100 protein-coding genes, 2 tRNA genes, 4 pseudogenes and 2 CRISPR repeat arrays (1 of these 108 running past the window's edge) are annotated in these 115,343 nt (G+C 53.2%); of the genes and pseudogenes, 36 read left to right on the top strand and 70 right to left on the bottom strand.

The features are described from left to right. From J4728_RS13240 to J4728_RS13225, 4 genes and pseudogenes are all read right to left on the bottom strand, one after another. Positions 1-112, bottom strand: partial view of a hypothetical protein gene (locus J4728_RS13240; RefSeq protein WP_000424947.1) — the 5' portion only. The gene continues 383 nt to the left of window position 1, outside the view; only the first 112 of its 495 coding nucleotides appear in the window; it begins with the start codon at positions 110-112; its stop codon lies off the left edge, out of view. Positions 113-138: 26 nt separating this feature from the next. Continuing rightward, positions 139-807: a hypothetical protein gene (locus tag J4728_RS13235; RefSeq protein WP_000445914.1), complete on the bottom strand. Its 669-nt coding sequence runs from the start codon at positions 805-807 to the stop codon at positions 139-141. Positions 808-963: 156 nt separating this feature from the next. Beyond that, positions 964-1,194, bottom strand: a pseudogene (locus J4728_RS13230) (hypothetical protein); the annotation flags it as partial. 199 nt (positions 1,195-1,393) lie between these two features. Further along, positions 1,394-1,792: pseudogene (locus tag J4728_RS13225) on the bottom strand (cytoplasmic protein); the annotation flags it as partial. Between the two features lie 158 nt (positions 1,793-1,950). On the opposite strand from J4728_RS13225, the gene mutS reads away from it, so the two are divergent. Further along, positions 1,951-4,518: a DNA mismatch repair protein MutS gene (gene mutS / locus J4728_RS13220; RefSeq protein WP_001005807.1), complete on the top strand. Its 2,568-nt coding sequence runs from the start codon at positions 1,951-1,953 to the stop codon at positions 4,516-4,518. Between the two features lie 55 nt (positions 4,519-4,573). Here the strand turns inward: mutS and J4728_RS13215 are convergent, their stop codons facing one another. Next, positions 4,574-4,954, bottom strand: coding sequence for a DUF4440 domain-containing protein (locus tag J4728_RS13215; protein ID WP_023259981.1), 381 nt, complete (start codon positions 4,952-4,954; stop codon positions 4,574-4,576). Continuing rightward, a complete protein-coding gene (locus J4728_RS13210; protein WP_208211874.1) occupies positions 4,951-6,159 on the bottom strand; it encodes an MFS transporter in 1,209 nt (402 codons plus the stop codon). Before J4728_RS13210 ends, J4728_RS13215 begins: the two co-directional genes overlap by 4 nt. Before the next feature lie 87 nt (positions 6,160-6,246). Here J4728_RS13210 and J4728_RS13205 point away from each other — a divergent pair, with 87 nt between their 5' ends. Next, positions 6,247-7,179 carry a LysR family transcriptional regulator gene (locus tag J4728_RS13205; RefSeq protein ID WP_208211872.1) on the top strand — a complete coding sequence of 311 codons (933 nt, stop codon included), beginning with the start codon at positions 6,247-6,249 and terminating at the stop codon, positions 7,177-7,179. Between the two features lie 41 nt (positions 7,180-7,220). On the opposite strand, the gene J4728_RS13200 is transcribed toward J4728_RS13205, so the two are convergent. Genes J4728_RS13200 through ltnD form a run of 6 tightly spaced genes read right to left on the bottom strand, consistent with a single transcriptional unit; the run spans position 7,221 to position 13,299 of the window. Then, complete coding sequence (locus J4728_RS13200) at positions 7,221-8,717, bottom strand: GntP family permease (protein ID WP_208211870.1); 1,497 nt, start codon at positions 8,715-8,717, stop codon at positions 7,221-7,223. After that, on the bottom strand, positions 8,714-9,664 hold the full coding sequence (denD, locus tag J4728_RS13195) for a D-erythronate dehydrogenase (RefSeq protein WP_001165731.1): 951 nt from the start codon (positions 9,662-9,664) through the stop codon (positions 8,714-8,716). Before denD ends, J4728_RS13200 begins: the two co-directional genes overlap by 4 nt. 39 nt (positions 9,665-9,703) lie before the next feature. Next, the gene (locus tag J4728_RS13190) at positions 9,704-10,480 is read right to left on the bottom strand and encodes an HPr family phosphocarrier protein (protein WP_001136888.1); all 777 of its coding nucleotides are present in this window, start codon (positions 10,478-10,480) and stop codon (positions 9,704-9,706) included. 4 nt (positions 10,481-10,484) lie between these two features. After that, complete coding sequence (locus J4728_RS13185) at positions 10,485-11,123, bottom strand: aldolase (RefSeq protein WP_000209068.1); 639 nt, start codon at positions 11,121-11,123, stop codon at positions 10,485-10,487. Next, on the bottom strand, positions 11,120-12,382 hold the full coding sequence (gene otnK / locus J4728_RS13180) for a 3-oxo-tetronate kinase (RefSeq protein WP_000912488.1): 1,263 nt from the start codon (positions 12,380-12,382) through the stop codon (positions 11,120-11,122). The genes J4728_RS13185 and otnK overlap by 4 nt, the downstream gene beginning before the upstream one ends. Then, on the bottom strand, positions 12,376-13,299 hold the full coding sequence (gene ltnD / locus J4728_RS13175) for an L-threonate dehydrogenase (protein ID WP_000206958.1): 924 nt from the start codon (positions 13,297-13,299) through the stop codon (positions 12,376-12,378). The genes otnK and ltnD overlap by 7 nt, the downstream gene beginning before the upstream one ends. Before the next feature lie 196 nt (positions 13,300-13,495). Between ltnD and ygbI the strand changes: the two genes are divergently transcribed. Then, positions 13,496-14,260 carry a DNA-binding transcriptional repressor YgbI gene (ygbI, locus tag J4728_RS13170; RefSeq protein WP_000613184.1) on the top strand — a complete coding sequence of 255 codons (765 nt, stop codon included), beginning with the start codon at positions 13,496-13,498 and terminating at the stop codon, positions 14,258-14,260. 18 nt (positions 14,261-14,278) lie between these two features. Here the strand turns inward: ygbI and J4728_RS13165 are convergent, their stop codons facing one another. After that, entirely contained in the window at positions 14,279-14,683 is a 405-nt protein-coding gene (locus J4728_RS13165; protein WP_000423338.1) for a MarR family winged helix-turn-helix transcriptional regulator, read from the bottom strand. 170 nt (positions 14,684-14,853) lie between these two features. Between J4728_RS13165 and J4728_RS13160 the strand changes: the two genes are divergently transcribed. The 3 genes from J4728_RS13160 to J4728_RS13150 are packed head-to-tail and all read left to right on the top strand — an operon-like array spanning position 14,854 to position 17,121. Then, positions 14,854-15,447, top strand: a complete 594-nt coding sequence (locus J4728_RS13160) for a non-oxidative hydroxyarylic acid decarboxylases subunit B (protein WP_001237180.1) — start codon at positions 14,854-14,856, stop codon at positions 15,445-15,447. Further along, the gene (locus tag J4728_RS13155) at positions 15,447-16,874 is read left to right on the top strand and encodes a non-oxidative hydroxyarylic acid decarboxylases subunit C (RefSeq protein WP_000863171.1); all 1,428 of its coding nucleotides are present in this window, start codon (positions 15,447-15,449) and stop codon (positions 16,872-16,874) included. The genes J4728_RS13160 and J4728_RS13155 overlap by 1 nt, the downstream gene beginning before the upstream one ends. 10 nt (positions 16,875-16,884) lie before the next feature. Next, positions 16,885-17,121: a non-oxidative hydroxyarylic acid decarboxylases subunit D gene (locus J4728_RS13150; RefSeq protein WP_000562964.1), complete on the top strand. Its 237-nt coding sequence runs from the start codon at positions 16,885-16,887 to the stop codon at positions 17,119-17,121. Between the two features lie 45 nt (positions 17,122-17,166). Here the strand turns inward: J4728_RS13150 and rpoS are convergent, their stop codons facing one another. After that, complete coding sequence (gene rpoS, locus J4728_RS13145) at positions 17,167-18,159, bottom strand: RNA polymerase sigma factor RpoS (RefSeq protein ID WP_000081498.1); 993 nt, start codon at positions 18,157-18,159, stop codon at positions 17,167-17,169. A gap of 62 nt (positions 18,160-18,221) precedes the next feature. After that, positions 18,222-19,304 carry a murein hydrolase activator NlpD gene (gene nlpD / locus J4728_RS13140; RefSeq protein ID WP_243771287.1) on the bottom strand — a complete coding sequence of 361 codons (1,083 nt, stop codon included), beginning with the start codon at positions 19,302-19,304 and terminating at the stop codon, positions 18,222-18,224. Here nlpD and J4728_RS23975 point away from each other — a divergent pair. Further along, complete coding sequence (locus J4728_RS23975; protein ID WP_223148970.1) at positions 19,234-19,392, top strand: peptidase; 159 nt, start codon at positions 19,234-19,236, stop codon at positions 19,390-19,392. The genes nlpD and J4728_RS23975 overlap by 71 nt on opposite strands. Before the next feature lie 138 nt (positions 19,393-19,530). Here J4728_RS23975 and J4728_RS13135 read toward each other — a convergent pair whose 3' ends face one another. From J4728_RS13135 to cysD, 10 genes are all read right to left on the bottom strand, one after another. Next, the gene (locus J4728_RS13135) at positions 19,531-20,157 is read right to left on the bottom strand and encodes a protein-L-isoaspartate(D-aspartate) O-methyltransferase (RefSeq protein ID WP_000253545.1); all 627 of its coding nucleotides are present in this window, start codon (positions 20,155-20,157) and stop codon (positions 19,531-19,533) included. After that, complete coding sequence (surE, locus tag J4728_RS13130; RefSeq protein ID WP_001221538.1) at positions 20,151-20,912, bottom strand: 5'/3'-nucleotidase SurE; 762 nt, start codon at positions 20,910-20,912, stop codon at positions 20,151-20,153. Before surE ends, J4728_RS13135 begins: the two co-directional genes overlap by 7 nt. Beyond that, complete coding sequence (gene truD, locus J4728_RS13125; RefSeq protein ID WP_000134246.1) at positions 20,893-21,942, bottom strand: tRNA pseudouridine(13) synthase TruD; 1,050 nt, start codon at positions 21,940-21,942, stop codon at positions 20,893-20,895. Before truD ends, surE begins: the two co-directional genes overlap by 20 nt. Continuing rightward, a complete protein-coding gene (gene ispF / locus J4728_RS13120) occupies positions 21,939-22,418 on the bottom strand; it encodes a 2-C-methyl-D-erythritol 2,4-cyclodiphosphate synthase (protein WP_001219244.1) in 480 nt (159 codons plus the stop codon). Before ispF ends, truD begins: the two co-directional genes overlap by 4 nt. After that, positions 22,418-23,128: a 2-C-methyl-D-erythritol 4-phosphate cytidylyltransferase gene (gene ispD, locus J4728_RS13115; RefSeq protein ID WP_000741652.1), complete on the bottom strand. Its 711-nt coding sequence runs from the start codon at positions 23,126-23,128 to the stop codon at positions 22,418-22,420. Before ispD ends, ispF begins: the two co-directional genes overlap by 1 nt. 18 nt (positions 23,129-23,146) lie before the next feature. Next, a complete protein-coding gene (gene ftsB / locus J4728_RS13110) occupies positions 23,147-23,458 on the bottom strand; it encodes a cell division protein FtsB (protein WP_000517480.1) in 312 nt (103 codons plus the stop codon). A 190-nt stretch (positions 23,459-23,648) separates the two neighbouring features. Continuing rightward, positions 23,649-23,972 carry a DUF3561 family protein gene (locus J4728_RS13105; RefSeq protein ID WP_001537530.1) on the bottom strand — a complete coding sequence of 108 codons (324 nt, stop codon included), beginning with the start codon at positions 23,970-23,972 and terminating at the stop codon, positions 23,649-23,651. Positions 23,973-24,022: 50 nt separating this feature from the next. Next, positions 24,023-24,628: an adenylyl-sulfate kinase gene (gene cysC, locus J4728_RS13100; RefSeq protein WP_001173663.1), complete on the bottom strand. Its 606-nt coding sequence runs from the start codon at positions 24,626-24,628 to the stop codon at positions 24,023-24,025. Continuing rightward, positions 24,615-26,054 carry a sulfate adenylyltransferase subunit CysN gene (gene cysN, locus J4728_RS13095; RefSeq protein ID WP_023204589.1) on the bottom strand — a complete coding sequence of 480 codons (1,440 nt, stop codon included), beginning with the start codon at positions 26,052-26,054 and terminating at the stop codon, positions 24,615-24,617. Before cysN ends, cysC begins: the two co-directional genes overlap by 14 nt. 9 nt (positions 26,055-26,063) lie before the next feature. Continuing rightward, positions 26,064-26,972 (bottom strand): sulfate adenylyltransferase subunit CysD, encoded by a 909-nt coding sequence (cysD, locus tag J4728_RS13090; RefSeq protein ID WP_000372384.1) that lies wholly within the window; start codon positions 26,970-26,972, stop codon positions 26,064-26,066. Positions 26,973-27,222: 250 nt separating this feature from the next. On the opposite strand from cysD, the gene J4728_RS13085 reads away from it, so the two are divergent. Continuing rightward, positions 27,223-28,269, top strand: coding sequence for an aminopeptidase (locus tag J4728_RS13085; protein WP_000490481.1), 1,047 nt, complete (start codon positions 27,223-27,225; stop codon positions 28,267-28,269). Between the two features lie 14 nt (positions 28,270-28,283). Beyond that, positions 28,284-28,678: a CRISPR direct-repeat array (repeat unit 29 nt; unit sequence CGGTTTATCCCCGCTGGCGCGGGGAACAC). A 96-nt stretch (positions 28,679-28,774) separates the two neighbouring features. On the opposite strand, the gene cas2e is transcribed toward J4728_RS13085, so the two are convergent. The 8 genes from cas2e to cas3 are packed head-to-tail and all read right to left on the bottom strand — an operon-like array spanning position 28,775 to position 37,234. Beyond that, a complete protein-coding gene (gene cas2e / locus J4728_RS13080; RefSeq protein WP_023201007.1) occupies positions 28,775-29,068 on the bottom strand; it encodes a type I-E CRISPR-associated endoribonuclease Cas2e in 294 nt (97 codons plus the stop codon). After that, positions 29,068-29,988 carry a type I-E CRISPR-associated endonuclease Cas1e gene (gene cas1e, locus J4728_RS13075; protein ID WP_000144835.1) on the bottom strand — a complete coding sequence of 307 codons (921 nt, stop codon included), beginning with the start codon at positions 29,986-29,988 and terminating at the stop codon, positions 29,068-29,070. The genes cas2e and cas1e overlap by 1 nt, the downstream gene beginning before the upstream one ends. Continuing rightward, a complete protein-coding gene (gene cas6e, locus J4728_RS13070) occupies positions 29,985-30,635 on the bottom strand; it encodes a type I-E CRISPR-associated protein Cas6/Cse3/CasE (RefSeq protein WP_000281478.1) in 651 nt (216 codons plus the stop codon). The genes cas1e and cas6e overlap by 4 nt, the downstream gene beginning before the upstream one ends. Beyond that, positions 30,617-31,363, bottom strand: coding sequence for a type I-E CRISPR-associated protein Cas5/CasD (gene cas5e / locus J4728_RS13065; RefSeq protein WP_000085112.1), 747 nt, complete (start codon positions 31,361-31,363; stop codon positions 30,617-30,619). Before cas5e ends, cas6e begins: the two co-directional genes overlap by 19 nt. Before the next feature lie 10 nt (positions 31,364-31,373). Next, positions 31,374-32,432, bottom strand: a complete 1,059-nt coding sequence (gene cas7e / locus J4728_RS13060) for a type I-E CRISPR-associated protein Cas7/Cse4/CasC (protein WP_208211866.1) — start codon at positions 32,430-32,432, stop codon at positions 31,374-31,376. A gap of 13 nt (positions 32,433-32,445) precedes the next feature. Further along, positions 32,446-33,006 carry a type I-E CRISPR-associated protein Cse2/CasB gene (casB, locus tag J4728_RS13055; protein WP_000117946.1) on the bottom strand — a complete coding sequence of 187 codons (561 nt, stop codon included), beginning with the start codon at positions 33,004-33,006 and terminating at the stop codon, positions 32,446-32,448. Beyond that, positions 33,003-34,559: a type I-E CRISPR-associated protein Cse1/CasA gene (gene casA, locus J4728_RS13050; RefSeq protein WP_023201012.1), complete on the bottom strand. Its 1,557-nt coding sequence runs from the start codon at positions 34,557-34,559 to the stop codon at positions 33,003-33,005. The genes casB and casA overlap by 4 nt, the downstream gene beginning before the upstream one ends. Before the next feature lie 11 nt (positions 34,560-34,570). Then, positions 34,571-37,234 carry a CRISPR-associated helicase Cas3' gene (cas3, locus tag J4728_RS13045; RefSeq protein WP_208211864.1) on the bottom strand — a complete coding sequence of 888 codons (2,664 nt, stop codon included), beginning with the start codon at positions 37,232-37,234 and terminating at the stop codon, positions 34,571-34,573. Between the two features lie 443 nt (positions 37,235-37,677). Between cas3 and sopD the strand changes: the two genes are divergently transcribed. Continuing rightward, positions 37,678-38,631, top strand: a complete 954-nt coding sequence (gene sopD, locus J4728_RS13040; RefSeq protein WP_208211862.1) for an SPI-1 type III secretion system effector SopD — start codon at positions 37,678-37,680, stop codon at positions 38,629-38,631. Between the two features lie 212 nt (positions 38,632-38,843). On the opposite strand, the gene cysH is transcribed toward sopD, so the two are convergent. The 3 genes from cysH to cysJ form a co-directional block, all read right to left on the bottom strand. Continuing rightward, positions 38,844-39,578, bottom strand: coding sequence for a phosphoadenosine phosphosulfate reductase (cysH, locus tag J4728_RS13035; RefSeq protein WP_208211860.1), 735 nt, complete (start codon positions 39,576-39,578; stop codon positions 38,844-38,846). Positions 39,579-39,679: 101 nt separating this feature from the next. Continuing rightward, positions 39,680-41,392: an assimilatory sulfite reductase (NADPH) hemoprotein subunit gene (gene cysI / locus J4728_RS13030; protein ID WP_208211858.1), complete on the bottom strand. Its 1,713-nt coding sequence runs from the start codon at positions 41,390-41,392 to the stop codon at positions 39,680-39,682. Beyond that, entirely contained in the window at positions 41,392-43,191 is a 1,800-nt protein-coding gene (cysJ, locus tag J4728_RS13025; protein WP_208211856.1) for an NADPH-dependent assimilatory sulfite reductase flavoprotein subunit, read from the bottom strand. Before cysJ ends, cysI begins: the two co-directional genes overlap by 1 nt. A 434-nt stretch (positions 43,192-43,625) precedes the next feature. Here cysJ and queD point away from each other — a divergent pair, with 434 nt between their 5' ends. Then, the gene (gene queD, locus J4728_RS13020) at positions 43,626-43,988 is read left to right on the top strand and encodes a 6-carboxytetrahydropterin synthase QueD (protein WP_000108313.1); all 363 of its coding nucleotides are present in this window, start codon (positions 43,626-43,628) and stop codon (positions 43,986-43,988) included. 87 nt (positions 43,989-44,075) lie between these two features. Here the strand turns inward: queD and J4728_RS13015 are convergent, their stop codons facing one another. From J4728_RS13015 to mazG, 5 genes are all read right to left on the bottom strand, one after another. After that, complete coding sequence (locus tag J4728_RS13015; RefSeq protein WP_208211854.1) at positions 44,076-44,873, bottom strand: MBL fold metallo-hydrolase; 798 nt, start codon at positions 44,871-44,873, stop codon at positions 44,076-44,078. A 158-nt stretch (positions 44,874-45,031) separates the two neighbouring features. After that, a CRISPR array of direct repeats spans positions 45,032-45,853; the repeat unit is 29 nt; unit sequence CGGTTTATCCCCGCTGGCGCGGGGAACAC. Positions 45,854-46,149: 296 nt separating this feature from the next. Continuing rightward, positions 46,150-46,821: a 7-carboxy-7-deazaguanine synthase QueE gene (gene queE, locus J4728_RS13010; RefSeq protein ID WP_001199963.1), complete on the bottom strand. Its 672-nt coding sequence runs from the start codon at positions 46,819-46,821 to the stop codon at positions 46,150-46,152. Positions 46,822-46,955: 134 nt separating this feature from the next. Next, the gene (gene eno, locus J4728_RS13005; RefSeq protein ID WP_000036734.1) at positions 46,956-48,254 is read right to left on the bottom strand and encodes a phosphopyruvate hydratase; all 1,299 of its coding nucleotides are present in this window, start codon (positions 48,252-48,254) and stop codon (positions 46,956-46,958) included. A gap of 82 nt (positions 48,255-48,336) precedes the next feature. Then, entirely contained in the window at positions 48,337-49,974 is a 1,638-nt protein-coding gene (gene pyrG, locus J4728_RS13000; RefSeq protein WP_000210863.1) for a glutamine hydrolyzing CTP synthase, read from the bottom strand. Between the two features lie 227 nt (positions 49,975-50,201). Next, on the bottom strand, positions 50,202-51,002 hold the full coding sequence (gene mazG / locus J4728_RS12995; RefSeq protein WP_151117381.1) for a nucleoside triphosphate pyrophosphohydrolase: 801 nt from the start codon (positions 51,000-51,002) through the stop codon (positions 50,202-50,204). Between the two features lie 606 nt (positions 51,003-51,608). Here mazG and J4728_RS12990 point away from each other — a divergent pair. From J4728_RS12990 to J4728_RS12955, 8 genes and pseudogenes are all read left to right on the top strand, one after another. Then, positions 51,609-52,196, top strand: a complete 588-nt coding sequence (locus J4728_RS12990; protein ID WP_001534282.1) for a fimbrial protein — start codon at positions 51,609-51,611, stop codon at positions 52,194-52,196. An 82-nt stretch (positions 52,197-52,278) separates the two neighbouring features. Next, positions 52,279-54,975, top strand: a complete 2,697-nt coding sequence (locus J4728_RS12985; protein WP_279577524.1) for a fimbrial biogenesis outer membrane usher protein — start codon at positions 52,279-52,281, stop codon at positions 54,973-54,975. A 12-nt stretch (positions 54,976-54,987) separates the two neighbouring features. Next, positions 54,988-55,761, top strand: coding sequence for a fimbria/pilus periplasmic chaperone (locus tag J4728_RS12980; RefSeq protein ID WP_001044459.1), 774 nt, complete (start codon positions 54,988-54,990; stop codon positions 55,759-55,761). Positions 55,762-55,780: 19 nt separating this feature from the next. After that, entirely contained in the window at positions 55,781-56,287 is a 507-nt protein-coding gene (locus J4728_RS12975; RefSeq protein ID WP_000178270.1) for a fimbrial protein, read from the top strand. 14 nt (positions 56,288-56,301) lie between these two features. Beyond that, positions 56,302-56,771: pseudogene (locus J4728_RS12970) on the top strand (fimbrial protein). Beyond that, positions 56,768-57,304 (top strand): fimbrial protein, encoded by a 537-nt coding sequence (locus J4728_RS12965; protein WP_001079642.1) that lies wholly within the window; start codon positions 56,768-56,770, stop codon positions 57,302-57,304. The pseudogene J4728_RS12970 and the gene J4728_RS12965 overlap by 4 nt, the downstream one beginning before the upstream one ends. Before the next feature lie 28 nt (positions 57,305-57,332). Next, positions 57,333-58,418: a hypothetical protein gene (locus J4728_RS12960; protein ID WP_031626935.1), complete on the top strand. Its 1,086-nt coding sequence runs from the start codon at positions 57,333-57,335 to the stop codon at positions 58,416-58,418. A gap of 11 nt (positions 58,419-58,429) precedes the next feature. Next, a complete protein-coding gene (locus J4728_RS12955; RefSeq protein WP_243771281.1) occupies positions 58,430-59,209 on the top strand; it encodes a hypothetical protein in 780 nt (259 codons plus the stop codon). Between the two features lie 389 nt (positions 59,210-59,598). Here J4728_RS12955 and J4728_RS12950 read toward each other — a convergent pair. From J4728_RS12950 to rlmD, 4 genes and pseudogenes are all read right to left on the bottom strand, one after another. Next, positions 59,599-59,718 (bottom strand): annotated as a pseudogene (locus J4728_RS12950) (type II toxin-antitoxin system RelE/ParE family toxin); the annotation flags it as partial. Then, positions 59,684-60,040, bottom strand: coding sequence for a type II toxin-antitoxin system ParD family antitoxin (locus J4728_RS12945; protein ID WP_000480218.1), 357 nt, complete (start codon positions 60,038-60,040; stop codon positions 59,684-59,686). The gene J4728_RS12945 and the pseudogene J4728_RS12950, both read right to left, overlap by 35 nt. An 83-nt stretch (positions 60,041-60,123) precedes the next feature. Further along, on the bottom strand, positions 60,124-62,358 hold the full coding sequence (gene relA, locus J4728_RS12940; protein WP_000226842.1) for a GTP diphosphokinase: 2,235 nt from the start codon (positions 62,356-62,358) through the stop codon (positions 60,124-60,126). 51 nt (positions 62,359-62,409) lie between these two features. Next, entirely contained in the window at positions 62,410-63,705 is a 1,296-nt protein-coding gene (rlmD, locus tag J4728_RS12935) for a 23S rRNA (uracil(1939)-C(5))-methyltransferase RlmD (protein WP_208211850.1), read from the bottom strand. Between the two features lie 57 nt (positions 63,706-63,762). Between rlmD and barA the strand changes: the two genes are divergently transcribed. After that, positions 63,763-66,519, top strand: coding sequence for a two-component sensor histidine kinase BarA (barA, locus tag J4728_RS12930; protein WP_000186400.1), 2,757 nt, complete (start codon positions 63,763-63,765; stop codon positions 66,517-66,519). A gap of 43 nt (positions 66,520-66,562) precedes the next feature. Here barA and J4728_RS12925 read toward each other — a convergent pair whose 3' ends face one another. The 4 genes from J4728_RS12925 to gudP all read right to left on the bottom strand — a co-directional run bounded on the left by J4728_RS12925 (position 66,563) and on the right by gudP (position 71,839). Then, on the bottom strand, positions 66,563-67,705 hold the full coding sequence (locus tag J4728_RS12925) for a glycerate kinase (protein WP_000706493.1): 1,143 nt from the start codon (positions 67,703-67,705) through the stop codon (positions 66,563-66,565). A gap of 77 nt (positions 67,706-67,782) precedes the next feature. Further along, positions 67,783-69,123: a glucarate dehydratase gene (gudD, locus tag J4728_RS12920; protein ID WP_000107113.1), complete on the bottom strand. Its 1,341-nt coding sequence runs from the start codon at positions 69,121-69,123 to the stop codon at positions 67,783-67,785. A gap of 20 nt (positions 69,124-69,143) precedes the next feature. After that, on the bottom strand, positions 69,144-70,484 hold the full coding sequence (locus tag J4728_RS12915) for an enolase C-terminal domain-like protein (RefSeq protein WP_208211848.1): 1,341 nt from the start codon (positions 70,482-70,484) through the stop codon (positions 69,144-69,146). Beyond that, the gene (gudP, locus tag J4728_RS12910; RefSeq protein WP_000097016.1) at positions 70,481-71,839 is read right to left on the bottom strand and encodes a galactarate/glucarate/glycerate transporter GudP; all 1,359 of its coding nucleotides are present in this window, start codon (positions 71,837-71,839) and stop codon (positions 70,481-70,483) included. Before gudP ends, J4728_RS12915 begins: the two co-directional genes overlap by 4 nt. A 79-nt stretch (positions 71,840-71,918) precedes the next feature. Between gudP and J4728_RS12905 the strand changes: the two genes are divergently transcribed. After that, positions 71,919-72,170 (top strand): hypothetical protein, encoded by a 252-nt coding sequence (locus J4728_RS12905; protein WP_001626563.1) that lies wholly within the window; start codon positions 71,919-71,921, stop codon positions 72,168-72,170. Positions 72,171-72,319: 149 nt separating this feature from the next. On the opposite strand, the gene J4728_RS12900 is transcribed toward J4728_RS12905, so the two are convergent. The 4 genes from J4728_RS12900 to syd form a co-directional block, all read right to left on the bottom strand. Continuing rightward, complete coding sequence (locus J4728_RS12900; protein WP_000807739.1) at positions 72,320-72,769, bottom strand: flavodoxin; 450 nt, start codon at positions 72,767-72,769, stop codon at positions 72,320-72,322. An 18-nt stretch (positions 72,770-72,787) separates the two neighbouring features. Beyond that, positions 72,788-73,570 carry a tRNA pseudouridine(65) synthase TruC gene (truC, locus tag J4728_RS12895; protein ID WP_023219391.1) on the bottom strand — a complete coding sequence of 261 codons (783 nt, stop codon included), beginning with the start codon at positions 73,568-73,570 and terminating at the stop codon, positions 72,788-72,790. Further along, a complete protein-coding gene (locus tag J4728_RS12890) occupies positions 73,570-73,899 on the bottom strand; it encodes a YqcC family protein (RefSeq protein ID WP_114051051.1) in 330 nt (109 codons plus the stop codon). Before J4728_RS12890 ends, truC begins: the two co-directional genes overlap by 1 nt. 611 nt (positions 73,900-74,510) lie before the next feature. Continuing rightward, a complete protein-coding gene (gene syd, locus J4728_RS12885; RefSeq protein ID WP_000343990.1) occupies positions 74,511-75,056 on the bottom strand; it encodes a SecY-interacting protein in 546 nt (181 codons plus the stop codon). A 68-nt stretch (positions 75,057-75,124) separates the two neighbouring features. On the opposite strand from syd, the gene queF reads away from it, so the two are divergent. The 5 genes from queF to xni all read left to right on the top strand — a co-directional run bounded on the left by queF (position 75,125) and on the right by xni (position 81,655). Continuing rightward, complete coding sequence (queF, locus tag J4728_RS12880) at positions 75,125-75,973, top strand: NADPH-dependent 7-cyano-7-deazaguanine reductase QueF (protein ID WP_208211846.1); 849 nt, start codon at positions 75,125-75,127, stop codon at positions 75,971-75,973. 112 nt (positions 75,974-76,085) lie between these two features. Then, positions 76,086-77,450, top strand: coding sequence for a nucleotide 5'-monophosphate nucleosidase PpnN (gene ppnN / locus J4728_RS12875; protein ID WP_000627973.1), 1,365 nt, complete (start codon positions 76,086-76,088; stop codon positions 77,448-77,450). Between the two features lie 564 nt (positions 77,451-78,014). Then, entirely contained in the window at positions 78,015-79,304 is a 1,290-nt protein-coding gene (gene sdaC / locus J4728_RS12870; RefSeq protein WP_000450462.1) for an HAAAP family serine/threonine permease SdaC, read from the top strand. 58 nt (positions 79,305-79,362) lie between these two features. Further along, complete coding sequence (gene sdaB, locus J4728_RS12865) at positions 79,363-80,730, top strand: L-serine ammonia-lyase II (protein ID WP_208211845.1); 1,368 nt, start codon at positions 79,363-79,365, stop codon at positions 80,728-80,730. 169 nt (positions 80,731-80,899) lie between these two features. Then, complete coding sequence (gene xni, locus J4728_RS12860) at positions 80,900-81,655, top strand: flap endonuclease Xni (RefSeq protein ID WP_001670245.1); 756 nt, start codon at positions 80,900-80,902, stop codon at positions 81,653-81,655. A 91-nt stretch (positions 81,656-81,746) separates the two neighbouring features. Here the strand turns inward: xni and fucO are convergent, their stop codons facing one another. Together fucO and fucA are read right to left on the bottom strand one after the other, a co-directional pair. Next, positions 81,747-82,895 carry a lactaldehyde reductase gene (gene fucO / locus J4728_RS12855; protein WP_208211843.1) on the bottom strand — a complete coding sequence of 383 codons (1,149 nt, stop codon included), beginning with the start codon at positions 82,893-82,895 and terminating at the stop codon, positions 81,747-81,749. 16 nt (positions 82,896-82,911) lie between these two features. Continuing rightward, positions 82,912-83,559, bottom strand: coding sequence for an L-fuculose-phosphate aldolase (gene fucA, locus J4728_RS12850; RefSeq protein WP_000440819.1), 648 nt, complete (start codon positions 83,557-83,559; stop codon positions 82,912-82,914). Between the two features lie 555 nt (positions 83,560-84,114). On the opposite strand from fucA, the gene fucP reads away from it, so the two are divergent. From fucP to fucR, 5 genes are all read left to right on the top strand, one after another. Beyond that, positions 84,115-85,437, top strand: coding sequence for an L-fucose:H+ symporter permease (gene fucP / locus J4728_RS12845; RefSeq protein ID WP_080219558.1), 1,323 nt, complete (start codon positions 84,115-84,117; stop codon positions 85,435-85,437). Between the two features lie 31 nt (positions 85,438-85,468). Beyond that, a complete protein-coding gene (gene fucI, locus J4728_RS12840) occupies positions 85,469-87,244 on the top strand; it encodes an L-fucose isomerase (RefSeq protein WP_000724126.1) in 1,776 nt (591 codons plus the stop codon). A 100-nt stretch (positions 87,245-87,344) separates the two neighbouring features. Next, entirely contained in the window at positions 87,345-88,763 is a 1,419-nt protein-coding gene (fucK, locus tag J4728_RS12835; RefSeq protein WP_001670246.1) for an L-fuculokinase, read from the top strand. Between the two features lies 1 nt (position 88,764). After that, positions 88,765-89,187: an L-fucose mutarotase gene (fucU, locus tag J4728_RS12830; protein WP_208211840.1), complete on the top strand. Its 423-nt coding sequence runs from the start codon at positions 88,765-88,767 to the stop codon at positions 89,185-89,187. Positions 89,188-89,244: 57 nt separating this feature from the next. Further along, positions 89,245-89,955, top strand: a complete 711-nt coding sequence (gene fucR / locus J4728_RS12825) for an L-fucose operon activator (protein ID WP_000642330.1) — start codon at positions 89,245-89,247, stop codon at positions 89,953-89,955. Between the two features lie 58 nt (positions 89,956-90,013). Here fucR and rlmM read toward each other — a convergent pair whose 3' ends face one another. The 4 genes from rlmM to J4728_RS12805 form a co-directional block, all read right to left on the bottom strand. After that, the gene (rlmM, locus tag J4728_RS12820; RefSeq protein ID WP_001045499.1) at positions 90,014-91,114 is read right to left on the bottom strand and encodes a 23S rRNA (cytidine(2498)-2'-O)-methyltransferase RlmM; all 1,101 of its coding nucleotides are present in this window, start codon (positions 91,112-91,114) and stop codon (positions 90,014-90,016) included. After that, positions 91,107-91,502 carry a DUF423 domain-containing protein gene (locus J4728_RS12815; RefSeq protein ID WP_000203913.1) on the bottom strand — a complete coding sequence of 132 codons (396 nt, stop codon included), beginning with the start codon at positions 91,500-91,502 and terminating at the stop codon, positions 91,107-91,109. The genes rlmM and J4728_RS12815 overlap by 8 nt, the downstream gene beginning before the upstream one ends. An 18-nt stretch (positions 91,503-91,520) precedes the next feature. Then, a complete protein-coding gene (gene gcvA, locus J4728_RS12810) occupies positions 91,521-92,438 on the bottom strand; it encodes a glycine cleavage system transcriptional regulator GcvA (protein ID WP_000044409.1) in 918 nt (305 codons plus the stop codon). 346 nt (positions 92,439-92,784) lie between these two features. After that, positions 92,785-93,012 (bottom strand): YgdI/YgdR family lipoprotein, encoded by a 228-nt coding sequence (locus tag J4728_RS12805; RefSeq protein ID WP_000750393.1) that lies wholly within the window; start codon positions 93,010-93,012, stop codon positions 92,785-92,787. Positions 93,013-93,204: 192 nt separating this feature from the next. On the opposite strand from J4728_RS12805, the gene csdA reads away from it, so the two are divergent. The 3 genes from csdA to rarD all read left to right on the top strand — a co-directional run bounded on the left by csdA (position 93,205) and on the right by rarD (position 96,040). After that, entirely contained in the window at positions 93,205-94,410 is a 1,206-nt protein-coding gene (gene csdA / locus J4728_RS12800) for a cysteine desulfurase CsdA (RefSeq protein WP_000991056.1), read from the top strand. Then, entirely contained in the window at positions 94,410-94,853 is a 444-nt protein-coding gene (gene csdE / locus J4728_RS12795) for a cysteine desulfurase sulfur acceptor subunit CsdE (protein WP_000184195.1), read from the top strand. Before csdA ends, csdE begins: the two co-directional genes overlap by 1 nt. A 299-nt stretch (positions 94,854-95,152) precedes the next feature. Beyond that, the gene (gene rarD / locus J4728_RS12790; RefSeq protein ID WP_001752699.1) at positions 95,153-96,040 is read left to right on the top strand and encodes an EamA family transporter RarD; all 888 of its coding nucleotides are present in this window, start codon (positions 95,153-95,155) and stop codon (positions 96,038-96,040) included. A 51-nt stretch (positions 96,041-96,091) separates the two neighbouring features. Here rarD and tcdA read toward each other — a convergent pair whose 3' ends face one another. Then, on the bottom strand, positions 96,092-96,898 hold the full coding sequence (tcdA, locus tag J4728_RS12785; protein ID WP_000117748.1) for a tRNA cyclic N6-threonylcarbamoyladenosine(37) synthase TcdA: 807 nt from the start codon (positions 96,896-96,898) through the stop codon (positions 96,092-96,094). Positions 96,899-97,007: 109 nt separating this feature from the next. After that, entirely contained in the window at positions 97,008-98,105 is a 1,098-nt protein-coding gene (mltA, locus tag J4728_RS12780) for a murein transglycosylase A (RefSeq protein ID WP_001626583.1), read from the bottom strand. Positions 98,106-98,312: 207 nt separating this feature from the next. Between mltA and J4728_RS12775 the strand changes: the two genes are divergently transcribed. Both J4728_RS12775 and J4728_RS12770 read left to right on the top strand, forming a co-directional pair. Next, positions 98,313-98,389: transfer RNA gene (locus J4728_RS12775), tRNA-Met, on the top strand. A gap of 29 nt (positions 98,390-98,418) precedes the next feature. Then, positions 98,419-98,495 (top strand) — tRNA-Met (locus J4728_RS12770). 109 nt (positions 98,496-98,604) lie between these two features. Here J4728_RS12770 and amiC read toward each other — a convergent pair. Next, complete coding sequence (amiC, locus tag J4728_RS12765; protein WP_208211838.1) at positions 98,605-99,858, bottom strand: N-acetylmuramoyl-L-alanine amidase AmiC; 1,254 nt, start codon at positions 99,856-99,858, stop codon at positions 98,605-98,607. Between the two features lie 232 nt (positions 99,859-100,090). Here amiC and argA point away from each other — a divergent pair, with 232 nt between their 5' ends. Further along, the gene (argA, locus tag J4728_RS12760; RefSeq protein ID WP_000588970.1) at positions 100,091-101,422 is read left to right on the top strand and encodes an amino-acid N-acetyltransferase; all 1,332 of its coding nucleotides are present in this window, start codon (positions 100,091-100,093) and stop codon (positions 101,420-101,422) included. Positions 101,423-101,523: 101 nt separating this feature from the next. Here argA and recD read toward each other — a convergent pair whose 3' ends face one another. The 8 genes from recD to J4728_RS12720 form a co-directional block, all read right to left on the bottom strand. Then, positions 101,524-103,359, bottom strand: a complete 1,836-nt coding sequence (recD, locus tag J4728_RS12755; RefSeq protein ID WP_208211836.1) for an exodeoxyribonuclease V subunit alpha — start codon at positions 103,357-103,359, stop codon at positions 101,524-101,526. Further along, the gene (recB, locus tag J4728_RS12750; protein WP_115409416.1) at positions 103,356-106,901 is read right to left on the bottom strand and encodes an exodeoxyribonuclease V subunit beta; all 3,546 of its coding nucleotides are present in this window, start codon (positions 106,899-106,901) and stop codon (positions 103,356-103,358) included. Before recB ends, recD begins: the two co-directional genes overlap by 4 nt. After that, complete coding sequence (gene ptrA / locus J4728_RS12745; protein ID WP_208211834.1) at positions 106,894-109,782, bottom strand: pitrilysin; 2,889 nt, start codon at positions 109,780-109,782, stop codon at positions 106,894-106,896. The genes recB and ptrA overlap by 8 nt, the downstream gene beginning before the upstream one ends. Positions 109,783-109,959: 177 nt before the next feature. Continuing rightward, positions 109,960-113,331, bottom strand: a complete 3,372-nt coding sequence (gene recC / locus J4728_RS12740) for an exodeoxyribonuclease V subunit gamma (RefSeq protein WP_000946832.1) — start codon at positions 113,329-113,331, stop codon at positions 109,960-109,962. Between the two features lie 15 nt (positions 113,332-113,346). After that, positions 113,347-113,667, bottom strand: coding sequence for a prepilin-type N-terminal cleavage/methylation domain-containing protein (locus J4728_RS12735; protein ID WP_000019290.1), 321 nt, complete (start codon positions 113,665-113,667; stop codon positions 113,347-113,349). Further along, positions 113,652-114,059: a DUF2509 family protein gene (locus J4728_RS12730; protein ID WP_080154409.1), complete on the bottom strand. Its 408-nt coding sequence runs from the start codon at positions 114,057-114,059 to the stop codon at positions 113,652-113,654. Before J4728_RS12730 ends, J4728_RS12735 begins: the two co-directional genes overlap by 16 nt. After that, positions 114,056-114,619, bottom strand: coding sequence for a prepilin peptidase-dependent protein (locus J4728_RS12725; protein WP_000029152.1), 564 nt, complete (start codon positions 114,617-114,619; stop codon positions 114,056-114,058). Before J4728_RS12725 ends, J4728_RS12730 begins: the two co-directional genes overlap by 4 nt. Then, on the bottom strand, positions 114,610-115,080 hold the full coding sequence (locus J4728_RS12720) for a prepilin peptidase-dependent protein (protein WP_000744668.1): 471 nt from the start codon (positions 115,078-115,080) through the stop codon (positions 114,610-114,612). Before J4728_RS12720 ends, J4728_RS12725 begins: the two co-directional genes overlap by 10 nt. Positions 115,081-115,343: the final 263 nt, after the last annotated feature.

Genomic DNA, 115,343 nt, shown 5'->3' with positions numbered 1-115,343 from the left:
CCATCATACAAATCCAGAACACAATACCAACCAACGTTTTAGATCTGGAATAATAGATATTGAACTCCACAGGCATGTTTTGCTGGCTGGTTTTTGATACGTACAGTTCCATTGATTCATCCTTGTATAAAAATGTCGTCAGGCGGGTAAACGCTGGGAAAGAAAGTTGAGCAGCAGCGGCTCATTGACGATAGTGGAGCGGTCGATTTTGCAGATCCGGCCCGTAGCGGTGCTAATCATCAGATAGCTCATTGAACTGCCAGCCCCCTCCTCGCGCTGGGTGCGAATACTGGCGATCTGCGCATACGGCACCGCCCGGTTTTTGTGTTCAAGCCGATCCGCCAGCGCGGTCACTTTGCCGAATTTAAGACGTCCATCGGCGGCGAGGCGCGCCCCCAGCGCAGAACCGTGTCGCCGGACAAGTTCAGCAGCCAGTCGGTCGTAAATTCCGTTGCCATCGTTCCAGAAATCAAGGTAGATGACGTACTTCTTGCCGCCACTGTGGCGCAAGATGAGTTTGTCGGATTGGTGGAGCAGACGCATTGATTCAAGCGCATCGTAATGGATAACACGATGCCCGGCCTGCAACGCGGTTTCGGTTAACGTCATCCTGCGCGGCGTAAACAGAAACAGAACTGTGACGCTGAATTTCCAGATGATAAACAACAGGCCCACCAGTAGCGATATACCGGAAAGCCGATAATTCACGGTGGCTGTTGCTATGCTGAGAATAAAAAAACCGATCCCGATAGCAAACCATTTCAGCTCCGAAAGCGAAAGATGCCGGGTGTATTGACGACTTTCCATGATGGTATGGTATCCCTGATTTTACTGTCGGCGTATTACGTCAGGTTGAGTAAGGAAGCTATATCCGTTATGTTTTAGGTTATATACACTTCATCCTTCAGGCTGCCGGAGCAACTATTGTACGCTCCCGGAGATTAATGAGAGACATCCTGCCTCTCACCGAAGACCAACCACGAGCCTATACACCATTCGGTGTAAATGCCTTTCTCTGAAGTGAACGTCCAGGCGGCTACCGAACCCGAGCGTGATAATAAAGCGACTCGTTGTCATGAGCCAGTCCCTTAGCGACATTGTCCATTTTCGGATGTCGGCCTGAATTGCCAGTCACACGACCTTTTTCACTGACTCGTCCGTCGGAAACACCGTACGCTTTTTAATAGCATGTTGATTATCTATGCCGGAAATGCGGGTCTGGTTTTTCTTCAGCAGACGATCGAACGGGCTGAGATCTTCAGGTATTTTGAGATTTTGGCCAGTGCATTAGCCAGAGCCTGCAACTGTTTTTCGTCCATAAAGCAACCAGCTTTTGATGTTGAATCGAACATATCAAAATCAGGCAATTACACAATTTTAATTACAGTCTCATTTTGAGTTCGGAAGCATCCGTTTCCCTCTTAATTTTGTTGAAATTTCTCTTTGTTGCGAGCATGGTCTGAACTAATTGCCTGGCAGCTTGCCTTGTTTCGTCAATATTTGGAAAATCGAACACATTTCCAACTTTTACTTTCAAGACAGAACTTGGCTTCCTACCCTCACTGACATTACGATCTGACGAGGCTACTCTTCGCTGGATTACGTAGGTTTTTTTCGTCAAACTGGCTTTTACCCCGAAACCAGCAGGAGCTTGTCTGTGGTCATCGAAAACAATGTAGAGTTTTTGAGCTGGGTTAGCTTCGAAAACGATTTTTCCAGAGCGACTGAGTGCAGGCTTAACATTGATACTTAACTTGTTGATAATGAAAGGCTGGCTGAGAGTTGTTTTCAAAGTATCACCCCTGTTGTAGTCCAGGAATGATGAGAATGTAACCTGTCACATTTTAGGCTACAGGTGAGCTACAAATTTATGGGTTTATGTGAGTTTATAAGGGTTTTACCCGGGGCCACATGAGCACTTGAAAGAATAAAAAAACGAGTAAAATCAATATGAATGAGTCATTTGATAAGGACTTCTCCAACCACACCCCGATGATGCAGCAGTATCTCAAGCTGAAAGCCCAGCATCCGGAGATCCTGCTCTTTTATCGTATGGGAGACTTTTACGAGCTGTTTTATGACGACGCAAAGCGTGCGTCGCAGTTGCTCGATATTTCGCTGACCAAACGCGGCGCATCGGCTGGCGAACCTATCCCTATGGCGGGTATCCCGCACCACGCCGTAGAAAACTACCTCGCGAAACTGGTCAATCAGGGCGAATCCGTCGCTATTTGCGAACAGATTGGCGATCCGGCCACCAGCAAAGGTCCCGTTGAACGTAAGGTCGTGCGTATCGTTACGCCTGGCACCATCAGCGATGAAGCCCTGTTACAGGAGCGTCAGGATAACCTGCTGGCGGCTATCTGGCAGGATGGTAAAGGCTACGGTTACGCCACGCTGGATATCAGCTCCGGGCGCTTTCGTCTGAGCGAACCCGCCGACCGTGAAACGATGGCCGCAGAGCTGCAGCGCACCAATCCCGCCGAACTGTTGTATGCCGAAGATTTTGCTGAAATGGCGTTAATAGAGGGACGCCGGGGTCTGCGCCGTCGCCCGTTGTGGGAGTTTGAGATTGATACCGCCCGCCAGCAGTTAAATCTGCAATTCGGTACGCGGGATCTGGTCGGTTTCGGCGTCGAAAATGCCTCGCGTGGATTATGTGCGGCAGGCTGCCTGTTACAGTACGTAAAAGATACCCAGCGCACCTCCCTGCCGCATATTCGTTCCATTACGATGGAACGCCAGCAGGACAGCATCATTATGGATGCCGCGACCCGCCGCAATCTGGAAATTACCCAGAACCTGGCCGGCGGTGTCGAAAATACCCTCGCCGCGGTGCTTGACTGTACCGTGACGCCAATGGGTAGCCGAATGCTTAAACGCTGGCTGCATATGCCGGTACGAAATACCGACATATTACGTGAACGCCAGCAGACCATCGGCGCCTTGCAGGACACCGTCAGCGAACTGCAACCGGTGCTGCGTCAGGTCGGCGATCTGGAGCGCATCCTTGCGCGTCTGGCGCTGCGCACCGCGCGTCCGCGCGATCTCGCCCGAATGCGTCACGCCTTCCAGCAGCTGCCGGAATTGCACGCTCAGCTTGAAACCGTTGACAGCGCGCCGGTACAGGCGTTGCGTAAAAAAATGGGCGATTTCGCCGAGCTGCGCGACCTCCTGGAACGCGCCATTATTGACGCGCCGCCGGTACTGGTCCGCGACGGCGGCGTTATTGCGCCCGGCTACCATGAAGAGCTGGACGAATGGCGCGCGCTGGCGGATGGCGCCACCGATTATCTCGATCGTCTGGAAATTCGCGAACGTGAGCGTACCGGGCTGGATACGCTGAAAGTCGGCTATAACGCGGTACATGGTTATTACATTCAGATTAGCCGTGGTCAAAGCCATCTGGCGCCCATCAATTATGTGCGTCGCCAGACGCTGAAAAATGCCGAACGCTACATTATTCCTGAGCTTAAAGAGTACGAAGATAAAGTTCTGACCTCGAAAGGCAAAGCGCTGGCGCTGGAAAAACAGCTATATGACGAATTGTTTGATCTGCTGTTGCCGCATCTGGCCGATTTACAGCAGAGCGCCAACGCGCTGGCGGAGCTGGATGTGCTGGTTAACCTGGCCGAACGCGCCTGGACGCTGAATTACACCTGCCCGACATTTACCGATAAACCCGGTATCCGTATTACCGAAGGTCGCCACCCGGTGGTTGAACAGGTACTGAATGAGCCGTTTATCGCTAACCCGCTCAACCTGTCGCCGCAGCGCCGGATGTTGATCATTACCGGCCCCAATATGGGCGGTAAAAGTACCTATATGCGGCAAACGGCATTGATCGCCCTGCTGGCCTATATCGGCAGTTACGTTCCGGCGCAAAACGTGGAAATCGGCCCCATCGACCGTATTTTTACCCGCGTCGGCGCAGCGGATGACCTGGCCTCCGGGCGTTCGACCTTTATGGTGGAGATGACCGAAACCGCGAACATTCTGCATAATGCCACGGAAAACAGTCTGGTATTGATGGATGAAATCGGGCGCGGTACCTCCACGTATGACGGGCTGTCGTTGGCCTGGGCCTGCGCGGAGAATCTCGCGAATAAGATTAAAGCGTTAACGCTGTTCGCTACCCACTACTTCGAGCTGACCCAATTACCGGAGAAAATGGAAGGCGTGGCGAACGTCCACCTGGATGCGCTGGAACACGGCGATACTATCGCGTTTATGCACAGCGTGCAGGACGGCGCGGCAAGTAAGAGCTATGGCCTGGCGGTCGCGGCGCTTGCGGGCGTCCCTAAAGAAGTCATCAAACGCGCGCGCCAGAAACTCCGCGAGCTGGAAAGCATCTCGCCCAATGCGGCGGCAACGCAGGTGGACGGCACGCAAATGTCGTTGCTTGCCGCCCCGGAGGAGACATCGCCTGCCGTTGAAGCGCTGGAGAATCTCGATCCGGACTCCCTGACGCCACGCCAGGCGCTGGAGTGGATCTATCGGCTGAAAAGTCTGGTGTAAACGTGTCTGGCCCGATAGCGCCGCGTTATCGGGCCCACGCGCCGGAACAAGCTTTTCAAGCTGTGACTGTCGTTTCGTGTAAATGACGCCAGACTATCCGTTCTCTTTCCCTTTTTAAAATGACCGTCGACCAGCGTACCGTCTCGGCCTGGCCCGGCAGTTGCTGTCGCTCGCGATAACGCAGCGCGGCGCCTTCCGGCCACTCCGCCACAAGGTCAATGTGCTCAACCACGATAACCAGACCCGGGCGACACGCGCGCTGCGCCTGGAAAAAAGCGCCCAGCGCCGGATAATCCAGACAAACACCGCCTGGCGTTATCATCGTAAAATCAGCAGCGAAACGCGCTATCAACGCCTCTAGATTACCCATCCCCTTGCTAAGCCAGTTCTCAATCGCCGCATGGGCGTGAGTAATTTCTTCTTTATATGGATTCATGGTCTTTCCTTTTTCAGGCACAGAAGTGCGTTTCTATTGTTCAGACAGACAGCGTAAATAAGGGGCAGCAGGGTGATACCGGCGGCGGCAATAAAGGTCCAGCGATAAGCAACCTCAAGCGACATAACGCGCTGGAGCGCATTTAACAGCAGCGTCAACAGCGTCGCGCCAAGGAAAAAGCTGATCTGACGATTAAGATTCCATAGCGCGCTGGCGTCAGGCATGTCCCGGCGAGCAATAGTCAGGAAAGCGCCACTCTGCGCGGTACTGCTGCACAAACTGCCGCCAGCGCCCATTAAGGCGAATATCATCATCAGTACACGGTGCGATGTCGCAGGCGTAACGTTAGTTAAAAGCAGTATCCCTGCGGCCTGAAGAAGACAGCCGACGATAATCAGCGGACGCGGCCCAAGCCGATTGAAGTAACGTCCGGTAAGCATAATGGCGACAAATGAAGCGATCGACCAGGGGATCATCAGCGACCCCGCCGCCGCAGGCGATAGCTGCGCGACGTTCTGTAGATAAAACATCCCGACCACGCTGATACCAATGAACATACCCGGTACGCACAGATAGACGATCATGGCAAAACGCAGCAGCCTGTCCGTCAACAGCGGCAGATGGAGCAATATTGCTGACGCCATTGTCGTCGACGCGGCGTTCAGCCAACGATAAGCGAGCAATAAAGTGAGAACGGCCACCGGCAGCGTGGCAAAGAATATCCAGCGCCAGCCGCACGTTTCCACCAGCAGCCCGCCAATCGCAGGCGAACATGCCGGCGCCAGTAGCGCCACCATCATGACAACCGATGACACGCCAGCGCGTTCATGCGGTTCAAACTGTTGCCAGGTTAACGCCTGACCAACCGGGATCAATAAGCCACCGCCCGCCCCCTGCACAATACGCCAGAAAACAAGGCTGTGTAAGGAATCGGCAAAACCTGCGGCAGCGGCGGCAACGCTAAACAGAATGAGCGAAAATATGATCAGCCGTCGTGCGCCGAGATAACGCGAAAGAAACGCGCTAAACGGAACGATCAGCGTTAATCCTGCGATATAACCGTTACTCACCCATGCCAGCGCCGATATGGACGTATGCAGATCCACGGACATCGCAGGAAAAGCCACGCTGGCAATAAACAGATTAATCAGATCAAGAAAGAAGCCGAGCAGGTAAACCACTGCCACTTTACTGCGATACGTCATTATGCATCCTCCGTCAGAGGCGCTAATGTAGCCGTCCGGAGAAAGCCAGATAAGTCCGCGCTTCAACGATATACTGTCAAAATAATTTTGACAGTAAAGGAGCTCGCCATGCTCAATTTGCAGCGTATGTCGCTGTTTATCGCCGTGGTAGATAGCGGCAGCTTCACGGCGGCGGCGGCCGCATCGGGCCAAACAAAAGCGGTAGTGAGTTTTAATATTCGGCAGCTTGAAAAAGAGCTTGGCGTAACGTTACTGCTACGTTCCACCCGACGACTGACGCTCACAGACGCCGGCGTCCTCTTTTACCAAAAAGGCGTGAATTTACTCAACGCAGCGAAAAATTTGCAGGATGAAGTGCGTGCCAGCCATAGTGGGCTGGGCGGCGAGTTACGTATTACCACTACGCCCGAGTTTGGCGAACAGGTGATCATTCCGTTACTGGCGCAGTTTAGTCAGCGCCATCCCGATCTCCGTATTCGGCATATGTCCTCATCACATCATGCCGATTTAATTGCCGAGCGCTTTGATGTGGCGATTCGGCTTGGCTCGCTGACGGACTCCCGCTATCGCGCCGCGCTGATATCCCGCTTTACCATTCTGCCGGTCGCCGCGCCGCAGTGGCTCGCCCGCCACCCTGTTTCATCACTGGAGTCGTTGGCCCAGGCGGAATGGATTATTCATGAGCGATTACCTACGCCGCTACGGTGGACAGTAACGAGTAATCATGGCCAACACTCACGCCTGGAGATAAGCAAAGCCGGCAAAATTTCTGTCGACAGCGCGCGCTCGCTGATGGCCTTCGCTCTCGCGGGAAGCGGCGTCGCATTACTGCCGCAATGGTTAGTCAACACCGCACTGGAGGATGGAACGTTAATTCACGTGTTACCCGACTATCATTTTCCCCGTCAGGGCATTTATGCCGTTTACCCGGACGCCCGCCATGTATCGACAAAAGTACGCGCATTTATTGATTTTTTACGTTCGCAATGGGATTGCGGGGAGCACGCCCCATCATCGTAGCCAGTCCGGGAGCATTGCGCTCCCGGACGGATAATACTGTCTTAATCCTTAACTACCAGCTTGTCTTTGATCCCCTGCGCCTGCCAACGCACCCACAGCATAATTGCCGCCAGAACAACAATCGGCAGTAACGGATCGAGCCAACTACCGCCGGAACCGAACAGCAGGTTAATCAGCGCCACGCCGGTGCCGCCAATCGCCCAGGCAATGGTCGTCGGTACAGACCAAACCACCATCTGCTGTTTGACATCAGAGACGCCCATCATGCGGTTAACCACCCAGAACAGGCTATCGTTGAAGTAGCCGAAGAACAGCGACCCCATCGTTGCGGCCTGAGCGGCAAGCAACATATTGATGCCGGGGATCTGCGCCAGGATCGGCGCGGAAATCGAGGCGGCAGTGATCATCGCCACCGTCCCCGATCCCTGAATCAGGCGTACCAGCGTCGCCACGATAAACGGGATCAGGATCGGCGAGATCGGCAGGTTGGCAACCTGCTCCGCCAGCTGTTGCCCCGCGCCGCTATCGCGCAGGATCGCGCCCAACGCGCCGCCAGCGCCCGTGACCAGTAAGATAATCCCGGCGCTTTGCAAGCCCTCTTCCAGACGCTCTGCGGTGGTATGTTTATCCATGCGCGGCACCAGCGTATACACCGCCAGCAGAACGCTGATGGCCAACGCGATCACTGGACTTCCCACAAAGTTGATTGCCTGTACCACCGGATGCGTCGCCAGGCCGGACCATCCTTCTACAGTGGCGAGGGTGGAACAGATAGCCTTCAGGAAGATCAGCACGATCGGCACCACAATAGGCAGCAGAGAGAGCGTCAGGCTCGGCAGATCATTTTGCTCTTTCTCTTTATTGTACTGCTCCAGCGCGGCATTGACTTCATCGGCGTTCAGCGTGCGCGGCACGAAATCAGGGTAGCGTTTATCCAGCCACTGCGCATAGAACACAATGCCGATCACACAGGGCACCGCCAGCGCCATCCCGGTCAATAACATTGCGCCGATGTCGACGTTAAAAATCCCGGCTACCCCCAGCGGACCGGGCGTCGGAGGTACCGTATGGTGAGTGACCACCAGCCCGCCCGCCAGCGCGACGCCCAGCGTCAGTAGCGAACGTTTACCGCTTTTCGCCAGCGCTTTCGCCACCGGATAAAGAATGACAAAAGCGGAATCGACGAAAATGGGGATGCTGACAATATAACCCGTGATTGCCAGCGCCCACTCTTCACGGCGTTTCCCCAGCCATTTGATAAAGCTCCAGGCGATACGCTCCGCCGCGCCGGAAACCTCCAGCAAGCGCCCCATCATTACGCCGAGACCAATCACCAGGCCAATACTGCCCAGCGTCGTACCGAATCCGCTGGTGATGACAGAGAGCGTTTTATCAATGCCCATTCCCCCCAACAGACCGGCGATGCAGGCCGCCGCCAGCATCGCGATCAGCGCATGAACACGGGTGCGTAACACCAGCCATACCAGCACGAAAACGGCAACGATCAGACCGATAATTGGGGTCGGTAAACTTGTCATGACCTCCCCTCCATATCATCTTGTCGAAAGCGTTCGATAATGTCATCGAAGCGTTTATCGGCGACAAAACCTAACGCCAGCGCACGCTGGTTATCGATACGTCCCGGCCAGGAGGCGACAATTTTCTCGACGCCTTCATCGCGCTGATGCGTAACCCGATCGCGCGCCGCCTGGCCGCCCGCCTGACGCAACGTTTCCAGCATCTCGCCCACGGTTACGCTGATCCCCGGTAAGTTGATGCTGCTCGCCTCGCCAGGCGCGGGTAACGTTGCGGCCAGCGACAGGTTATGGATCACCGTCGCCGGGCTGGAAATCCACAGCCGCAAACTTTCCGATACCGGGCAGACGGTCGTCTCGCCCTGCAACGGTTCACGAATAATCGCACTGACAAAAGAAGAGGCGGCGCGGTTTGGTTTACCCGGGCGAACACAGATCGTCGGCAAACGCAGCGCCAGCCCATCCACATAGCCTTTGCGGGTATAGTCGTTGACCAACAGTTCACAGGCGGCTTTCTGCGCGCCATAAGACGAGCGCGGCGTGAGCGCGGTGGTATCGGTGACGCATTCCGGCAGCGTACCGCCATAAACGGCAAGCGAGCTGGAGAAGACAAAACGAATTTTCTGCGGTTGTCGACGACACGCCTCAAGTAACTGGCGGGTAAGATCCAGGTTAACTTTCCATCCCAGATCGAAATCGTCTTCCGCATGACTGCTGACAATCGCAGCGAGATGATAAACAACAGAGGTATTAGCGGTAATCACATTCTCCAGCACGCCCGGCTGGGTTAAGTCAGCTTCCAGGCAGCGTAAACGAGGGGAATCTGATAACCGTGCAGGCATTTTTAAATCAACAAGAAGCAGTTCGTTAAACGCCAGCGATGAGTTTAATAAGGCGCTTGCGAGTTTCTGGCCTAAAAAGCCGCCCCCGCCGGTAATGATAATCTGCATCCGGATGTCCTCTTTATTGTTGTGTAGGGTAGTTCAGGGTTAGCGCCAGGCGTTAAACCAGCCAAGCCCGTCCTGAGTGGTATTCCGTGGTTGGTATTCGCAGCCTATCCAGCCGCGATAACCTACGTCATCGAACAGCCGGAACAGCCACGGGTAGTTGATCTCGCCATCATCCGGTTCATGTCTGTCCGGTAGCGAGGCGATTTGTACATGGGCATAGCGGCCCGCATACTCGCGAATCAGGTGACTCAAATTGCCATCCACTTTTTGCGCGTGGAAAGTGTCGAGCTGGATGAACACATTCGGGCGGTCAACCTCTTCTGCGATGCCCAGCGCCTGATATTGGCTGGAAAAGAGGTAGCCGGGTTTAACGCCGGGACTCAGCGCTTCGATCAAAATACGTTTATCGTGGGCGGCAAACCGGTCGGCGGCATAACGCAAATTATCGATAAACGTGGCGCGATAACGTGCGCCATCAGCGCCATCCGGCACTACGCCCGCCATGATGTGAACCTGCTCGCATTCCAGCGCCAGAGCGTATTCCAGAGCCAGATCGATATCGGCGCGCGCGTCGTGTTCGCGCCCCGGTAGCGCGGCACGTCCCCATTCGCCCGCCGCGGTATCGCCCGCCGAAGTATTAAACAGCGCCAGCGTCAGATTATGACGCGATAGCTGGGCTTTAATCTCGCTGGCGGCAAAGTCATAGGGGAACAGAAACTCAACGGCCTGAAAACCGGCTTCAGCAGCGGCGGCAAAACGCTCGATAAACGGCGCTTCGGTAAACATCATCGACAAATTGGCGGCAAAACGCGGCATCGGGTTATCTCCTTAACTGCGCAATTTCTTCGGTGGTTAAATAACGAATCGGGCGTTCGCCAAGGATAAAAATCAGCTTTGCCGTCTCTTCCAGCTCCTCGGTATTATTAGCGGCTTCCTGCAAATTCTCCCCGCACACGACCGGCCCATGATTAGCCAGTAAAAAGGCCTGATGCCGGGCCGCCAGCGCAGCCAAATCGCGGGCAATTCGGTCATCTCCCGGGCGATAGTAGGGAACCAGCGGAATGTCCCCCATCCGCATCACCACATAGGGGGTAAACGGGCGAATCACATTTTGCGGGTCCAGTCCTTCGAGGCAGGAAAGCGCCGTTGACCAGGTGCTGTGCAGATGCACCACGGCCTTGCAGCAAGGGTTATTGCGATACAACGCCAGATGAAAACGCACCTCTTTAGACGGTTTATCGCCGCTGAGCCATTCGCCCTGCGGGTCCACTTTGGATAGCCGCTGCGGGTCGAGATTACCCAGACACGAACCGGTGGGCGTCGCCAGAATATTGCCGTCCGGCAGTAACAGCGAGAGGTTGCCTGCCGAGCCGGTAGCATAGCCGCGCTGGAAAAACGAGGCGGCTATCCTGACCATCTCTTCTCGCAAAGCGTGCTCTTCTTTTGCCAGTGTCGTCATACCTGAAACTCCCTTTGAGCGCGGATGAAAAAGGATTCATCGCCAAAATTACCTGACTTTAGCGCCAGCGAGACTGGCGCATGGAGCGCGTTGACCCACGGCACGCCGGGTGAAATGCACGGTCCGATGTGAAAACCGGTAATACCGAGGCTTTGCGTCACCACGCCCGAGGTTTCGCCGCCCGCCACAATAAACCGGGTGATACCGCCTTCCGCTAAGCGAGCAGCCAGCAGGGAAAAGAGCGCCTCTACCGCATGGCTGGCTTCGGTAGCGCCATATTGCTGCTGGATGGCGGCCAGCGCCTGCGTGGAGGCGGTGGCGCTAATCATTGGCGCCAGTTCGCTGTCCTGACTGAGCACCCACTGCGCCAGCGCTTCAGCGTAGGCCTCGCGCGTCTCGGATGACAGGCAGCGCGCCACATCAACGTCGCGTGTGGGAGCATGTTGTCGATAGAAAGCCACCTGCTGATTCGTCATTTGCGAACAGGAACCGGAAAGCACCACCGCGCGGCCGCTCAGCGGATAGCCTGCGGAACGGGCCTGAGAAACGCCGTGCTTCGCCCACTGACGCGCCAGCCCCATTGCCAGCCCGGAACCGCCGGTCACCAGCGGAGCATCACGCAAAACCTCGCCCTGGATTTCCAGGTGCCGCTCATTGAGCGCGTCAAGTACTGCGTAGCGATATCCTTCCTGCTGTAAACGCGACAGCGCCGCACGGGTCGCGGCAACGCCTTCATCAAGCGTCTGAGCTGGAATAACGCCGCAGCGCCCTTGCGCCTGCGCTTCCATCAGACGCGGCAGGTAGCTGTCGGTCATCGGATTGATTGGGTGGTGGCGCATACCGGACTCCGCCAGCAAGTGGTTCATGACAAACAGATAGCCCTGATAAACCGTGCGTCCGTTAACCGGCAGCGCGGGAGAAATCACGGTAAATGAGGTATCCAGCGCCACCATCAGCGCATCGGTGACCGGGCCGATATTGCCTTCGGCGGTACTATCGAAAGTCGAGCAATATTTGAAATAGACTTGCTGGCAGCCCTGTTTTTTCAGCCATACCAGCGCCGCCAGCGATTGTTTTATCGCCTCTTGCGCCGGGCATGAGCGGGTTTTCAGGCTGATAACCACCGCGTCGCACCCTTCCGGTTGCGTCCCGGTTGGGACATCATTGATCTGCACTGTCGGCATCCCGTTTTCGACCAGAAAACTGGCGATGTCAGTCGCGCCGGTAAAATCGTCGGCAATGACGCCAATTTTTAACATGACGGCTCCTCAGGCGTGACGCCAGGCAGAGTAATCCCTGAGAAAATTTTGATCACAGCGCTGTCATCCTCTTTGCCATAACCGGCGTTACTGGCGCTGGTGAACATATTTAACGCCGTAGAGGCCAGCGGTAAGGGGAAGCGCAGCGCTTTCGCCGTGTCGGCAACCAGCCCCAAATCTTTGACAAAAATGTCGACGGCCGAACGCGGGGTATAGTCGCCGTCAACGACATGCTGCATACGGTTTTCGAACATCCAGGAGTTGCCGGCGGCATGGGTCACGACGTCATACATCACGTCCAGAGGAATACCAGCCCGCGCGGCCAGCGCCATCGCTTCGGCCGCCGCCGCAATATGCACGCCAGCCAGCAGCTGATGAATGATTTTGACGGTTGAGCCTGCGCCCGGCGTATCGCTGATGCGATAAACGTTGCTGGCAACGGCGTCCAGCACAGGCTTCAGGCGGGTAAACGCCGCCTCGCTCCCGGAGGCCATCACCGTCATTTCGCCCTGCGCCGCTTTTACCGCGCCGCCGGAAACCGGCGCATCCAGCATGTTAAGATTCAATGCCGTCAACGCCGCGGCGATCTCTTGCGCGTCGGCGCTTGAGATCGTAGACGAAACCATCACCGCGCTTCCGGGTTTCATCAGATGGGCGACGCCATCCTCACCGAATAACACCTGTCTGACCTGGGCGGCATTGACGACCAGAATGACTAACGCATCCACGACGCCGGCGAACTCCCTGGCGCTGGCGGCAGCCCCACAAGCCCCTTCAGCGAGCAGATTCGCGCACGCTTGCGGGTTAAGATCGGCCCCCCATGTGGAAAGCCCGGCGCGCAGGCATGAACGCGCAGCGCCCATTCCCATTGAGCCAAGCCCCACAATGCCGACATGAAAATCAGTTCCTGTTGTCATTATCACTCCATGTTAATTTACGTGATATTATGTTTTGTTATGTGAATATAGGCGTTTTTGTAAACAATTGCGGTGAGTTGTTTCACAAAAAATAACAAAATATGTTATTTTTTGTGAAGGCAATCCTCATAGAACTTCACACGCTGTGACGAGAAATCGCGTAAAATCGCGACAGGACTAAAGAAAGGAGCAGACGTTGATACCTACTGAGCGTCGACAAATCATTCTTGATATGGTGGCGGAGAAAGGCATCGTCAGTATCGCTGAACTGACCGAGCGCATGCATGTATCCCACATGACTATCCGCCGTGATTTACAAAAACTGGAGCAGCAAGGCGCGGTAATCCAGGTCTCTGGCGGCGTGCAATCATCGACTCGCGTGGCGCACGAACCCTCGCATCAGATCAAAACCGAACTGGCGACGCCGCAGAAAGCGGCGATTGGCAAACTGGCCGCCAGCCTGGTACAGCCAGAAAGCTGTATCTACCTTGATGCAGGTACTACCACGCTGGCGATTGCCAGGCAGCTGGTTACGATGAATAAACTTACGGTGGTGACGAATGATTTCGTTATCGCCGATTACCTGATGGACAATAGCAATTGCACAATTATTCACACTGGCGGGGCGGTATGCCGGGAAAACCGGTCGTGCGTCGGTGAAGCCGCGGCGACGCTTTTGCGCGGGCTGATGATTGACCAGGCCTTTATTTCCGCCTCTTCCTGGAGCGTGCGCGGTATTTCAACGCCGGCAGAAGATAAAGTCACGGTGAAACGGGCCGTCGCCAGCGCCAGCCGCCAAAAAATTCTGGTGTGCGACGCGACCAAATACGGCCAGGTCGCGACGTGGCTGGCGTTACCGCTGGCGGAATTCAACCAAATCGTCACCGATGACGGCCTGCCGGAAAGCGCAATTCGGGCGCTGGCTAAAGTGGATATCTCACTGCTGATGGCCAAAAAATAGCAAAGCGGCGCAAGCCGCTTACGTCATCATCTTGCGTACCAGTTGCGTAAACTGTTCGCGTTCTTCAGCGCTCAGTCGCCCCAAAAATTCATCGTCAACGCGATCCCCCAGTGGTATCGCGGCGGCGAGCAACGTTTGGCCCTGAACGGTGAGATAGACAAAACGCCGACGTTTATCCAGCGGATCGTTTTCTCGCTTTACCAGCCCACGATTTTCCATCCGGCTTAACATCTCCGCCAGCGTCGCTTTAGTGCTGACCGCCGCTTCGGTCAGATCGACCTGTTCAATACCCGGATGTTCAGCAATAACGCGCATCACCGCATATTGAGGTTTGGTGAGCTCCGGTAGTTCATGCTGCCAGCGTGCGGTATGTTGCTGAAAAAGTTGGCGTAACAGATGAAACGCGGTGTTTCGTAACTCCATGAGCGCTCCGGATAAATTAACTTTTTCTATCATAACGACTTATGCACGGTTTTTTAATGACGAATGCTTTAGCTAAACGTGCGCAGGCGTCGGGAGCGATCTTGTCGCAAAGGCCGTGTGGGCGTATTTTGATCAAAATGTTCGTATACGAACGATATTTGAGGTAAGAAATGAGATTGATTGTGGGGATGACCGGTGCGACCGGCGCGCCGCTTGGCGTCGAGCTACTCCAGGCATTGCGGGCGATACCTGATGTTGAAACGCATCTGGTAATGTCAAAGTGGGCAAAAACCACTATTGAACTGGAGACGCCCTACACGCCCGCTGAGGTAGCCGCCCTGGCAGATTATTGTCATAGCCCGGCCGATCAGGCGGCGACCATTTCCTCCGGCTCATTTCGTACCGACGGCATGATTATTATCCCCTGCAGTATGAAAACACTGGCGGGGGTTCGCGCCGGCTATGCCGAGGGGCTGGTAGGACGCGCTGCCGATGTCGTGTTGAAAGAGGGTCGCAAGCTGGTGCTTGTGCCGCGGGAAATGCCGCTCAGCACGATTCATCTGGAAAACATGCTTGCGCTTTCTCGTATGGGGGTGGCGATAGTGCCGCCCATGCCCGCGTTCTACAACCTGCCGCAAACCGTTGACGATATTATCCAGCATATCGTAGCGCGCGTTCTCGACCAGTTTGGTCTGGAGCATACGCGCGCGCGTCGCTGGCAAGGACTGCGACAGGCAGCAAATTTTTCACAGGAGAATGGATAATGGCATTTGATGATTTGCGCAGTTTTTTACATGCGCTGGATCAGCAGGGACAACTGCTGAAAATCAGCGAGGAAGTGAATGCGGAGCCGGATCTCGCAGCCGCTGCCAACGCAACGGGACGAATCGGCGATGGCGCGCCCGCGCTGTGGTTTGACAATATTCGTGGTTTTACCGACGCCCGCGTGGCGATGAATACCATCGGTTCCTGGCAGAACCATGCCATCTCACTGGGTTTGCCGCCTAACACGCCGGTTAAAAAACAGATCGATGAATTTATTCGCCGCTGGGACAATTTTCCGGTAGCGCCGGAACGGCGGGCGAATCCGGGCTGGGCGGAAAATACCGTCGACGGCGACGCAATCAACCTGTTTGATATCCTGCCGCTGTTTCGTCTGAACGACGGCGACGGCGGATTCTATCTGGATAAAGCCTGTGTGGTATCACGCGATCCGCTCGATCCCGATAACTTCGGCAAGCAGAATGTCGGCATCTACCGCATGGAAGTTAAAGGCAAGCGTAAGCTGGGTCTGCAACCAGTGCCGATGCATGATATCGCATTGCACCTGCACAAAGCTGAAGAGCGCGGGGAAGATCTGCCGATTGCGATCACGTTGGGTAACGATCCGATCATTACCCTGATGGGCGCAACGCCGCTGAAATACGATCAGTCAGAGTATGAAATGGCAGGCGCGCTGCGTGAAAGCCCCTATCCTATCGCCACCGCGCCGCTGACCGGTTTTGATGTGCCGTGGGGATCTGAAGTCATTCTTGAAGGGGTCATCGAAAGCCGTAAACGTGAAATTGAAGGACCGTTCGGCGAATTTACCGGCCACTATTCCGGCGGTCGCAACATGACCGTGGTGCGTATCGATAAGGTCTCTTACCGCAGCAAACCCATTTTTGAATCACTCTATTTGGGTATGCCGTGGACAGAAATCGACTACCTGATGGGGCCGGCGACCTGCGTGCCACTGTATCAACAGCTGAAAGCCGAATTTCCGGAAGTGCAGGCGGTAAACGCCATGTACACCCACGGCCTGCTGGTCATCATCTCAACCAAAAAACGCTACGGCGGCTTTGCCCGCGCGGTGGGCCTGCGAGCGATGACGACGCCGCACGGTCTGGGATATGTGAAGATGGTGATCATGGTCGATGAAGATGTCGATCCATTTAATCTGCCACAGGTGATGTGGGCGTTATCGTCGAAAGTGAATCCGGCAGGCGATCTGGTACAGCTACCGAATATGTCCGTCCTGGAACTGGATCCGGGCTCAAGCCCGGCGGGGATTACCGACAAGCTGATCATTGACGCCACCACGCCGGTTGCGCCAGATAACCGTGGTCACTATAGCCAGCCGGTTGTTGATTTACCGGAAACTAAAGCCTGGGCTGAAAAGCTGACCGCCATGCTGGCCAACCGTAAATAAGGAGTAACCGATGATTTGCCCACGCTGTGCCGATGCACATATTGAACTCATGGCGACTTCGCCGGTAAAAGGAGTCTGGACGGTATATCAGTGTCAGCATTGTCTGTATACCTGGCGCGATACCGAACCGTTACGCCGTACCAGCCGCGAACACTATCCACAAGCGTTTCGCATGACGCAAAAAGATATTGATGACGCGCCAATGGTGCCGAGTATCCCGCCGCTGCTGGCAGAAGACAAACGGTAAAAAAAAAGGCCAGTCGACAGACTGGCCTTTTTTTGACAAGGGTACTTACTCGCGGAACAGCGCTTCGATATTCAGCCCCTGCGTCTGCAGAATTTCGCGCAGACGGCGCAGGCCTTCAACCTGAATCTGACGAACACGTTCACGCGTAAGACCGATTTCACGGCCTACATCTTCCAGTGTCGCAGCTTCATATCCCAGCAGACCGAAACGGCGCGCCAGCACTTCACGCTGTTTGGCGTTCAGTTCGAACAACCATTTGACGATGCTCTGTTTCATATCGTCATCTTGCGTGGTGTCTTCCGGACCGTTCTCTTTTTCATCGGCCAGGATGTCCAGCAACGCTTTTTCGGAATCACCGCCCAGCGGGGTGTCTACCGAGGTAATGCGCTCGTTGAGACGAAGCATACGGCTGACGTCATCAACCGGTTTATCCAGTTGCTCTGCAATTTCTTCCGCACTCGGTTCGTGGTCCAGTTTATGCGACAACTCACGTGCGGTGCGCAGGTATACGTTCAGCTCTTTAACAATGTGAATCGGCAAGCGAATCGTACGGGTTTGGTTCATAATCGCCCGTTCGATTGTCTGGCGAATCCACCAGGTTGCGTATGTTGAGAAGCGGAACCCGCGTTCCGGGTCAAACTTCTCGACTGCACGGATAAGCCCCAGGTTGCCCTCTTCAATCAGGTCCAGCAACGCCAGTCCACGATTGCCATAACGGCGGGCAATTTTTACCACCAGACGCAGGTTACTCTCAATCATGCGACGGCGAGAAGCGACATCTCCACGCAGTGCGCGACGCGCAAAATAGACTTCTTCTTCGGCTGTTAACAGTGGTGAATACCCAATCTCACCAAGGTAAAGCTGAGTCGCGTCCAACACACGCTGTGTGGCCCCTTGCGATAACAGCTCTTCTTCAGCCAGGTCGTTATCACTGGGTTCCTCTTCACTCAAGGCTTTTTCGTCAAAAGCCTCTACTCCGTTCTCATCAAATTCCGCGTCTTCATTTAAATCATGAACTTTCAGCGTATTCTGACTCATAAGGTGGCTCCTACCCGTGATCCCTTGACGGAACTAGCAAGTCAAAGCCTGGTTCCGCCGCTTTATCGCTGCGGTAAATAACGCAGCGGGTTTACGGATTTCCCCTTGTAACGAATTTCAAAATGCAAGCGTGTAGAGCTGGTGCCGGTGCTACCCATAGTAGCGATTTTTTGCCCCGCCTTAACTTCCTGTTGTTCCCGGACCAGCATCGTATCATTATGGGCGTAGGCACTCAGGTAATCATCGTTATGTTTGATGATAATAAGATTACCGTAACCACGCAGTGCGTTACCGGCATATACGACGCGCCCATCAGCGGTTGCGACGATAGCCTGTCCCTTACTGCCTGCAATGTCGATCCCTTTATTGCCCCCTTCGGAAGCGCCAAAGTTTTCGATCACTTTGCCATCCGTCGGCCAGCGCCATGAGGAAATCGGCGCGCTGGTTGACGTACTGCTTGCATTTGGTTCGGTCGTGCTTACCGTTGGTGCCGTTACAGGCGCTGTGACAACCGTCCCAGCAGGCTTGTTGTTTGGCAACATTTTGTTAGCACTTTGTTCACCTGAGCCCTCAGAATACGTAATTGTTGGTTGAGACGCAACTGCAACGGTGGAATTTTGTGCAGACCTGGTCACAACTCCTTGCTGTGCTGCATCCGCCTGGGTGATCGCATTTCCGCCAGTAATTGGCGTACCGGATGCGTTACCAACTTGCAAAGTTTGCCCTACATTCAGGCTATACGGGGCAGAAATACTGTTTCTCTGGGCCAGATCGCGGAAATCGTTCCCGGTAATCCAGGCGATGTAAAAAAGCGTATCACCCTTTTTCACGGTGTAAGTACTGCCACCCGTATAGCTACCCTTCGGAATATTCCCATACTGGCGATTGTATACAATTCGCCCATTTTCCATTTGCACGGGTTGTTCCGCGACCGGTTGAGTTTGCATGGGCTGCGTTACAGGACGCTGAACGGGTTGAATTTGCGGCGCTTGTTGCGGCGTTTGTTGCGTCGTCGCGCCCATTTTTGGCGGCGGTGTGATCAACATCCCGGAATTGGTATTTGATGGCGAACCACTGTCCACAGACGTGACCGGCGCCGGAGGGTTTGACGAACTGGTACAACCTGCCAGCCATAGTGAAACCAGTGATAGTGCCGCAATGCGACTAACGGTGAATTTTGGGCTTCCCGCGCTCATTTATCCCCCAGGAAAAAATTTGGTTAACAACCAGTGACGTAAGAACCGTGCAACGCATTAAGTGAACACGGGAAAATGTGTTCACGATACGCTTAACCCACCGGGAATAACCAGGAAAACTCCAGGTATTCGTTTCGGCTTCATCAGGCGTAATAGTGGCTGTTTGCAGAGCAAACTAGGCCAGCTCTCCCTTGACTAACGGGACGAAGCGAACGGCCTCCACGGTATCGATAATAAATTCGCCGCCCCGGCGACGCACGCGTTTCAAAAACTGCTGCTCATCGCCCACGGGCAGAACAAGAATGCCGCCTTCATCCAACTGTGCCATGAGCGCGGTAGGAATTTCCGGTGGCGCGGCCGTCACAATGATAGCGTCAAACGGCGCACGCGCCTGCCAGCCTTGCCAGCCATCGCCATGACGGGTAGAAACATTATGTAAATCGAGCTGCTTCAGGCGGCGACGCGCCTGCCATTGCAGCCCCTTAATCCGCTCAACGGAGCAAACGTGATGTACCAGATGCGCCAGAATCGCCGTCTGATAGCCGGAACCGGTGCCAATTTCCAGCACCCTGGATTGCGGCGTCAGTTCGAGCAGTTCCGTCATTCGCGCCACCATATAGGGCTGCGAAATCGTCTGACCCTGGCCTATCGGCAAAGCGATATTTTCCCAGGCCTTATGTTCAAACGCTTCATCAATAAATTTCTCGCGCGGCACTGCGGCAAGCGCATTAAGCACCTGCTCATCTCTGATGCCCTGCGCGCGCAATTGTTCAAGAAGAGCCTGTACACGTCCACTTACCATTGCGTGCCAACTCCCACGCTGTCTAACCAGTCTGAAACCACATCATGCGCGCTGTGCGCGGTTAAATCCACATGCAACGGCGTGACGGAGACGTAGCCTTCATCCACCGCCGCGAAATCGGTATCCGGCCCGGCATCGTATTTATCGCCCGGCGGGCCAATCCAGTACAATGTATTACCGCGCGGATCTTCCTGCGGGATTACTTTATCCGCTGGATGGCGGCTACCACAGCGAGTCACGCGAATGCCTTTAACCTGCGCTAACGGTAGATCCGGGACATTCACGTTGAGAATACGCCCGGTACGCAACGGCTCCCGGCTTAACCCTCGCAAAAGCGCGCAAGTCACGGCTGCAGCCGTATCATAATGCTGATAGCCGTTAAGGGAGACTGCTAATGCCGGAAAGCCGAGATGACGACCTTCCATCGCCGCGGCGACAGTACCGGAATAGATCACATCATCGCCCAGATTCGGACCCGCGTTAATACCGGAAACGACAATATCCGGACGCGGACGCATTAAGGCATTAACGCCCAGATAGACGCAATCGGTCGGCGTCCCCATCTGTACGGCGATATCGCCATTATCAAAGGTAAAAGTACGAAGCGAAGATTCCAGCGTGAGGGAATTAGACGCGCCGCTGCGGTTACGATCCGGGGCTACGACCTGTACATCAGCAAACTCACGCAGCGCTTTCGCCAGCGTTTGTATACCGGGCGCGTGAACCCCGTCATCGTTACTCAGCAATATGCGCATAATCACCCATTGTGTTGATCAGTTCCCTTACTACGCTGGTGGCAAAACTGCCTGCGGGCAGCCAGAAACGTAACTCGACGGTAACGTCATCCCACCAGTTCCAGCTTAATTGTTGCGGATAAAGCAGCATCGCTCTGCGCGACGCCTCTACTTTTTCGCGCAGCAACAGCGATTGCAACACCGTTTCCTGGGCAATGGCATCTTGCTCAAACGCCAGCGCCGCACGCTGTGTTCCCCACTCTCCGCTGCCCGGCAACGACGCTGTAATCATCAGCTCTTTTTCGTCTACCCGGCGCTGCAATTCAGGCAGTTCTTCAGATGTCGCGACGAACCAGCTTCCACGCCCCGCTAATTGTAGCGCATCGCCGTCAACAACTTGATTAAAGTCTGGTTTCTTCAGCCGCTGGTGAACAATTTGATTAAACAACGCGCTACGTGCCGCCGACAACCAAAAACTGCGTTTATTGCGATCGCGCACCGGCGCGTTACTTTGCGCCCAGCGCAGCGCGCCCTGCAAGTTGCTGCCGCCAATGCCGAATCGCTGTGCGCCAAAATAGTTCGGCACGCCGCCATCGCGAATCGCCTGCAATCGCGTTTCGACATCGCGGCGATCGCTTATTTCACGCAACACCAGCGTAAAGGCATTGCCTTTCAGCGCGCCTAAACGCAGCTTACGCTTGTGACGCGCGTATTCCAGCACTTTACAACCTTCCAGCTGAAAGGCGCTGAAATCGGGCATCTCTTTCCCCGGCACGCGCGCGCACAGCCACTGCTCGGTAACGGCGTGTTTATCTTTTTGCCCGGCAAAGCTCACTTCGCGAGCGTGAATTTTCAGGAATTTCGCCAGCGCGTCAGCGACAAAACGGGTATTGCAACCGTTTTTCAAAATACGCAGCAGAATGTGCTCGCCTTCACCATCCGGCGTAAAGCCTAAATCTTCAACCACCACAAAATCTTCCGGATTCGCTTTCAGCAATCCGCTACCTTGTGGTTTTCCGTGCAGCCAGGTGAGATTGTCAAACTCTGTCATTTCGCCGCCTTCATCAGCAACGCGACCGCTTCGCAGGCAATGCCTTCTCCGCGTCCGGTAAATCCGAGCTTTTCCGTCGTCGTCGCCTTCACGTTAACGTCATCCATATGGCAGCCGAGATCTTCGGCGATAAAGACGCGCATTTGCGGAATATGCGGCAGCATTTTCGGCGCCTGCGCAATAATGGTGACATCCACGTTGCCGAGGGTGTACCCCTTCGCCTGAATACGACGCCAGGCTTCACGCAGCAGTTCGCGGCTATCCGCCCCCTTAAATGCCGGATCGGTATCCGGGAAGAGCTTGCCGATATCGCCAAGCGCCGCCGCGCCCAGCAGCGCATCGGTCAGCGCATGTAACGCCACATCGCCATCGGAGTGCGCCAATAGCCCTTTTTCATAAGGAATACGCACGCCGCCAATGATAATCGGCCCTTCTCCGCCAAACGCGTGTACGTCAAAACCGTGTCCAATTCGCATTATGCTTTCTCCTGGTGGATGGTTCGGGTCAGATAAAATTCCGCCAGCGCCAGATCTTCCGGACGGGTGACCTTGATGTTATCCGCGCGACCTTCTACCAGCGCCGGATGAAAACCACAATACTCCAGCGCTGACGCTTCGTCGGTGATGGTCGCGCCTTCATTCAGCGCACGCGTCAGACAATCGTGCAAGAGTTCGCGGGGGAAAAACTGCGGGGTGAGCGCGTGCCATAAATCGGCGCGCTCTACGGTATGGGCAATAGCGGTTTTCCCTGGTTCGCCGCGTTTCATGGTGTCACGCACCGGACTGGCGAGGATACCGCCGACCCGGCTGTTTTCGCTGATAGCCAGCAACCGCGCAAGGTCATCCTGATGCAAACAGGGTCTTGCCGCGTCGTGCACCAGCACCCACTGCGCCTTTGCAACGGCCTGCAACCCGGCCAAAACAGAATCAGCGCGTTCGTTGCCGCCATCCACAACGGTGATTTGCGGATGATTCGCCAGCGGAAGTTGGGCAAAGCGATGATCGCCAGGGCTGATAGCAATAACAACGCGTGTCACCCGAGGATGCGCCAGCAGCGCATGAACTGAGTGCTCCAGAATGGTTTTATTACCGATTGAGAGATACTGCTTAGGACATTCTGTTTGCATTCGGCGGCCAAATCCGGCCGCCGGCACCACGGCGCAAACGTCCAATAAAGTGGCTGCCATGTTAAATCCCTGGATGGTTTATCGATGAGTTTGCCCCGCCGTTGCCGCGCGTTTTGAGGCGTCAGGCACCAGACGATAGAAGGTTTCGCCCGGTTTGGTCATGCTAAGTTCGTTGCGCGCGCGCTCCTCTATCGCTTCCTGGCCGCCATTGAGATCGTCAATTTCGGCAAAAAGCTGATCGTTACGCGCTTTAAGTTTGGCGTTTGTCGCCTGCTGCGCGACCACATCATCGTTGACGCGGCTATAGTCATGTATGCCGTTCTTACCGAACCACAGCGAGTACTGTAGCCAGACCAGTAAAGCCAGCAACAGCAGCGTTAGTTTACCCATCCTGCCCCCTGAAAAACGGCATCATCATCCCATAACGTCCTCTGTGACTCCACATTCAGGACGGGATTGCCGCGACAACGCCGGCAAATGTACCACATTTGCCGGATGTTACGTATACCCGAGTAAGGAGAACATAATCTCATTGTTGGTTACGGTTTGAATTATGACCGGAGGCGCAGTGATAACCCGTCTACCCTAATAGCCATATAAATAACGCGCCGAACAGCGCGCCTACGGCCAGTAGAGTAAACATGATGCTAAAAAGTATTTTGCCCTTTACTAGCAGATGCAACGCAATGCCGATAATCACCGATACCGGCATTAACGCGAGGAAAAAGGGCCAGGTATAGAGGAAAAAAAACAGCGTGTTAGGGCCATAAAGCAGAAAAGGGATCCCCAACGCCAGCAGCCATGACACAAAGCCGACCACCGCCCCCGGAAATGCACTGGTGGCGTCATCGTCGACCATGAAGGCGTCTGACCTTGTGAAAGTAATGTTATGGCTATTACGCATATTAAATCCTGTAACCTTGACCATACCGGGCATACAAGCCCGGTGGTGTCTCAGGATCTGATAATATCGCGCCGTCTCAGCAGGTCTAATAATTGGGAAACCAAATTTGTTACTAATTGTTCACCATTAAGATGAACCTGGGGCGAGTCAGGCGCTTCGTAAATGGCGTCGATACCGGTAAAGTTACGCAACTCACCCGCGCGCGCTTTTTTATACAACCCTTTAGGATCGCGCTGTTCACAGATAGCCAGCGGCGTATTGACATAAATCTCGATAAAACGATCGTGGCCGACGCGCTCTTTTACCAGTTGCCGCTCGGCGCGGTGCGGAGAAATAAATGCCGTCAAAACAATCAGGCCGGCGTCCGCCATCAGACTGGCCACTTCGCCTACCCGCCGGATATTTTCCTGGCGATCGGCATCGCTAAAACCTAAATCACGGCACAAACCGTGGCGCACATTATCGCCATCCAACAGGTAGGTACTGACGCCACGCTGATGTAACGCCTCTTCCAGCGCGCCGGCCACCGTTGATTTTCCCGAACCGGAGAGTCCGGTAAACCACAGCACCACGCCACGGTGGCCGTGGAGCTGTTCACGGGCGGCGACAGTAACGGGATGAGAGTGCCAGACCACGTTCTCATCATGCAGCGCCATGTTTATCTCCCAGCAAATCTCGGGCGTCCCAGTGCGGAAAATGACGGCGTACCAGCGCATTCAGCTCCAGCTCAAACGCACTGTATTCCACGGGCGGCGTCGCTCCGCGTTCGTCCAGTTCCCGCACCATGCCAGCGCCCACGGTAACGTTAGAAAGTCGGTCGATAAAAATCAGCCCGCCCGTCACCGGATTTTGCTGATAAATATCCAGCGCGAGCGGCTCATCGAATGTCATCTCCACCAGACCAATACCGTTTAACGGCAGACTTTCGACGTCTCGTTGGGTCAGATTGTTGATATCAATCTGATAGCGAATAGCCTCGATACGCGCGCGGGTTTTCTTACCCGCAAGTTTAACGTCGTAGCTTTGGCCCGGCGCCAGCGGCTGTTCCGCCATCCATACCACGTCGATCGCAGCGTGCCGCGCAGGTGCCAGCGTCTCGTTTGCCGCCAGCAGCAGATCGCCGCGGCTAATATCAATGTCGTCGTTGAGTACCAGGGTAATGGCTTCGCCCACACAGGCTTCTTCTTTGTCGCCATCAAAAGTAACGATACGCGCCACGCTGGATTCCACGCCGGACGGCAGCACTTTAATGCGCTCTCCGACTTTGACGCTACCAGACGCCAGAGTGCCGGCATACCCCCGAAAATCAAGATTTGGGCGATTAACGTATTGTACTGGAAAGCGCATCGGTTGACGGTCTACCGCACGCTGTATGTCTACCGTTTCCAGGACTTCCAGCAGCGTCGGACCGCTGTACCAGCGCATATTCGCGCTCTGCGCGGCGACATTATCCCCTTCCAGCGCCGAAAGCGGGACAAAGCGAATATCCAGATCGCCCGGCAACTGTTCAGCAAAGGTCAGGTAATCTTCGCGAATACGAGCGAAGGTCTCCTCGCGGTAGCCAACGAGATCCATTTTGTTGATTGCCACTACCAGGTGTTTGATCCCCAACAGAGTGGAGATAAAGCTATGGCGACGCGTCTGATCCAGCACGCCTTTACGCGCGTCGATCAGTAGGATCGCCAGATCGCAGGTGGACGCTCCGGTCGCCATATTCCGGGTATATTGTTCATGGCCCGGCGTGTCGGCGATAATAAATTTTCGTTTTTCCGTGGAGAAATAGCGGTACGCGACGTCAATAGTAATGCCCTGCTCACGCTCGGCCTGCAGCCCATCTACCAGCAGCGCCAGATCGAGTTTTTCTCCCTGCGTGCCATGACGTTTACTGTCATTATGCAGAGAAGAGAGCTGATCTTCATAAATTTGCAGGGTATCGTGCAGCAAACGACCTATCAGCGTACTTTTACCGTCATCAACGCTGCCACAGGTTAAAAAACGCAGCAGGCTTTTGTGTTGTTGGGCAATCATCCAGGCTTCGACGCCGCCTTCATTGGCGATTTGTTGTGCAAGTATGGTGTTCATGGCGACTCCTTAGAAATACCCCTGACGTTTTTTAAGCTCCATCGACCCCGCCTGATCGCGGTCAATCATCCTCCCCTGGCGCTCGCTGGTGGTAGAAACCAGCATCTCTTCGATAATTTCCGGCAGCGTTTGCGCGTGGGATTCCACCGCCCCGGTGAGCGGCCAACAGCCAAGTGTACGGAAGCGCACCATCCTTTTTTTGATGACTTCGCCAGGCTGGAGATCGATACGATCGTCATCCACCATCATCAACATGCCGTCACGTTCCAGAACCGGGCGTTCAGCAGCCAAATACAGCGGCACGATGTCGATGTTTTCCAGCCAGATGTATTGCCAGATATCCTGCTCAGTCCAGTTGGAGAGCGGGAAGACGCGTATACTTTCGCCTTTATTAATCTGACCGTTATAGTTACGCCACAACTCTGGCCGCTGATTTTTCGGGTCCCAGCGATGGAAACGGTCACGAAAGGAGTAAATACGTTCTTTCGCGCGGGATTTTTCCTCATCGCGCCGTGCGCCGCCGAACGCGGCATCAAAACCGTACTTATTCAGCGCCTGCTTTAACCCTTCGGTTTTCATAATGTCGGTGTGTTTAGCGCTACCGTGAACGAACGGATTGATGCCCATCGCCACGCCTTCCGGATTTTTATGTACCAGCAATTCGCAGCCGTATGCGTTGGCGGTACGATCGCGAAAGGCGTACATCTCACGGAATTTCCAACCGGTATCAACGTGCAATAGCGGGAACGGTAACGTACCCGGATAAAACGCCTTACGCGCCAGATGCAGCATGACGCTGGAGTCTTTACCAATGGAGTACAGCATGACCGGATTAGCGAATTCCGCTGCCACTTCACGGATAATGTGGATACTTTCCGCCTCCAGTTGCCGCAGGTGGGTGAGTCGTTTTTGATCCATAACCGTTCCTTTGCAATACCGTTTTTTGCTAAACATTTCGATTACACGACTATAGGGAGCGCAGGAGAGTGAATGAAATGACGAATTGGAATGAGTAGTTCCTCAAAGGAATAACGCGGCCCAAAAACCAATATCAAAAAATGCTTAACGTACCGGATTGCCAGCATTTAGGAGCAAATGAAATTGTATTAACACGATCGCGGTTTCATACTAGCCACGTAAAATTTTGTTCTGTATTTAAGGACTCATTATGTTTTCCGCAACGCGCCGCTTTGCCGTCATTCTGGCGCTCGGCGTAGGCTTTATCCTTCCTGCACAAGCAGCATCACCAGGGCCTGGTGAAATAGCGAATACTCAGGCACGACATATCGCCACTTTTTTTCCCGGGAGAATGACTGGCTCCCCCGCCGAGATGTTGTCTGCCGATTATTTACGCCAACAATTTACCCAGATGGGATACCAAAGCGATATTCGAACGTTTAATAGCCGATTTATTTATACCACGAAGGATAATCGCAAAAACTGGCATAACGTGACGGGCAGTACGGTCATCGCCGCCCATGAAGGGCGCGTGCCGCAGCAGATCATCATTATGGCGCATCTGGATACCTACGCTCCGCAGAGCGACGCTGATGTCGATGCCAATCTGGGCGGTTTAACGTTACAGGGAATGGATGATAATGCCGCGGGATTAGGCGTTATGCTGGAACTGGCGGCGCGTCTGAAAGATATACCGACCCATTATGGGATTCGTTTTATCGCCACCAGCGGGGAAGAAGAGGGAAAGCTAGGCGCGGAAAATTTACTCAAACGAATGAGTGACGCTGAGAAGAAAAATACGCTGCTGGTGATTAATCTCGATAACCTGATTGTTGGCGACAAGCTCTATTTTAATAGCGGGAAAAATACGCCGGAAGCGGTGCGTACACTGACCCGCGATCGGGCATTAGCGATTGCGCGCCGTTATGGCATCGCCGCCAACACCAATCCGGGACGCAATCCATCCTACCCCAAAGGAACGGGTTGCTGTAATGATGCGGAGGTTTTCGATAAAGCGGGAATATCGGTGCTTTCTGTTGAGGCGACGAACTGGAATCTGGGTAAAAAAGACGGATACCAGCAACGCGTGAAAAATGCATCCTTCCCGAACGGCAATAGCTGGCACGACGTACGGCTTGATAATCAACAGCATATTGACAAGGCGCTGCCAGGGCGGATTGAGCGCCGTAGCCGCGATGTAGTGCGGATAATGCTGCCGTTGGTAAAAGAGCTGGCGAAGGCGGAAAAAACGTCCTGATATGCTGGTGAAACGTGTTTATCCCCGCTGGCGCGGGGAACACTATTTATAAGCGTGTCATCTATGCAACCCAACCGGTTTATCCCCGCTGGCGCGGGGAACACTTCGTTGTGTTGGACACCACCGGATCGGCGCTCGGTTTATCCCCGCTGGCGCGGGGAACACTATCAAATAAAATCGTTATTGGCCGCGTTAAACGGTTTATCCCCGCTGGCGCGGGGAACACCTTCCCTTTTTTGGTTGCTGAGTCGGCCTCTCCGGTTTATCCCCGCTGGCGCGGGGAACACTACGACTTTAACTTTGGTATGGGGATGGCTAACGGTTTATCCCCGCTGGCGCGGGGAACACCGGCACAGACGGAAGCTCGCAAACGTGAGTTACGGTTTATCCCCGCTGGCGCGGGGAACACACTAAAACTATGTATTTGTTCTAAAAGCCCTTTTTTATTACCTAACAAACTACCAACGGTAAGATAACAATTCCTTATTATTAAAGAACATTCAACTTATTGATTTGCAACAGGAAGAAAAGAAACTAATCTAAGTCCATCCAAATCTACCGGAATACGTCTGTTTTCACCCCAGGTCTGGAACTCAAAACCAGACTCAGTATTTGTTGCCCAGGCCATTACTACGTTTCCGACTCCGCCAAGCTGTGTGATCTGTTGCCAAATCATTTCCCGAATACGCTTCGAGGTATCGCCAACATAAACACCTGCACGAACCTCAAGTAACCAGACGGCAAGACGTCCCCGCAGGCGCGGCGGTACGTTTTCCGTGACTACAACCACCATACTCATCAACCATGCCCCCGATGGCCGCTATCACCCAGTGATTCAGGTTCCGGTATTGCTGGCGGCAGCATATCCGGCGCAGGCTGAGGTGGTTTAATTTCACCGGCAGCGAGCACCTCTTCGATCAGCGGGATCAATTTTCCGGTCAGCTTCGAACTACGAAAAATATCCCGGCAGGCCAGGCGCACTTCTTTATCAGGTTCCGCCGGGTGACGAGCGGCGATCTCAAATGCTTTGGGCACCACCGATTCAAATTTGATGATATCGGCAATGTCATAAACAAAAGAAAGCGGCTTACCGCTATGGATAAAACCGATAGCCGGCGCATATCCCGCCGCCAGGATAGCCGCTTCTGAAATCCCGTACAGGCACGATGTCGCCGCGCTAATACATCGGTTGACGACATCCCCCTTCTCCCAGTCTTTCGGATCGTAGTTACGACCATGCCATTTCACGCCATACTGCTTCGCCAGTAATGCATAGGTCGCCCGCACACGGGATCCTTCAATACCGCGCAGTTGCTCAACGGAACGACGGGCGGGAGGCGGCTCACGAAAACGCAGTTCATACATTTTGCGGACTACTTTAAGCCGCAGGTCATCATCTAACGCCAGCTTTGCCTGATAAAGCAACTTATCGGCTCGTGCGCCACCGGGTTGTCCGGAGGAATAGACCCGCACTCCCGCCTCGCCCACCCATACCAACAGGGTGCCGACCGTTGATGCTAAATGCACTGCCGCATGGGAAACCCGCGTTCCCGGTTCCAGCATGATACAAGCGACCGAACCGACGGGAATATGCGTGCGGACTCCCGTTTTATCGATCAGCACGAATGCCCCATCCAGCACGTCAATTTGACCGTACTGGAGGAAGATCATCGAGGTTCGATCTTTTAACGGGATCGGGTTGAGCGGTACGAACGTCACGCGTCGTCTCCGGGTTTGATCATCATCATTCCGCAGCCAAACGCCCGGCTTTTACCGTACCCCTGCGCCAGACGTTGCAGGAAAAGCACGGGATCGTTAAGCACCAGCACGCCGGTATAGTCCACGCTGCTAAACTGAATCATCTGCCGGGATTTCTCTCGACGTATCTGCTGCTGCCGATAAGCATCAACGCTCGTTTCGCGCAGGGTGAAGCCATTTTGCTCCCCCTGGCGCGCCAACCACGTCAGCGCCGCCTGCTGCTGATAAGACCAAATATCCTGGCTATCACCCTGCGTTTTACGCTGGCGTTTCGCCTCCATCAGCAAATCGTGACGCTTGCCGTTTTTGCAAACCGTCGGATTGGCGCGCAAGTTAAACCGCAGCGTCTGTCCCGCGCTCAGCATTGGCGCAAATGGGCGAGTCTGCACGTCAAAAATCGCGCTGGCGGCAGGCTGTTCCTGTGAGAGAACAAAAAAGCGAAACGCGCCCTGTAACTCTTCGCGGCGATAAAGAAACTGCCGTTCCTTGCCGCCGGGAAAGAGATCCCATAACCACTGGTGCATCACGTACTCGCCGCGCTCCACCAGATGCAAGAGCTGTGCCGGCGAAAGCTCGCTGGTGTGCAGCGTTATTCTTGAGAGATACACGCGTCCTCCTTGCGGAGCCACGGCCCCTGATTCACGCTACGTTCACCGAACAGCCATTGCTGGCGGCTCAACGGCATGTCGCGACGACGTAAAATTTTGCTCGCCGTTAAGCCATCGTGTTCACCTTCCCACCAGCATTCGTTCTGTAATCTGGGGAGAGGCAGTTTCAGCGCATTGAATTGATCCTGATACCAACGATATGCTTCACGCAGGACATCCGCCGCACTCCCTTCCAGCAGTTGCGGCGCAAGCGGCAACGCCAGAGGGTGACTTTTGCGCCCCAGATACAGCGGGAACACAGGATGTTGTAACGACGCCTGAAGCTGCGCCAACGTGTAAGGCGCGTCCGGCGTCGCGCTGACAGCGATCATCCACCAAGCGTCGGTGTAGTAGTCGCGTCGGGAAATCAGCGCGCTCAGTAATTCAGGATCCTGCAACTCTTCACGGCGGCTGAAGTAACGTGCCTTACGTACCTCTTTCGGCATCTGCACCGTGTGATAATCCCGCGCCCAGCGCGGGTTGCCACTGGCGCACAGCAAAAATTGGTAATGACGATTGAAGGCGTTTAGCCGTTCCTCCTCATCGCGGCGAATTCCCAGCGCCGCAGCTAATAACCCCAACAGCGCCGAGCGCGAGGGTAGCTCATGGCTGTGGCGCACTTCGCCTGGCGCATCCACGCCCCAGGAGGCCATCGGCCCGTGAAGCTGAAAAACCAGATATTGGCTCATAAGCCGCCCCTTACGCGCAGATGAAGTCAAGCACGTCTTCCATGCTTCCCTGCTGATTCATCACGTTAAAGTCTTTGAACGCCGTCTCCTGTACATAGACCGCATTCATATTTTCACGCAGCGCGGTAATACGCTTAACCGCAACGTTCAATTGGTCTGTACCGTTGATCGGTTCATAAAACGCGGCCGCCAGTGAACGTGGTTGGTCGGTGCCTTTTTCGGCCAGCGCCCACGAGGCATAGGCACGGCTGGCAAAGCTGTTCTGTTTGCCGGTCGGCGGCACTTTCAGCGCCGCTTCAGTAAAGGCGCGCAGCGTTTTGTTTGCCAGTTCTTCATTGCCGTTCAGGTTTTTCACCAGCAGATCTTTGTCGATGCAGATATAGGTGTAAAACAGCGCGGAGCCAAAGCCGGTTTCGCCGAGATGGCCTGCGCCTGCATCTTCTGCCGATGCCTGGCGTAGGTCATCCACAGCGGTAAAGAAATCGTCTTCGATGATCGTTTCGCTGACGCCGAAGGCGTGGGCGACCTGGCAGGCGGCTTCCACGTTAAAATCAGTTTTCTTCGCTAACATCCGGCCAAACATGGCAATATCGACGGCCATGCGATCGTGACGTAACAGTTCCGCTTCCTCTTCTGTTGCCGGACGTTTTTCTTCTGCCAGACGGCGCGCCAGCGCTTTCACGGCCTCAAACTCAGCAGGGCTGATATGCACCAGTTGCTCGGTTTCAGCATTCGTCAACTCATCTTTGGGTTTCTTATCCTCTTTTACCTTGCCAAAGCAGTTGGCGATGTTCTTGACGTACTCAACCGCTTTTTTGGCGTCAATGCCGCTATCAACGAGGATTTGCGCCGCCTCACGAGCAATGCGACCAGTACGAATACCAATATGGCCAGCTAATGCCTGTTCAAATAACTCAGATGTACGCCAGGCGCGTTTCAGGCTCTGAGAGGAGATACGCAGACGTGTTGCTCCGCCAAGCACCACGGTTTTTGGCGCACCGGTATCATCACGGTTCAGGTTAGCGGCGGGGTAAGCGGTCAGTAAATGGAGCTGAATAAACGTTGTCATAAAGATATCCCTGTTAATCTTGTTCGTTATCGGTATCGCCATCGCCGGCCTGGTAGTATTCCAGCGCCCAGCGGATACGAAGAAATTCGGTTGGCCGCTGCTGGCGGCGATGGTGGTTCAGCAAGTCATTCTGCTCCTGGCACCAGCAGAAAATATCGTCTGCAAGAGAAAACAGGTTGACCGAACCATCTAACAGCTTCACTGCACGCCGTAACTGGCGCAGCAGTTCATCCGGCGTTTTTACCGCTAATAGGTGGGAGAAGCGTAATTTTGACATCACCGGAGTGTCGCCACCTTTCTTCTGTCCAAGCTGCGCAGCAAAACTCTTTTGCTCATCAATAAATTTGATATGTGCAGCCAGTGCCGCTGTGATTGCCAATGCAGTAACATTCCAGGGTGCTTTGTTTTTCCATAAAGAATGTGTTTGCATTAACAATGAATGAAGCCCCTCAGCCAAACAGGCATCATTCACCGTTTTACTACGTCGTAAGCTGGCACGTAATCCACGTTTTTCTTGTAGTTCCTCATGCCACTGACGCAAAGTGGCTTTATCATCTTTCGTCACAACACTCATTCAGCAGCCTCCTGTTTCTTTGCTTTGGCGGCTTTCGCGCTTTGCTTTTCCGCCGATGAAGTAAAATATTTCTTGCGCGCGGTCATGATGCGCTTCAGATCGCTGCTCTCGTAGGGGTTGGTAAAGACGCGGTCGTCGAAGTAGCGCCGGGTAAACAGCCAAAGTTCTCTTTGCCATTTATTCAGCCTTTCGTCCGGCTTGTGTCCGTTTTCCAGATCGTGGATCAGATTGAGAAAGCGCCCCTGCGTCAGGTTCCAGAAATCAATATCGATAAAACTGAAATCACCCCGCGCATCCTTCGCATTGGTGAACCACGCTTCTTTTAGCGCACCGCGCAGCAGGCTGAGGAGGCGGGTAGCAGTTTGTGTTGCTTTACGTAAATCAGGGATCAGACCTTCCGTCATCAGCAACGGGAAGTGATGCTCATACCAGCAGCGGATTTTCATATTGTCGAAATCCGCGCCAAAGCCCCAGATCCCCGCTTTAACGTCAGTCAGCGAGCGGGCGTTAAACACCTTGACTACCTGCGCGGGAGATTCGTAATTCGCTTCCGTCTGGTTGTTCTGACTTAATCCCAGCCAGTCGCGCCAGATAAGGCCGCCGGGCTGCGGTTTAACGGAAAAGAAGGCGTTTTGATCTTTTACCGGGGCGCGATAAGGCGTCAGCGGATGACGCCAGCCATCGTAGTTAACGCCGTAGTTCTTAACGGTCATAAAGCCAAGAAGCTCATCGCTTTCAGCGCCGCAAATATCGCAGCAACCTGACTGTAAGGTGGCAAAATCCAGGCGGATACGACGCGGCATCCCCCAGTACGCCTGGAGTTTATTGACCTGCTCCGGCGTGGTAACGGCATTCGCCTGCTCGCTGGTCCGCGTCGCGGCAAGCCACGGGAAAACGGTCGCATCACACTGGTCTGGTAAAGGCAGATCCGCAGTATCCTGCGGCATCACGTTGAGCCACAGCTTGCGCCAGAGCGGCGTTTGCCGCTCGCCCTGATATTCCTGCAATTCAACCAACGTGGTCAGTGGTCCGCCGCCACGCAGCCCGGTGCGGTAGCCTTTACCGCCAGAAGGCGCGTTAAGCTGCAACGAAAACAGCGCCAGCGCCGCGCAGTGCGGACAAAAACGTTCCGTTACGCCGCGTTTGATAAAATGGTCTTTATTGAACTTCGTGGTTTGTACGCCGGGCGTTTCTGGCAGCAACGAGGCGATCGACACTTTTTCTCCGGTTAACGGCTCAAAGTCCTGCATAAACGAGGGGGATTCTGGGCCGAACTGAAAGGCGTGTTCTAACGGTGCTAACGCCTTATGTAACGCATCGGCACGCAATCCATCAAACCAGATATCCTCCCAGTTTTTGTATCTTTTCGGCGCGATACTGCATTGCAACAATCCCAACAGAAACTGCCAGGCCGCTCCCTGTAAATCTGCTCGCGTTGCGGCGATGTCCACCACGTTTTCATCTGCCAGATCGACGGGGGCCAGCTTGCCCGTGGAACCGTCTTTGAAACGGACGGGGAGCCAGGGCGTTGTTAAAAGCGAAAAATTGTCCATATCTATATTCGTTATTCCCCCATCATGCCAATCAATCCCTCATTCGCCGAATAACCACAAGCGGCACAATCCGTCACCACAATCACCGTGGCAAAATCCTTATCCTGATGCTGTTGCGCACACCACTTACGCAGGGGTTCGCCATCTAATTTTTCAAACTCGTCTTTATGTTTATTCCACCAGCTCTGACGTACCCGCAGCACGCTCATCTCCCAGGCGTGTTCACCGCTGGCATAAGGGGTTACGACGCCATCCACGATTTTCGCCAGCCACAGCATGACAGACTCTTCCGCCAACCGCGTTGACATTTTCTCCGGTAGAGAATCGCTAATTTCAGCACAATAACCCGGTGCAAAATTAAGCAGCATCTGGTAGGCAAAGGCACGGTCACAATGAACTTTCCCTTCCTGCAATTGCTCGGTTTTTGCAAATCCAACCGGCATGTTGACATCCTCGCCGTAGACCGACTCAATCAACAATCGGGCAGATTGCGGCATCCGAATCGTCCCCTGCTCACGTAATATGCGCTGTGTCAGCCACATGCGCCCATGATCGGGATAGACATAGGCGCTGTTACGCATGGCGCTGGATAACCAGTTCTCTCGCGGCGCGTCATCCCACTCCGGAGCAAGAATGCGCAGCACTGGCGTCTCTCGCTCATCCTGCCCACTCTTTTTCACCAGACCGTTACGATCGCGAATATGACGCTGTAGTCGACCGGCCCGCTGAATTAATAAATCCACCGGCGCTAAATCAGAGATCATCTCATCGCAGTCAATATCCAGACTTTGTTCGATTACCTGCGTGGCGATAATGACCTTACCGGCACGTTGCGCACCGCTCTGTTTGCCAAAGAGATTCAGCGTCTGTGACTCAATCCGCTGACGATCGTGAAAAGCAAAGCGACTATGGAAGAGTAAAAGGTTTTCCGTGGCGACGACCTTACTCAGTTGAAGCTGGCGATAGATACGAATCGCATCATCAACGGAGTTACGTATCCAGGCGATACAGTTTCCTTTTTCCACTGCTTCACCTATACGTTCAAGACACGACTCTTCACTATGTAGCCAGCCAATATCTACGCTACGCTCAACCTCTTTGCGTGTATCAACCCGCTGAGAAATCAGCTCTGTTTGTGTGACCTGAGTCAGCCAGGGATAATCGTCATGGCCTAGCAACGGCGCCTGCACACTACGCCTCACCCCACGGGAAAATGCCGCCACCAGCTTATCTCGCTGCTGCTGCGATAGCGTCGCAGATAACAGAATAGTGGCGTTGCCATTACTGGCCTGCCGTTCGATCAAACCTTCAAGTATTCGGGACATCCATGCATCACAGGCATGGATCTCATCCGCCAGTAAAATCTTGTTGCTAAGACCCAGTAACCGCAGGTTGTTATGTTTAAATGGCATTACCGCCATCATCGCCTGATCCAACGTGCCTACGCCAACCTCCGCCAACAACGCTTTTTTATTGCTGTCGGCAAACCAGGCGGCGCATCCCTGACTATAAGGCTGCGCTTCATCGGGTTCTTCCGTACCAGAAAGAGTGACCGACCATATTGACTGATTGAAACGATCCATTAAGCGACGCGCGCTATGCGCCAGAATCAGGCTGGGACGGGAGTCCGGCTGATACAGCGCCAGCCAGGTGTTCGCCATACGTTCAAACATCGCGTTGGCTGTCGCCATTGTCGGCAGTCCAAAATAGAGTCCCTGCGCTTTACCTGCCGCCATCAGTCGATGAGCTAATATGAGCGCCGCCTCTGTTTTTCCGGCCCCGGTGACATCTTCAAGAATAAAGAGTTGGGCGCCATCCACGTTGATATCCAGCTCAAGCGCCTTTTGTTGTAACGGTGTGGGATGCTGAATAAAAGGGAAAAGCGTTTCTATGCCCGTAAAGGCAGACACATTCGCCGCTGAGGGAAATAGCGTGATGGCAGTTTGTGCTTTAGCGAGAGCTTGCTGCCAGTAGGTATCAACAGGCATTTTTTCCGCAGTACGCGGAAAATAACGGCTGGCAGAACCAGTCCAGTCAGCCAGCACAACCGCAGCGGAAATAAACCAGGAAAGTTGCTGAAATTGGTCGATACCCTCATCTTCATCCCAGGCTTCAGGCAAGGTAATTAAAGGAAAGAGCGCTTTTATTCTCAGAAGAAAATCTCTTGCCGCATCTTTATCCTGCTGGCGAAAATGGTCCAGCTCCTGGATTGCCTCTGGAGGGCGTCCATGATGACCTGTAGTGACTGGCATCCAAAGCGCCATAACGCGCTTACTTTTACGAACTGAAAGCGAAGAAGGAGGAAACAATTCAGGGCATTCACTTAGCCAGGAGTTCCACAACACGTATCCCAGCGTGGTATGCGCGATTTTTTCATAATGCCGTGTAGGCTCATTAAAGATGTTTAAAGCCTCATGACGGTATAGTTGCTGGAAGGAATGAGCAAATTTTCCAATATCATGCCAACATAAAATCCAGGCAAAAAATTGCGCCGCCTGCTCCTTATCCTGGATGCCTAATTTTTTTAGATAGTGGTCAATAAAATAAATATTATTTATCACCATCCAGTAACCCACAGCCGCAACATCTAAAGAATGCCAGCAAAGCAAATGGTAATCATCACCGCCGTCATTTTCTCCTCGTCGAGACTTTCCCCAATAGTGATATATCGACACGTAAACTCCAGCATGTGGATAATAAAAGCACTCTACGCCTTTTTAATGGTCTTTTTTTTTGATATATCTCACAAAAATTGCACTTCCTGAGATTATATTTAAATATGCTCACTCAACTTTATATATTCTTCAGAAATATTTACCCCACGAATAATTATTATAAATTTTTCCGCTCTTTTCTTCTGGAAGAAGCGATCAAAGAGGCTTCTTCCAACGCCCCCTGCATAAACCAAAATTTAAAAAAACGACCATTTGCGGCGAATCATCTACCTTTTGTCTGAATTATCGTCACCACAAAGGATTACCAACCATAAATGTGCTGTATTAATAATGCCGTTCAAATTCTCTCCTGTAGTAAACTTTATCTGTTTAATAAAAAAGAGAGAATTGAACGATATATTTTACTCCGGATATTGAATAATATAAATTTGAAGGAAAATATTATGCCAGTCACTTTAAGCTTCGGTAATCATCAAAATTATACGCTTAATGAAAGTCGGCTTGCTCATCTGTTAAGCGCAGATAAAGAAAAAGCAATCCATATGGGGGGCTGGGATAAAGTCCAGGATCATTTTAGAGCGGAAAAAAAGGACCATGCGCTGGAAGTGTTACACTCCATCATTCACGGACAGGGCCGTGGTGAACCTGGAGAGATGGAAGTTAACATAGAGGATATAAATAAAATTTACGCCTTTAAACGGCTACAACATCTGGCCTGCCCGGCTCATCAGGATCTGTTTACTATCAAGATGGACGCTTCTCAGACACAATTTTTACTTATGGTCGGCGACACGGTGATCAGCCAAAGCAATATTAAGGACATCCTCAATATATCAGATGATGCAGTGATAGAATCTATGAGTAGAGAGGAGAGACAGTTATTTTTACAAATATGCGAGGTGATTGGTGCGAAGATGACCTGGCACCCGGAATTACTTCAGGAGTCGATTTCTACACTACGAAAAGAAGTGACGGGCAATGCACAAATCAAAGCGGCGGTTTATGAGATGATGCGTCCCGCAGAAGCTCCAGACCACCCGCTTGTCGAATGGCAGGACTCGCTTACTGAAGATGAAAAATCGATGCTGGCCTGTATTAATGCAGGTAACTTTGAGCCTACAACTCAGTTTTGCAAAATAGGTTATCAGGAGGTACAAGGTGAAGTCGCTTTTAGCATGATGCATCCGTGTATCTCCTATTTACTACATAGCTATTCACCGTTTTCAGAGTTTAAACCAACAAATTCTGGTTTTTTAAAAAAACTTAATCAGGATTATAACGACTATCATGCAAAAAAAATGTTTATTGATGTAATTCTTGAAAAGCTATATCTAACCCATGAACGTTCTTTGCACATTGGTAAAGATGGGTGCAGTCGTAATATATTACTGACATAAAGATAGTCAGTAATATACCCTTCATACTTCAAGTTGCTTATGTGTTGGCTACGCTCGTTCACCCCAGTCACATAGTTATCTATGCTCCTGGGGACTCACTCCCTTGCCGCCTTTAAGCAACTCGAATTATTTTGGGTATATAACCAATTTAAAATCCGGCTGCCTGCCGGATTTTTCATAGCAGCAAGTATAATCATACCGCGTAAGGACAATTACCCTTCATGCAGCCCGCACTCGCGCTTCAGCCCGAAGAACCGCGTTTCTTCTTCCGCCATACCCGGCTCCCATTTGCGGGTGGTGTGCGTATCGCCCACCGACAGATAGCCCTGATCCCACAGCGGATGGTATTTCAGACCGTACTTTTGCAGATACTGGTAAACCGTGCGGTTATCCCAGTCGATAATCGGTAGCACTTTAAACACGCCGCGCTGGATAGCGAGAACGGGTAAATGCGCGCGGCTACCGGACTGCTCGCGACGCAGACCCGCAAACCACGTCTGCGCTTTCAGCTCTTTTAGCGCCCGATTCATCGGCTCGACTTTATTGATGTCATTGTATTTCTCAATACCTTCTACGCCCTGCTCCCACAGTTTGCCGTAGCGCGCTTCCTGCCAGGCCGGACTTTCGCCCGCGCGGTAAACTTTCAGGTTGAGTTTGAGTTTGTCCGTTAGCTCATCAATAAACTGATAGGTTTCCGGGAACAAATAGCCGGTATCGGTGAGGATCACCGGGATACCCGGGCGAATCTGGTTCACCAGGTGCAGGCTCACCGCCGCCTGGATACCAAAGCTTGAGGAGAGCACGTATTCGCCGGGCAGATTTTCCAGCGCCCAGGCCACGCGTTCTTCGGCAGTCAGCGTTTCCAGTTGAGCGTTGGTTTCCGCCAACGCCAGTACGCGATCGACTTTTGGCAGGTCGTTCAGGGCATTTAGATCGAGTTTGGACATAAGTTCCTCGCGGTATACCTTGCCTGATGGCGCTTCGCTTATCAGGCCTACGCGGGCGGTAGGCCTGATAAGGCATTTATGCCGCCATCCGGCAATTCAGGTTATTCCCAGAAATCACGCGCGGGATCGAGCACCGGGCGAATGATGCCCGCACGCACCGTAAAGTCGCCGAAGCCTTCACCCGCTTCACGCTCTTTCGCCCAGCGCCCAATCAGTTCATCCAGCGAGGCCAGAATATCCGGCTCGGCGATATTTTCTTTATACATCCGTGGGATACGACTCCCGATGCGGTTGCCACCAAGATGCAGGTTATAACGACCAGGCGCTTTCCCTACTAAGCCAATTTCCGCCAGCATCGCGCGACCACAGCCGTTCGGGCAGCCGGTCACGCGCATCACGATATGCTCATCAGGAATGCCGTGTTTTTCCAGAATCGCTTCCACTTTGTCCGTGAACGACGGCAGGAAACGCTCGGCTTCCGCCATTGCCAGCGGGCAGGTCGGGAACGATACACAGGCCATTGAGTTTTCACGCTGCGCGCTCACGGCATTCATCAACCCGTGGTCGCGCGCCAGCGTCTCGATCTTCGCTTTCTGGCTTTCCGGCACGCTGGCAATAATCAGGTTCTGGTTAGCGGTAATACGGAACTCGCCCTGATGAATCTTCGCGATCTCCAGCAGGCCGGTTTTCAGCGGGCGCCCCGGATAATCCAGGATACGACCGTTTTCGATAAACAGCGTCAGGTGCCAGTTGTTGTCGATCCCTTTCACCCAACCGATACGATCGCCGCGACCGGTGAACTCATACGGACGGATCGGCTCAAATTTGATCCCCGCGCGACGCTCAACTTCTTCTTTGAACGTGTCGACACCGACGCGCTCAAGCGTATATTTGGTTTTCGCGTTTTTACGGTCGGTACGGTTACCCCAGTCACGCTGGGTCGTCACCACCGCTTCCGCTACCGCCAGGGTATGCTCCAGCGGCAGGAAGCCGAACTCGCTGGCTGTACGCGCGTAGGTTTTCTTATTACCGTGCTCAATAGACAGACCGCCGCCAACCAGCAGGTTAAAGCCCACCAGCTTGCCGTTTTCGGCAATCGCCACGAAGTTCATGTCGTTGGCGTGCAGATCGATATCGTTCTGCGGCGGGATCACCACCGTGGTTTTAAATTTACGCGGCAGATAGGTTGCGCCAAGGATCGGTTCTTCGTCAGTGGTCGCGACCTTCTCCTGATCGAGCCAGATCTCCGCATACGCACGGGTGCGCGGCAGCAGATGTTCGGAGATCTTCTTCGCCCATTCGTAGGCTTCAGCATGCAGCTGAGACTCGTACGGGTTAGAGGTACACAGCACGTTACGGTTCATGTCGTTGGCGGTTGCCAGCGCATCCAGCCCCACCGAGTGCAGCATCTGGTGCACCGGCTTAACGTTCTTCTTCAGAATGCCGTGGAACTGGAAGGTCTGGCGGTTGGTCAGACGGATACTGCCGTAAATCGTGTTATCCGCCGCGAATTTATCGATCGCCTGCCATTGCGTCGTAGTAATCACCCCGCCCGGCAGGCGGCAGCGCAGCAGCATCGCGTGGCGCGGCTCCAGCTTCTGCGCCGCACGCTCGGCGCGAATATCGCGGTCATCCTGCTGATACATGCCATGAAAGCGTATCAGCAGGAAGTTATCGCCTTTAAAACCGCCGGTGAGACCGTCGTTCAGATCTTCCGCAATGGTGCCGCGCAGATAGTTGCTTTCCAGCTTCATGCGCTCGGCATCGGACAGTTTACCTTCGACCACCAGTGGGCCTGGATGTTTTTCGCTCATTAGTAGACATCTCGCTGATAACGGCGCTCTACGCGCAGCTCACTTAAATATTCATCTGCCGATTCGAGGTCCATACCGCCGAATTCAGCGATCACTTCCAGCAATGCTTTTTCGACATCTGCGGCCATGCGCCTGGCATCGCCGCAGACATAAATATGCGCGCCATCATTGATCCAGCGCCACAGCTCGGCACCCTGTTCACGCAGCTTGTCTTGTACGTAAATTTTTTCTTTTTGATCGCGTGACCAGGCGAGATCGATACGGCTTAACAACCCCTCTTTCACGTAGCGCTGCCACTCCACCTGATAAAGGAAATCTTCGGTAAAGTGCGGGTTGCCGAAGAACAGCCAGTTCTTACCTTCCGCCCCTTCCGCCGCTCGCTGTTGCATAAAGGCGCGGAACGGCGCGATGCCGGTGCCGGGGCCAATCATAATGACCGGCGTTTCCGGGTTAGCTGGCAGGCGGAAGTTATCGTTATGCTCAATAAAGACGTGAACTTCGCCCTCTTCTTCCACGCGGTCGGCAAGAAAGCTGGAGGCGCCACCGGCGCGGGCGCGGCCTTCAATGTCATAACGAACCACGCCAACGGTGATATGCACTTCGCTCTCCACTTCAGCCTGTGCGGAGGCGATAGAGTACAGACGCGGCGTTAGCGGACGCAGCAGGTCGATTAGCGCCTGAGCATCCAGCTGTGCCGGAGAGAAACGCACCATATCAACAATGGGCGTGGTCGCGGCGTAGTGCTGGAGCTGCGCTTTGTCACCCACTAATGGCAACAGCGACTCACTGCGCGTCAGGGTCGCGTAGTTCTCAACAATGTTGGCGGTATTCACCGTCAGCTCGAAGTGCCACTCCAGCGCTTCGGCGAGCGGCAGGGTTTTACCATCAACCGTCACCGGCTCATCGCCTTTCAGCCACAGCAACTCAACCAGCTCCTTCACCAGAGCCGGATCGTTCTGATACCAGACGCCCAGCGCATCGCCCGGCTGATAGCGCAGGCCGGAGTCGCCTAAATCAATCTCAATATGACGCACATCTTTTTCCGAGTTGCGACCGGTGATTTTCTGATTCACGGAGAGGGTCGCGATCAGCGGCGCGTCTTTAGTATAGGGGCTGGTGTGGATGTCGTTTACCGCGCCAGTAGCGACGGATTGCGAAGGTGCCGCGACAGGTGCGCGAGACTTCAGAACATCAACCACGCGGGCGCGCCATTCGCTGGCAGTTGCCTGATATTCAACGTCAGCATCGACACGGTCGAGCAGACGTTCACCGCCCAGTTCCGCCAGTTTGCTGTCGAAATCTTTTCCGGACTGGCAGAAAAATTCATAAGAGGTGTCGCCGAGGCTAAACACGGCAAAAGCGGTGTTTTCCAGTTTCGGCGCTTTTTTGGAGAACAGGAATTTATGCAGCGCGACGGCCTCTTCCGGCGGCTCGCCTTCTCCCTGGGTGGACGTCACTATCACCAACAGTTTTTCACTGGCAATCTGTTTGAATTTGTAGTCGCCGGCGTTCACCAGTGTCACATTAAGGTTGGCCGCCAGCAGATCATCACGCAGCGCTTCCGCCACACGACGCGCATTGCCGGTTTGCGAAGCGGAGATAAGCGTAACCCCCGGCATCTTCCCCTCAGGAGCAGGCGTGACGGCAACAGCGCCTGAGCGCGGGTTCAGTACGCCCCAAAAATAGCCGGAGACCCAGGCAAGCTGTTCGGGAGTAAGGTCGGTTGTCGCGGCCTGAAGGCGCGCCAGTTGCTCCGGATTAAGCGGAAGCAACCCAGTCAGTGGAGCCGGTGTCGTCATGCGTCGTTATGTTCCAGTAAGCAAAGCGGATCTATACACAAAATCATTCAAGTTCGCTGTAGCCAGACTGTAAGCTGATCGCGCCCCAGGAGCGTACATAAATACGTGACTGGGGCGAGTAAACGCAGTCAACACAGATGCGGCTTGAAGGATGAAGTGTATAAGCGATAAATCCCAAACTAAGGATAAGGGTAACGGTGAGAGGAATAACAATTAAAGAAGGGTTGGAAATAACAAATAACCAAATGAACTAACCTGTTTTAGTTATCGTTATTAACGCCAAAATCGATTTTATAATTGATTGATAATTATTAAATTTTCTGGAAATTCTTAAATTAATTGCCCGTCACAAGGCGGAGAATGGTTTTAGTTAATGATAAAAAATGCGCTTTCCGGTACCCTACGGCGGTTTTTTTATTGCCTGAGAGTTCATCATGTCCACCACGTTGTATAAAGATTTCACCTTTGAAGCCGCTCACCGCCTGCCTCACGTGCCTGAAGGGCATAAGTGCGGCCGCCTGCACGGACACTCGTTTATGGTGCGTCTCGAAATTACCGGTGAAGTCGATCCGCATACCGGTTGGATTATGGATTTCGCGGATCTCAAAGCGGCGTTTAAACCGACTTACGATCGTCTTGATCACTACTATCTCAATGATATTCCAGGGCTGTCCAATCCCACCAGCGAAGTGCTGGCAAAATGGATTTGGGATCAGGTTAAGCCCGTCGTGCCGCTCCTGAGCGCCGTGATGGTGAAAGAGACCTGTACAGCCGGCTGCGTCTATCGCGGCGAATAAGGTTTATTAACGCGTGGGCTGGATGGCAGATTGATTCCAGCCTATCCACACGACGTTTTATCAGTGAAAACATTGTCCAGCGCGGTGTTAAAAGCGCAGCACATCACCGGTTGCAGGTGCGGTTATTTCCGGTAGCCACAACCGCCCCCAGGCCCCTGTACAGTGACAACCGCATAGTTTTTCAGGTTTGTGTTCTTGCAGAAAGCGCCTGACTCGCCACAGCGTGAACGGTGATGCGCAGCGGAGATGAAATCCGCCGACAAGCGCGTAAATCCGCTTTATACCGGTAATGTTCTGACAGTGCCGAACAATATTTACGATCCCTCGATGCCCGCATCCCGTAATGATGACTAATCCTTTTGTCGATTGGTAAATCAGTACGCCCTCATCCAAAATAGAGTCCGGCTCCGCATCGTGGCCGCCAAAAATGCCGTAGGCTTCAGGCGCGACCACCGGTATTTCCCCTGACCAGATAAAGTTTTCGCCAATCGGCAGGGGGTCACGCGTGTACATCATTCGATAGCGTGAATAGTCCACCTCACACGACAATTTTTTTATTTTTCGGGTAATACCAAGAAAAGTCATTGCTGCATAACGTTCACGTGCAATATCGGGATGGCAGATGATTCGACTGTTATCAGGAAGCCACGGCACGCCGCCGCAATGATCGTAATGACCATGCGAAAGCACCACAGCAGACACATCGGACAGGTCGATCCCCATCGCCAACGCGTTTTGCATAAAACTGCCATCAGGGCCGGTATCGAACAAGATCGACGTAGACTCATCCTCGACCAACAGGCTTAATCCTGGCCGGGCCTTCAACGATTTATCCGCTCCAGCTCCCTTATGATTTTCGAGCAATACCCTGATCCTTAACGCCATGGCCTTCTCCTGTATAAAAGCCTCCCCGGGAAAACGCGGCCTTTTTACTTTACAGGTTTGTAGCAGCCATTACTGGTACACAGATTATGATTATGCAACGGCTATCCTTGTTGGCGCGGGGAACACAGTTTTTCGTCGAAATCAATTTGCCACTCGTGCGGTTTATCCCCGCTAGCGCGGGGAACACGAATAAAAGCCTCAGACCTCTTATATCTGGGGCGGTTTATCCCCGTTAGCGCGGGGAACACATCCAATGGGTTACAACAATGCTGTCGTTAGACGGTTTATCCCCGCTAGCGCGGGGAACACGTGTCGCCTATGCTGCGGCTGGGTGGAATACGCGGTTTATCCCCGCTAGCGCGGGGAACACGTAACAGCTCAAACAAAGAGAGAGGCCCGCCGCGGTTTATCCCCGCTAGCGCGGGGAACACTGCCGGGTCTATGCGAGAGATAATACAGTAACCGGTTTATCCCCGCTAGCGCGGGGAACACGGGCGTTGGTCAAATTCCCAATCTGAACAATCCGGTTTATCCCCGCTAGCGCGGGGAACACCAGCCGTCACCCTCGGGCCTTGACGGTTCCCACGGTTTATCCCCGCTAGCGCGGGGAACACACCCGATGACGACAGCAGCTATATCTCCAGTGCGGTTTATCCCCGCTAGCGCGGGGAACACCTCAGCAGGCTGGAGGAGATGATCAAAAATGGCGGTTTATCCCCGCTGGCGCGGGGAACACACGGCAACGGATGCGACCGCCAGCGCGATCCCCGGTTTATCCCCGCTGGCGCGGGGAACACATTACCAACGTCAGTTGACGCGAAACCTGAACCGGTTTATCCCCGCTGGCGCGGGGAACACGCTGGTTTCCTCTGCAAAGGTCTCCAGCCGCCCGGTTTATCCCCGCTGGCGCGGGGAACACGCCCACGGCTGCTTCTGCTGTTTTCATGCCCGCGGTTTATCCCCGCTGGCGCGGGGAACACACTAAACGTATGTCATTGTTTATAAACTACTTTTTATCAACACCACATTCCACCAACATAATCGCAACAATTTAAATTATTAAAGAACAGCTAATTTGCTGATTTTGATGCAAAAAAGTTCATAGAATGATTTTTTCTTTAAATTTACCAAAATAGCGCGATCCGTGCATCGCTATGGAAAAATTTATCAGCGCTTTTATACACTCATCGAAATTCACATAGAGAAAATAAACAATGCAAGGTAATGGATGAGTCACAGACGGCATCGGCAGGCCGTCTGTAAGATTAGTAATGCATCAGGCGATATTTAAATATTTATGCGTTTGCATAGACAGCCGCCAGTTACGTGCAATACACGTTTCAATACACAGACGCGTCGCGTCTTCTTTCTGGCTAATGGGCTGCAAAGCAATCACGCGCGGTTTATCATCGCTCAACGTGGCTAACAGTTCATCCAGCGCCTCAATATCACGAACTCGCCCAACGGGATGCTTGATTTCATTGGCGCGCTCCAGCGCCTGGGAAAGCACGTCATATCCCCCGCGCATATTCACTTTTGGTGAAACCGTGACCCAGGTGTTAGGCGTACAGCGCACTTCATGCGTCCCGCTGGTTTCAATCTGGCAACTAAAACCACTCTTTTCAAGCAGATCGGTGAGCGGCATGAGGTCGTGAATACAGGGTTCGCCACCGGTGATAACAACGTGACGCGCGGTATAGCCCTGACGATTAATCACCGCCAGCAAGTCTTCACTGCTCGCAGCACCCCATTTGTCGCTCTCTTTGGTTTTTGCCAGAATACTGTACAGAGACACTTCCCGATCGCTCAGTTTATCCCAGGTATGCTTAGTATCACACCAGGCACAGCCGACCGGACATCCCTGTAAACGAATAAAAATAGCGGGGACGCCGGTAAAATAACCCTCGCCTTGTAGGGTCTGGAACATCTCGTTAATCGGGTACTGCATAGCGTTCTCTGTTAAGGGGATAATCGTTAATTATTGCAGATTTCGTCTGCCCGGTCATGCACAGCGGCTGCGCTATTGAACAGATACAAAAAACCCGCCGAAGCGGGTTTATACGTTAAGAGGTAAAAGCAGGATTACGCCTGGCCTTTGATCTCTTTACGACCGTTGTACGGTGCTTTTTCGCCCAGAGCTTCTTCGATACGAATCAGCTGGTTGTATTTAGCAACGCGGTCAGAACGGCTCATAGAACCGGTTTTGATCTGGCCTGCAGCGGTACCAACAGCCAGGTCAGCGATGGTAGCGTCTTCAGTTTCGCCAGAACGGTGAGAGATGACAGCAGTGTAGCCAGCGTCTTTCGCCATCTTGATTGCAGCCAGAGTTTCGGTCAGAGAACCGATCTGGTTGAATTTGATCAGGATGGAGTTAGCGATGCCTTTCTCGATGCCTTCTTTCAGGATTTTGGTGTTGGTTACGAACAGGTCGTCACCAACCAGCTGGATTTTGTCGCCCAGTACTTTGGTCTGGTAGGCAAAACCGTCCCAGTCAGACTCGTCCAGACCATCTTCGATGGAAACGATCGGGTACTGTTTGGTCAGCTCTTCCAGGAAGTGGGTGAATTCTTCGGAGGTGAACGCTTTGTTGCCTTCGCCAGCCAGAACGTATTTACCGTCTTTGTAGAATTCAGATGCTGCGCAGTCCATCGCCAAGGTGATGTCTTTACCCAGCTCGTAACCAGCCGCTTTAACCGCTTCAGCGATAACAGCCAGTGCTTCCGCGTTGGAGCCCAGGTTCGGCGCATAGCCGCCTTCGTCACCCACAGCGGTGTTCATGCCTTTGCCTTTCAGCACTTTTGCCAGGTGATGGAAAACTTCAGAACCCATACGGATGGCTTCTTTAACCGTTTTCGCGCCAACCGGCTGGATCATGAATTCCTGGATGTCGACGTTGTTGTCAGCGTGCTCGCCGCCGTTGATGATGTTCATCATCGGAACCGGCATGGAGTATTTGCCCGGCGTGCCGTTCAGTTCAGCAATGTGCTCGTACAGCGGCATACCTTTAGCGGCAGCAGCAGCTTTGGCGTTAGCCAGAGAGACAGCCAGAATGGCGTTTGCACCGAAGTTAGATTTGTTTTCAGTACCGTCTAGGTCGATCATGATTTTGTCGATGCCAGCCTGGTCTTTAGCGTCTTTGCCAAGAATAGCCTGAGCGATCGGGCCGTTAACCGCGCCAACAGCTTTGGTTACGCCTTTACCCAGGAAACGGGATTTGTCGCCATCGCGCAGTTCCAGCGCTTCGCGGGAACCAGTAGAAGCACCTGACGGAGCCGCCGCCATACCTACGAAACCACCTTCCAGGTGTACTTCAGCTTCAACAGTCGGGTTACCACGGGAGTCGATGATTTCACGACCGATGACTTTAACGATTTTGGACATTAGGTTTTCCTCAAGTCACTAGTTAAACTAAAACTTCAGACAAACGGTGCACCGCTGAGGGTGCACCGCCGTTCTAACTTTTTTACTTCGCCTGACGTTTCTGATGCTCGTTGGCGGCTTTAACAAAGCCAGCGAACAACGGATGTCCATCACGCGGCGTGGAAGTAAATTCCGGATGGAACTGACAGGCCACGAACCACGGATGATTCGGTACCTCAATGATCTCGACTAACTGATCATCACCGGAACGGCCTGCGACACGCAGACCCGCTGCTTCAATTTGTTTCAACAACATATTGTTGACTTCGTAACGATGGCGATGACGTTCAACAATCGTCGACGCGCCGTACAACTGACGTACCAGACTGTCATCGCTAAGCTGGCACTGCTGCGCGCCTAGGCGCATGGTGCCACCCAGATCGCTCTTCTCGCTACGGACTTCAACGTTACCGTCTTCATCGCGCCACTCGGTAATTAACGCCACAACCGGGTACTTACAGTCTGGCACAAATTCCGTTGAGTTGGCGTTGTCCATGCCGGCCACGTTACGAGCGAACTCAATCAACGCAACCTGCATCCCCAGGCAAATGCCCAGATAAGGAATATTGTTTTCACGCGCATAGCGCGCAGTGGCGATTTTACCTTCAACGCCACGATAGCCGAAGCCGCCGGGGATCAGGATAGCGTCCAAATCTTTCAGAATTTCGACGCCGCGCGTTTCAACATCTTGCGAATCGATCAATTTGATATTGACGGTAACGCGGTTTTTCAGACCACCGTGTTTCAGCGCTTCGATCACCGACTTATAGGCATCCGGCAGTTCAATATATTTGCCGACCATGCCGATAGTCACTTCGCCTGCCGGGTTCGCTTCTTCGTAAATGACCTGTTCCCATTCAGACAGGTTAGCTTCCGGACAGTTCAAGCTGAATCGTTTACAAATATAATCATCAAGCCCCTGAGATTTCAACAGGCCTGGAATTTTATAAATGGAATCGACATCTTTCATTGAAATAACGGCTTTTTCCGGCACATTACAGAACAATGCAATTTTTGCACGCTCGTTGGCAGGAACCGCGCGATCAGAACGACAAATCAGAATATCGGGCTGAATACCGATAGACAGCAGCTCTTTCACGGAGTGCTGAGTCGGTTTAGTTTTCACTTCGCCCGCAGCCGCCAGGTAAGGTACCAGCGTCAGGTGCATAAACAGCGCGTGTTCACGACCGATATCTACCGCCAATTGACGAATCGCCTCAAGAAACGGCAGCGATTCGATATCACCGACGGTACCGCCGATTTCCACCAGTACCACATCGTGGCCTTCGCCGCCTTCCAGCACGCGCTCTTTAATCGCGTTAGTGATGTGAGGGATTACCTGTACGGTTGCGCCCAGATAGTCGCCACGGCGTTCTTTACGCAGAACGTCGGAGTAGATACGGCCAGTCGTGAAGTTGTTGCGGCGAGACATCTTGGTGCGGATGAAACGCTCGTAGTGCCCCAGGTCCAGGTCGGTTTCAGCGCCGTCTTCAGTAACGAACACTTCCCCGTGTTGGATTGGGCTCATAGTACCCGGATCGACGTTGATGTACGGATCCAGTTTCATGATGGTCACGTTGAGACCACGGGCTTCCAGAATGGCTGCGAGGGAGGCTGCGGCAATGCCTTTACCCAGAGAGGATACGACCCCGCCGGTCACAAAAATATAGTTCGTTGTCATGCGGAACCTGAGAAGTTAGGTTTAAAAGACGATGGAATAACCAGGACGGGAAAGCAGTATACCCGAACATGACCTACGCCACAAACTTTCATTATTCCTCCTCTTCGTCAGGCTGACATTCACACAGGGAGGGAGAAAATAGCCCCTTTGAGGTAAATGTTTTTGACGTAAATCAAGCGCTTGTTATTTAAAAAATCACACAAATCGCTCTTGACCGCCTAAAACCTTTAGAGATCAATTTCCTGGCGTTTTACTTCCTGCCAAACTTCTTCCATTGTTTCCAGGTCCACCCCGGTCATTTCCAGGCCTCTGGCTGCGACAATACGTTCAACTTCGCGAAAACGACGTTCAAATTTATCGTTCGCTTTTTGCAAAGCGAGCTCCGCTTTCGTACCTAAATGACGCGCCATGTTGACCGTGGCAAAGAGCAAATCGCCCATTTCCTCTTCCAGTTTAGCCTGATCAACAACCGCCTGCCGCGCCTCGAACATCACCTCATCGATCTCTTCATAGACCTTATCGACGACCGGTCCCAGCGTCGTCCAGTCAAAGCCCACGTTTGAACACCGTTTCTGGATTTTTTGCGCGCGCATTAAGGCCGGTAAGCTGCGCGGAATATCGTCCAGCGCGGAATGCTGCGCTTTTTGCGCGCGCTCTTCCGTTTTGATTTGCTCCCAGCGAGCTAAGACTTCTTCGCTATTATCCGCGGAAAGCTCGCCGAAAACATGCGGATGGCGGCGCTCCAGCTTGTCGCTGATGGCAGCGCAGATATCATTAAAATCGAAGCGGCCTTCTTCCTGCGCCATCTGCGCGTAAAACACCACCTGGAACAACAGGTCGCCCAGTTCGCCGCGCAAATCGTCAAAATCCTCACGCGCAATCGCATCCAGTACTTCATAGGTTTCTTCCAGCGTATAAGGCGCGATGCTGGCGAAGGTCTGCTCTTTATCCCACGGGCAGCCGTTTTCCGGGTCACGCAAGCGCTGCATGAGGGTGAGAAGATGGTCAATTTGATGGTTAGTTGTCATGGTTTTTAATCGGTTGTAAATACCAGCGACAATTGTAACGTATTATTCTTAACCATTCACGCACAGAGACACTACGACAACGCCTATATAATAAAATATATTGTTAACAGGTGTTGAATGCTACCTTTCCCGTATAACTTTAAAATTATTAATCGATACACAACAATATAATAATCATATAACTAATTTATTAAAAAAACAGATATTTGCACAAGGCATTATAAATAACATCAATTAAGTAAAAAAAATTATGCAAACACTATAAGTCCCCCACCCAAAGAGCCTTCCCTTTCAAAAAAATAAATTATTTCACTTTTACGGAAAAACGAGTAGCATGCACGCCAGTTTAATATTCAAAAAAGACCACTTTTTTTGTTTTTTCTGGAACATACATGAAATAAATATATTGAAAGTATTACATATAATATTCAATGAGCAGGTACGATCATTCAGCTCATAAGAATATACTCATAAAAATGTAGAAATATAATATTTTTATTATGACCTATTTTTTACCCAAAGCCCGCAGCATGGCTCTATGCCGCATATCCCTTGGTATACGCGTACAAAATGCTGCCATAAAACACGTTAATTAAGGATAACACGATGAAGTCATCTCATTTTTGTAAACTGGCAGTAACTGCATCTTTAGTTATGGGAATTGTCTCCGGCGCTCAAGCCGCGGGTAGCAACACAGCAAAGGTCACTTTCCTTGGTAATATTGTTGACTCCCCCTGCTCTCTCACATTGGATACGGAAGATCAAACAGTCAATATGGGCTCAAGTATCGGTAATGGCACGCTGAGTAATGGTAAAACGACCATCAACAATGCCCGTACTTTTCATATCGATCTTGAGGGTTGTACCTGGGCTACCGAGAAAAATATGAATGTGGTATTCACTACAGGTAGTGGAACCACAGCGGCTACAGGCGCCACGGATAATCTCGCGCTGATGAAGACTGACGGCACCGGCGCTATTAGCAACGTAAGCCTGGCAATCGGCGATGCTGGCAAAAACAATATCAAACTGGGCGATACCTATACACAGGCCATTGCGGACCTGGACGGAGATACCATTCTTGATGAGAAGCAAAGCCTGAATTTCACCGCCTGGCTGGTTGGCGCAGCAACCGGCACCGTAGGCACAGGTGAATTCAGCAGCGCCGCCAACGTCACTATCTCTTACCTGTAATTCAGTTAACAGAGTCACGACGATAATACCCTGCCGCTTTAGGTAGGGTATTCCTGTTGAGTTTTATTGCGGAATATATTTGATGAATAACACATGGAAAAGTGTTCTTTGCCCAATAGCGTGCGGAGTGGGAATGCTTCTAAGCGCCTCCCCTTATAGCGCGTCAGGCAAAGACATCGAATTTAATACCGATTTCCTCGATGTAAAAAATCGCGATAACGTTAACATTGCACAGTTTTCTCGTAAGGGTTTTATTCTGCCAGGCGTCTACCTCTTACAAATTAAAATTAACGGACAGACTCTGCCGCAGGAATTTCCTGTTAACTGGGTTATACCAGAACATGATCCACAAGGAAGCGAGGTTTGCGCAGAACCAGAATTAGTTACGCAATTGGGTATAAAACCGGAACTCGCGGAAAAACTCGTCTGGATAACGCACGGTGAACGACAATGTCTGGCGCCAGATTCACTGAAAGGCATGGATTTTCAAGCCGACCTGGGGCACTCCACGCTGCTGGTGAATTTACCCCAGGCGTATATGGAATACAGCGATGTCGACTGGGACCCGCCCGCCCGCTGGGATAATGGTATTCCCGGCATCATTCTGGATTACAACATTAATAATCAGCTCCGCCACGATCAAGAAAGTGGCAGCGAAGAGCAAAGCATCAGCGGCAACGGGACGTTAGGCGCGAACCTGGGCGCATGGCGACTGCGGGCCGACTGGCAGGCCAGCTACGACCATCGTGACGATGACGAGAACACTTCCACCCTCCACGATCAGAGCTGGAGCCGCTACTACGCCTATCGCGCACTACCGACGCTCGGGGCCAAACTTACGCTGGGCGAAAGCTATCTCCAGTCCGATGTTTTCGACAGCTTTAACTATATCGGTGCCAGCGTCGTTTCTGACGATCAGATGCTGCCGCCGAAACTGCGCGGCTATGCGCCGGAGATCGTGGGCATTGCGCGTTCTAACGCAAAAGTCAAAGTCTCCTGGCAGGGGCGCGTACTGTATGAAACGCAGGTGCCCGCAGGACCGTTCCGTATTCAGGATCTCAACCAGTCCGTTTCCGGTACGTTGCACGTCACCGTGGAAGAGCAGAACGGTCAGACCCAGGAGTTTGACGTTAACACCGCATCGGTTCCCTTCCTGACGCGCCCCGGCATGGTGCGCTACAAGATGGCGCTGGGCCGCCCGCAGGACTGGGATCATCACCCCATTACCGGCACATTCGCCTCGGCGGAAGCTTCGTGGGGGGTCACCAACGGCTGGTCGCTATATGGCGGCGCAATTGGAGAAAGCAACTATCAGGCCGTGGCGCTGGGAAGCGGTAAGGATCTTGGCGTGGTGGGCGCGGTGGCGGTGGACATTACGCACTCCATCGCCCACATGCCGCAAGACGACGGGTTTGACGGCGAAACGCTGCAGGGTAACTCATATCGCATCAGCTACTCCCGTGACTTTGATGAAATCGACAGCCGACTAACCTTTGCCGGATACCGCTTCTCAGAAAAGAACTTTATGAGCATGAGCGACTATCTGGATGCGAAAACCTATCATCATCTCAATGCCGGTCACGAAAAAGAACGCTATACGGTCACCTATAACCAGAACTTCCGTGAACAAGGCATGAGCGCCTATTTCAGCTACTCACGCAGTACCTTCTGGGACAGCCCGGATCAGAGTAACTATAACCTGTCTCTTTCCTGGTACTTCGACTTAGGGTCGATAAAAAATCTCAGTGCGTCGCTGAACGGCTATCGCAGCGAATATAACGGTGATAAAGATGATGGCGTCTATATCTCGCTGTCTGTTCCCTGGGGCAATGATTCCATCAGCTACAACGGTACGTTTAACGGTAGTCAACACCGTAATCAGCTCGGCTATTCCGGCCACAGCCAGAACGGCGATAACTGGCAGCTTCACGTCGGGCAGGATGAACAAGGCGCACAGGCAGACGGTTATTACAGCCATCAGGGCGCGCTGACGGACATCGATCTGAGCGCGGATTATGAAGAAGGATCGTACCGTTCGCTGGGCATGTCGCTGCGCGGCGGCATGACGCTGACCACCCAGGGCGGCGCGCTACACCGGGGAAGTTTAGCGGGCAGCACACGTTTGCTGGTTGATACCGACGGTATTGCGGACGTCCCCGTTAGCGGTAGCGGCTCGCCAACCTCAACCAACATTTTCGGCAAGGCCGTGATTGCGGATGTCGGAAGCTATTCGCGCAGCCTGGCGCGTATCGATCTGAACAAATTGCCGGAGAAGGCGGAAGCTACTAAGTCGGTTGTGCAGATCACGCTCACCGAAGGCGCCATCGGCTACCGTCACTTTGACGTGGTCAGCGGCGAGAAAATGATGGCGGTTTTCCGGCTGGCAGACGGCGACTTCCCACCGTTCGGCGCCGAAGTGAAAAACGAGCGCCAGCAGCAGTTGGGCCTGGTGGCCGATGACGGCAACGCCTGGCTGGCGGGCGTAAAAGCCGGGGAAACATTGAAAGTCTTCTGGGATGGCGCGGCGCAGTGTGAAGCATCACTCCCGCCCACGTTTACACCGGAGCTATTGGCCAACGCGCTATTGCTGCCGTGCAAAATGCTGGAAGGTCAGCCCCCCACCGCACCGCAGAAAAGTTCTCCGCTGCCTGCGCAACCGCTAATCCAGGAACATACGCAAACCGATGGCCAACCGGCCGCGCCGGTGGCGACAACCATCCAAACATCGCCCATACCGCTGGCTGACAACCATGCGGTGAATCGCAAGGATATGGAATAAAGGGAATCTGTAATGAACAAGACCAACCATTTTAAGCGCCAGGCGCTTATCGCTTCGGTATTACTGGCTGCGCCGCTGGTATCGCACAGCGCGATTGTGCCGGATCGTACCCGCGTTATTTTTAACGGCAATGAAAATTCAATCACCGTCACGCTGAAAAACGGCAACGCCACTCTGCCCTACCTCGCACAGGCGTGGCTGGAAGACGATAAGTTCGCCAAAGATACCCGCTATTTTACCGCCCTGCCGCCGCTGCAGCGTATTGAGCCAAAATCCGACGGGCAGGTTAAAGTCCAGCCGTTACCAGCCGCGGCTAGCCTACCGCAGGACCGGGAAAGTCTGTTTTATTTCAACGTGCGGGAAATTCCGCCGAAAAGCGATAAGCCTAATACGCTCCAGCTGGCGCTGCAAACGCGTATTAAGTTTTTCTACCGCCCGGTAGCCGTAGCCCGGCAGGTGGATAAGACGCACCCGTGGCAGACGAAGCTCACGCTGACCTACCAGGGCGATGGTGTGATCTTCGACAACCCCACACCGTTTTACCTCGTCATCAGCAATGCCGGTAGCAAAGAGAACGAAACCGCCTCCGGCTTTAAAAACCTGCTGATTGCCCCGCGTGAAAAAGTGACCTCTCCCATCAAAGGTGCCTCGCTCGGCAGCTCGCCGGTGGTGGGCTACGTCGATGATTACGGCGGCCATCGCCTGCTGGTTTTTACCTGCTCAGGGAATACCTGCAAGGTCAATGAGGAAAAAACCCGTGACGCTGAGAAGAAAGCGAATAAGTAATCCTGTGCGAAAGAGATCTATGACGATGTTGACTCGCTGGAAAATGCTGGTGCTGCTGTGCGGTGGATTCGTTACCGGCACCGAGGCTGCCGGCACAAAAACCGTGCAACTGGAGCTGCATCTGGTCGTCACTCAACCACCGCCCTGTACGGTAGGCGGCGCTTCCGTAGAGTTTGGCGATGTCCTGACCACCAAAGTTGGCGATGCTTCTCAAACGAAACCTGTGGGCTACAGCCTGAACTGCGATGGCAGAGCGAGTGACTATCTGAAGCTACAAATTCAGGGAACCACCACCACCATCAGCGGGGAGCAGGTTCTGCAAACTTCGGTGCAGGGGTTAGGCATCCGTATTCAGCAGGCGGGCAATAAGCAACTGGTTCCGGTTGGCATAACGGATTGGCTGAACTTCACCCTGAGCGGCAGCAATGGGCCGGAGCTGGAAGCCGTACCGGTTAAAGAGCCCACCACGCAGTTAGCGGGTGGCGATTTTAACGCCAGTGCGACGTTAGTCGTGGATTACCAGTGATGGAGAGATTCATAGTGAAAAGGGCGCTTATCCTGACGCTTTTAATCACCCAGTTTGCCTGCGCCGACAATTTGACCTTTCACGGCAAACTGATAAACCCGCCCGCCTGTACTATCAATAATGGTGAAACGCTGGAGGTCAGTTTTGGTAGCGTGATTATTGATAATATTGACGGCGTCAATTACCTGACCGAGATCCCGTGGACCCTTACCTGCGACAGCAGCTTTCGCGATGACGCATTAACTTTTACGTTGAGCTATCTGGGCACGGCGACGCCTTACTCCGCAAATGCCTTAACCACCAATGTCCCTGAGCTGGGCATTGAACTTCAGCAGAACGGCACGGTATTCCTCCCGGCACGTCGCTAACCATCGATGAGTCATCGCTTCCCACATTAAAAGCCGTGCCGGTAAAACAGCCCGGTAAAGAGCCTGCCGAAGGCGATTTTGAGGCTTTTGCCACGTTACAGGTGGATTACCAATGAACCGTATTTTTCAAACTGCCGGGCATTTGATCGGAGGCGTAATGTTATGGGCGGTTTGCAATACGTTACCTGCCGCCACGCCTAATGTGCACTACAGCGGTAAGCTGGTTGCCGGCGCCTGTAACCTGGTAGTGGATAATGACACGATGGCGACGGTGGATTTTCATACTATTGGCAGTGACAATTTCGACGCCAGCGGGCAAACGACTCCTGTTCCATTCAAACTTAGCCTCCAGGATTGCAAAACAGCGCTAGCCAACGGCGTGCTGGTGACCTTTCAGGGCGTTGAAGACAGTACCCTGCCCGGACTGCTGGCGCTGGAGCCCTCGTCGGAAGCCAGTGGTTTTGCGATTGGCGTGGAAACGGCTGCACAGCAACCAGTGAGTATCAATGCAACAGTGGGTACAGCTTTTGTGCTGAAAGAAGGGATTACCACCATCAACTTGCAGGCCAGGCTGCAAAAATACGCTGGTGAAGAGGTTATGCCGGGGGAATTTTCGGGTAGCGCAACAGTGAGTTTTGAATATCAGTAAGCTATAGGTAAAATTATAAGGATATGAAATGCAGCGAATTTTATTACAGCTAATACTGGTAATAATATCTGGTTTTTGGTGTATTGCGCTACAATGCGCTGAAGTAAGAACGGATATAGAATATAATTCTCAAATTATTTCACAGTTTGATAGCCTTGGTGCACTGACTGGCGATCCTACACTCGATACCATACATACCCCATTACCAACAAACATTCATATCCTTTCATCGTGCACTAAGTCAGGTGGAGGCGATGGGGGTGGTTGTATTCCTCAAGGTACAATTCCCTATGGACTTGAATCCACCCTTGAGTTTGATCCATCAACTTCTTTCATCAATACAACCGCTGTCGATAACGGTATCACTTATAGTTTTACTGGTGAAGCGGTAAAAGCGACGGCACATGCCGACTGTACGGGTAATCAGGCAACTAACAGCGCAATTTGTGTATGGGATAAATCATTTTCACTTCCCCTCACCTTACTTACCAAACAGAATGGAATAACAATTAACCAGCAAAATCTTACAGTTTCGGTAATACCCGGAGGAGGAAATAGTGACACTAATCAATATTCATCCCTTTCCGGCCATATTATTATTGATGAATCGGTAAGCAGTTACGCTAGTTATGAACCGGAAACATCGGGCATTGAGAATCTGAAATTCAAATGGACTGTAACAGTGACAGAAGATACCGAGGGGGATTTCGGTATATGGAACGGATCACTTGTACTTAATGGCTCTCCAGCGTCCACCCTGCATCGTTATTTTCCTCCAGAAATATTAGATGCTTCATTTTCTGAAAATACGATAGTGCACAGTACAGAAGTCGCCATGACTGGCGCAAAAAATAATGTCGAGCTAGCCTCTGTATATCTCTACCATGGCAATACGCCATGCGACGATACATCCTTGTGTAACTACAGTCTTAATAAGACGTCAGTTGCTCTTGTATGTCACGATCTGAATGCGCAGCTTGCCTTTAGCAGCACTTGTAATGCTTCAGACACAACACATTGCCTGAACGGCAAAGTAGGTACGATAAATGGTACCTGGGGGAAAGTCAGCATTGATACAACTTGTGCAATTACCGTTTTGATACCCTACGAATAAACACAGGAAAAATGATGACCATAAGCAAAAAAATCATAATTTCATTCATTCTATTTATGTGCTTCGCCAACAATACATTTGGATCTGGATACGTTAAGATCAAGGCCGAATTGAATGATATGACAGGCACTGGGGCAGGTACAACTAATTTAAATAGTGACCTACGGGTTAGAACATCATTATTACCAGAGAATATTGAGATGTTATGTACCGGTGGAAAGCTACGTGGAAGTCAGGTAACGTGCGGTCCTGGACTATGGGTCGATATTGAATCAACGATAACAATGGATTCCAGTATAAGAATGATCATTGGCAGCACTTTTTTCACACTTCCCAATATGACTGAAACCCGCCGGGCCCGCTGTACATCACATGATAACTCCACACTTGATTGTGTCTGGACCAGCAATATCGATGCACAATTAAATATATCACCACTATACGATGCACAAATAATCAAACAAGATTTAAAATTACATATCGAACCATCTTCATATGATTACGCACAATCGCAATATATTGATGGGGAAATAACTTACAACACCAAAAAACATCAAGTATCCTATGACGCTTATAGTATAACTACTTACGGCTTTACAGACCATAATATAAAAACGGAAATTTCGATTATTGACGCCAATTTTGGGACCAGCATTACCACCATTAATGATAAAATGTCATTTGATAGTGACAGCGTACAAATTATCGCGTCAATCGATCCTGAAAATTTAGCTGCTTCTTTTGATAAATACTCAGAAATAACTTCAATAAATAAAGAATTTAGTGGATAAAAAACCAATGAGCTTATTGCAAATATTTTTTTAAGACATGGAAATATGCCCTGTGATGTCTATGAATCAGATTCAATTTGTGCACAGATAATAGATAACGCAACAGTATCAATAGCATGTGACGATAAAAATATGCAAATTGAGGCTCTTCCCTGTGATCAAAACAATACTGAATGTGCCCGTTCACAGATGGTAGAACTTCGTGGTACCTGGGGACGAGTCAACATTGACACCGATTGTGCGGTAACCGTATTACTGCCATACGAATAGAAATTTGAACAAAACCGATTTTCATGGAACCATACCAGATATCTGGTAAGCAGATAGCTACCAGATATCTTTATAAAACATCAAGCCGTAGCCCTCGAGTATCTCCCTACATCCCGAATAATATCTGATAGATGATTAATATATCGATCGGCCTGTATTTCGCCAAAATGCTGCCAGCAGTAATGCCAGATATTTTCCAGATCTTCACTGGCCTTTGGCGTTAATTTTACCGTTCTCATCGGGTTTGATCATCCCTGTTTTGACCTTCCGTAAAAAGGCATCCTTTTCCCAGGCCTGCGGCTCTCCGCTGTTCAGACCTTCAGCCAGAAGTTCACGTAACGCCTGAAGTCGTGACTCGGCCTGTTTTTCCCTCAGCAGACGAAGAGACTCTCTGATCACTTCACTTTGTGTTCTGTAATCACCTGATTCTATGAGCGATTCAATAAACTCGCGCAGTTCATCGCCAAGATCAACGGTCATTGTTCTGGCCATAACAGCCTCCACTGTAAGTATAAATCTTACATAAGAGTACACCGGAAATGAAATGTACGTCAAAAACATACCCCATATCTCATGCTTATGGGGTTGCTAATGCGGCTTTGCTGAACGAGTAGCAAAGCCGCTACATGATTACTGTCTGGGGTTTACCCCCCGTGCAGTCGCCGTGCATCAATCACATCCGGCACCTGGTTCAGCTTACCGAGCACCCGGCCCAGCACCTGCAGGTTGTAGATCTCGATGGTCATATCAATGGTGGCGATCTGCTGTTTAATGTCGCTGCGGCTGGCGACGCCCAGCACGTTGACTTTTTCGTTAGCCAGAATGGTGGTGATATCACGTAGCAAGCCGCTGCGATCGTTGGCCTGGACGCGCACCACCAGCGAATATCCCGCCGAATAGCTTTCACCCCATACCGCCTCTACGATCCGCTCCGGCGCATGGGAGCGCAGTTCCGCCAGCTGTTCGCAGTCGGCCCGGTGCACGGAAATCCCCCGCCCCTGAGTAATGAAGCCGACAATTTCATCCCCCGGAATCGGCTGGCAGCAGCGGGCGATGTGGTGCATCAAATTACCCACGCCTTCTACCACCACGCGCCCGTCGTCTTTACGACGATTTTGCGGCGCGTATGTTTTTTGCTGAAGCTGTTTCAGCGCCGCTGCATCCTGCTCCTCTGCACTCGGCTTATTGAACTGCGATTGCAGGAAATTCACCATCTGATTAAGACGGATATCGCCGCCGCCTATCGCCGCCAGCAACTCTTCCAGCTCATTAAAGTTGTAGCGCGGCAGCAGATGTTTTTCGGCCTCTTTCAGGCTAATCCCCAAATGCGCCAGCTCATCGTCGAGGATCTGCCGTCCAGCCTGGATATTTTTGTCACGATCCTGCTTGCGGAACCAGGCGTGAATTTTCGAGCGTCCGCGGCTGGTCGTCACATAGCCCAGGTTTGGATTCAGCCAGTCGCGGCTGGGATTCGGCTGCTTCTGAGTGATAATTTCAACCTGATCGCCCATCTGCAACTGATAGGTGAATGGCACAATACGCCCACCAATTTTCGCGCCGATGCAGCGGTGCCCGACATCGCTGTGGATGTGGTAAGCAAAATCGAGCGGCGTAGATCCGGCAGGCAAGTCAACCACGTCGCCTTTTGGCGTAAAAACGTAGACCCGATCGTCAAACACCTGGCTGCGCACTTCATCCAGCATTTCGCCGGAGTCGGCCATCTCTTCCTGCCAGGCGATCAGCTTACGCAGCCACGCAATTCTGTCTTCATGACCGGAACGCACGCCGCCGGACGCGGCGCCTTCTTTATACTTCCAGTGTGCCGCCACGCCCAGTTCGGCGTCTTCATGCATCTGTTTGGTACGGATCTGGATCTCAACGGTTTTACCGCCCGGCCCCAGGACCACGGTGTGGATAGACTGGTAACCGTTCGGTTTGGGGTTAGCGACATAATCATCGAATTCATCCGGCAGGTGGCGATAGTGCGTATGCACTATCCCCAACGCGGCGTAGCAGTCTTGCAGACGTTCAGCGACGATACGCACTGCGCGCACGTCAAAGAGTTCATCAAACGCCAGATGCTTTTTCTGCATTTTGCGCCAGATGCTATAAATATGTTTTGGTCGTCCGTAGACTTCCGCCTGCACGCCTTCGTTTTTCATTTCGGCGCGCAGATGTCCAACAAACTCTTCGATGTAATGTTCGCGATCGAGACGGCGCTCATGCAGCAGTTTGGCGATGCGTTTGTATTCCGCCGGATGCAGGTAGCGGAAACAGTAGTCTTCCAGTTCCCACTTCAGTTGCCCGATGCCCAGACGATTAGCGAGCGGCGCATAGATGTTGGTACATTCTTTCGCCGCCAGCACGCGCTCATCTTCCGGCGCCTCTTTCACTTCGCGCAAATGAGCGATTCGCTCGGCCAGTTTGATCACCACGCAGCGGAAATCATCCACCATCGCCAATAACATTCGACGGACGTTATCAACCTGCTCCGAAGAAACAGAGTCGTTATGAGTGGCGTTTAACTGGCGGATCGCCGCCATATCGCGCACGCCATGAATCAGGGTAACGATAGATTTGCCGACGCTTTCGCGCAGTACATCTTCGCTGACTACGTTGGCGTCGGCCAGAGGGAACAGTAGCGCCGCCCGCAGCGTGTCGATATCCATACTCAGCGTGGAAAGAATTTCTACCATCTCCACGCCACGCCACAGCAACAGATCCGCATCCGGATGTCCTTGTGTCTGTTGCAGGCAATACGCCCAGGTTTCGGCTAAGCGCTCACACGACTGCTGGCTGGAAATTCCCAGGCTTGCGATCCACTTCTTCGGATCAAATTCACCAGCTTTATTAATATGTGCACTTCTTACCGCGACCATCGTCCTCTCCTTAAGGGACCAGGCCTACCGAAGTCGGTAAGCCGGTAATCATTACATGCGCTCGAACAGAACCATTGATTCCAGATGTCCTGTGTGCGGGAACATGTCGAGCATCGCTAAACGCGTAACCTCATATCCCGCATTGACCAGCGCTTCACTATCGCGCGCCAGCGTCGCCGGGTTACAGGATACATAAACAATGCGAATAGGTTTTAATTTTATAATATGTCGCATCACTCCTGTAGCCCCCGCACGCGCAGGATCGAGTAAGACTTTGTCAAAGCCGTTTTTCGCCCACGGCTGCTTCGTGACATCTTCCTCCAGGTTCTCATGGAAGAATGTCACATTATGTAAACCATTGCGGATGGCGTTTTCACGGCCTTTTTCTACCAGCGCCGGAACGCCCTCAACCCCTATCACGCTTGCCGCGCGCGTTGCCAGCGGCAGCGTAAAATTTCCCATTCCGCAGAACAGATCCAGGACACGATCCTCGGCGCGCACATCAAGCCACTCCAGCGCGCGGGCGACCATTTGCTGGTTTACCGCCTCATTAACCTGAATAAAGTCTCGCGGACTGAAGGCTAAACGTAAGCCGTGCGAATCATACCAGGGCGCCTCGCCAGATACCGTTTCCAGTATCTCGCTAAACGGCGCCAGAAACAGAGACAATCCCTCAGAATGCGAAAAGCGTTCCAGTTTTTCTTTATCCGCCGCACTTAATGGCGCGGTATGGCGCAGAATCATCAGCGTACCGCTTCCCGCCTGTACCAGCTCAACATGCCCAAGATGTCGGGTGCCGTGTAAACTCGCCAGACACGCCCTGATTCGGGGCAGCAATGCTGCAAGCTGGGGCGCCAAAACGGGGCACTGTTCAACATTGACGATATCGCTGGAACCCGCTTTGCGAAATCCCATTTGCAGCGGTTTATCCGGCGGGCAATTCAGACTTAACCGCGCACGACGCCGATAACCCCAGGGCGCGCCGGCGATGATGTCATTCACCTCGTGTTTCATCAAACGCGCCAGCGCCGCGCTTTTGCTGCGTTGTTGCAGGGCGATGCTGACATGCTGTTGCTGACAACCGCCGCAGACGCCAAAATGCGGGCAGCACGGCGTTTCTCGTTCCGGGCTATCATTCAAACGGCGCGAAACGCGTGCGCGGGCAAATTGCTTTTTATCTTCTGTAATAATGACTTCTGCGCTTTCCTCAGGCAATAAACCGGGGATAAACAGCGCCTTTCCGTTATGACGGGCTACGCCCTGACCAAATGAATCGAGGTCATTGACTTTAACGGTTATGATCTGACGCGTCGTCACGCGCCGTTTTGCAGAGTAGAATTGCGCCATTGACCAGCTTTTTCTCAATTTAACAGTGTGACCCTAATTGTCCCATAACGGAACTCCATGACCAACTACAGCCTGCGCGCACGCATGATGATTCTGATCCTGGCCCCGACCGTCCTGATAGGTTTGCTGCTCAGTATCTTTTTTGTAGTGCACCGCTATAACGACCTGCAGCGTCAACTGGAAGATGCCGGCGCCAGTATTATTGAACCGCTCGCCGTCTCCAGCGAATATGGTATGAACTTACAAAACCGGGAGTCTATCGGCCAACTTATCAGCGTCCTGCACCGCAGACACTCTGATATTGTGCGGGCGATTTCCGTTTATGACGATCATAACCGTCTGTTTGTAACGTCTAATTTCCATCTGGACCCCTCACAGATGCAGCTTCCCGCCGGAGCGCCGTTTCCACGTCGTCTGAGTGTCGATCGCCACGGCGATATTATGATTCTGCGCACCCCGATTATCTCGGAGAGCTATTCGCCGGACGAGTCAGCGATTGCCGACGCGAAAAATACCAAAAATATGCTGGGGTATGTGGCGCTTGAACTGGATCTCAAGTCGGTCAGGCTACAGCAATACAAAGAGATTTTTATCTCCAGCGTGATGATGCTTTTTTGTATTGGCATTGCGCTGATCTTTGGCTGGCGGCTTATGCGCGATGTCACCGGGCCTATCCGTAATATGGTGAATACCGTTGACCGCATTCGCCGCGGACAACTGGATAGCCGGGTGGAAGGATTTATGCTGGGCGAACTGGATATGCTGAAAAACGGCATTAATTCCATGGCGATGTCGCTCGCCGCCTATCACGAAGAGATGCAGCATAATATCGATCAGGCCACCTCGGACCTGCGTGAAACCCTTGAGCAGATGGAAATCCAAAACGTTGAGCTGGATCTGGCGAAAAAGCGTGCCCAGGAAGCGGCGCGTATTAAGTCGGAGTTCCTGGCGAACATGTCGCACGAACTGCGAACACCGCTGAACGGCGTCATTGGCTTTACCCGCCTGACATTAAAAACGGAGCTGAACCCCACCCAGCGCGACCATCTGAACACCATTGAGCGTTCCGCGAATAATCTGCTGGCGATCATTAATGACGTGCTCGACTTCTCCAAGCTGGAAGCCGGTAAGCTCATTCTGGAAAGTATCCCTTTTCCACTGCGCAACACGCTGGATGAAGTGGTTACGCTGCTGGCCCACTCGTCGCATGATAAAGGGCTGGAGTTGACGTTAAATATTAAAAACGACGTCCCGGATAATGTGATTGGCGACCCGCTGCGCCTGCAACAGGTCATTACTAATCTGGTGGGCAATGCCATTAAGTTCACCGAGAGTGGCAATATCGACATTCTGGTAGAAAAGCGGGCGCTCAGTAACACCAAAGTACAGATTGAAGTGCAGATCCGCGATACGGGGATCGGCATTCCGGAACGCGACCAGTCGCGACTGTTTCAGGCGTTTCGCCAGGCCGATGCCAGTATTTCTCGCCGTCACGGCGGCACCGGGCTTGGGCTGGTGATTACGCAAAAGCTGGTCAACGAAATGGGCGGGGATATCTCTTTCCACAGCCAGCCTAATCGCGGCTCGACCTTCTGGTTTCATATTAATCTTGATCTTAACCCAAATGTCATTATTGACGGGCCGTCGACCGCATGTCTGGCCGGAAAACGGCTGGCTTATGTCGAACCGAATGCTACCGCCGCGCAATGTACCCTGGATCTACTGAGCGACACGCCGGTGGAAGTGGTTTACAGCCCGACCTTCTCCGCGCTGCCGTTAGCGCACTACGATATTATGATTTTGAGCGTTCCGGTGACCTTCCGCGAGCCGCTCACCATGCAGCATGAACGTCTGGCGAAAGCGGCGTCAATGACGGACTTTCTACTGCTGGCGCTACCTTGCCATGCGCAAATTAACGCCGAAAAGCTGAAACAAGGAGGCGCGGCGGCCTGTCTGTTAAAACCATTGACGTCAACGCGCCTGTTGCCAGCGCTGACGGAATATTGCCAGTTGAATCACCATCCTGAACCGCTGCTAATGGATACCAGTAAAATCACCATGACGGTTATGGCGGTTGATGATAATCCCGCTAATCTGAAGCTTATCGGCGCGTTACTGGAAGATAAAGTCCAGCACGTAGAGCTTTGTGATAGCGGACATCAGGCGGTGGATCGGGCGAAACAAATGCAGTTTGATCTGATTTTGATGGATATTCAGATGCCGGATATGGACGGCATACGCGCCTGCGAATTGATTCACCAGCTTCCTCATCAGCAGCAAACACCGGTTATTGCCGTTACGGCACATGCGATGGCCGGGCAAAAAGAGAAGTTGCTCAGCGCGGGCATGAACGACTATCTGGCTAAACCGATAGAAGAAGAGAAGTTGCATAATCTGTTGCTGCGCTATAAACCTGGCGCCAACGTAGCAGCGCGTCTGATGGCGCCGGAACCAGCTGAATTTATCTTCAATCCGAATGCAACGCTCGACTGGCAGCTTGCGCTCCGCCAGGCTGCCGGTAAGCCCGATCTGGCGCGGGATATGCTGCAAATGCTGATTGATTTTCTGCCGGAAGTGCGCAACAAAATTGAAGAACAACTGGTGGGAGAAAATCCCAACGGCCTGGTCGATCTGGTCCATAAGCTACACGGGAGCTGCGGCTATAGCGGCGTACCGCGGATGAAGAACCTTTGCCAGCTTATTGAGCAACAGCTTCGCAGCGGCGTCCACGAAGAGGAGCTGGAGCCTGAGTTTCTGGAGCTGCTGGATGAGATGGATAATGTTGCGCGTGAAGCGAAGAAGATATTAGGCTGATATTCGCCGGATGGCGGCGTGACCGCCTTATCCGGCCTACAACTCAGCGTAACTGTTGCCCCGCTTTCAGCGTTGCAGCCACGTTGCGCGCGGTCATTCGTACGTTTTCACTCGCATTCTTCAGCGCGTCCTCCAGCGTGCAGATGGTATAAATCACGCTGAAAACCGCATCAAGCCCATGTTCATGAACCACGCTAACGTCCGCCGTCAGGCTACCCGCAATACCAATTACCGGCTTGTTATACCGTTTGGCGATGTTTGCCACGCCAATAGGGACTTTACCGTGAATGGTCTGGCTGTCGATGCGTCCCTCGCCGGTGATGACTAAATCAGCATCCGCAAGACACGCTTCCAGATGAAGCGCATCGGTGACAATCTCAATGCCACGCCGTAGCTGCGCGCCGCAAAACGCGTATAACGCCGCCCCCATGCCGCCTGCCGCGCCGCCGCCTGCCAGATCCAACACATCGACATGCAGATCGCGGGCAATCAAATGCGCATAGCGAGTCAATGCCGTATCCAGGCGTTCAATCATTTCCGGCGTCGCCCCTTTTTGCGGACCAAAAACCGCAGACGCGCCCTCTTTGCCGGTAAGGGGATTCGTGACATCGCAGGCGACCTCTATATGGCACGCCGACAAACGCTTATCCAGGCCGCTGATATCAATGCTGGCGAGTGTTTCCAGCCCAATGCCGCCTTGCGCAATATCATTGCCCTGCGCATCCCGTAGCCTGGCCCCCAGCGCCTGTACCATCCCCGCGCCGCCATCGTTGGTGGCGCTACCGCCGATACCAATAATGATATGCTCAACGCCCGCATCCAGCGCATGACGGATCAGCTCGCCGGTTCCCCATGACGTGGTCTTCAACGGATCGCGTTGCGCGGGCGGCACCTGCTCCAGCCCGCTGGCGGCCGCCATTTCAATGAATGCGGAACGCGCATCGCCGGAAAGCCCATAAAACGCATTGACGCGATGCCCCAACGGCCCGGTGACCTCAACATGCACGATTCGACCCACCGTCGCTTCAACCATCGCTTCGACAGTACCTTCTCCGCCATCAGCCAGCGGTAATTTCAGGTAATCGGCGTCAGGCCAGATCTCGCGAAATCCTTGTTCAATGGCGGTCGCTACCTCAAGAGCACTCAAACTTTCCTTATACGAGTCTGGTGCGATCACTATTTTCATAAGTCGTCCTTACGCATGTTGATCCTGTTAAGCATACACCCAGAGAAGGACCGGTTCCTTACGGAACCGGCTCTGACTTAACGCACCATGCAAGGACGCTTATTATCAAACGTCCAGCCAGGAATTAAGTACTGCATTCCCATCGCGTCGTCACGCGCGCCTAAGCCATGTTTTTGATAGAGCTCATGCGCTTTCATCACCTGATCCATATCGAGCTCAACGCCCAGACCCGGTTTGGTCGGTACTTGCACCATGCCGCCTTTAATTTCAAACGGTTCTTTAGTCAGACGTTGGTTGCCTTCCTGCCAGATCCAGTGGGTATCGATCGCGGTGATCTTGCCCGGCGCCGCCGCGGCAACATGGGTAAACATCGCCAACGAAATATCAAAGTGGTTGTTAGAGTGCGAGCCCCAGGTCAGACCGAACTCATGACACATTTGCGCCACGCGTACAGAGCCTTGCATAGTCCAGAAGTGCGGGTCCGCCAGCGGGATATCGACGGATTGCAGCGACAGCGTATGCCCCATTTGACGCCAGTCGGTCGCTATCATATTGGTGGCCGTCGGTAATCCGGTCGCGCGACGGAATTCCGCCATCACTTCACGTCCGGAAAAACCCTGCTCCGCGCCGCACGGATCTTCTGCATAGGCCAGAGAACCTTTTAGGTATTTACCAATGCTGATCGCTTCGTTCAGCGACCAGGCACCGTTTGGATCGAGCGTAACGCGCGCTTGTGGGAAACGTTTCGCCAGCGCCACGATTGACTCGGCCTCTTCTTCGCCCGCCAGCACGCCGCCTTTCAGTTTGAAGTCGTTGAAGCCGTATTTTTCATAGGCGGCTTCCGCCAGACGCACTACCGTTTCCGGCGTCATCGCCTCTTCATGGCGCAGACGATACCAGTCGCATTGCTCATCCGGCTGGCTCTGATACGGCAGCGGCGTGGCCTTGCGATTGCCGACAAAGAACAGATAACCCAGCATTTCGACTTCGCTGCGCTGCTGACCGTCGCCTAACAGCGAAGCGACGTTGACGCCCAGGTGTTGGCCCAAAAGGTCAAGCATTGCCGCTTCAATGCCAGTCACCACATGGATAGTGGTACGGAGATCGAACGTTTGTAAGCCGCGTCCGCCCGCATCGCGATCGGCAAACTGGTTGCGAACGGCGGTCAGGACATTTTTATATTCACCCAGCGTTTTTCCCACCACCAGTGGGATCGCATCTTCCAGCGTTTTGCGAATTTTTTCGCCGCCCGGAATCTCGCCGACCCCGGTATGGCCGGAGTTATCTTTAATAATGACGATGTTGCGCGTGAAGAACGGGGCGTGCGCGCCGCTCAGGTTCATCAGCATACTGTCATGACCCGCAACCGGGATAACCTGCATTTCAGTCACTACAGGCGTCGTAAATTGAGTACTCATAACTGTGTCCTTATTCAGAATTAGTGACGACCAAAAACAGGGCGTTTGCGGTCAAAAGTCCAGCCGGGGATCAGGTATTGCATCGGGCCTGCATCATTACGCGCGCCGCCTGGCAGCTTTTTATACGCGTCATGCGCTTTTCGCACCTGTTCCCAGTCAAGCTCCACGCCCAGTCCTGGCGCATCCGGAACGGCAATTTTGCCGTTTTTAATTTCCAGCGGATTTTTAGTCAGGCGGCAATCGCCCTCCTGCCAGATCCAGTGCGTATCAATAGCGGTGGGTTTGCCTGGCGCCGCCGCGCCGACATGGGTAAACATCGCCAGTGAAATATCAAAATGGTTATTCGAATGGCAGCCCCAGGTTAGCCCCCAGTCATCGCACAGTTGCGCCACGCGAACGGCGCCGGTGAGAGTCCAGAAATGCGGGTCGGCAAGAGGAATGTCTACCGCGTTGAGCATCACCGCATGCCCCATTTCGCGCCAGTTGGTGGCGATCATATTGGTCGCCACCGGCAGTCCTGTCGCGCGGCGGAACTCCGCCATGACTTCACGACCAGAGAATCCTTGCTCCGCGCCGCACGGATCTTCCGCGTAGGTCAGTACATCTTTCAGCCCTTTGCACAACGCAATGGCTTCATCCAGTAGCCAGGCGCCGTTCGGATCCACGGTAATACGCGCGTCCGGGAAGCGTTTTTTTAGCGCGCGAACGGTAGCAATCTCTTGTTCGCCCGGCAGCACGCCGCCCTTGAGTTTAAAATCTTTAAAGCCGTAGCGATCCTGAGACGCTTCCGCCAGCCGCACGACCGCGTCGCTGTTCAGCGCTTCCTGATGGCGCAGGCGATACCATTCATGGCTGCCCGGCGTGCTTTCCAGATACGGCAGATCGGTTTTAGTGCGATCGCCAATATAGAAGAGATAGCCCAACACGGTGACGGCATCGCGCTGTTTACCTGGCCCTAACAGTTCACAGACCGGCACATTAAGCGCCTGTCCCAGTAGATCAAGCAGCGCCGCTTCCAAAGCCGCCACCGCGTTAACCCGCAGTTCAAACGTCCATGCGCCTTTGCCAAAGGTGTCAAAATCAGCGGCCTGGTTGCCTTTATGCACCTGCTGCACCACTTTGTTCAGGCGGGCGACTTCCTGGCCTAATACCATCGGAATAGCATCGACCAGCGTCTGATAAATCACTTCTCCGCCCGGCGCCTCGCCGACGCCAGTATGCCCGGCGTTATCGGTGAGGATGACGATGTTACGGGTGAAGTACGCGTTATGCGCGCCGCCGATGTTGAGTAGCATACTGTCATGTCCGGCAACCGGAATGACCTTCATATCCGTAATAACGGGACTGGATTGCGTTGTCATGATAATTGTCCTACGACAGGTTTCAGTTCAATACGCTTAATATCGCCTACCAGCACCAGATAGCTGATGATGGCCACCAGGGCATGTACGCCGACATAGATCAACGCGCCGTTGAAGGAACCGGTGGTGCCAACGATGTAACCAATCGCGATTGGCGTCACAATACCGGAGATATTGCCGAACATATTAAACAAGCCGCCGGAAAGACCGCTGATCTCTTTCGGCGCGGTATCCGCCATTACTGCCCAGCCCAACGCGCCGATACCTTTACCGAAGAAGGCCAACGCCATAAAGCCGATGATCATCCATTCCACGTTCACATAGTTACAGAACACCATAACCATTGACAGCAACATTCCCAGCACAATCGGCGTCTTGCGCGCGATATTCAGGGAGCCAGTACGACGCATCAGCCAGTCGGAAATGATGCCGCCCAACACGCCGCCGATAAAGCCGCAGACTGCAGGAACCGAGGCGACAAAGCCCGCTTTGAGAATCGACATGCCGCGCGCCTGGACCAAATAGACCGGGAACCAGGTAATAAAGAAATAGGTCAATGCGTTAATACAGTACTGACCGATGTAAACGCCAATCATCATACGAGAGCCCAGCAGCTGTTTGATCTGGCCCCATTTGACGCTAAACGGTACTTTCGCTTTGGTGTCTTTCTGATCCATATTGATCAGCGCGCCGCCTTCTGCGATGTACTCCAATTCTTTCTTATTTACGCCCGGATGGTTATTTGGTTCATGGATAACTTTCAACCAGATAAAGCTGATGATGATCCCTAACCCGCCCATAAAGAAGAAGACATGCGACCAGCCCACTTCGTGCGTCAGCCAGCCCATAATCGGCGCGAAAATAACCGTGGCAAAGTATTGCGCGGAGTTAAAGATGGCCACCGCCGTTCCCCTCTCCTGCGCCGGGAACCAGGCTGCAACAATGCGACTGTTGCCCGGGAAAGAAGGCGATTCCGCCAGACCAACCAGGAAACGAAGCGTAAAGAGGGCGACAATAATGCCGAAACCACTAAAGATATCGACAAAACCCTGCAACAGGGTGAAGACTGACCAAATGAAAATAGACCAGAAATAGACGCGTTTGGAACCAAAGCGGTCCAGCAGCCAGCCGCCCGGGATCTGCCCGATAACATAGGCCCATGAAAAAGCAGAAAAAACATAGCCCATGCCTACCGGATCAAGGCCGATATCTTTGGCCATTTCTGAGCCGGCAATGGACAATGTGGCGCGGTCGCCGTAGTTGAAGGATGTGACGATAAACAGCATCACCACTATCCAGTAGCGGGCGTTCGTGCGTTTCTCCGCACTGCTCGCCGCGTGACTTAATGAACTCATTGTTGCACTCCTGAAATTTCGCGTTAGCTACGCTCACTCTGAACTGCACAACCGGTAGGGAATCAGAGATAACGTTTCCTTGTTGCAGCTTTTATTAGGTCGTTTGCTTTGCACGCTGCATGCTTTTATTCACTGGCAGGAGAAGTATAAAAAGCGCGCCACACACACTCACCGTGCAACAACACAGTATTTTGGCGATGAATTACGCCTGTTTATGGCAAAAGCCCAGGACAGTGGAAGCCACTTCACGGAAATGAAATCAGAAGGCGTCGGCGTCGACGCAGGAGGAGTAAAAAGAGAAGAATGTGAAACAGGTCGCTTGATTACATGAAAACGCCCGTAAAAAACTGCCGCTTTTGCGGGCATATGCCCAAAGCTAACACAATTCAGTTACTTTACACTGTGTACAGGTCGTGATTTTGCTTACTGGCAACGCAAGCAAACGAAAAGGTACCCTCCCGTAGGGGGGAGGGATTTACCTCAGGAAAGTAAAGTTCCCCAGTTTTCAACCCAGGGATTGGACTGGCTCTCCGGCTCCGGATGTTCGCTGGCGTCAATGAATAACATCTCCCCCACCCGCTGCGCGCTTTGCTCTTGCAACAGGGCATCAAACTGTTTGCCGCCATTACAGAAATTGGGGTAGCTGCTATCACCTAGCGCAATCACCCCGTAACGCAGGTTTGGTTGAAAACCGACTGTATCTTTAATGCCGTGAAAGAGCGGCGCAATGCTATCCGGTAGATCGCCCTGCCCGGTCGTCGAGGTAACGACCAGCGCAACCTTATCCTGATATTGCTGCCAGTCAGACAGTTCAGGATCTTCAAACACGGTCGCGCTGTGGCCCTGTCTGGCGAGGATCGCTTCCGCTTCTTCCGCCACCAGCAGTGAGTTGCCATACATGGTCCCGACAAAAATACCAATTTCCGCCATTATGCGTATCTCCCTGAATTATGTCAGATGAGTCTCATCCTGCCGGGACGCCGCCGTAAACTCAACCCTTTCATTGTCAGGGAGAAGTCCCCGCCAGCCAAACTGCGTCAGCGCCTGCATCCAGGTTTCATCCAACCCGGCCTGAATCATCAACGGCTGTCCGGTGAAGGGGTGCGTCAGCTCAAGCCGACTGGCATGAAGCATCAGGCGACGACAGGCAAAATGCTCTGCGGCGCTGCGGTTTTGTCGCAAATCGCCATGTTTACTGTCGCCGATGATAGGATGACGCAGATGCGCCAGATGACGACGAAGCTGGTGCTTGCGTCCCGTTTTTGGTTCCAGCTCAACCAGACCATAACGCGTGGTGGGATAACGTCCGGTCGGCACCGCCATTTCGACCGTCGCCAGTCCGCGATAGTGCGTTACAGCCGGCTGGGGCGCTTTATCTTCGCGGGCGAATTTATCGGCAATTTTATCGCGCTCTTCCACCAGCGGATAATCCAGTACCGCGTCATCCATCAGCCAGCCGCGCACAATGGCATGGTAGCGTTTACGGATGTGGTGCTGCTCGAACTGCTGCGCCAGACGGCGTCCCGCTTCGCTGGACAGCCCCATTAACAGTACGCCCGACGTGGGTCTGTCGAGACGGTGGGCGGTAAAAACATGCTGGCCGATTTGGTCGCGCACCGTTTGCATGACCACGACTTTTTCGTCGCGATCCAGCCAGCTCCGGTGAACAAGCCAGCCTGCGGGTTTATTCACGGCAACCAGCCACGGGTCTTGATAGAGGATCTCCAGCATCAGGATTCATCGCGGGCGAATAGCGCATCCAGATCCTGCAAAACCGCCAGGATCGCCTCCCGCTGCGGATGATCCGCCGCCAGCGCCATTTCATAATAAGGGGCGACGGCAAACGCCTCGGGCAGCGGCTGCGCATTATCAAGTAGGGTATGCATACGTGGGATCAGTACCCATTGCAGCCATTCCAGCGGTTCCATGGTATCCATATAAAATGGTTGAGTGCTGGTAAACAGGTGCGCCTGCGGCGCATCCAGCCGCCAGTGGCGATGCTCGCGCAGCAGCGTTTCAAGCGCATGTAACTGCTGACGCACACGGTCATGAGTCGTCATGTTAAAAACCTCAATGATGAAAATCTGGCGCGAAGAATAACAAAAAAAAGGGAGCACTGTATAAACAGTGCTCCCGGTTCGTTTCGCAGCATTCCAGCTACTTTTCGTGCTCCCTGCTCATCCGTGACAACTTTTCCTGTGACCTTACGGCCTGTTCATCCTGAACGTTTGCATCCTGCGCACATCGCCCGATGTGATAGCTTCTTCCTGAAGCGTCCCTGGTCATCCAGACCCGCCGAACATCCTGATCGGCTCTCGTTCTCCGTCCTGGAGGTGTCCTTTAACGCATCCTGCGCTTTCCACTTTGCTTCATCCTGAAGCCTTTCCTTGTAACACCATCCTGGCGTGTCCTGCTGAAGCGTCATCATCCTGACGTTCGCTTCGTTGTACGACTCCCTGTCGACGAAGATAGAATCGCCTGTTTCACCTTGTCTTACAAGACGCTTACAGACAATACCTTAAGTAAATTTTCATATGAAAGTGCGCAAAAACATTTTAACATGTTGTTTTATATATATTTATATAAGAAAATGGGGCTCAGTATCCGCTGATATCCTGGCGATCTCCTACAGACTTTGTAAGAGATCTCTCACACCCGTTAGGGCAAACGATTACAGAAGAGGATTAAGTTGCGTAAGGAATTCCGCAAGCGTTGCGGCAAGAACGGTACGATTACGGGTGCCCAGCGTTTCTTTAATCACCTCGCCGGACAGATTACAGACCGAAATGACCTCAAGCTCATTTTCTTGCGTCGCAATAAAAAGCGTGGGAGGAAGCTTGAGCCGCTTTTGCGTGACCAGGTGGCCTATCAGATTTTCCTGCACGCGCCGAAAGTCATCCTGACTCCAGGTTTGCAGTAGCGTAAGCTTTTCATCCGCAAACTGCGCGGGCATGTCGCCAGCAAACTGCGTGGTGTAAAACGCGTGGAGCGCAGGTTGTACCATAATATCAAAGGCGCGTTCAACCGCGTTTACATTTTCTTCGCCTTCAAAAGGTTGCGGCTGCCAGTAAACGGCATCGCGGGTTGAAGAAATAATGCACGGAGAAGGTACGCCATACAGTTCTTCGCTCAACGGCCAGCTACCGTGTTTTTCTTGCCACGCGTCGCAGTAACGCGTCGTAAAGGCTTTCAATGCCTGCGCTGTCAGTTCGTCCACCAGTTTCTCTCTTCATAAAAGCCAGGATACACTTGGCGCATAGTGTATCTGGTTTATGACGGTGAAACATGTCTTCTTATGAAAACCATCAGGCTCTCGATGGCCTGACTCTCGGAAAATCAACGGATTACCGGGACAATTATGACGCCAGCCTGCTGCAGGGCGTACCGCGCAGTTTGAATCGCGACCCGCTCGGATTAACAGCCGATAATTTGCCGTTCCACGGCGCGGATATCTGGACGTTGTATGAACTTTCCTGGCTTAACAGCCAGGGTCTTCCGCAGGTCGCCGTCGGGCATGTCGAACTGGATTACACCAGCGTTAATTTAATCGAATCCAAAAGCTTTAAACTGTATCTGAACAGCTTTAACCAGACGCGCTTTGACACCTGGGAGACGGTGCGCCAGACGCTGGAGCGCGATCTGCGCGCCTGCGCGCAGGGCAACGTTAGCGTGAGGCTTCATCGTCTTGATGAGCTGGAAGGACAGCCTGTCGCCCATTTCCACGGCGCCTGTATTGACGATCAGGATATCAGTATCGACAACTACCAGTTTACTACCGACTATCTGCAACATGCGGTCAGCGGCGAGAAGCAAGTAGAGGAGACGCTGGTCAGTCATCTGTTGAAATCCAACTGCCTGATCACCCACCAGCCGGACTGGGGCTCGATACAAATTCAGTATCGCGGGCGCAAAATCGACAGGGAAAAACTGCTGCGTTATCTGGTCTCCTTCCGTCACCATAATGAATTTCACGAGCAGTGCGTAGAGCGTATTTTCAATGACATTCTGCGCTTCTGCCAGCCGGAAACGTTAAGCGTTTATGCACGCTATACCCGCCGCGGCGGGCTGGACATTAATCCCTGGCGCAGCAATACCGATTTCGTGCCCACCACGGGCAGGCTGGCGCGACAGTAATTTTTTTGTCAATTTTGCGTGCCGGATTGCGCATGTAAGGTTGTGAAAGGTCATCAGCCAGGGCTATTGTAATCAACAGGGAATGGCGTGTTGCGTCCCATAAGGAGTTTACTTGATTACACATATTAGCCCGCTTGGCTCAATGGATATGTTGTCGCAACTGGAAGTGGACATGCTGAAACGCACGGCCAGTAGCGACCTGTATCAACTGTTTCGTAACTGTTCACTTGCCGTTCTTAACTCCGGCAGCCTGACCGACAACAGCAAAGAGCTGCTGTCCCGCTTTGAAAATTTCGATATTAACGTACTGCGCCGCGAGCGCGGCGTGAAGCTGGAATTGATTAACCCGCCTGAAGACGCTTTTGTTGACGGGCGGATTATTCGTGCGCTACAGGCTAACCTGTTCGCGGTGCTGCGCGACATTCTCTTTGTGAATGGGCAGATCCACAATGCCGGCCGTTTCCAGCATCTGGATCTTGAAAGCTCAACACATATCACCAATCTGGTGTTCTCCATTTTGCGCAACGCCCGGGCGCTGCACGTCGGCGAAGCGCCAAACATGGTGGTATGCTGGGGCGGCCACTCAATTAACGAAAACGAGTACCTGTATGCCCGTCGCGTCGGCACGCAGTTGGGATTACGCGAGCTGAACATCTGCACCGGCTGCGGCCCTGGGGCGATGGAAGCCCCCATGAAGGGCGCGGCGGTCGGTCACGCGCAACAGCGTTATAAAGACAGCCGCTTTATCGGCATGACTGAACCTTCCATTATTGCGGCTGAACCGCCTAACCCGCTGGTGAATGAACTGATCATCATGCCGGATATCGAAAAACGCCTGGAAGCGTTCGTCCGTATCGCACACGGTATCATCATCTTCCCGGGCGGCGTGGGTACGGCGGAAGAGCTGCTTTATTTGCTGGGGATTCTGATGAATCCAGCCAATAAAAATCAGGTGCTGCCGCTGATCCTGACCGGACCAAAAGAGAGCGCCGATTACTTCCGCGTGCTGGATGAGTTTATTACCCATACGCTGGGCGAAGCGGCCCGCCGTCATTACCGCATCATCATTGATGATGCGGCGGAGGTAGCGCGGCTGATGAAGAAAGCGATGCCGCAAGTGAAAGAGAATCGCCGTGATACCGGCGACGCCTATAGTTTTAACTGGTCGATGCGTATTGCACCGGATCTTCAGGTGCCGTTTGAGCCGTCGCATGAAAATATGGCCAACCTGAAACTGTACCCGGATCAGCCGGTTGAGATTCTGGCGGCGGATCTGCGACGCGCCTTCTCCGGTATTGTCGCGGGGAATGTGAAGGAGGTCGGGATACGCGCCATTGAAGCTAATGGTCCGTATAAAATCCACGGCGATCGAGAGATGATGCGTCGCATGGACGATCTGCTGCAGGGATTCGTCGCGCAGCATCGTATGAAATTACCAGGTTCCGCCTACATCCCCTGTTACGAGATCTGCGCTTAGCGCTTATGCCCGGTTGCCGCCAGCAGCCGGGCGCTTCTCCCATTCCTTTCATTGCGGTATGGCGATTCACGTATTCCTTCATTTTTTATGATGATCATCAGAGGCATAGCCCGCATTGTTTTATAAACACCATTTATAATTCATCATAAATAGATTGCCAGGCAAACGTTTACCTGACTCCTCTTACCGTGATTTATCGGTTCAAACTCTCATTCTTCGCAAGAATCCACTAAAAACCTTGATTTTTATAGTCAAACCTCCGTATCTTGCGCCCCAATCTTTCCGGCCTTATATCGTTAATGGTAGCCTTCGCGCCCGGAAATTCGTTATGACGTTTTTTTAATAGATTAATGGTCCAAATTTATCCATGTAAGAAGCGGATTATTGCATTTGAGATCGGGATCACTGATAGATTCATCACTTAAATGTATCTTTCCGCCCGAAAATTATTACGGCGAAAAATTATATAAAAAGCGTCCCTAAGCAGATTTCATTTTACGATCAGGTCTTTTTTCATTGGATTAGACCAGCAACCTGATTTTTAGCATCCTCCAGGAGAAATAGATGGAAACCACTCAGACCAGCACGATTGCTTCGATTGACTCTCGAAGCGCATGGCGCAAAACGGATACCATGTGGATGCTGGGCCTTTACGGCACGGCAATCGGCGCGGGCGTTCTGTTCCTGCCGATCAACGCAGGCGTCGGCGGCATGATTCCGCTCATCATCATGGCGATTCTCGCTTTCCCGATGACCTTTTTCGCACACCGTGGTTTAACCCGCTTCGTGCTGTCCGGTAAAAACCCGGGTGAAGACATCACTGAAGTCGTTGAGGAACACTTCGGTATCGGCGCAGGTAAACTGATTACCCTGCTCTACTTCTTCGCGATTTACCCCATCCTGCTGGTTTACAGCGTGGCGATTACTAATACCGTGGAAAGCTTCCTGACCCACCAGTTAGCGATTAATCCGCCGCCGCGGGCGATTCTTTCCCTGATCCTGATTGTTGGCATGATGACCATCGTGCGCTTCGGCGAGCAAATGATCGTTAAGGCGATGAGTATCCTGGTATTCCCGTTCGTCGCTGCGCTGATGCTGCTGGCCTTGTACCTGATCCCGCAGTGGAACGGCGCGGCGCTGGAAACTCTGTCCTTTGATTCCGCCGCGTCTACCGGTAACGGTCTGTGGATGACGCTGTGGCTGGCGATTCCGGTGATGGTTTTCTCTTTCAACCACTCCCCGATCATCTCCTCCTTCGCGGTTGCGAAGCGTGAAGAGTACGGTGAAGGCGCTGAGAAGAAATGTTCTAAAATTCTGGCCTTCGCCCACATCATGATGGTGCTGACCGTGATGTTCTTCGTCTTCAGCTGCGTGCTGAGCCTGACGCCGGCAGATCTGGCAGCGGCAAAAGAGCAGAACATCTCTATTCTGTCTTACCTGGCGAACCACTTTAACGCGCCGATCATCGCCTGGATGGCGCCGATCATTGCGATGATTGCTATCACCAAATCCTTCCTCGGCCACTACCTGGGCGCGCGTGAAGGCTTTAACGGGATGGTGATTAAATCGCTGCGTGGTAAAGGTAAATCCATCGAAATCAACAAACTGAATAAAATTACCGCGCTGTTCATGCTGGTCACCACCTGGATTGTGGCGACGCTGAACCCCAGCATCCTGGGCATGATTGAAACCCTGGGCGGCCCGATCATCGCGATGATTCTGTTCCTGATGCCGATGTATGCCATCCAGAAAGTACCGGCAATGCGTAAGTACAGCGGTCATATCAGCAACGTATTCGTTGTGATTATGGGCCTGATTGCCATCTCCGCTATTTTCTACTCACTGTTCAGCTAAGTCCTTTAGCGCCGCTTACCGCGGCGCTTCTCTATGATACAACCGCAATGGATGCCCTATGATTAGCGTATTCGATATTTTTAAAATCGGCATTGGCCCTTCCAGTTCTCACACCGTCGGACCAATGAAAGCAGGCAAGCAGTTCACGGACGATCTGATTGCCCGCCATATCCTTACAGATGTCACACGCGTCGTGGTGGATGTCTACGGCTCTCTGTCATTGACGGGTAAAGGCCACCACACTGATATCGCCATTATTATGGGCCTGGCGGGGAATCTGCCGGACACCGTCGATATCGACGCCATTCCGTCCTTTATTCAGGATGTGAACACCCATGGGCGTTTACTACTGGCCAATGGGCAGCATGAAGTCGAATTTCCGGTCGATAAGTGCATGAATTTCCACGCCGACAACCTGTCTCTGCATGAGAACGGGATGCGTATTACCGCGCTGGCGGGCGATAAAGTGCTCTACAGCCAAACCTACTACTCCATTGGCGGCGGCTTTATCGTCGATGAAGAGCACTTTGGTTTGACAAATAGCGAACCCGTTAACGTACCGTATCCTTATAAAACCGCCGCGGATTTACAGCGCCACTGCCAGGAGACGGGTCTGTCGCTCTCCGGTCTGATGATGCAAAACGAACTGGCTCTGCACAGTAAAGAAGCGCTGGAGCAGCACTTCGCCAGGGTCTGGGAGGTAATGCGCAGCGGCATTGAGCGCGGTATCACCACCGAGGGCGTATTGCCGGGCAAACTGCGCGTTCCGCGTCGCGCGGCGGCGCTGCGTCGGATGCTGGTCAGTCAGGATAAGACCACCACCGATCCGATGGCGGTCGTCGACTGGATCAATATGTTCGCTCTGGCGGTGAACGAAGAGAATGCCGCAGGCGGACGAGTAGTCACTGCCCCGACTAACGGCGCATGTGGTATTGTTCCGGCGGTGCTGGCGTACTATGACAAGTTTATCCGCGAAGTAAATGCTAACTCGCTTGCTCGCTATATGCTGGTCGCCAGCGCGATTGGCTCGCTGTATAAGATGAACGCCTCTATTTCCGGCGCCGAAGTGGGTTGTCAGGGAGAGGTCGGCGTGGCCTGTTCCATGGCGGCAGCGGGTCTGGCCGAGCTGCTGGGCGGTAGCCCGGCGCAGGTGTGCATCGCCGCAGAAATCGCCATGGAGCATAATCTGGGGTTAACTTGCGATCCGGTTGCCGGTCAGGTACAGGTTCCCTGCATTGAGCGTAACGCAATTGCTTCAGTCAAAGCGGTCAACGCCGCGCGAATGGCGCTGCGCCGTACCAGCGAACCGCGCGTATGCCTCGATAAAGTGATTGAGACCATGTACGAAACCGGTAAAGACATGAACGCTAAGTACCGCGAAACTTCGCGCGGGGGCCTGGCGATGAAGATCATTACCTGCGATTAATTCTCAGCACATTTTAGGATCTGTAGGCCGGATAAGGCGCTCGCCGCCATCCGGCTTTGTTGCCTGATGTCGCTTCGCTTATCAGGCCTACGGATAGCGCTATTTCGCAATGCTCGCCTCCCCCCGCCGTGAATGTTACCCTACGCGCAGGTTTGTAAGGGAGAACACCGTGGCTGCTCATCTGCTTATCGTCGACGCGCTCAATTTGATTCGCCGTATTCACGCCGTTCAGGGATCGCCCTGTGTGGAAACCTGCCAACACGCGCTCGATCAATTGATTATCCACAGCCAGCCAACCCATGCCGTAGCGGTATTTGATGACGACGCGCGCAGCAGCGGCTGGCGTCATCAGCGTTTACCGGACTACAAAGCAGGACGTCCGCCGATGCCTGACGATTTACATAATGAAATGCCCGCCCTACGCGCCGCGTTTGAACAGCGCGGCGTACGCTGTTGGGCATCAGACGGTAACGAAGCGGACGATCTGGCGGCGACGCTGGCGCTAAAAGTTACCGAAGCCGGACACCAGGCAACCATTGTGTCAACCGATAAAGGCTATTGCCAGTTGCTCTCTCCGGGATTGCGCATTCGCGACTACTTCCAGAAACGCTGGCTGGACGCGCCGTTTATTGAAAAAGAGTTTGGCGTACTTCCCCGGCAGTTGCCGGATTACTGGGGTCTGGCAGGAATCAGCAGTTCGAAAGTCCCCGGCGTTGCCGGTATCGGCCCCAAAAGCGCGACCCAGCTGTTGATTCAGTTTCAAAATCTGGAGGGAATTTACGCCCATCCGGACGAGGTGCCGGAAAAGTGGCGCAAAAAGCTTGAGACGCATAAAGAAATGGCATTTCTCTGCCGCGATATTGCACGTCTGCAAACCGATTTACATATCGACGGAAACTTACAGCAGCTACGGCTGGCGCGGTAGTTTTGTTGCCGGATGGCGGCGTGAACGCCTTATCCGGCCTACAGAACTGCACGAAATGTAGAGCGGATAAGCGCAGCGCCATCCGGCAAAATTACCAGGCGGTATGATACAGTTCGACAATGTCCGCCAGACTCGCTTCACGCGGATTGCCGCCCGTGCAGACATCATCGAACGCCGCCTGCGCCAGCGCCGGGATATCCTCTTTTCGAACGCCGACATCACGCAAATGCAGCGGAATTCCCACATCGCGATTTAGCGTAAATACGGCTTCCACTGCGGCATTACGCGCCTCTTCAAGACTCAATCCTTCTACCTTCACCCCCATCGCCCGGGCGATATCACGGAATTTCTCGTTGGTAGACCCGGCATTAAAACGCATCACATGCGGAAGCAAAATAGCATTCGCGACGCCGTGCGGCGTGTTGTAAAACGCGCCCAGCGGATGCGCCATCCCATGCACCAGTCCCAGCCCCACATTGGAAAACCCCATCCCGGCAACGTATTGCCCCAGCGCCATCGCCTCACCGGCCTCTTTTTCTCCGGCCACGGCGCCGCGCAGCGCGCCAGCAATAATCTCAATGGCTTTGATATGTAATGCATCCGTCAGCGCCCATGCGGCCCGGGTAATATAGCCTTCAATAGCATGGGTTAGCGCATCCACGCCCGTTGCCGCTTTCAGCGCGGGCGGCATACCGTCCATCATATCGGCATCGATAAATGCCGCCTGCGGAATATCATGCGGATCGACACAAACGAATTTGCGCCGTTTCTCTTCATCGGTAATCACATAATTGATAGTGACTTCCGCCGCGGTTCCCGCCGTTGTCGGGATCGCCATAATCGGCACGCTGGGTTTACGGGTCGGCGATAGCCCTTCCAGACTGCGCACATCGGCAAATTCCGGATTGTTACTGATAATACCGATCGCTTTGCAGGTATCCTGCGGAGAACCGCCGCCAATGGCGATGAGATAGTCCGCGCCACTTTGGGTAAAGACCTTAAGCCCTTCCTGGACAACGGAAATCGTAGGATTAGGGATCACGCCCGCATAGATCTCCCACGCCAGCCCTGCGGCATCCATTCTGCTTGTCACTTTATCGACCACACCGCATTGCACCAGCGTTTTATCGGTAATAATCAGCGCTTTATGATAACCGCGGCGCGTCACCTCATCGGTTAATGCGTCCACCGCTCCCCGGCCAAACCATGCCGTTTCATTCAGAATCATTCTGTTCGCCATCGCCTGTCTCCTGACATCACTCTTCAATACGTAATCCGTAAGTTTTAAATTTCTCCAGTACGATAGCGATCGCCTCGTCATCCAGTACCGGTACCGGATCGACAATGGCCAGCGTACTTAAATAGAGCTGCGCCAGCACTTCCACTTCATGCGCCAGCCACAACGCTTTGTCTAAATTTTCTTCACAAGCGATAAGCCCGTGATGCTGTAACAGCGTCGCTTTACGATTTTTAAGCGCCACGGCAACATGGTCAGAAAGTTCGCGGGTGCCAAAAGTGGCGTAGGGCGCGCAGGGAATAGAGTTTCCTCCTGCGGCGGCAATCATGTAGTGAATCGCCGGAATCGGGCGATTCAGGATCGAGACTGCCGTACAATGGACAGCGTGGTTATGTACCACGGCATTGGCGTCAGGGCGCGTCTGGTATGCCGCCATATGAAAACGCCACTCGCTGGAAGGCAGCTTGCCCTGCTCATGCTGACCGTCAGCATCAATAAAGACAATGTGCGACTCTGTCAGCTTCTCGTAGGGGATCCCCGTCGGCGTAATCAGCAATCCGCCCTGATAACGTACGCTCACGTTACCTGCCGTCCCCTGATTTAACCCTAACCGCGTCATTTCCAGACAGGTATCAATAATCTGCCGCGCCAGTCTATTTCGTTCCATTATTTACCTCTCTCTGTGATTCAAAATGAGACAACAAAACCGCCTTTCGCATCGCGCTGCTGTCCTGTTGAAATAATCGAATAGTTAGCAACTATCATCATACTGAATAAAGAGAAGGGAATTTAAATAACGATATTTTGTGATTCACATCAATTAATTCGCCACGATAAACCAGACGACTACCGTTTCTCTCGCCGATAAATGCCCGCTCTTAATAATATTTTTTAAAACGGGCAAAAATGAAGAATAAGCTACTACTGCCCGTTTTCGTGGCAATAATTTAATTCGGGCATTCAGTCTGTGGTTTTTTAAATTAAACATCTCAAACGGTCATTTTTTTATGAAAATTAAAGTGATGATAATCACAGAACGCTCTGCTCTCAGGTATAAATGTGACCGCCATCATATTAAAAGGCCTTTTTTATTTGAAAATGAATCCATGAGTTCATTCCGGACGCCAATTTATTACCGGTAAGAAAAGCGAACTCACCTAATTTTACGGTCTGGTGACCAGAACCGACCGCACGCAAAAGCTTCTGAACCGATGAGGATGCTATGGGAAACACAACAATACAAACACAGAGTTTTCGTGCTGTGGATGCAGAGCAAAGCAAAAGCAAAAGCAAGCGCTACATTATTCCATTCGCCTTACTTTGCTCGCTATTTTTTCTGTGGGCCGTCGCCAATAATCTGAATGACATTTTATTACCGCAGTTTCAACAAGCTTTTACGCTAACTAACTTTCAGGCCGGACTTATTCAGTCAGCCTTTTATTTCGGTTATTTCGTCATTCCAATTCCCGCGGGGATTTTGATGAAAAAACTCAGTTATAAAGCAGGGATTATCACCGGGCTTTTTTTGTATGCTGTTGGCGCCGCATTATTCTGGCCTGCCGCCGAGATAATGAATTACACATTATTTTTAATTGGCCTGTTTATCATCGCCGCCGGTTTAGGCTGCCTTGAAACTGCGGCCAACCCTTTTGTTACGGTATTAGGTCCAGAAAGCGGCGGACATTTCCGGCTTAATCTGGCGCAAACTTTTAACTCCTTTGGCGCTATTATCGCCGTTGTGTTTGGGCAAAGCCTTATTTTGTCTAACGTGCCGCATCAATCGCAAGAAGCGCTTGATAAAATGACGCCAGATCAGCTTAGCGCCTATAAACACAGCCTGGTGTTATCGGTACAAACGCCATACATGATTATCGTCGCCATCGTATTAGTAGTTGCGCTGCTGATTATGCTGACCAAATTTCCGGCCCTGCAAAGTGACGATCATAGCGATGCTAAACAAAGCTCTTTCTTATCTTCTCTCTCCCGACTCATCCGTATCCGCCACTGGCGCTGGGCGGTGCTGGCGCAGTTCTGCTACGTGGGGGCGCAAACCGCCTGCTGGAGCTATCTGATCCGCTACGCCATTGAGGAGATCCCTGGAATGACGCCCGGTTTCGCCGCCAACTACCTGACCGGCACGATGGTGTGCTTCTTTATCGGCCGTTTCACCGGGACCTGGCTTATCAGCCGCTTCGCGCCGCATAAAGTGCTGGCCGCCTACGCCCTGTTTGCCATGCTCCTGTGTCTGATTTCCGCCTTTAGCGGCGGACATATCGGCCTGCTGGCGCTGACGTTGTGTAGCGCATTTATGTCAATCCAGTACCCGACCATCTTCTCGCTGGGTATCAAAAATCTGGGACAGGACACTAAGTACGGCTCGTCTTTTATCGTCATGACCATCATTGGCGGCGGTATTGTCACGCCAGTAATGGGCTTCGTTAGCGACGCCGCAGGCAAAATCCCGACCGCCGAACTGGTTCCGGCATTGTGCTTTGCCGTCATCTTCATTTTTGCCCGTTTCCGTTCACAAGCGGCGACAAACTGAACATTTATCCGAATAACGTGAGGAATCTGTCATGAAAAAAATCAGCTTACCGAAAATCGGTATCCGCCCGGTGATTGATGGACGTCGTATGGGCGTACGCGAGTCGCTCGAAGAGCAAACCATGAACATGGCGAAAGCGACGGCGGCGCTCATCACCGAGAAAATCCGCCACGCCTGCGGGGCTCAGGTGGAGTGCGTCATTGCGGATACCTGTATTGCCGGAATGGCGGAATCCGCCGCCTGTGAAGAAAAATTCAGTAGCCAGAACGTGGGCGTGACCATTACCGTTACGCCGTGCTGGTGCTATGGCAGCGAAACCATTGATATGGACCCGATGCGTCCGAAAGCCATCTGGGGCTTTAACGGCACAGAGCGTCCTGGGGCGGTTTACCTTGCCGCGGCGCTGGCGGCGCACAGCCAGAAAGGCATTCCGGCGTTCTCCATTTATGGCCATGACGTGCAGGATGCCGACGATACCTCCATTCCTGCCGACGTCGAAGAAAAACTGCTGCGTTTTGCGCGGGCAGGGTTAGCGGTAGCCAGCATGAAAGGCAAAAGCTACCTCTCCGTCGGCGGCGTGTCGATGGGGATCGCGGGTTCCATTGTCGATCATAACTTCTTTGAATCCTGGCTGGGCATGAAGGTGCAAGCGGTAGATATGACCGAACTGCGCCGCCGTATCGATCAAAAAATTTATGATGAGGCCGAACTGGAGATGGCGCTGGCGTGGGCGGATAAAAACTTCCGCTACGGCGAAGATCAGAACGCCTCACAGTATAAGCGCAATGAAGCCCAGAACCGCGCGGTGCTAAAAGAGAGCCTGCTGATGGCGATGTGTATTCGCGACATGATGCAGGGCAACAAGACGCTGGCGGACAAAGGGTTAGTTGAAGAATCGCTGGGCTACAACGCCATTGCCGCCGGCTTTCAGGGCCAGCGCCACTGGACCGATCAATACCCGAACGGCGATACCGCCGAAGCGCTGCTCAATAGTTCTTTTGACTGGAACGGCGTACGCGAACCGTTTGTCGTCGCCACCGAAAATGACAGTCTGAACGGCGTAGCGATGCTGTTTGGCCATCAACTCACCGGTACCGCGCAGATATTCGCCGACGTGCGAACCTACTGGTCGCCGGAAGCCGTAGAACGCGTCACCGGCCAGGCGCTCAGCGGCCTGGCGGAACACGGCATTATTCACCTGATTAACTCCGGTTCTGCCGCTCTGGACGGTGCCTGTAAACAGCGCGACAGCGAAGGCAAGCCGACCATGAAACCGCACTGGGAAATCAGCCAACAAGAGGCGGATGCGTGTCTGGCGGCCACCGAATGGTGCCCGGCGATTCACGAATACTTCCGCGGCGGCGGCTACTCATCCCGTTTCCTGACCGAAGGCGGCGTGCCATTCACCATGACCCGCGTGAATATCATCAAAGGCCTGGGGCCAGTACTGCAAATCGCCGAGGGCTGGAGCGTCGAACTGCCGAAAGCGATGCACGATCAGCTTGATGCCCGCACCAACTCTACCTGGCCTACTACCTGGTTTGCGCCGCGTCTTACCGGCAAAGGCCCGTTTACCGATGTCTATTCGGTGATGGCGAACTGGGGCGCTAACCACGGCGTACTCACCATCGGCCATGTAGGGGCGGACTTTATTACTCTCGCCGCGATGCTGCGTATCCCGGTATGTATGCACAACGTGGAGGAGGCGAAGATCTACCGTCCTTCCGCCTGGGCGGCTCACGGTATGGATATCGAAGGCCAGGATTATCGCGCCTGCCAAAATTATGGCCCGCTGTATAAACGTTAATGCGGCTTAGCCCGGTGGCGCAGGCTTACCGGGCCTACGGGCGCGTGAACCGTAGGCCGGATAAGCGTAGCGCCATCGGGCGGCGTTTATGGAGTTATCTATGAAACAAGACGTCATCCTGGTTCTCGACTGCGGTGCGACTAACGTTCGGGCGATCGCCGTTGATCGCCAGGGGAAAATTGTCGCCCGCGCCTCAACCGCTAACGCCAGCGACATTGCCGCAGAAAATAGCGCCTGGCATCAGTGGTCGCTGGACGCCATCCTGCAACGTTTCGCCGACTGCTGCAGGTCACTCTCCAGCGCCCTGTCGGAGTGTGTTGTTCGCGGTATTACGGTGACTACGTTCGGCGTCGATGGCGCGCTGGTCGATGCGCAGGGTAAGCTGCTCTACCCGGTCATCAGTTGGAAATGCCCGCGAACCGCCGCCGTGATGGAAACGATTGAGCGCTTTATCTCGCCCCGGCAATTGCAGACGCTCTCCGGCGTCGGCGCGTTCAGCTTTAACACGCTGTATAAACTGGTCTGGCTTAAAGAGAATCATCCGCGCCTGCTGGAACAAGCTCACTGCTGGCTGTTTATCTCGTCGCTGATTAACCACCGTCTGACCGGCGAGTTTACGACCGATATCACTATGGCAGGCACCAGCCAGCTACTGGATATCCATCAGCGCGACTTTAGTCCGGAAATCCTGCAGGCGACGGGCCTGGCGCGCCGCCTGTTCCCGCGTATCGTGGAAGCGGGCGCCCCGATAGGCACGCTACAGACAGACGCGGCCAGGCTACTCGGTCTCCCGGCGGGTGTGCCGGTGATCTCTGCCGGACACGATACTCAGTTCGCGTTATTCGGCGCTGGCGCGCAGCAAGGTGAACCGGTGCTCTCCTCCGGAACATGGGAGATTCTGATGGTGCGCAGCGGTCAGGTGGATACCTCGCTGCTCAGTCAGTATCCGGGCTCGACCTGTGAACTGGACAGTCAGTCGGGGCTTTATAACCCCGGAATGCAGTGGCTGGCCTCCGGTGTACTCGAATGGGTACGAAAACTGCTGTGGACGCCGGAAACGCCATGGCAAACGCTGATCGACGAAGCGCGCGCTATTCCCGCTGGCGCGGAAGGCGTACGGATGCAGTGCGATCTGCTCGCCTGCCAAAATGCAGGCTGGCAGGGCGTGACGCTCAATACCACCCGCGGCCATTTCTATCGCGCCGCGCTGGAAGGCCTGACGGCGCAACTTCAGCGTAATCTGCGCACGCTGGAGAAAATCGGCCATTTTAACGCCACAGAACTGTTACTGGTTGGCGGCGGCAGTCGCAACGCTTTATGGAATCAAATTAAAGCGAATCAGCTTGCTCTCCCTATCAAAGTGCTGGACGACGCGGAAACCACCGTGGCCGGCGCTGCCATGTTTGGCTGGTACGGCGTAGGCGAATTTAGTAGCCCGGAACAGGCGCGTGCGCAGGTCAATTATCAGTATCGCTATTTCTGGCCGCAAACCGAACCTGAAATTATTGAGGGAGTATGAAATGCTAAAAACCATTTCACCGTTAATTTCCCCGACACTGCTCAAAGTGCTGGCCGAGATGGGCCACGGGGACGAAATCATTTTTTCTGACGCTCACTTTCCCGCGCATAGCCTGGGCCCGCAGGTGATTCGCGCCGATGGTCTTAGCGTCAGCGATCTACTGTGGGCAATTATTCCGCTCTTTGAGCTGGATAGCTACGCTCCGCCGCTGGTGATGATGGCCGCCGTGGAAGGCGACACGCTCGATCCCAGCGTTGAAGCGCGCTATCGCGATGCCTTGTCATTAGAAGCGCCGTGCCCGGATATCGTTCGTATCGACCGCTATGCGTTTTATGAGCGGGCGCAAAAAGCGTTTGCGATCGTTATCACAGGTGAGTGCGCGAAGTACGGAAATATTCTTTTAAAAAAAGGGGTAACGCCGTAATCTCTTGCCGGTGCGCCCGCATGACGCGGGCGTTCATCGAATGATGGGGTGAGAAAAATGAAAGCGGCACGCCAACAAGCGATAGTCGATCTACTGATCAATCATAAAAGTCTGACCACCGAAGCGCTGGCCACCCGGCTTAACGTCAGTAAAGAGACCATCCGCCGCGATCTCAGTGAACTACAGACGCAGGGAAAAGTGCTGCGTAATCACGGACGAGCTAAATATATTCATCGTGAAAATCAGGACAGCGGCGATCCATTCCATATCCGCCTGAAAAGCCATTATGCGCACAAAGCCGATATTGCCCGTGAAGCGTTAGCGTGGATAGAAGAAGGAATGACGATTGCGCTGGATGCCAGTTCAACCTGCTGGTATCTGGCCCGCCAGTTGCCGGATATTCCCATTCAGGTTTTTACCAATAGCCATCCTATCTGTCAGGAGCTGGGAAAACGCGAACGCATTGCGCTGATAAGTTCCGGCGGCCAGCTTGAACGTAAATATGGCTGTTATGTTAATCCGTCGCTTATCTCACAGCTAAAATCGCTTGATATCGATCTGTTCATCTTTTCCTGTGAGGGGATCGACGGCGGCGGCGATCTGTGGGACTCCAATGCGATCAACGCCGATTTTAAATCTATCCTGCTCAGGCGCGCCTCGCAGTCTTTATTATTGATTGATAAAAGTAAATTTAATCGTTCAGGAGAGGCGCGCATCGGCCATCTGGATGACGTGACGCATATTGTTTCAGATGCGCCGCAATCGTAGACCGGATAAGCGTGCGTCATCCGGCGCTGATGACGCGCCGGACGACGGCAACGCGTTTTTATCGCTCGTCGCGACGTCCGCCAACAGCCGCCCACAACCGACGCACGTGTACCGTCACTTCTTCGCGATCGTGATAAAGCTGACGCGCCTGGATCTGCGCATTAACGCCGTGCTCATCCAACTGCGCCTGAAGATACGCCAGGTTATGCGACACCTCTTCATAGCGTTTTTTCATCGGCAGTTTAAGGTTAAAAATCGTCTCCCGACACCAGCCGTTCACCAGCCACTGCGCCATTAACGCGGTGACTTTGGCCGGCTTCTCCACCATATCGCAGACCATCCATGAAATATTATTCCGGTTCGGACGGTACCTGAAGCCATCCTCACGCAACCAGGTCACCTGTCCGGTGTCCATCAGGCTTTGCGCCATCGGGCCGTTATCTACGGAGTAGACCCACATATTGCGCTTCACTAACTGGTACGTCCATCCGCCGGGACAGGCGCCCAAATCCACCGCATACATGCCGTTCGCCAGACGTTCATCCCACTCATCTTCCGGGATGAAAACGTGGAGCGCCTCTTCCAGTTTCAGCGTTGAGCGGCTCGGCGCATCAGACGGAAACTTCAAACGCGGGATGCCCATATAAAACGGTGAATTGTTATGCGCGAACGAATAACCGGTATAGCAGCATCCTGGCGCGATAAAAAAGACATGAACGACCGGACGCTTCGGCGTTTCATAATTCGTCAATACGCCCGCATCACGCAAAGCCGCGCGCAGCGGCACCGTAAATTTGCGGCAGAACTTCATCAGTTCTTTACTTTCATTGGTGTCGGCGACTTCAACTCGCAGCTCGCCGCCCTTTTCCACTACGCCCTGCAACATGCCGACAACCGGCGTAATTCTGTCTTCCGGCGGTAAATGTTGCAGCAGTTCACCCACCACAAACCACTGGCGGGCGAAAATCAGCGAACTGAACGGCAGTTCTGAAATCAGCTTTTCGCCATCTTCCGGCTGGTAGCATTCATAAATGACATAGCCTGCGTTCTCTTTTACGCGTGCAAAACCAAATATTTCCCGTTTTCCCGCTTTATCGGTAATTTCTGCAGCGCACTCTTTTTCAAACCCCGGACGGCAGAGCAATACAACTTTATTCATGGCTCGCGCCCTTACGTTTCATACGAATGGCGCCAATCAGCAATAGCGCCCAGCCCACCAGGAAACTGACGCCGCCGACAGGCGTGATATACGCCCACAGGCGCAGATGCGAAAGCGCAAGGCAGTACAGGCTGCCGCTAAACAGCACCGTGCCCAGCGCCAGAAAAACGCTGCTCCAGTAAAACCAGATGCTGATACGGCGCTGCATCGCCACCGCCAGGCCAAAGATCGCCAGCGTATGGAACGCCTGATATTGCAGGCCGGTCTGAATCCAGCCCATTTCAACCACGCCCAGGGTTTTACTCAAAACATGCGCCCCGAACGCGCCCAGAGCAACGTAAATAAAACCGCTGATAGCGGCGACAATCAGCATAAAACGGCTGGTCATGGTCATACCCTAAGTTAATTATTGTTCGTAACGAAAACGGAATTTTTCTTGCTCCGTCGCCGCCTTCGCCAAAATCCACTGACGGAAGGCGGCTATTTTACCCAGTTCTGCCTGGCTGTCATGACAAACCAGATAAAAAGCATTCTTACTCACCAGAACATCGTTAAATGGACACACCAGTCGCCCGGCTTCAATTTCCGACTGCGCCATAACATTATTCGCCAGCGCGATCCCCTGTCCGTGAATAGCGGCCTGTAGCACCATCGCGCTGTGGCTAAATATCGGCCCTTGCTGAACGTTAATATGGTTGAGCCCTAACTGACGAGTATAGGCCTGCCAGTCACGCCGGGAGGCATCGTGCAATAACGTGTGTTTCGCCAGATCTTCCGGCGTTTTTAACGGTTTTTCGCCTGTGAGTAATAAAGGAGAACAGACGGGCAGTAAATATTCTGCGTATAATTTTTCGACGCGCAAGCCCGGCCAGTTTCCCCGGCCATAAAAAATCGCGACATCGACATCGTCTGCCAGTTTATCTTCCTGACGGTCAACGGCTTGTATCCGAACGTCAATTCCCGGATAAGCTGAGTTAAAGCTGGAGAGCCTGGGCACCAGCCATTGGATGGCAAAACTGGGCGGTAAACTCACCGTCAGCGCCCCTTTGGCACTGCGCGCCTGGAGCTTACGCGTTGCTTCCGTAAGCTGGGAAAATATCTCTTTAATGTCGAGAAAATAGCTTTGGCCTTCTTCCGTCAGCAGCAGCGAACGATTGCGGCGGCGGAACAGTTTTAGCCCCAAAAAATCCTCAAGTGACTTAATTTGGTGGCTTACTGCGGCCTGCGTCACAAAAAGTTCTTCCGCTGCTCGCGTAAAGCTCAAATGGCGCGCGGCAGCATCAAAAACGCGTAACGCATTTAAAGGAGGTAATCGTTTTGACATGGCCTCTGGACTTAATGTCGAATGAATTTAACAAATAGGTAACAACATGTAACCTATTAGTTTTTTTAATCTGAGACATTATAAATTGTCCGTTGAGGTTCTACCAGCAAATACCTATAGTGGCGGCACTTCCTGAGCCGGAACGAAAAGTTTTATCGGAATGCGTGTTCTGATGGGCTTTTGGCTTACGGTTGTGATGTTGTGTTGTTGTGTTTGCAATTGGTCTGCGATTCAGACCACGGTAGCGAGACTACCCTTTTTCACTTCCTGTACATTTACCCTGTCTGTCCATAGTGATTAATGTAGCACCGCCATATTGCGGTGCTTTTTTTTGTATAACAAACGGTTAGTTTTCCAGAGCCACCATCTCTTTCACGTCAGTACGATTGATCTGCTGTTTGTTGCCATTAGCGTCTTTATACGAAATCATACCGGTATCGTTATCGGTCTGGGGTTTACCGTCGGTCACAATGCTACGTCCATCATTGGTGTGCATAACGTAATTAGGACCGGAACAGGCGCTCAGGGCAAAAGTCAGCATACATGCAGAGATAATTGCGGCAGTCTTTTTCATCTTCTTCTCCTTAAAGCTGTTTGTGCTATTTAAAGCGGACTCCGTAACAGGCTTAAACATTCGCCTAACATTATTCAGCATAACCTCCTTTACATAATTCGCCAGGATATACAGACGATTCCGATGGTTAGGACAAACCTTGTATCAGCCGCGCTTTTACGCCACGATCGGTAAACTGAACCGAGGAATATCATGAACGCTTTTAATCCCACGCAGTTTCGCGCGCAGTTTCCCGCGCTAGCCGATGCGGGTGTTTATCTCGATAGCGCCGCCACGGCATTAAAGCCACAGGCAGTCATTGACGCCACGCACCAGTTTTATTGTTTGAGCGCCGGTAACGTTCATCGTAGCCAGTTTGCGCAGGCGCAGCGCCTGACGGCGCAATATGAAGCGGCCAGAGCAAAAGCGGCGCGACTGTTAAACGCGCCCGATGAAAAAAGTATCGTCTGGACACGCGGCACCACCGAAGCGATCAACATGGTGGCGCAGTGTTACGCCCGTCCTCGTCTGCGCCCCGGCGATGAAATTATCGTTAGCGTCGCCGAGCATCACGCCAACCTTGTGCCCTGGCTGATGGTGGCGCAACAAACCGGCGCGCAGGTCATAAAACTGCCGCTTAATGACCGACGTCTTCCTGATGTTGAGCGTCTGCCGGAACTGATCACGTCGCGCAGCCGGATTCTGGCGCTGGGGCAAATGTCGAACGTAACGGGCGGCTGCCCGGATCTCGCAAGCGCTATCAGCACCGCTCACGCAGCGGGAATGGTCGTGATGGTAGATGGCGCGCAAGGCGCGGTACACTTCCCGGCGGATGTCCAGCAGCTTGATATCGATTTTTATGCTTTTTCCGCTCACAAACTGTATGGCCCGACCGGTATCGGCGTGCTGTACGGTAAGCCGGAGCTTCTTGAGGCGATGTCGCCCTGGCTCGGCGGCGGCAAGATGATCCGTGACGTTAGCTTTGAAGGCTTCACCACTCAAAGCGCTCCCTGGAAGCTGGAAGCGGGGACGCCGAACGTCGCCGGGGTCATCGGCCTGAGCGCTGCGCTGGAATGGCTGTCCGATATCGATATTGAACAGGCCGAAAACTGGAGCCGGGGGTTGGCGACGCTGGCGGAAGACGCACTGGCGAAACGTCCGGGCTTTCGTTCGTTCCGCTGCCAGGACTCCAGCCTGCTGGCCTTTGATTTTGTCGGCGTGCACCACGGCGATATGGTGACGCTGCTGGCGGAATACGGTATTGCGCTCCGGGCCGGGCAACATTGCGCCCAGCCATTGCTGGCGGAACTTGGCGTCACAGGGACTCTGCGCGCCTCTTTTGCGCCGTATAATACCCAACATGATGTGGATGCGTTGGTTAACGCCGTTGACCGCGCGCTGGAACTGCTGGTGGATTAATGACAAACCCTCTTTATACCGGACACCCGTTCGGCACAACGGTAACGGAAGAGACGTTACGCGCTATCTTTCTCCCGCTGACCCAGTGGGAGGATAAATATCGTCAGTTGATTCTGTTAGGAAAACAGCTCCCCGCTCTGCCGGATGAATGCAAAGCGCAGGCGAAAGAGATAGCCGGCTGCGAGAACCGCGTCTGGCTGGGCTTTACCCAGTCAGATAACGGAACGATGCACTTTTTCGGCGACAGTGAGGGGCGGATTGTCCGCGGCCTGCTGGCGGTATTGCTCACCGCAGTGGAAGGAAAAAACGCCGCCGAATTACAGGCTCGTTCACCGCTGGCGCTGTTTGATGAGCTGGGTTTACGCGCCCAGCTTAGCGCCTCACGCAGTCAGGGGCTGAACGCGCTGAGCGAAGCGATTGTTGCCGCAACGCATAAGGGTTGAAATAGCGTAAATATTCTGTCGCCTGACAGCGCCGTCCGCGGCGGTCAGGCGATGCAGATAAAATAATCCAGTCACTTTATTAGTTTCGGCGTCAGATTTCCCTGATAAACATTCTTTTGATTTTTATCAGCTATCACAATGAAATTACAATGTTAGAATCCATGTTAAAACGGCGTGAAGATTTTAGAGTAAATAAAGCCACTCGATGTAGCGTAGCAGGAGAACTGGAAAATTCATACGCATCGGGTGAAGTTATAACAGGATATGGATAAGTGGAAAAATATCTGCGTAACGGTACCATGTTTGTGGTGCTGGCATTTATATTATGGGGGTTAACACCTTTATACTATCAATATTTATCAGGGGGGAACCTCGCACAAATATTGATATACCGGGTATTCTGGTCAATTCCATTATTACTGGCAGTAAGGTTCTTATTTCGGCAGCGAACGCGATTTCATGATGTCTGGAAAGATAAAAAATCCTTTTTCTTCTGCATGATCGCCGGACTTTTGATGATTGTATCATGGTCATCTTTTATTTATGCGCTAACCCATCATCTGGTGCTTGATGCCAGCCTCGGCTATTTTATCAACCCGCTATTTGTTATTGCGCTGGGATGCATTTTTCTTAAAGAAAAACTGTCGTTGTTTCAGGCCATCGCCGTTTTTTCCGGTGTCTGCGGCCTGACTTTTCAAATTATCATGCTACGGCATTTCCCGGCGCTGGCGCTAACCATGGGATTATCATTTGCGCTATATGGCCTGGCGCGAAAGTTTATACATTATGATGTGATGACATCGATAACGATTGAAACATTATGGGCATTGCCTGTCTCACTATTAATTTTTCTCTTTAGCGATACTGGACCAATTATATCCGCTAATACTCCTTTCTTTTTGTATGTCATGACGGCGCCAGTGACGATCATTCCACTGGTATTATTTGCCATCGCGTTAAATCACACCTCGTTGATTGTCACCGGACTGGCGCAATATATAGAGCCGTCTTTACAGTTCTTACTTGCCATTATGATATTTGGCGAGCACATTAATTACGCGGAACTGCTCTGCTTTTGTGCAGTATGGTTCGGGTTGTTTCTATGCATATCTGAAAATTTATATTCCCATTATCTCCGCGCCCGTCTGAAACCGGTGTTCGGCAGGGTACAGCGCTTCTTTCGCTAACGAAGGGCGCAGGGCCGGATACGCGTCTGCGTGACACTCCGCCCCGTCCTTTTATTCTTGTCGCGCCGCTTTAGCCATGATCTTCTTCAGCGCATGGGAAACGGCGACAAAACCGAACGTTGCCGTCACCATCGTCGCCGCGCCGAAGCCAGAGGCGCAATCCATCCGTTTTGGCCCTTCTGCGGTAGCTTTCATCGCGCATACGGAACCGTCCGCCTGTGGGTAAACCAGCGCTTCGGTGGAAAAAACGCAGTCCACGCCCAGCTTACCTTTACTATTCTTCACTACGCCAAAATTATGTTTCAATCTCTCGCGCAGTTTTGCCGCCAGCGGATCCTGGATGGTTTTCGCCAAATCAGCGACCTGGATTTGCGTCGGATCGATCTGCCCGCCCGCGCCGCCAGTGGTCACTAAAGGAACCTTATATCGGCGACAGTACGCAATCAGCGCAGCTTTTGGACGAACGCTGTCAATGGCGTCAATGACATAGGTAAAACCCGCGTTCATATAACCCGCCACATTATCCGGCGTGATGAAATCATCGATAACCGTTACCCGGCACTCCGGGTTAATTTGCCGAATCCGTTCGGCCATCACTTCCGCTTTCGCCAACCCGACGTTATCACGCAACGCATGGATCTGACGGTTCGTATTGGTCACGCAGACATCGTCCATATCAATCAGCGTAATCGCGCCGATGCCCGTACGCGCCAGCGCCTCTGCCGCCCATGATCCCACCCCGCCGATTCCCACGACGCAGATATGCGCCTCAGCAAACCGCTGCAGCGCTTTTTCACCGTACAGACGCGCGGTGCCGCCAAAGCGTTGGCGCCAGGCATCACTTATCACCACTGACATATGACCTCAGAATAAAAAAAGGTGAGGTTATTCCTCACCCCTGCTCACTATTTTCAGGCCCGATAGCGATCGCGTTATCGGGCAATCCGGTTGTCGCAGAATACCACAATCAGTCGCTAAACACGTTACCGGCGCCCGGCGCGCTTTTTAACACCCAGACGCGACCATAGTGATTATACCATCCGGCACGATGCCCGGCATCTGGGCCAATCCCCTGGTAAATATCAAAGTGCTGGCCTTTAATCGCTCCACCGACATCCAGCGCGACCATCAAACGTAGCTCATACTGACCGCTAAATTTACCGTTGTTATCCAGCAACGGTACTTCCGCCAACAAGGTCGTGCCAGGCGGAATGATGCTGCGGTCGGAGGCGACGGATGCTCGCCCAATCAGCGGTACAGCGCTGGCACCTTTGACCGGCGCAAAAGATTGCGGCTTAAAGAAGACGAACGACGGGTTCTGCTCCAGTAATTCACGCACTTCCGCTTCGCTGTGCTTCTCTCCCCATTCGCGTATAGCCTGCATCGACATATCTTCTTTTTTCACTTCACCGCGATCGATAAGCACTTTACCAATACTGCGATAAGGCCAGCCGTTTTTACCGGCATAACTAAAGAAGTTCAGCGGACTACCATCACCGAAATCAATATAACCGCTGCCCTGGACATCCATAATAAAGTTATCCATCAGCGAATTACTCCAGGCCAGGATGTACTTATCGCTCAGCGCGCCTGCGTAGATCTGAGCGCGGGACGGTAAGCGTCCGCGTTTTGGCGGCATACTATAGATAGGGTACTGGAACGCGCCCTGGCGCGTATGGCGAGCCTGAACGACGGGCGTATAGTAGCCCGTGAACTGGACGTTACCGTAATTGTCGGTGCCTTCCATCTGCCAGGCATCGATACCAAACTGACGCATAGTGCGCGTATCGCCTCCGGAACGTAACCAGTTCTGGACAGCGTTATAGACGTTGCTTTGATTGGTGTATAAACGCGGCGACGCGGAACGGATCTGGTTGACCTGCTCGGCAAAGTCTCCAGCATTAATCGGCGCGCCCACCGCGTCCGGCTGGTTTACCAGGGAGAAGGGCTGGGTAAATTTCCCGTCCTTATATTGCTGACCGCGATCGGTCGGTTTTGATGAACAGGCAGCCAGCATTGCCAGCATTACGCCTGTCGCCACATATTTTGCCCAACGTCCTTTCATGGTGTCTCGTCTTCTGCGTAATCGAAAGTGCCCGGTGAAGATAACAAACCGTCCGAAGTAATGAAATGCGATCGCGATCTCATTATGTAAATTCGTTTAAAAATCGCGCTATCTGCGGTGTATTTGCGCAATTCATGAGAAATTAGCGATTTATATGAAAAAAGGGTTGCAACAAAAGCTCAGCGGAGTATAGTGCGCATCCACGGACGCGGGGTGGAGCAGCCTGGTAGCTCGTCGGGCTCATAACCCGAAGGTCGTCGGTTCAAATCCGGCCCCCGCAACCAATTACAATGAGAATGCAAGTTTAGACGGACGCGGGGTGGAGCAGCCTGGTAGCTCGTCGGGCTCATAACCCGAAGGTCGTCGGTTCAAATCCGGCCCCCGCAACCAACTTAATGAACACCCTTACGGGTGTTTTTTTGTATCTGTCGTCTGGTCCGCAACGACAGTGCGGGCAGCATCCTACTTACCCGCGCAATAAACTCGCCGTCATCTCAGGTTAACTTCTTCTCGCCAGCGTCGCCCCATCGGCAAAATACGCTTTAATGCCCGCCAGAATCGACTCTGCGACCTGTTGCTGGAACGTCGCGGTCTTGAGCTTGCGTTCTTCTTCAATGTTACTGATAAACGCCGTCTCGACCAGAATAGACGGAATATCGGGCGCCTTTAACACCGCAAACCCCGCCTGCTCGACCTTGTTTTTATGCAGGTCATTAATTTTACCAAGCTGCTTCAACACCGCTTTACCGAATTTCAAACTATCGGCAATGGTCAGCGATTGCACCATATCGAACATCGTATGGTCGACATAACGGTCACCGCTTTTGCTCACGCCGCCAATTAAGTCCGAGGCGTTCTGCGTTTGCGCCAGATATTTCGCCGCGGTACTGGTGGCGCCTTTGGTCGATAGCGCGAATACGGATGAACCGCTAGGCTGCCGGCTGGTGAAGGCATCCGCATGAATAGAGACAAACAGGTCGGCGCGCTGTTTCTGCGCTTTCGCCACCCGGACTTTTAACGGAATGAAGATGTCTTCATTGCGCGTCATATAGACCTTCATGTTGCCTTCTTTTTCGATCAACGCGCGCAGGCGGCGGGCTATCTGGAGCACCACGTCTTTTTCACGCGTTTTGTATTTGCCTATCGCGCCGGGGTCTTCGCCGCCGTGTCCCGGATCAAGCATAATAATAATGGGACGATCGCGCCCCGCTTTACCGGGCTGCGGCCCGCTTTGCGAAGGCGGCACCTGTTTATCCAGATCGCCTTTATTGTAGTCTTCCAGCAGCGCCAGCAGCGGATCCTGCATATCCTGCGCATTGGCAGGATAAAGATCCATCACCAGACGTTCTTTAAAGCCTGCCACAGGCGCCAGCGCAAATAGCTGCGGCTTCACGTTTTGTTTTAGCTCAAAGACCATACGCACAGTCTTAGGATCAAACTGCCCTACCCTTGCGGATTTGATATACGGATCGTCGCTGCGAATCTGCGCGCCAATGCCTTTAAGCACCGAGTTCAGATTCACATCCTCAATATCTACCACCACGCGGTCCGGGTTACTTAAGGCAAATTGTTTATATTTCAGCAGACGATTCGACTCTACCGTGACGCGGGTATAGCTGGACGCAGGCCAGATACGCACCGCAACGACCTGGCTTACGGCAGCCAGCCCGACCTGGCTCACGCTTAATAGCCACATGGCGCCCGCGCCTTGTAGTAAACGGCGACGGCTGATTGCTGAATTGGCTCCCGACATGCTTCTCCCGAGCAAAAACTAAATAGAGATCATACAAAGTTCATCCAAATTGACCGGAAACTTTAGCGAATGACGCATAATCTGTCATCTATAAAAGGGTAAACATTCTTTTTATATTCACGGCATTACTAAGAAAAGCGATCGGACCGCATAAAATTTACGCTTGCACAGAGGGCAAAAACAGAATAAAAATACACTAATTTCGAATAATAATTCACCAGTGGGGCGCGCAATGATAAAGGAACGTAAAACCGAACTGGTAGAAGGGTTTCGCCATTCAGTTCCCTATATCAATACCCATCGCGGAAAAACCTTTGTCATTATGCTCGGCGGCGAAGCCATTGAGCATGACAATTTTTCCAGCATCGTTAGCGATATCGGGCTACTGCATAGCCTCGGTATTCGCCTTGTCGTGGTGTATGGCGCGCGACCGCAAATCGACGCCAATCTGGCCGCGCATCATCATGAACCGATTTACCACAAAAACACACGGGTGACGGACGCCAAAACACTGGAGCTGGTGAAACAGGCCGCCGGTTTACTCCAGCTTGATATTACCGCCCGTCTGTCGATGAGTCTGAACAATACGCCGTTGCAGGGCGCGCACATTAATGTCGTCAGCGGCAATTTCACCATTGCGCAGCCGCTGGGCGTTGATGATGGCGTGGACTACTGTCATAGCGGCCGTATCCGGCGCATTGATGAAGATGCGATCAACCGCCAGCTGGATAACGGCGCGATCGTTCTGATGGGGCCGGTCGCCGTCTCAGTGACCGGCGAAAGTTTTAATCTGACTTCAGAAGAGATTGCCACTCAACTCGCCGTTAAACTGAAAGCGGAAAAAATGATCGGTTTCTGTTCTTCTCAGGGCGTTACCAATAGCGAGGGCGGCATCATTTCTGAACTCTTCCCGAATGAAGCGCAGGCGCGGGTGGAAGAGTTGGAAGCGCAGGGCGATTACAACTCCGGAACCGTACGTTTTTTGCGCGGCGCGGTAAAAGCCTGTCGTAGCGGCGTTCGTCGTTGCCATCTGATCAGCTATCAGGAAGATGGCTCGCTATTACAGGAATTGTTCTCGCGTGATGGTATCGGTACGCAGATCGTCATGGAGAGCGCCGAGCAGATCCGCCGCGCTACCATCAACGATATTGGCGGTATTCTGGAGCTTATCCGCCCACTGGAACAGCAGGGCATTCTGGTACGCCGTTCCCGTGAACAACTGGAGATGGAGATCGATAAATTTACCATTATTCAGCGCGATAATATGACTATCGCCTGCGCGGCGCTGTATCCTTTTGTGGAAGAGAAAATAGGCGAAATGGCCTGCGTAGCGGTTCATCCGGATTATCGCAGCTCATCGCGTGGAGAAGTGCTTCTGGAGCGGGTTGCCGCCCAGGCGCGGCAAATGGGGCTGCGTAAATTGTTTGTGCTGACGACGCGCAGTATTCACTGGTTCCAGGAGCGCGGTTTCACGCCTGTCGATATTGAGTTACTGCCTGAGAGCAAGAAAAAAATGTATAACTATCAGCGACGTTCAAAGGTGCTGATGGCGGATTTAGGGTAACGAGGGGGCCTGATGGCGCTGCGCTTATCAGGCCTACGCTCGAAAGCGTCATTTGGAGGCCGGATAAGACGCTACGCGTCACCATCCGGCGAGAACTCGTCTTATCCGGTACGACTGACTTCATCAAATAAGGTGGCTAATCCGCTGCGCCGCTCCGTACGCGTCACAATCGCGCCTGCCAGGATCCGTTCATCGGCATACAGCGATAACCGCCGCCGCGCCCGCGTAACAGCGGTATACACCAGCTCCCGCGTCACGACCGGCGAACGCTGGCTGGGTAAAATCAGCGCGGCGTGATCAAATTCAGCCCCCTGTGATTTATGTACCGTCATCGCCCAGGTTGTATCATGTTCCGGCAGACGGCTGGGCTGAACGGACTTGATCGTGCCGTCCGGCATCACAAACCAGACGCGTAACCCCTGCCCGCGATCGAGCGCAATACCAATATCGCCGTTAAATAACCCCAGCGCGCTATCGTTGCGCGCAATCATTACCGGACGCCCTTCATACCAGCGAGAGTGCGGATGCCGCTGAATTTTTCGTTGCTGCACCATCGCCTGCTCAATGCGGTCATTCAGTCCCCTCACGCCAAATGGGCCTTCGCGCAGCGCACAAAGCAGTTGATACTCATTGAAAGCCTGAAGGATTGCCTCCGGCGCCGCTTTTTCATGCAGCAACCGCAGGTAGCGCCCATAGCCCGCCAGCGCTTCATCCAGCATCCCGGCATAATCGTCGCTACTTTGCAATGTACGCTTCTCTATATCGCTAAACCCCTGCTGAAAAACAGCCTGGATTGCCGACCTGTCGCCGCAGTTAATTGCCGCCGCCAGCTTGCCGATGCCAGAATCGCTGCCGAAACGGTAGCTCTTTTGCAATAAACAGAGGCTATCGCGTAAAGACGCGGCTTGCATTCCGGCCCCCGCCGGAATGGCGCTCCCTGTTAGTCGACTTAGCTGCCGGGCGCGTTCCGCCGTAAACCCTGCGTTGACATAGGCGCAAATATCGCCCAACACAGCGCCCGCCTCAACGGATGCCAACTGATCGCGATCGCCAAGAAAAATGACCCGCCCGTGCGGCGGCAGAGCGTCAATCAAACGTGACATCATCGGCAAATCAATCATTGATGCCTCATCGACCACCAGCACGTCCAGATGCAGCGGATTGCCCGCATGATGGCGTAATCGCTGGCTGCCGGGCTGTGCGCCCAGCAGTCGGTGCAGCGTACTGGCGTCCTCCGGTATACGCTTTTTCTGCGCATCGGTAAGAGGAAGCTGACGCAACGCCGCGCCGAGCGACTCCGTCAGGCGTGCGGCCGCTTTCCCGGTCGGCGCCGCCAGCCGGATACGGCAACGTTCGCCATCCGCCATTTGAATTAATGCCGCCAGCAGCTTCGCGACGGTGGTGGTTTTACCGGTGCCGGGACCGCCTGAAATCACGGAGATACGGCGAGTTAGCGCTACGGCGGCGGCCACCTTTTGCCAGTTCACTTCGTCAGTCGGAGGGAAAAGCGCGTCCAGAATACGGGATAACTGCGCTTCATCTACGGCGATGGCCTGGTTAACCTCGTTAAAAAAGCGCGCAACCGTACGCTCGTTGCACCACATACGATTCAGGTAGAGGCGATCGCCGCACAGAATTAACGGCGCGGGGCTATCGCCGCAGCTAACCGCCGCAGACGCCAGTAACCGCTTTTTCCAGTCGATTGGCGTAGCCGTTTCGCTTATCCAGGCGACCAGTAAGGGATGCGCCTCCTCCGTTAACGTTAAACGCGACAACGGCAGACACACGTGACCTTCACCTGCGTCATGACTAAGCAGCGCTGCCGCCAGCGTCACGGCGGGATCGTCGTTACCGGCGACGGTTAAAGCAAACTGGGCATCAATGGGCCGTAATAGTTTTTGTTCAACGGCCTCCAGCAACCGCTCCTGGATTGTCATTGCGCCTCCTCACTCATTTCACCTGCAAACATATCATCCAGTTGGTTAATTAACGCCGCCGCAGGGCGAGTGGTAAAAATACCCTGCTGCGGACGTTCGCTATCCACCCCGCGTAAAAAGAGATAGATGACGCCGCCGAAATGGCGTTCATAGTCGTAATTCGCCATTCGATGACGAAGGTAACGGTGCAATGCCAGCGTATAAAGCTGGTACTGCAAATCATAGCGATGCGCCTGCATCGCCGCAGCCATCGCCGTCTGGGTATAAGCGGCGCTATCCTCGCCCAGCCAGTTAGATTTATAGTCGAGCAGGTAATAGCGCCCCTCATAACGGAACACCAGGTCGATAAAGCCCTTTAACATGCCGCGAACCTGCATGAAATCCAGCGCAGGGCAACCTGCTGAAAGCGGGTCGTACCGACGAATCAACGCATCCAGCTCTCCGGCGGTAAGCGGCTGGGCAATCGGCAGATAAAACTCCATTTCGACCTGTTTTTCACGCTCGGTCAGCACGCTCAGACTAACGCCCGTCTCGTTAAGGGGAACGTGTAACACGGTGTCCAGCCAGCGGGTAAGTACGGGCTCCCATCGCGTTTCAAAACCACTCAGCTCCAGTTTTTCCTGTACCCATTGGGGGTCTATCGGTTGAGTAAAATCAAGCTCTTCAAACAGGCTGTGCAAAAATGTTCCCGGCGATGCCCCGCGAGGAAAGTGATGCGGCGTCATTGCCGGCGCTTCCGCCGCTTCGCCAACGCCTGCGGCGTCAATGTCGAGACGAGGAATAAGATCTTGCGCCACGCTATGTCCCCGCTGCTGCAAACCGGAATAACTGGTGACGCGCCAGCTATCATAAAGCAGGCGTTGCAGCGTTCTGGCGCTGAGTTCCGCGTGCGATGCAGCGGCAATTTGCCAGCGGTCGTTATCCGTATTGCCTGGCGTTCGACACACGATATCCTCGTCGCATAGCGCCTCAATACAGGCGCGAAGGCCTGCGGCATCCATCGGTTCGCCTTTTTGCAGGAGTCGCCCAAGCGCGCTTTGGTGCACATCCGTCTCGCCTTTCTTATCGCTACGACGCCGCACCAGCGGCGCGACGCCGAGGCTGCAATGCCACACTGCACGGGTCAGCGCGACATAAAGTAGGCGCAGGTCTTCCGCCAGGCGTTCGGCTTCCGCCAGTGCTATGCTCTCTTCGGCGTGACTAAGGTCCAGCACCGCCTCGTAGGAGTGCCTGTCGTGATAAAAAGCCTGGTCCTGCACGCGGAAATGGGTGATAAAAGGTAACCAGACCAGCGGGTATTCCAGACCTTTCGATTTATGAATGGTGACGATTTGCACCAGATGCTTATCGCTTTCCAGACGTAGTTGCTGGCTGGAAGCATTGCTATCGGGTTCAAGGATATGCTGCGCCAGCCAACGCACCAGCGCATGTTCGCTTTCCAGCTGCGAACCGGCTTCCTGTAACAGCTCGCTAATATGCAAAATATCCGTCAGCCGACGTTCGCCTCCCGCCGTCGCCAGCAGGTTTTCAGCAATATTGCGCGCCGACATTAGCGCGCGCAGCATAGGCATCACGCCGCGTTTATGCCAAATCTGTCGGTAGCCATCAAACTCTTCAACAACCGCATCCCACGCATTTTCATCATTGTTAAGCGTTTCGATATCCAGCGCGGTAAGGCCCATCATTGATGTCGCCAGAGCGCTACGCAGCGTATTCTCACGTTCGGGCGCCATCACCGCCTGCAACACCCACAGCATCTCCTGCGCTTCGAGCGTTTCGAATACGCTGTCGCGGTTAGAAAGATAGACGGAGGGGATCGCCAGTAAGGTCAGCGCATCCCGTATCAGCGCGGCTTCCCGCCTGCTGCGCACCAGCACGCTAATATCCGAGGCGCGAACGGGCCGCGACGAATCGCCGTTCGTCAGCAGCGCGTCGCCCGTTTGCCCGGCACGCAGCCAGTCGCGAATTTGCGTGGCGCACACCTGCGCCATATAACTTTGATAATCGCCCGAACCGCAGCTTTCCCCCTCCATTAGCCACAGGGTCATCGCCGGTTGAGGCGCGTCATTCACTTTAAATTGCAGCGACTGGTTTCTGGGCGCAAACTTTACCGGACTGAAGGGAATATCGCGGAACATAAAGGCGTCATTCATCTGACTGAACAGCTTGTTAACGCTATTCACCATCCCCGGCGCGGAGCGCCAGTTAGTGTCAAGGGTATAGTGCGCGCTCACTTCGCTGCGAGCCTTCATGTAGGTAAAGATATCCGCGCCACGAAACGCATAAATCGCCTGTTTAGGATCGCCAATCAGCAATAGCGCCGTATCGGGTTGATGTCGCCAGATACGGCGAAAAATACGGTACTGTTGTGGGTCGGTATCCTGAAATTCATCGATCATCGCCACCGGAAAACGGGTACGAATCGCCGCAGCCAGCGCCTCGCCGCTTTCACTACGCAGCGCGGTATCTAAACGGCTGAGCATATCGTCAAACCCCAGCTCGCCGCGCCGGCGTTTTTCCTGAGCCACCGTTTCACGGATCTCTGATAACGCTCGGGTAAGAACCAGATCTTTAATCGATAGCGGTTCGCCCAACAGGTTATCGATGGCGACAAACAATGGGTGCTGGGGCGTCACGCCGCCAGCTTTGGTGCGCTCAGCTAAAAAACGCTGTGAAAATTTTCCCAACGCCTCGGGTAATTGATAGTTTTTCGTCTCTTCTTGCGCCCACGAGGTGATCTTTTCGATCCATTTCGCCTGATTGCCGCGGTTGAATTTTCTGCGATCGATGCCGGATGATTCGATCAGCGCGTCCAGCTCGCTAACCGCCTCACACCACTGCTGCTTCACCTGGTTGATGCGCGCCAGGATCTGTTCATGACGCGATGCCAGCGTCTCCTCCTGCGATGGCGGCGCTTTAATGACCGGCGCTTCGCCCTGCAGATAACGATCGATATCCTTTAAGAGCGCCTTCGGTCCCTTCCACACGTCAAACACCACCTGCGCGATGTCGCGCGGCAGCGGATAGCAATGACGCCGCCAGAAATCGGCGCAGGCCTGATAACGCAACAAAGATTCGTCTTCAATAAGCTGTTGCTCAAACAACATACCGGATTCGAAAGCGTTCAGGCTGAGCATACGCTGGCAAAAACCGTGGATGGTAAAAACCGCGGCCTCGTCCATTTGTCGTTCCGCCAGTAATAACCACTGTGCGGCCTGCTTTTTGTCGCTAATTTCTTCCAGCAAGCGGGCATAAAGCGGATTATCCGTGCTTTCCCGCAGACAGGCGATGCGCAACTCATGGATATTACTGCGGATTCGCCCACGCAGCTCTTCAGTGGCGGCCTCCGTAAAGGTTACCACCAGCAGTTCTTCAACGGTCAACGGGCGGGGAAATGCGGCACTGCCGCCCAGGCCGAGCAATAACCGCAGATACAGCGCCGCGATAGTAAACGTTTTGCCTGTGCCCGCTGATGCTTCAATCAAACGCTCGCCTGTCAGGGGCAAGCGTAGAGGATCAAGAGTCTCGGCGACATCATTCATTCTTTTCGCTCATTAGAGGTAACGTTTGCTGCAATGCGCTGACGTTATCCCACACTTTCCAGCCTGTCGGATGCACGTATTCTGCTTTTCCATTCTGGCTACCGGCAATCTGTGACAATATTGCCATACCTTGTGGTTCCACCACCGCCAGGTGGAAGAAGTCGGCAAGCTTTTGTGGCGTCAGCAATTTTATCTGAGCGATGATTTTATCACGCGAGTCAAAGCGCATATTACCCCGATCGAAATCCTTGCTTAAACGGGATGCTTCTTCGCCCAACGTTTGCGGCGCCTGGCGCATTTGCGTAATGATCGCCTGCTGAATTTGGGCGAACTCTTCCGGCTTCATCGCCCTCAGCTTCGCCTCGGCGTCAGGGAAAAATGCCTGATAGCGTTGCCACAGGTAAGAGGGCTGTTTATCGTTGCTCTGTAGCAGGAATCCCATTCCCCACTGACGGCCAACGCTCATCGGAAAGGCGAAAACGGCGTATCCCAGTTGCTCTTCGGTTCGTAGCTGATTGTAAAACCACGGTTGAACAATCTGACCTAACATCGCGCTGTAGGCGGCGCTGACGTACTCGTCGTAGCCGACCGGGACAAAGACCGCGGCTAACGCGGAGTCGGTGCTACTGCCCGCTTTTTCAAATATTACGGACTGCTTTTTCTCAACCACCACGTCTTTGTTGCGACACCACGCCGATCCGTTCGCCGCGAGCTGTTTTTGGACATCTTGCGCCAGAGAGGTCGCCTGGGCTTCGCTCATATTTCCTATAACCAGAAATTCCGGACGAGCGCCCGTTTTTAACGCATTACGATAGGCCATCACCTCTTTCAACGTAATGGACGGCAGCAAAGCGCGACGTTCATCACGGGAAAAATAAGGCACCTGCGAAATCATCTGCACCGGCATAATCGCCTGTTCGTAGGCTTTTCCCTTCTCCGCAGAATCCATCATCTGCGTATACCAGGATTTCGCCTGCGCCAGCTGTTCCTCCGTGGCGTCGTAGCTAAAATATCCTTCCAGCAACGCCAGGAAAAGCTGCGGCAAACGCTGGGTATAACCGTTCGCAGTGACCATCAGACCATTGTTGGCGTTAGTAGAAAAGCTAATGCCACCCACTGCCGCCTGGTTACTGAGCTGATCGAGCGCCATTCCCGCCAGATAATCATTAAGGGCGAACAGTACCTGATTGCGGGCGCTGTCCATCGCCTGCGGGTTACGCAATACCACGCTCACGTCAGCTTTTGGCTCGCTGGCGAAATAACGACTCGGCGCATAAACCACGCGCAAATCCGCTTTATCGACAATCAGTTCTGGCCGCACGTAGTTTTTGTCATTCTTAACAAGCGTGAAATCATCAGGAATATAGGGGTTTAACTCCGGCAGCGACAACGCAATGCCCTGTGCTTTTTGCTGCCAGTTTTTAAACGTCTGTTCGCTAATCTTATCGACCTGATAAGGCGCATCCACAAAATACGCAATCTTATTATGGGGTTCCTGGGGACTGATGTACCAGATGCGCGCATTCTGCGGCGTCATCATCGCCAGGCGATTTTTGATAGCGGCAGGATCGTAACGATCGGCGATATTCGCCGCATCCAGCGTATGCGCTACCGGGACGCGGATCATAGTGTCCGCCAGCCATTCGACATAGTCCATATCGCGGGTAATAGACGGATAGCGGAAGTCGAGATCCAGCACATGCGCCAGCTCGTCAAAGTAACGTTTATCTATCCCTTTTTCACGTAACGTATTGAGATAGCTAAAGATAGCTGCGACGACTTCATCACGATTGGCCAAACCTTTATCAGTCAGCGTTGCCGAAATGGCAAATACGCCGCTGTTACCATTAACAATCGGATCGGAATCCGCGCTAATACCTTCGACCAGTCCTTGTTTTTGCAGCCAGTCAGAGAGCGTCCCCGGGCTACGATTGCCAATCAGATAAGAGACCAGTTCATCGGTCTTGCTACGGAACTGCGCGCTATTGTTATCAATACGAAACTCCACGCGCAGCACTTTACGCGGTAGCGCCGGCACGTAATGAATAATGATGCCCTTCTGCGCCTCGGTGATGACAGGTACGTTAATTTCCGGTTTTTTAATCTGTTTATTCGGCACGCGACCATAGGTTGCGGCGGCAATACTCGCCAGTTCCGGCAAGGGTTTATTACTGTAAATCACCGCCTTCATCAGATTAGATGAATAGTATTTTTCATGAAAAGCGATCAACGCCTGTTGCACCGGATTTCCCGGCTTATCGCTTAGCGTTTCCAGATTGCCGCCAGAAAAGTGCGAGCCTGGATGCGCCGGGTTAATGGTTTCGGCGCTTACCTGCGCCATACGCATACCGTCGCGGGTGCGCGCCATCGTCAGCTCGGCATTCACCGCGTTTCGTTCGCGTTCGGCATACTTTTTATTGAGCAATGGCGCGGCAATGGCGTCGGCCAGGCGATCTACGGCGCCTGGAAGCGCGTCGTTTTCAACCTCCAGGTAGAAGGCTGTTCGATAAGGCGCGGTGCTGGCGTTGTGGCTACCGCCATGTCTTTTAAGGTATTCGGCAAGGCTATCCGCCTGCGGATATTTTTTTGACCCCATCAGGCACATATGCTCAAGATAATGAGCAAGCCCCTGATGAGCCTCAGGATCTTCAAGCGATCCAACGGGTACCACTAACGCTGAAAGCGACTTTACAGCCTGCGGATCGGATACGAGCAACACCACCATGTCATTATCAAGACGTATCGCCTGATACTGCCGGGTATCTTTATCGCTTTTACGGATAGTTTCTTGCAGCGGTTGCCAACCGATATCCGCCTGAACTGCAGGCCCCCAGAGGGCGACCAATAACAATAACGCTTTGAACCAGGTGCTGCGGGGCATTCACGGACCTCATCATTAACTTTCATTCCCACTCATCTGTATGGTCACGTAAACCATCGACCTGAGCGGAACGGGATATTATTGTGCTGAACCAGGCAGCATTTTTTTATCAGTAATCAGTCCGTGACGAAGAGCGCATCATAGTCGAAGCCTTTTAATGGCGCGATTTTCATACAATCAACGAGACTGATTAAAACGAAACAGCGGTAACAGGTAATGCCGTGACTGCGCAATGATAGCCTGCAACGTTTCAGATTCCAGCTGACGCCAAAGACGTTGATACCAGATATCTTCGCCTTCGCCGCTCACCATCATGTTGCCTTCATAAGCCTGTAGAAACTTTGTTCTGGCCTTCTGTAAGGTGTCATCGTCGTCTAACATGACATCATTTTCAGCGTCATAACAGGCTTTTATCCATGCGCCGCCGCTTTCCGGCAGTACCAATAGCGGAGAAGACATGCCTTCCCGGTAGCCTTCAATCAGTTGCGCCAGGTAAGCCATTGCCTGCGTTTTATCAAGAGGCGGAAATCGCCACTCTCCCTCTTTGCGCAAAAACAGGCGACTTTCGCCACTCCCGCCGCTGGCACAATAGACAAGGTGTTCCAGCCAAAGTTGCACACCTTGCGCCACGCTGATTAAAGCGGGACGCCAGCGCAATAATCCATCCTCCTGTACCTGCGGTAGCCAGCCGGTTAGCTGAACGCCATTGCAAAGCAGATCCACTTCCAGGCTTTGGCTCGGCTTACGACAGGCGATAACCCGGCTTGCCAGTTGCTGCATCTCCTGACATTGCGCATCCCAGAATATTTCGCCAAACGCGCCGTAAGGCAACTCTCCCGCAGCCCGGAAACGGCGGAACAAGCGTTCGGCGTCGTCCTCTTCAACCAGCGTATTGAGCAACTGTTGGTTAAGTTGATATCGCGTCAATCCCTCTAATTCAAACGGTTCCGCATCAGGAATCTCACTCTCTTCCGAGCGGAAATTAACCTGAAGCCGCATCTGAAAAAATGCGCGTACCGGATGGGCCCAAAAACGCTGCAGACTTTCCAGAGTCAATGTTTCCGGCATCGTAAAAGGAAGCGGCTGCACAAAGTCAGAATGCGCTTTTCCCGACTGACTCGCCGCGGGCAACCACTCTCTGGCATAACTTTGCTGTTCGCCGGGTTGGTAATTTTGCGCATCAAAAGGCATACGGGTATGCAGACGCGTAATATGCGCTTTGACTCGTGCTTCGCTCTCATCACAGGTCAGCGTTTCGTCGCCCGGCAAATAGTGGCTTTGCCCGATGTAATCCACCAATTCTTGCACCAGTACAGAGGGAAAGCGTTCGCTATTATCCTGGATGGAGCGACCGATGTAGCTGATATACAGCGTTTGCTGCGCCGAGATTAACGCTTCCAGAAACAGATAGCGGTCATCGTCGCGACGGCTTCGATCCCCGCGCATGGGTTTTTGGCTCATCAGGTCAAAGCCCAACGGCGCAAGCTGGCGCGGGTATACGCCGTCGTTCATTCCCAGCAGGCAAACGACTCTGAACGGAATGGAACGCATCGGCATCAGCGTACAAATATTGATGGGGCCCGCCAGGAAGCGCTGGCTAATACGTTCCTGATCCAGACGCTGCGCCAGTTCATCCCGCAGTAGCGAAATCGGTACCGCGTCGCCATATTCCGCCGCAACGCCTTCGGCGATAATGGCCTGCCACTGCTGTTCAATCAATGTCATTGCCGCTTCCGTGTCCGCATCGGGCAGGAAGAAATCATTGAGCATGTCGCGACAAACGGGCAGCCACTCTTCCAGCGGTCGCTCCTGCGCCAGACCGCGCCGCCAGATATTAAGCTGCATCAGCAGCGAAGCCAGATGCCCGACCAGCTCAGCAATCAGACCGCTGGATTCGTCATAAGGCAGAACCGACTGCCACTCGCCCTGAGCGCTTTCCATCGCATACCCCAGCAGCATACGCGTCAGGCCAAATTGCCATGTATGCTGCCCCGTGGCAGGAAGCTCCAGCTCGCGCACGTTGTCATCGTCAATCCCCCAGCGAATGCCTGACTCATTGACCCACAAGCGCAAATAACGCAGCCCTTCTTCGTTGATCGTAAAGCGGGCAGCCAATACCGGTACGTCTAACAACGCCAGAACATCCTCGGAGACGAAGCGGCTGTCCGGTAACGAAAGTAGGCTGATAAATGCCTGTAACACCGGATGTGACTGACGCGCCCGCCGATCGGAAATAGCATAAGGCAGATAGCGCTCCGTTGGCGCGCTACCAAATACCGCCTGGATAAACGGGCTATAGCTGTCAATATCAGCCACCATAACGATAATGTCGCGCGGCGTTAGCGTCGGATCGGCTTCCAGCATCGCCAGCAGGCGATCGTGCAGTATTTCCACCTCGCGCTGCGGGCTGTGACAAACGTGAAAAGAGAGGCTGTTATCCTCGGGATCGAGCAGACGCTTATTGTCGCTGCGCGAATACTCCTCAAGATTTACGCCCGCCACCGCATGGCTTTCCAGTTCAAGGATATCCGCCTGAATCCGATGCAAAAGATTATCTGGCGTAATATCAACAAACGCATCCAGCTCCTGGCTGTTTTCCAGTTCAGATAGCAGGTAGATATAATCCCGTCCCAGTTTTCCCCATGAGGCCAGTAGCGGATTACCGATATCCTGTTCGCCGTCGCTGTTAAACAAGGCTTCCGGATTCTGGTTTTCACGGAACAACGGTAAATGACGGTCTTCAAAACTGTGACGACGCTGGCGAGCCATGAGTTTTGCCAGCCAGGCTGGGTCTTTAATGTCCCCCCAGTAATACCGGCACGGATTAGTAAAAAGGAGATGGATTTCGATATGTTTACCCAACGCCTGCAATGCTCTGAGATACACTGGCGGTAACGCGGAAATACCGCAAATAAAAACGCGGGACGGCAACCCTGGCGGGCAGGCGGTCGCGCTTTCCAGCGTTTGAATAAAGCGTTGGTAGAGATTGGCGCGATGCCAGCGCGGCTGCCCCAGCGCGGCGGTATATTCCACCAATGCTTTCCACAGCGGCGCCTGCCAGTTTTGCGCCTCCCCCAGACCTTCCACGGTTTTTCCCGCTTCCCACTGCGTAAGCCAGTCAGGCCGATAAACCAGATACTGATCGAACAGGTCGGCGGCGCGCGCGGAAAGCTGAAAGAGTTTGCGTTTATCGGTGTCGTCGGTCAGATAATGGCGCAGCAGTACAAACTCATCCTTATCCAGCAACTGCGGCAGCAAGGTCATCAGTTTCCAGCTCATGCTTTGTTTGCTGAAAGCGCTTTCTTTGGGAATATCCGGCAACACGCGAACAAACATCTCCCAGATAAAACTCGCCGGTAACGGAAAAGCGATATTCGCCGCAATACCAAACTTTTGTGAAAGGGTCATCTGCAGCCACTGCGCCATACCCGTGCTTTGTACCAGAATCATTTCTGGTTCAAAGGGATCATCCAGCCGCTCGCGTTCGACGATGAATTCCATCAACGCTTCCAGCACATCCAGACGATTGGAGTGGTAGACCCTTAACATAATTACTCCTGACGATTAACGATTTGGACAATGCAAGCGCGTCATTTGCCCCTGCCTGCCAGAGGGTGAAACCATCGTGACGCTGATGCTGACACATCCCGATTGCGTTGTCTGCATCCGGTTGGCCTTCCAGCTGTCAGCAGGCGAAAATGGATACAGCGCCGTTTGCTGCCACGCCTGCCGCCAGATCTGGAGATACTGGTGTCGTAATGCAAAACTGTGCATTAATACCCGCTGATAGCCTGACAGCGCGGTGACGATCATTACCATTAGAACCATCGCCACTAAAACTTCCGGGAGGCTAAACCCGCGTTGTAAATTCAGGGGATGCGACATAACGCCACCTCTTTTAACGGACAAAAATCGCTCCAGCCGTGGGGAGAAAAGACAATGCTTCCCTGAATGACGTTGCCCAAACGCCATAACGTCATGCCGTCATCTTGCGCCGCCATCACCACCTCATCCCCCGATAATCTCCGCAAACAGACCCTCGCTCCTGAAGGGAAATAGCGCCGACATTCCATTTCGGTTACGCCTGACCATAGCTGCCCCCGCCCCCATTCCAGCGCCGACTGTACGAGCGCCTGGCGTTGTATCGCCATGCTCTGCGTCGTCACGCGGGCGGCATAGCTGGCCTGCTGCTGATTTACGCCTTGCAGTAGCAGACTACCCAGAATCAGTATTAAAAGCGCCAGTATTAGCGAAGAAGCGCCACGTTCCCGATTCACAGATTAAATCCCGTTACGCTGTATTGCGCGTCAATAGCCGTCTGAGGCTCGGCTTTGCTGGCGCCGCGCAGATGCAGCATGAGCACTGGCGAGAATCCCGTTATATCCCGGCGCTCAACGGTAAACGCCGTGATGAGTACCGTATTGGGATCGGTCATTTTTTCCCATCCCTTACCCTGGCAAGATGTTGCTCCGCGTAATGTCTCCAGAACGTTATCCTTCACACGAAACCCGGTCTGGTCGGCCTCTTTCGCCGGTATGGTATCCCAGACACCGTTATTATTCCCGTCCCACTGAACGATGACGCATTGCCCCTGTTCGGCAAGATGTAACCCTTCGCCAATACAGTGGCCATGACAGTAACCCGCACGTTGAAGATGCTTCGCTACGGTATAGGTTCGCTGCCAGATTTCATCTTCCAGCGATAACTGTCGCGTGTTGTGCCAGATCTCACGCTGTAGCGCCGGTAAAAATCGTGCGGACCCAAGCAGTAAAATGGAACCTATCGCCATCGCCAGCACAACTTCCAGTAGCGAGAACCCCCGCGTGGTTATTGACACGTGGCGGCCTCATTACGCTCGCATAGCCTGATTCGCCCCCAGGAGGAGACGACCAGACGCCACTCTCCGGCAGCGTTTTTCAGTACGATGTGCCCTGCCCATGCCGTATTGCGCAAGCCAAAGAAGGCTAACGACGGCGTGATATCGGCAAGGACGACATCACGCCAGTCGGGCGTAAACACAAAGGGGGAAGATGGCGTACACGATGTTTGCGTAGCAACAGAGCTGACAAAGCACCATGAACCGCCTTCGCTGACCACGCGAAGAATGTGATCGCGGTTATGCCAGTGAGCGTCCTCACGAAGTTGCAGCAGGTAATCCCGCACCTGACATGCGGTTTGCCACAGGCGCTGTTGCTGCTGCCAGCGTTGCCAGCCATAAAGTCCTGTGGCGCTGAGAATGATAATGAGCGACATCGCGACCACCGTTTCAATGAGCGTATAGCCCTGTTGTTTTTTCATGTCGGCAGTATGGCGGGCGGAAGAAAAATAACGAGCGCCAAATACAGATTGTTCGGCGCGTTACGGAAAAAAGTTCATGTCTTGCAGCGCGTTGCAAAATTTCAGGAATCCGCGCCGAAGATTGAGACGAAGGGTAAATAAATATCCTCCGGCATAGCCGGAGGTTTTTCTGATGCGCCTGTAAGGCTTTCTTACCAGCCGCGCCCTAACAGGCGCATACGATCTGACATTTGCATCAAACTTCGTTACTTACGGCCCGTAAA

Origin of the sequence: Salmonella sp. 32070601201500089SM, assembly GCF_017573605.1 — a bacterium.
Taxonomy (GTDB): Bacteria; Pseudomonadota; Gammaproteobacteria; order Enterobacterales; family Enterobacteriaceae; genus Salmonella; species Salmonella enterica.
Note: the sequence above shows the minus strand (reverse complement) of the source record. Positions and strands in the feature narration are given on the sequence as shown.

Coding starts and splice junctions, on each gene's coding strand:
- J4728_RS13235 (WP_000445914.1), bottom strand. CDS start 807: ATGGAAAGTCGTCAATACACCCGGCATCTTTCGCTTTCGGAGCTGAAA.
- mutS (WP_001005807.1), top strand. CDS start 1,951: ATGAATGAGTCATTTGATAAGGACTTCTCCAACCACACCCCGATGATG.
- J4728_RS13215 (WP_023259981.1), bottom strand. CDS start 4,954: ATGAATCCATATAAAGAAGAAATTACTCACGCCCATGCGGCGATTGAG.
- J4728_RS13210 (WP_208211874.1), bottom strand. CDS start 6,159: ATGACGTATCGCAGTAAAGTGGCAGTGGTTTACCTGCTCGGCTTCTTT.
- J4728_RS13200 (WP_208211870.1), bottom strand. CDS start 8,717: ATGACAAGTTTACCGACCCCAATTATCGGTCTGATCGTTGCCGTTTTC.
- denD (WP_001165731.1), bottom strand. CDS start 9,664: ATGCAGATTATCATTACCGGCGGGGGCGGCTTTTTAGGCCAGAAACTC.
- J4728_RS13190 (WP_001136888.1), bottom strand. CDS start 10,480: ATGCCGCGTTTTGCCGCCAATTTGTCGATGATGTTTACCGAAGCGCCG.
- J4728_RS13185 (WP_000209068.1), bottom strand. CDS start 11,123: ATGACGACACTGGCAAAAGAAGAGCACGCTTTGCGAGAAGAGATGGTC.
- otnK (WP_000912488.1), bottom strand. CDS start 12,382: ATGTTAAAAATTGGCGTCATTGCCGACGATTTTACCGGCGCGACTGAC.
- ltnD (WP_000206958.1), bottom strand. CDS start 13,299: ATGACAACAGGAACTGATTTTCATGTCGGCATTGTGGGGCTTGGCTCA.
- J4728_RS13165 (WP_000423338.1), bottom strand. CDS start 14,683: ATGGAGTTACGAAACACCGCGTTTCATCTGTTACGCCAACTTTTTCAG.
- J4728_RS13160 (WP_001237180.1), top strand. CDS start 14,854: ATGAGATTGATTGTGGGGATGACCGGTGCGACCGGCGCGCCGCTTGGC.
- J4728_RS13155 (WP_000863171.1), top strand. CDS start 15,447: ATGGCATTTGATGATTTGCGCAGTTTTTTACATGCGCTGGATCAGCAG.
- J4728_RS13150 (WP_000562964.1), top strand. CDS start 16,885: ATGATTTGCCCACGCTGTGCCGATGCACATATTGAACTCATGGCGACT.
- rpoS (WP_000081498.1), bottom strand. CDS start 18,159: ATGAGTCAGAATACGCTGAAAGTTCATGATTTAAATGAAGACGCGGAA.
- J4728_RS13135 (WP_000253545.1), bottom strand. CDS start 20,157: ATGGTAAGTGGACGTGTACAGGCTCTTCTTGAACAATTGCGCGCGCAG.
- surE (WP_001221538.1), bottom strand. CDS start 20,912: ATGCGCATATTGCTGAGTAACGATGACGGGGTTCACGCGCCCGGTATA.
- truD (WP_000134246.1), bottom strand. CDS start 21,942: ATGACAGAGTTTGACAATCTCACCTGGCTGCACGGAAAACCACAAGGT.
- ispF (WP_001219244.1), bottom strand. CDS start 22,418: ATGCGAATTGGACACGGTTTTGACGTACACGCGTTTGGCGGAGAAGGG.
- ispD (WP_000741652.1), bottom strand. CDS start 23,128: ATGGCAGCCACTTTATTGGACGTTTGCGCCGTGGTGCCGGCGGCCGGA.
- ftsB (WP_000517480.1), bottom strand. CDS start 23,458: ATGGGTAAACTAACGCTGCTGTTGCTGGCTTTACTGGTCTGGCTACAG.
- J4728_RS13105 (WP_001537530.1), bottom strand. CDS start 23,972: ATGCGTAATAGCCATAACATTACTTTCACAAGGTCAGACGCCTTCATG.
- cysC (WP_001173663.1), bottom strand. CDS start 24,628: ATGGCGCTGCATGATGAGAACGTGGTCTGGCACTCTCATCCCGTTACT.
- cysN (WP_023204589.1), bottom strand. CDS start 26,054: ATGAACACCATACTTGCACAACAAATCGCCAATGAAGGCGGCGTCGAA.
- cysD (WP_000372384.1), bottom strand. CDS start 26,972: ATGGATCAAAAACGACTCACCCACCTGCGGCAACTGGAGGCGGAAAGT.
- J4728_RS13085 (WP_000490481.1), top strand. CDS start 27,223: ATGTTTTCCGCAACGCGCCGCTTTGCCGTCATTCTGGCGCTCGGCGTA.
- cas2e (WP_023201007.1), bottom strand. CDS start 29,068: ATGAGTATGGTGGTTGTAGTCACGGAAAACGTACCGCCGCGCCTGCGG.
- cas5e (WP_000085112.1), bottom strand. CDS start 31,363: ATGAGCCAATATCTGGTTTTTCAGCTTCACGGGCCGATGGCCTCCTGG.
- cas7e (WP_208211866.1), bottom strand. CDS start 32,432: ATGACAACGTTTATTCAGCTCCATTTACTGACCGCTTACCCCGCCGCT.
- casB (WP_000117946.1), bottom strand. CDS start 33,006: ATGAGTGTTGTGACGAAAGATGATAAAGCCACTTTGCGTCAGTGGCAT.
- casA (WP_023201012.1), bottom strand. CDS start 34,559: ATGGACAATTTTTCGCTTTTAACAACGCCCTGGCTCCCCGTCCGTTTC.
- sopD (WP_208211862.1), top strand. CDS start 37,678: ATGCCAGTCACTTTAAGCTTCGGTAATCATCAAAATTATACGCTTAAT.
- cysH (WP_208211860.1), bottom strand. CDS start 39,578: ATGTCCAAACTCGATCTAAATGCCCTGAACGACCTGCCAAAAGTCGAT.
- cysI (WP_208211858.1), bottom strand. CDS start 41,392: ATGAGCGAAAAACATCCAGGCCCACTGGTGGTCGAAGGTAAACTGTCC.
- cysJ (WP_208211856.1), bottom strand. CDS start 43,191: ATGACGACACCGGCTCCACTGACTGGGTTGCTTCCGCTTAATCCGGAG.
- queD (WP_000108313.1), top strand. CDS start 43,626: ATGTCCACCACGTTGTATAAAGATTTCACCTTTGAAGCCGCTCACCGC.
- J4728_RS13015 (WP_208211854.1), bottom strand. CDS start 44,873: ATGGCGTTAAGGATCAGGGTATTGCTCGAAAATCATAAGGGAGCTGGA.
- queE (WP_001199963.1), bottom strand. CDS start 46,821: ATGCAGTACCCGATTAACGAGATGTTCCAGACCCTACAAGGCGAGGGT.
- eno (WP_000036734.1), bottom strand. CDS start 48,254: ATGTCCAAAATCGTTAAAGTCATCGGTCGTGAAATCATCGACTCCCGT.
- pyrG (WP_000210863.1), bottom strand. CDS start 49,974: ATGACAACGAACTATATTTTTGTGACCGGCGGGGTCGTATCCTCTCTG.
- mazG (WP_151117381.1), bottom strand. CDS start 51,002: ATGACAACTAACCATCAAATTGACCATCTTCTCACCCTCATGCAGCGC.
- J4728_RS12990 (WP_001534282.1), top strand. CDS start 51,609: ATGAAGTCATCTCATTTTTGTAAACTGGCAGTAACTGCATCTTTAGTT.
- J4728_RS12985 (WP_279577524.1), top strand. CDS start 52,279: ATGAATAACACATGGAAAAGTGTTCTTTGCCCAATAGCGTGCGGAGTG.
- J4728_RS12980 (WP_001044459.1), top strand. CDS start 54,988: ATGAACAAGACCAACCATTTTAAGCGCCAGGCGCTTATCGCTTCGGTA.
- J4728_RS12975 (WP_000178270.1), top strand. CDS start 55,781: ATGACGATGTTGACTCGCTGGAAAATGCTGGTGCTGCTGTGCGGTGGA.
- J4728_RS12965 (WP_001079642.1), top strand. CDS start 56,768: ATGAACCGTATTTTTCAAACTGCCGGGCATTTGATCGGAGGCGTAATG.
- J4728_RS12960 (WP_031626935.1), top strand. CDS start 57,333: ATGCAGCGAATTTTATTACAGCTAATACTGGTAATAATATCTGGTTTT.
- J4728_RS12955 (WP_243771281.1), top strand. CDS start 58,430: ATGATGACCATAAGCAAAAAAATCATAATTTCATTCATTCTATTTATG.
- J4728_RS12945 (WP_000480218.1), bottom strand. CDS start 60,040: ATGTTTTTGACGTACATTTCATTTCCGGTGTACTCTTATGTAAGATTT.
- relA (WP_000226842.1), bottom strand. CDS start 62,358: ATGGTCGCGGTAAGAAGTGCACATATTAATAAAGCTGGTGAATTTGAT.
- rlmD (WP_208211850.1), bottom strand. CDS start 63,705: ATGGCGCAATTCTACTCTGCAAAACGGCGCGTGACGACGCGTCAGATC.
- barA (WP_000186400.1), top strand. CDS start 63,763: ATGACCAACTACAGCCTGCGCGCACGCATGATGATTCTGATCCTGGCC.
- J4728_RS12925 (WP_000706493.1), bottom strand. CDS start 67,705: ATGAAAATAGTGATCGCACCAGACTCGTATAAGGAAAGTTTGAGTGCT.
- gudD (WP_000107113.1), bottom strand. CDS start 69,123: ATGAGTACTCAATTTACGACGCCTGTAGTGACTGAAATGCAGGTTATC.
- J4728_RS12915 (WP_208211848.1), bottom strand. CDS start 70,484: ATGACAACGCAATCCAGTCCCGTTATTACGGATATGAAGGTCATTCCG.
- gudP (WP_000097016.1), bottom strand. CDS start 71,839: ATGAGTTCATTAAGTCACGCGGCGAGCAGTGCGGAGAAACGCACGAAC.
- J4728_RS12900 (WP_000807739.1), bottom strand. CDS start 72,769: ATGGCGGAAATTGGTATTTTTGTCGGGACCATGTATGGCAACTCACTG.
- truC (WP_023219391.1), bottom strand. CDS start 73,570: ATGCTGGAGATCCTCTATCAAGACCCGTGGCTGGTTGCCGTGAATAAA.
- J4728_RS12890 (WP_114051051.1), bottom strand. CDS start 73,899: ATGACGACTCATGACCGTGTGCGTCAGCAGTTACATGCGCTTGAAACG.
- queF (WP_208211846.1), top strand. CDS start 75,125: ATGTCTTCTTATGAAAACCATCAGGCTCTCGATGGCCTGACTCTCGGA.
- sdaC (WP_000450462.1), top strand. CDS start 78,015: ATGGAAACCACTCAGACCAGCACGATTGCTTCGATTGACTCTCGAAGC.
- sdaB (WP_208211845.1), top strand. CDS start 79,363: ATGATTAGCGTATTCGATATTTTTAAAATCGGCATTGGCCCTTCCAGT.
- fucO (WP_208211843.1), bottom strand. CDS start 82,895: ATGGCGAACAGAATGATTCTGAATGAAACGGCATGGTTTGGCCGGGGA.
- fucA (WP_000440819.1), bottom strand. CDS start 83,559: ATGGAACGAAATAGACTGGCGCGGCAGATTATTGATACCTGTCTGGAA.
- fucP (WP_080219558.1), top strand. CDS start 84,115: ATGGGAAACACAACAATACAAACACAGAGTTTTCGTGCTGTGGATGCA.
- fucI (WP_000724126.1), top strand. CDS start 85,469: ATGAAAAAAATCAGCTTACCGAAAATCGGTATCCGCCCGGTGATTGAT.
- fucK (WP_001670246.1), top strand. CDS start 87,345: ATGAAACAAGACGTCATCCTGGTTCTCGACTGCGGTGCGACTAACGTT.
- fucU (WP_208211840.1), top strand. CDS start 88,765: ATGCTAAAAACCATTTCACCGTTAATTTCCCCGACACTGCTCAAAGTG.
- fucR (WP_000642330.1), top strand. CDS start 89,245: ATGAAAGCGGCACGCCAACAAGCGATAGTCGATCTACTGATCAATCAT.
- rlmM (WP_001045499.1), bottom strand. CDS start 91,114: ATGAATAAAGTTGTATTGCTCTGCCGTCCGGGGTTTGAAAAAGAGTGC.
- J4728_RS12815 (WP_000203913.1), bottom strand. CDS start 91,502: ATGACCAGCCGTTTTATGCTGATTGTCGCCGCTATCAGCGGTTTTATT.
- gcvA (WP_000044409.1), bottom strand. CDS start 92,438: ATGTCAAAACGATTACCTCCTTTAAATGCGTTACGCGTTTTTGATGCT.
- J4728_RS12805 (WP_000750393.1), bottom strand. CDS start 93,012: ATGAAAAAGACTGCCGCAATTATCTCTGCATGTATGCTGACTTTTGCC.
- csdA (WP_000991056.1), top strand. CDS start 93,205: ATGAACGCTTTTAATCCCACGCAGTTTCGCGCGCAGTTTCCCGCGCTA.
- csdE (WP_000184195.1), top strand. CDS start 94,410: ATGACAAACCCTCTTTATACCGGACACCCGTTCGGCACAACGGTAACG.
- rarD (WP_001752699.1), top strand. CDS start 95,153: ATGTTTGTGGTGCTGGCATTTATATTATGGGGGTTAACACCTTTATAC.
- tcdA (WP_000117748.1), bottom strand. CDS start 96,898: ATGTCAGTGGTGATAAGTGATGCCTGGCGCCAACGCTTTGGCGGCACC.
- mltA (WP_001626583.1), bottom strand. CDS start 98,105: ATGAAAGGACGTTGGGCAAAATATGTGGCGACAGGCGTAATGCTGGCA.
- amiC (WP_208211838.1), bottom strand. CDS start 99,858: ATGTCGGGAGCCAATTCAGCAATCAGCCGTCGCCGTTTACTACAAGGC.
- argA (WP_000588970.1), top strand. CDS start 100,091: ATGATAAAGGAACGTAAAACCGAACTGGTAGAAGGGTTTCGCCATTCA.
- recD (WP_208211836.1), bottom strand. CDS start 103,359: ATGACAATCCAGGAGCGGTTGCTGGAGGCCGTTGAACAAAAACTATTA.
- recB (WP_115409416.1), bottom strand. CDS start 106,901: ATGAATGATGTCGCCGAGACTCTTGATCCTCTACGCTTGCCCCTGACA.
- ptrA (WP_208211834.1), bottom strand. CDS start 109,782: ATGCCCCGCAGCACCTGGTTCAAAGCGTTATTGTTATTGGTCGCCCTC.
- recC (WP_000946832.1), bottom strand. CDS start 113,331: ATGTTAAGGGTCTACCACTCCAATCGTCTGGATGTGCTGGAAGCGTTG.
- J4728_RS12735 (WP_000019290.1), bottom strand. CDS start 113,667: ATGTCGCATCCCCTGAATTTACAACGCGGGTTTAGCCTCCCGGAAGTT.
- J4728_RS12720 (WP_000744668.1), bottom strand. CDS start 115,080: ATGAAAAAACAACAGGGCTATACGCTCATTGAAACGGTGGTCGCGATG.